We start from the raw sequence: 115343 nt of genomic DNA on the forward strand, positions 1-115343 counted from the left end.
GCATGATGTGCGCCAGCCGCAACACTCGATCCTGCGCAATTATCCCGTTTTGGGGCATATGCGCTTTCTGTTTGAGGGTATTCGCCCCGAAATTCGGCAATACCTAATCGAATCCGATCAAGACGAAGAGCCATTTTCCCGTGATGCCAGAAGCCTCGTCTATCAACGCGCCAAAGGCCAGGAGGACAAGCGCCCCTTTGGCACACGGCTGCGGGTCTATGATGCCGGATATGCATGGGTCACCCATTCTGTCGTCCCGATTCACATAGAAGACACGGATTTCAGGGTCAAAATTGGGTCAGATAAGTGCAAAAAGCCCTACAATGCCTCGCTTTACAATATTTCCGCGATGAGTTTCGGCTCCCTTTCCGGCAATGCTATCAAGGCTTTAAACACGGGCGCCAAACTTGGTGGTTTTGCCCATGACACGGGCGAGGGTTCCGTCAGCCGGTATCACAAGGAAGGGGGCGGCGATCTGATTTACCAGGTCGCATCGGGCTATTTCGGCTGTCGCGCCGCCGATGGCAGCTTTGATCCGGATAAATTCAAAGAGACCGCCGCGCTTGAACAGGTCAAAATGATCGAGCTGAAATTGTCGCAGGGGGCGAAACCCGGCCATGGTGGGATGCTGCCAGCCTCAAAAATAACTCCCGAAATCGCCGAAGCGCGCGGCGTTCCGATGGGGCAGGACTGCGTTTCCCCACCGGCGCATTCTGCTTTCTCGACACCCATCGAAATGATGCAATTCCTTGGCAGGTTGCGCGATTTATCAGGCGGCAAACCGGTGGGGTTCAAACTATGCATCGGACACCGCCGCGAATTCATGTGTATGGTCAAGGCGATGCTGGAAACCGGGATCGTCCCGGATTTCATTGTCGTTGACGGGACTGAAGGCGGCACCGGAGCGGCCCCCGTTGAATTTGCCAACCATATCGGCATGCCGATGGTTGAGGGTTTGACCTTTGTTCACAACACCCTGCGCGGTGCGGGTATTCGCGATCAGGTCAGAATTGGCGCCGCCGGCAAAGTGGTGTCGTCTTTCGACATTGCCCGCGCGCTGGCGCTTGGCGCGGATTGGTGCAACTCTGCGCGCGGTTTTATGTTTTCAATCGGCTGCATTCAGGCACAGGCCTGCCATACCAACCACTGCCCCGTGGGCGTGGCAACACAGGATCCACTGCGCGCGCGCGCGCTTGATGTCGTATCGAAGAGCCAACGCGTCGCGCGATTTCATAGCAACACACTGAAAGCATTGGGGGAAATGACGGGAGCTGCAGGTCTGTCGCATCCAGGGGACTTCATGCCGCAGCACTTGATGTTACGCATGGGCGATAAAAAAATGGCCGAGGGCAGTGAGGCCTATCCCTATCTGCCAATTGGGTTTCTTTTGACCCAGAAAGAGGATGTCGGCGCTGATTACCGCAATCGCTGGGCGCGCGCTGATGCACATTGCTTTACACCACCAACGACCGAAAAAAGGGGTGCCGCTTGAGCACCCCTTTTCGCATCTAAAGCCGTCAACGCATTCAGGCAGGTTGTTGCGCAATCGCATCCGCCAAAGCGGCCTCAAAAATCGCCAGACCTTCGTCAATGATCTCATCAGATGCCGTCAGCGGCACCATGATGCGCAGCGCGTTGCCGTGCATGCCGCATCCAAGCAGGATCAACCCGCGTTTCAGTGCATGTGCGCAGATCGATTTCACCAAAGCAGCATCGGGATTTGCGGTGTCGAAATCGGTCACGAACTCTATGGCCAACATCGCGCCCAAACCCCGAATATCCCACATCCGGTAGGGTGCCGTGCGCGCACCAATCTCGGCAAATCGGGCACGGAAGTGCTCGCCAAGCTGCGTGGATCGCGCAAGTAGCCCTTCATTTTCAATCGCTTCGATCGCTGCAAGTGCCGCTGCACAAGCCACAGGGTTGCCGCCATATGTGCCGCCCAAACCACCTGGGATGACCGCATCCATGACATCGGCGCGTCCGATCACACCCGCAAGCGGATACCCCCCGGCCATCGATTTGGCCGCGGTGATCAGATCAGGCACAACGCCGGAATGCTCAATGGCAAACCAAGTTCCAGTACGACCAAAGCCTGCCTGAATTTCATCGGCGATCAACATGATACCGTGTTCATCACAGATCGCACGCAGCGCGCGCATCATCTCGAATGGCACCGGGACGTAACCACCCTCACCCAGAACCGGCTCGATGATGATTGCCGCAACTCGCTCTGGTTGCGCGTCGGTCAGGAAGAGATTTTTCAAACCGGTCAGGGCGTCTTCGACCGTGATACCATCGCGCACGGACGGGAAAGGCGCGCGGAAAATATCCGACGGGAACGGTCCCACGTCCTTCTTGTAGGGGCTGATCTTGCCGGTCATGCCAAGCGTCAGAAGCGTGCGCCCGTGATAGCCGCCGCTAAAGGCGATAACGCCCGGACGTCCGGTCGCCGCACGCGCTATTTTAACAGCGTTTTCAACGGCTTCTGCACCGGTTGTGACCAAGAGCGTTTTTTTATCATGATCGCCCGGTGCCAGATCATTCAGCTTTTCCGCCAACGTCACATAGGTCTCATAAGGAACGACCTGAAAAGATGTATGCGTAAACTTGTCTTCCTGCGCTTTGGCAGCAGCAATCACCGCAGGATGACGGTGGCCGGTGTTCAAGACCGCGATTCCACCGGCAAAATCGATGTAACGCTTGCCTTCCACATCCCACAATTCCGCGTTCTCCGCATAATCGGCAAAGATGGGTGCCGCCGAAGCCACACCACGCGGCACAGCAGCTTCGCGCCGCGCCACAAGTGCTGCGTTGCTTTGATTTTCGGGACTCGTCGAGACAACCGCGATTTTGGGTGTTTTGACCGCCCGGGGCTTGCGGGGCCTCCTGGTGCCGGTTTTGGAGGCCGGGGTTTTTGCGCTGGTCGCCATATGCTCTGTCCTTCAATTAAAACGTAGGTGACGTGTTTAAAATACCGATACTTCGTTTAATTTAATTGTCAATCATGATTCTCAGCCGCATTTTCAATCGATTTTGAAACGAGGAGAGAAAGAGTGTGACTTGCCCGCGCCCAATGTCTAAATATGTCCCTGAAACCAATGCTCTTTAGACTTAGGGACCCAACTTTTGGACATCGGGAAACGACTTCGTACAATTCGCAAAAAGCGCGGGCTGTCCCAGCGCGAACTCGCCATGCGGGCCGGTTTGACCAATGGGACGATCTCGCTGATTGAACAGAATAAGACCAGCCCTTCCGTTGCCTCCCTAAAAAGCCTGTTGGATGCAATCCAGGTGTCGATGGCTGAATTTTTTTCGACGCTGGAAGAGCCACCGCGCAGCAAGTATTTCTATATCGCGTCGGAATTCACTGAGATCGCACCGCCTGAGCAATCAAGTGGTATTGCGCCTCTTTTGTCACTGCGCCAGCTTGGCAACGCGCAGGATCATGCCTTGCAACTGTTGCATGAACACTACGCTCCGGGTGCCGATACGGGTCCGGAACTGCTGAGCCATGAAGCAGAAGAGGCCGGTATTGTGATTCGCGGTCATATCGAGATAACGGTTGATGATGAGGTCGAGGTCCTGGGCCCCGGAGATGGCTATCTGTTCAACAGCCGTCTGCCGCATCGCTTTCGAAATACCGGCGACGTGGAATGTGAGGTGATCAGCGCCTGCACACCTCCCAGTTTCTGAGCATCGGATCGCTTTGGATCACTGCTCGTCCGAGAGGCGGGCGCGATCAATCATTGTCATTGTTGCGCGTATCGGTCTTTTCGCTTGTGACGAAAAAGACCAGCACAGCCACGACGCCTAAAACGGATAGGCCGTAAATAAACACATCATTGACCATTTATGCCTTCCTTTCATGAGCGTTCACCGGATCAACGCGAAACCAGCTTCAATGTTCCGTGCTCCTCAATAATCCAACGTCGGCTTGGCGCGATGCGGCACCGGAAAGGTCAAGATCAGATGATAGGTCTGATCCTGCTTGCCGCTCACGACCTGCGCATTCAGTTGTCGCGCAAAAGCATTAATAAGTTGCATACCCAACCCCGTACCCTCGACAGCAGGCGCCGCGTCAAAGCTGTTGGTGATGGAAAAACACGCGACCTCAGGCTCCGGCTGCGTCAGGGAAATATCAAGGCAGGCCCGCGTGTCATCATCGCCGGGACCGATGTATTTCATCGCATTCGTAACCGCTTCGGACACCAGCAAGGTTAGCGGTGCAGCGTCATCCGTGTCCAACATCACCGATGCATAGGATTGTTCGACCGCAACCTGAGAGCCAGCGGGGAGACCAATCACCAGCAGCTGCCCCACAATTTCTTCAATCAGCGCGCCCGCATCCACGCGGTCCAAACCCTCATTCTGATAGAGGTTCTTATGAACGGTTGCGAGACTGAGGATGCGTTCCTGCAACCTGCGCAACACCTGGCGGGAGGCTTCCGTGGGCGCGCGTCTGATTTGCATGTTCATGATGGACGAGATCAATTGAAGGTTATTCTTGACCCTGTGATGGACTTCCTTGAGCAGGATATTCTTCTCGCGCAGGGAATTTTCAAGCGACGCTTCATCTCGAATGATGGAATCCGCCATGCTCATGAAAACCTTTTGAATTTCGACAAATTCACGGGGTGCTGAGGCACTCAGAGTGGCGCGTGGCAAGGATCGGTTGAACGCAAAAATGCGCATCTGACGGCCGAGTCTGCGGATATACCCGATGGCCAGACGGTTGATCGACCAAAAGGCGACAATCAGGCTCGCGATCCACATCAGCACCGGCAAGAACACACTCAATGCGTTGGCATGGCTTGTGCCCGCCAGCACCTCTTCCTGGCGCCAGATGCCGATCACGTAAACGAGATCGGGGACAATCGGCACAACGGTATAGACGCGCGCGTCCCCTTCGGTATTTACGTCCTCAAAGACGCTCGTTGAATATCCCACAAAATTCTTGAGGCTTCTGTTGAGCGGCAAATCAGACAAGGATACCGATCTGGGGCGATCTGATGTGAGCGGTTCACCGGCACTGTTGAAGGTGATGATATCATGCGGTTGCGTCGTGGTTTCCGGGTCCGACATGTCGCGCAAAATTGCCAGCGGCACGGACAGCGTTGCAAAACCAACGAACGTGCCTTCCACGAAATGGGGGTGCATGATCGCAAGCATGGGTGCCCCGCTTAGCGGACCCATCGGATTGACAAAGACGGTCCGCTGGGTGGTTTCAACGGCTTTGATGAAATCAGGGTTGTCGCTGAAATCATGTACCCCGCCAGCAGAGGAACAGGTCATCACCCCATTTGCTGGCAAAAACCCAACGAGTGAGTACCGGTTTGACGCCTGCTGGTAAGCGTGCAGGAACGAGGCACATGCCAGCGGGTCATCCGCAAAAATGCCGACGATCGAGCTGAGCGCCTGAGCGGCACCCAATCCTTCCTGAATGATCGTACGTTCCGCACCGGAGGCCTGCTCGGTCAACCCGAGCAGGGAGAGTTCAGCGTTCGTATCCGCCTGCCGCGCCAATTCGCGGGTCTGCACGATGGCGATCAAGCCAAAGGGCAACAGTGCCAGAGATAGAAAAACAAGAATGCGAAAGGTCAGCCCGCGAAATAAATCGCCGTGCAGAAAACCGCCCGTCATGCTTCAGAAAGACGCCACTTTGGCGGCGCTCAAGACGGACATCGTCGCGTCATCCGTCATTTCCAAGGCATCGTCTTCGTCAAGATGCATCAACTCTGCGAGTCGTTGTCGGGCGCGGTTGGTTCGGCTCTTGATGGTGCCAACAGCGACACCACACATGTCGGCTGCTTCGTCATATGAAAAACCGGAGGCCCCGACCAACAACAAAACTTCGCGCTGCTCGTCACTGAGTTGCGCGAAAGCGTCGCGGAAATCAGTCATTTGCAAGCGCCCGTCATGCGCAGGTTTCTCTGCGAGAGCCTCTGTATGGATACCGTCAACATCCGCCACTTCGCGCTTGGCCTTGCGTCGCGAGGAATAATAAGTGTTGCGCAGAATGGTGAACAGCCAAGCCCGCATGTTAGTGCCGGCCTGAAATTTATCAATGTTGGTCCAGGCTTTGACCAAAGTGTCCTGCACCATGTCGTCTGCCGTGGCACCGTTTCGGGTCAGGCTGATGGCAAAGGCGCGCATCGCAGGCAGGTGGTCGACCAATGTGTCGCGGGGATCAGGATGGCTCATTTTGCTTGGCCTGTCGGAGCGTCCTGTTTTTTCAACGCGTCAAGCAGGTCTCTGAAACGGTCGGGCACGCCTTCCTCCAGCGCTTCCTCATAGACGCGCTTCAAATTCTCATCGATCACGCTTTCGCGCTTCCCGTTCATCCCAGACTGAGCCATAAAGTCGATTGTTCCCCGAAAAGATTTAAGAAATTTCCTACCTGCAGCGGAACAAAACGCCCAAACGCGCGTTTGGTTCCCAGAAAAGTGAAAAAAGAAAGGTCTCATATGTCGGACGGCACTGAAATTGCGGACGTTAGCGAAGAATTAGGCCGCCTACTCCCCTATCTGCGCCGCTTCTCGCGCGCCATGACAGGAAGCCAGAGCAGCGGCGACAGGTTTGCCGCGGCGGCATTGGAAGCAATTCTGACGGATCGTTCGGTGCTTGACGGCGTCAGCACGAAAACGGGCGTCTTCCGCGTGCTTTACGGCATTTGGTCCAGTGCCGGTGCCCCCGTTGAGGATGGTGAGAGCGGGACCAAGGCGCGCGCGCAGAAACACCTGGCGCGTCTTACCGCCAACAGCCGTGAGGCACTCTTGCTGCATAGCGTGGAGGGTTTCAGCTTTGGCGAAATCGCCAGCATCATCGGGATTGATCAATCAGAAGCCGAGCAGCTGGTTCAAATCGCGCGGCGGGAAATGGCGGACGCCGTGTCAGGGTCCGTTATGATCATCGAAGACGAAGCGATCATCGCGATGGATATCGAGAGCCTTGTCGGCGACATGGGCCACCGCGTCACCGGTATTGCCAGAACCAGAGACGAGGCGATTGCACTCGGCAACGCTGATGTTCCGGACTTAATCCTGGCGGATATCCAGCTTGCGGATAACTCCTCCGGGATCGATGCGGTCAATGATCTAATGGCGCAATTGGGGGAGCGCCCGGTCATATTCATCACTGCTTTCCCCGAAAGACTGTTGACCGGAGACAAGCACGAACCGGCTTTTCTCATCTCCAAACCCTATACCGAAGAACAAGTCATCACGGCTGTCAGCCAAGCGATGTTCTTCTCTTCGACGGAAACACTCAAAGCCTGACCACAGGTCTGCTGAGGGAAGCAAAGGGCGGCGCCGATTGCACCGCCCTTTTTACAAATACCCACTCAACTTTTAACAAGGGATCGCAACATCCAGGCCGCTTTCTCATGGTGCGCGGCGCGTGCCATTGCCATATCCTCTGTGACAGGGTCGCCATCTTCACCGGCAATTTTGATCAGGGTACGCAGTCGATGCGCCACACGTTCATTATCATCTGCGAGGTCATTGCACATCTCGCCCGCCGACGTCTGCTTGGCATCGTCCTGCGCGGCTGAATTGGCGACAATGGACGAAACCGCTCTCGCGGTATGGGTGCTTGTGGCGGTTGATGCGCGCTGATCCAAGTGCTGTGATTTTGTGAACTGACGATCCTGTTGGACGATTGGAACCTTCTCAATCTGACGATAGGAGGTTTCAATATCAGACCAATATATACCTGCACTGCGCCAACGGTTTCTCGAAGACATGCGGATTAAGGGGCTGTAGTCGAAGATGCAGACGATGTATTTGCGAGGGATGCGCGATTTCACGCGGTTTCTGGGACACGCGCCGGATAGCGCCACACCGTAAGAGCTGCGGGCGTTTCAGCTCGATATGAAAGAGCGCGGCGTTGGCGCGCCGACCTTCAACAACCGACTGACGGTGTTGAGTTTCTTCTTTGCAACGACCTGTCCCCATCCTGAGATGAAGGGGCACATGCGCTATCAGCGGGCGGCCAAGAAGATCCCGGCGGTACTGAGCGCCGAAGAGGTTTTGCGCATTCTTGAGGCGGCCCCAGAGCCAGGACTTAGATACCGAGCTGCCTTCAGCATGGCCTATGGCGGCGGGTTGCGGGCAAGTGAAGTCACGCATCTGAAAGTGTGAGACATCGACAGCGACCGGATGTTGATCCGGGTCGATCAGGGCAAGGGCTGCAAGGATCGCCATGTGATGTTGTCGCCACGCCTGCTGGATCTTCTGCGCTACTATTACCGCGAAGCACGTCCAGGGGCTTGGCCTTTTCCGGGCCGTAATCGTGTCGATCCAATCTCGACACGGCAGTTCAATCGGGCGTTTAGTGTGGCCTGCGACTTTGCCGAGATCAAGAAAGCGGTATCGCCCATACGTCGTGTCGAAGACGCGCTTCCAGCACGCTGCGGCACAGGACAGGATGCAGGCTCGGATGGAAGACCTGTTGCCCGTCGAATACTTCCATGCGGTCTTTACCCTGCCGTCGCAAATCGCCGACATTGCCTGCCAGAACAAGGCGGCGGTCTATGGATTGCTGTTCAAAGGGTGATGTTAGAAAATCGCGTTGGTAAAGCTTCGTTAAACCCTTTTATGGCTGATATAGTTTCTCCCCACCATCAGGAGAAATCGTATGCCCATCGTTTCCAGCCATCAGCTTGCCGAACTGATAGATGTCGTTTCCAATCTACCGCCTGACCGCCTTGCGGATGTCGAAGCAGCGCTCGGTGATGCGCGCAGGCGTGCCGAAGCATCAACCGAGGTGGGTGGCGCGGCACACAAGCGGGCTTGCCCCCACTGTGGCGGCGTTGAAAGTATCAGATGGGGCAAGTGTCGCACGGGAATCCATCGCTGGCGATGCAAGTCCTGCGACAAGACCTGGACCGGTCGGACAGGTACCGCGATCGCGCGCATTCACCGTCCAGGGTTCCTGCTGGATATTGTCCGCAATATGATGGGCAATGCGCCCTTGTCATGCAGGAAGCGCGCAAACGATTTGAAACTCTCGCGTCATACTGTCTGGCGTTGGAGGATGATGATCCTGGATAAACGCGATGTGGCACCATCCTGCCTGCTTCAAGGCATCGTCGAGACCGATGAAACGCGTCATCGCGAAAGTAGGAAGGGAAGTCGCGAGTGGGTCCGTCATTTCCGCGAACCAGCCCAACACCCCGCGCCGCCGAGAAAGCGTTGGAAAGACTGGGGTCGCAAGGGCCCTCCGGGCAATGTCTCAATGGCCTGGTGGGAGCACGTCCTGGCGACGACTGATCGCTCTGGTGCTCTTATGCTCAAGCATATGCCCGATAAAACTCTGCCTCGATCGACGCGGCTTTGGTGCCTTTGGCAGCAGTTGATGCAATGTTGCTGTTTGATGGCGCTCCGCAATACGAGAAAATCGCAAAGGTGCGGAAACTTGGCTACAAAGTGCTCATCGCTGGAAGACGGACACAGACGACACCAGCCTCATATCACCTGAACAAGGTCAATGGCATCCATTCTTCGTGGAAGGCATTCTTGCGACCGTTTTGCGGACCTGCCAGCAAGAACCTGAACGCCTATGCTCGCTGGTTCTTGGCTCGACGCGTCGGCTATCTTCCCGCGTTCGGGATGTTGCTATCGTGATCCGATGTGCCACCAACACAATTTGCTGACATTGCCGTTCAAAGTACCTCGGCGCAAAGATCGGCATGACATCGGTACTGCATACATCGCACCGAAGGTGCGTTTTATTATGTTTGAGGCGCGCCTTTGGCGCGACGGGGTCGGCCATGACCCACCATCCCCATGTCCATGTCATTGTACCGGGCGGTAGGTTATCGCCGGATTGCACTCGCTGGATCGCCTGCCGTCCCTGGTTCTTCCTGCCGGTGAAGGTGCTGTCGCGGTTGTTCAGGCGCTTGTTTATCGAAGGTCTGATCCGATTGCACAAGGCTGGCAAGCTGGCCTTCGTCGGTGATCTGGCAAATTTGGTTGACCCCGATACCTTCGCGGCACGCCTTGCCCCGCTGTGCAGAACGAATTGGATGGTTTATGCCAAACCACCTTCGACGGGCCTGAGGCTGTGCTGGCGTACTTGAGCCGTTACGCGCACCGCGTGGCGATCTCAAGCCACCGCCTGATCAGCACTGACACCAATACTGTGGCCTTCCGCTGGAAAGACTATCGGATCAAGCGGGGGGATCGCCGATCGGTCATGCACCTGACCGCGGATGAGTTCATTCGCCGGTTGCTGATCCACGTCCTGCCCTCCGGCTTCCACCGCATCCGCCACACCGGCTTCCTCGCAAATGTCCTCCGGCGCGACAGGATCGCAAAGATCAGGCGGTTGCTTGATACAGAACCTGGCCAGACACCCGTTGAGGGAGAAAACAACAGTCCCGAAGATAAGGATGCCCGTCAGTCTTGCCCCAAATGCGGTGGCGCGATGATGATCATTGAGACCGTCTAGCGGGGGCAAACACCAAAGTCCCGCGCCCCGCCATGGGAGGCCGCCGCATGATACAACGCCCAAACCCGGCTCCCCTGCGCAGGCACCGGGCAAGTCGGTGCGGCCAAATCACCAAAACCTTCTCTGCAAAAAGCATGTGGCAGAAAGATGCGAGATCAATTGGCCAGGTCAGGCTAGCAAAAGCGATATACTTGCATTTCGCGTCGTCACTGCGACGGTCGTTATGCATAAGGATAACCGTAGCCCTAGACCACAATCCCCACAGCATCGAAACCCGCCCGCGCTTTATTCCTTGTCGGATTTGTCGCCGATGCAGCTTACGCTAACAGCAGCCACAAACCTTAGATAATGGAGGACAATGTGCTTGGTGCCAATTGGACCAGAGCACGGATGCGTTCAGCAATGTCATCTGCCGCCTTGAAGAGGTCTTCATATTGCATTTCCGTCAGATTATGCACGGAAAAGAACAGCGGGCCTTCCACGTTCCAATAGGTCGCGTGGGTTTTGAACAACAGCCGATATGTATCGGCCAAGGCATGTTCCAACCCTTGCGTCAAAGCTTCCACTTCACGCACGCCAGAGCTGATTTCATTCTCTTGCGGGGCGACGTTCAGTGCATTTTTCATGTTGTTCTCTTATTATCAGTGTCACCAATAAACGGGTGGACGACCGAAAAATTTCCGAAAAACATATAGATTCCTCCTCAATGCGGCTCTTCTATCTCCTGCATCAAGGGCTGTTGCTCAGCCTGCTCTGCCTCGGTTGGTGATGCGCTTTCATCGACGAGTTGGCGCGCCTCAAGTTCAGCGTTCAGCGCCGCTCCGAGCAGCACCAGGAAGCTGCTGATCCACAGCCAGATCAGCATCGCGATCACAGCACCGATGGAGCCATAGACCTCATTGTAATTGCCGAAATTTGCGACATAATAGGAGAAACCGATAGACATCAGCGCCCAGGACGTCCCCGCCATCAATGCGCCGGGCGTCAACCATCCAATGCGGACCCCCTTGCGGTTGGGGCCAAACCGATAGAGCAGACCAATACCGGCAAAAATCACCACAACCGCAACAGCCCACCGCAATACATCCAGAACCCAGGACGCAAAAGCCCCCAGCTGGAAAAACGACAGAATGATCGGCGCGATAACCACCGTCAGGAGTGAGATCACACCCACACCAAGCAGACAGACCGTCAGAACAAGAGCACGAAAATAATGGCGCAGGCTCGTGCGCCCCTCTTGATCATAGACCAGATTGAGACCGTGCATCATTGCTCCGACCCCGGCACGGGCCGACCAGAGCGCTACACCGAGAGAGATCACCCCGGCCCAGCCCAGTGTGCCGGAACTTGTGCTCACCAACCCCACGATCTGAGCGTTCAGGATATCGTATACGGCTACGGGCATCAGCCCGCTGACCTGTTCAAGCTGGACCACAACCACATCGGGATTTGCGATCAGACTGAGAATTGCGATCAGGGCTGCCAGGGCCGGAAAGACAGAGAGCATGGAATAAAAAGCAACCCCGGCCGCGATGAGGCCGAGGTTGTTTATTGCTATTCGCTTGACCGCGGCGACAATTGCCGCCCAGCACATTGCGCCTCTCAACTGTGGTTTTACGCTCATTCTAGGCCGAAATTCGCCCCGATTTTGGACCTGCGACCAGCCAGACGATAAATCCAACGATCGGCAGGATCAGTACCAGGAGGATCCAGAGTACTTTGCTACCTGTCGTTGTACCCGATCCGACAATCGAAACGATAGCCCAAATATTCAGAGCCAAGATAATCAGTCCACCAAATCCTGCATATTCAAACATTTTCATCTCCTTTATCATTTATTAGCAACCTAACGTCGCAACAGCCCTTTTTGTTCCATGTCGCTAGTTGTTCTGCGGCAACTCATCACGCACTTGCCCCCACGCCATAAGGGTAAAGATCGCTGTGCCGCCAATAATATTCCCGCTCAGGACAGGTAGGAAAAACCCGCCAATCGCCGTGGCGGCCGTAATGTCGCCCATCCAGACAAGGACTGCCATTTCAACCGATCCGGCAACGATATGGGTAAAATCGCCCGCCGCAATCAACCAGGTGAAGGTCAGGATGATAAAGAACTTCGCCGCTTCTGCCTGCGGCAACATCCAAACAATCAGAGCCACGATCACACCAGCCGGAATAGCGCGCCAGAATGCGTCATGCGCGCCCATGCCCGTAGCGTGATGCGACAGATCAACGATGGACACCAATACCTCGGGCGCAATCGCCGGGGTGAAGACAAAAAGAGCCGCAACCGCAAAGGCCCCAATGACATTTGCCGTCATCACGATCGCCCAAAGCCGCAGCATTGCGCCAAAGACCCCCCAAGTGCGTTCGACCATGACGGGCAACACGGTCGTGATGGTGTTTTCGGTAAATAACTGCATGCGGCCCATGATCACCGCCAGAAACCCCAGCGAATAACCGAGGTTTTCGAGCAAATAGCGGCTTGGCACATCTGGCAGGTAGGTGCGGAAAATCGCTTCGCCCAGCACCGACAGGCTGATCATCATCCCGGCAGCAATTCCCGACCAGATCAGCGATCTTTTTGGGCGGGCCATTTCCTCCTCGCCCTCCCGGCGGATCACCTCATAGATCAACTTAGGCGCGAGTGGTGTTGCTCCTTGCACCGAGGCTTCGTCTTTTTGCTTTTCCTGTTGCGCCGCATTGCTGGTCATCGTGCCTCCAAAACTCTCCGGTGAAAATCATGCCGGACACGGGTGAACGCATGCTCCCCGGTGCAGGTTCCAAATTTCTGTCGGGCCGCTCCTGTTTGAGCCAGTGTCCCTGCGCCACATCGCGACGCCGGGCTTGCCATTTGCGGCCCGCGGCTCGACAGTGCTTGCCATGACCACACCGCTGAACAATGCCATAGACTCCAAACGCGACGCCATCATCGACCTGACCCGCGCGTTGATACGGATCCCGACCCTGAACCCGCCGGGCGAGAATTACCGCGAGATCTGCGAATTTCTGGATCGCCGCCTCAAAGCACATGGGTTTGAAACGCAATTGATCCGCGCCACAGGCACCCCCGGTGACAGCGCGAAATACCCCCGCTGGAACATCGTGGCGCGCCGCGCAGGGCGACATGCCGGGGAGTGCGTGCATTTCAACAGCCACACCGATGTCGTCGAGGTCGGGCGCGGCTGGAGCATGGACCCGTTCGGCGGGGAGGAGAAAGACGGCAAGATTTATGGCCGCGGGGCCTGTGACATGAAGGGCGGGCTTGCGGCCTCGATCATCGCCGCCGAAACCTTCATTGAAACGCATCCCGATTTCACCGGGGCCATTGAAATTTCGGGCACCGCGGATGAGGAATCCGGCGGCTATGGTGGTGTCGCCTATCTGGCGGAGCAGGGGTATTTCGACCCCACCCGCGTCCAGCATGTGATCATCCCGGAACCGCTCAACAAGGACCGCATTTGCCTGGGCCATCGCGGCGGGTGGTGGGCGGAAATCGAAACCAAGGGCGAGATTGCGCATGGTTCCATGCCTTTCCTGGGCGATTGCGCGGTGCGTCACATGGGCGCGGTGCTGAACGCCTTTGAGGATCGGTTATTCCCCGCCATGGCCGCGCGGCGCACGGATATGCCCGTGGTCCCGGACGGGGCGCGTCAATCAACCATGAACATTAATTCGATCCACGGCGGCCAGCCCGAACAGAGCGATGATTTCACCGGCCTGCCCGCGCATTGTGTGCCTGATGCCTGCCGGATCGTGATTGATCGCCGCTTTTTGGTCGAAGAACCGCTGGATCAGGTCCGAGATGAGGTCACGGCGCTGCTGGAGGGTCTGAAATCGAGCCGCGCGGATTTCGACTATGAATTGACCGAAATCAACGCCGTGCTGCCGTCCATGACCGACCGGAACGCGCCCGTCGTACAAACGGTTGCCCGCGCCATCCGCGACGTGATGGGCAAGGAGGCGCAATATGTCGCCTCGCCGGGCACTTATGATCAAAAACACATTGACCGGATTGGCAAACTCAAGAATTGCATCGCTTACGGTCCGGGAATTTTGGAACTGGCGCATAAACCGGATGAATATATCGGCATTGATGATATGCTGGACAGCGCCAAAGTCATGGGGGCCGCATTGGAGACATTGCTGCTGCCCTGTAACGACGTACAAAGGGACCGCAAGACATGAAATACTTCCTTATCCGCAGCGCTATGGCCAGCACCATCGCGCTCATGGCCAGCATCGGGGCCGCGCAAGCCAAGTCCGACATCACGGTCGCGCTGCAACTCGAGCCGCCGCATCTGGATCCGACCTCTGCGGCGGCGGGGGCCATTGATTCGGTGCTTTATTCCAATGTGTTCGAGGGTCTGACGCGGTTCATGGCGGATGGCTCAGTTGTTCCGGGTCTCGCCGAGAGCTGGGAAATTTCGGATGACGGGCTCATCTATACTTTTGCCCTGCGGGACGGTGTGACTTTTCACGATGGCACGACAATGGACGCTGAGGATGTGAAATTCTCGCTCGACAGGATTCTCGCCGAGGACAGCGCCAATGCGCAAAAGGCGCTTTATGCGTCGATTGCCAGCGTCGAGGTTATTGACCCTTTGACCGTCAAAGTGACGCTGAGCGAACAGAACGGCAATATGCTGTTCAATCTGGCCTGGGGCGATGCGGTGATCGTGGCACCAGAAAGCATCGAGACCATCAAACAGATGCCCATCGGCACCGGCGCGTTCAAATTCGTCAATTGGGTGCAGAGCGACAAGATCGAGTTGGTACGCAACCCCGAATATTGGGGCACTCCGGCGGCATTGGAATCCGCGACCTTCAAATTCATTTCCGAGCCCACGGCGGCATTTGCGGCGATGATGGCGGAGGATGTCGATTACTTCTCCGCCTTCCCGGCCCCGGAAAACCTGCCGCAATTTGAGGCCGATCCCCGGTTTCAGGTGTTGGTTGGCTCGACCGAGGGCGAAACGATCCTCTCCACCAACAACAAGATGCCGCCCTTTGACAATCCGCTTGTGCGCCAGGCCATCGCCCATGCCATTGACCGTCAGGATATTATCGACGGGGCCATGTTCGGATATGGCACACCCATTGGGACGCATTTTGCCCCGCATAACCCGGCCTATAAGGACCTGACGGAGCAATCGAATTACGACCCTGACAAGGCACGCGCATTGCTGGCACAGGCCGGTCTGGCGGAAGGGTTTGAAACCACGCTTTACTTGCCACCCCCTTCCTACGCACGCCGTGGTGGCGAAATCATCGCCGCGCAGCTTGCAGACGTCGGCATCACCGCGAAAATCAACAATGTGGAATGGGCGCAATGGCTGGAATCGGTCTTCAAAGGCAAGGATTTCGGCCTGACCATCGTGAGCCATACCGAGCCGATGGATATCGGGATCTATGCCAATCCGGATTATTATTTCCAATATGACAATCCGGATTTTCAGGCTCTGATTGCCAAACTCAACGGCACGACGGACCCTGAGGTCCGCCAGAATATGATGGGAGAGGCACAACAGATCATCGCGGATGATTACGTGAACGGATATCTGTTCCAACTTGCGCAGCTTTCCGTCGCCAAAGCCGGATTGCAAGGGCTATGGGCAAATGCGCCGACACAAGCCACGGACCTTACGGCGGTGTCATGGTCAGAGTGATCTGACAGATAAACAAAAAATCATGCGCGGGGCGGCGGGAGCACAAACCTGCCGCCCCACCCAATCCGCGCAACCGCGTGAATCCGCGATATGGCGGGCAAATAGCGCAGCGCGCTTTGGGCCTGTCCGGAATTGTGTCAGATCGGCGCTTAATCGGCTCAAATCTGCATCCCTGTGACCGGATATATTTCGTTACAAAGCGGTTTGCCGGTTTGTAGAGTCAAAGGGCGAACCATCCTTTGGGATAGACAAAGACCCCGGGGCACTGAGTGGGCTATGGAACTTCCGCCATCGCCCACTCAGACATCGCCATCCAAAAATCGCTCCCCAAAAGCCACATCAAAAACCCTTGCCAGAATTCTACCTTTGCGTGTATTCTGGTCCTGCACCCAAGTCGCCCACCCTCGTTTTGTTCGAAAGGAGCCCCCCCCGTGACCGACCTTGCCGAACGCGCCACCGAATTGGAACAGCAGATCGAGAATGCCTCGCCAAAAGAACGTCTGGCCCTGTTGCCAGCTTTTGACCGCGTGATCGCAACGCTGACCGCACATGGTGAAACCGTCCCGACCCGCCTGCGCCGTCTCAATACCACGCTAAAAGAAGAGGCCATCGAAGATTTGTTTGACAATATGCCAGTTTAACAGACCGGGCTAAAAACCATTGTCCGAACCTGCTCGGTTTTGCCACCATACTGCCTCCGGGACGCCGGCACCTTTTGGGTGTCGGTTTTCTTTTGCGGCCTGCGGTGTGGAATCACCGCCCAAAGGTCCGCGGATTTTTGACCAGAAAAGCCACGCGATCCTTGATCTCATCGCGAACAGCACCCGGACGGGGCACATCACGCAACGTGGTGAACCAATGTTCCGGCGGATTCTTGCCGCGTCTGTTGCCCTCAAAACGCAAACCCCGCAGCACCGCTTCGGCCTCTGGTGGCAAACGCTCGGGCACGCGGTACCCGTTCAACGTCGCCCAGACACCTGTCCAGAGCCGCCCAACCGACCAGGGGTTATATCCGCCACCGCCCAACACCAGCAAGCGCGGGGCCATACCCATCAAGGCCCCCACCACCGCCCAATGCGCGTTGTTTGACAGGCTCAGATGCGCCAGAGGGTCCTCCTCCACCCCATCCGCCCCACACAGCAGCACAATCGCATCCGGGCGGAAGGCTGCGACCTGCGGCACGATCAAAGCCTCGCGGATAAACGCCATCTCGCTGTCGTTGAGCCCGCGCGGCACCGGCAGGTTCAACGCGGACCCTCCCGCATCGTCCTCCAACAGCCCGGTGCGCGGCCAGAGCCGTTCTTCATGCGTGGAAATCATCAGGCAATCGGGGTCGCCGTGAAAGCCCACCGCAACGCCATCACAATGATGCGCATCAATATCCACATAGGCGATGCGGCGCACGCCGTTGCGCCGCAGGCTGAGCATCGCCAGTACCGGATCGTTCAAATAACAAAACCCGTTGGCGCGGTCGGGCATCCCGTGATGTGTCCCACCAGGCGGGTTATAAATCACCCCGCCCTCGCGCAGCAGTTCCCCCGCCAGCAATGACCCCCCTGCCGCGGTCGCGGGGCGGCGGAAGATCTCCGGGTAAACCGGGTTTGTCACCGAGCCCAGATCATGGCGCGCGGTATCCTTAGCCGTGGCGTGCTGGCTGGCCTCGACCCGTTGCAGGGCAGCGATATAATCCGCCGTGTGCCAGCCAATCAACGCCTTGGGCTTGGCGCGCGGCGCGGTGATGAATTGCGCGGGCGGCAACCATCCCAGGGCGCGCGACAAATCCATGACCGTGCTGACCCGTGGCACGCGCAACGGATGCCAGCGCCCATAGCTGGAATGGCGGAAAATCTCTGCTCCGATAAAGCGTGGCTGGGTCATGGGTCCACAGGTAAACCATTGCGCTTCATCAACAACCCCTCTGGACCACGGCCAGACCACCGCCTAACGTCGCCACATGCTGCGCTATGTGCTCAAACGCCTGCTCTCGCTTGTCCTCAGCCTCGCTGTGGCCTCGCTGATCATCTTTGCGGTCATCGAAATCGCACCGGGCGATCCGGCCTCCTTTATGCTGGGGATCAACGCCCAGCCCGAAACGCTCGCGGCCCTGCGCAGCGAACTGGGCCTCGATGCCCCCAAGCTGCAACGGTATTTTGACTGGGTCGGTGGCATGCTCACCGGGGATTTTGGCACCTCCTATACCTATCGCACGCCCGTGTCGGACATGGTCGCCGCGCGGATTGGCGTGTCTTTGCCGCTGGCCCTTTATGCGCTGATCCTTTCTTTGGTGATCGCTTTTCCCGCTGGGCTTTATGCCGCATCGCGCCGCGGGCGGGCGGGCGATCTTGGCGTCATGGGGGCCACGCAACTTGGCGTGGCGGTGCCGAATTTCTGGTTTGCCATGATGCTGGTGCTGGTCTTTGCGATCCACCTGCGCTGGTTTTCCGCAGGCGGCTTCCCCGGCTGGGACGAAGGAGTCTTTGCCGCGCTGAAATCCCTGACCCTGCCCGCCATCGCGCTTGCTCTCCCGCAGGCCGCAATCCTCACGCGCGTCATGCGCTCCGCGCTTCTGGACGTGCTGGGCGAGGATTACATGCGCACGGCGCGCGCCAAGGGCCTCACCGCGCGCCAGACCCTTTGGCGGCACGGGCTACGCAACGCCATGATCCCGGTTTTAACCATCATCGGGCTGCAATTCTCCTTCCTCTTTGCCGGGACGATCATCATCGAACAGGTCTTCTATCTGCCGGGCCTGGGCCGCCTGATCTTTCAATCCATCTCGGCGCGGGATCTGATTGTCGTGGAATCCGTGGTGATGCTGGTGGTCTTCGCGGTGATCATGATCAACTTTCTGGTCGATCTCGCCTATGCCGCCGTGGACCCGAGGCTGCGCGCGCGCGCATGAACAAGACCCTGATCATAGGCGGGGCGCTTTCCATCGCCTTCATCCTGCTGGCGCTGCTCTCGCTGATCTGGACGCCTTTTGATCACACGGCCCTCAACATCCCCCAGAAACTCCAAACACCCGGCACACCCCATATTCTTGGCACGGATCATCTGGGGCGCGACATCGCCAGCATGATCATGGTCGGTGCGCGCACCTCCATTGGGGTCGCCCTTCTGGCGCTGCTCATCGGTCTTATCGTTGGCGTGCCCTTGGGGTTGGCCGCCGCGATGAACAAGGGGCGCTGGCTCGATGAATTTATCATGCGCGGCAATGACATCGTCTTTGCCTTTCCGCTGCTGGTCATGGCCATCCTGATCACAGCGGTCTTTGGCCCCTCTGCCACCAACGCCATCATCGCCTTCGGAATTTTCAACATTCCCGTTTTCGCCCGTGTCACCCGTGCCGGGGCTTTGCCGCTCTGGGAGCGCGAATTTATCATGGCCGCGCGTGTGGCGGGCAAAAGCCGCAGCCATATCTCCATCGAACATATCCTGCCCAATGTGGCGAACCTGTTGATTGTACAAGGCACGATCCAATTCGCACTTGGCATCCAAGTCGAGGCAGCGCTGTCTTTCGTTGGCCTCGGCGTACAGCCCCCTACCCCTTCGCTGGGGCGGATGCTGGCGGATGCGCAAACCATGGTCAGTTTCGCGCCGCATCTCGCGATCTTTCCCGGAGTGGCAATTATCCTGATCGTGCTGGGGCTCAATCTGCTTGGGGATGGTTTGCGCGACGCGCTTGACCCGCGCTTGCAAAGGGCGCGCACATGAGCCTTTTGCGCATGGATAACCTGTCACTGGACATCAACGGCACGTCGATCCTCAAAGAGGTCACCCTGTCGCTCAACCCCGGTGAGATACTCGCAATCACGGGGGAAAGCGGCTCGGGCAAATCCATGACCGCCCTCGCGATTATGCAACTGTTACCGAATGGCGCGAAAACCTCCGGGCAAATCCACTTTGACGGCACAGATATCGCGGCGCTTGGTGAAGCCGACATGTGCACCAAGCGCGGCAATGACATCGGCATGATCTTTCAGGAACCGATGAGTGCGCTCAACCCGGTGCATACCATCGGGCGGCAGGTGGCCGAGACCATCCGGGTCCATACCGGTGCTGCGCGCGCGGAGGCCCAGGACCGCGCCGCCGAAGTGCTCACCCGTGTTGGCCTCCCCCCCAAACAGTTTCCCCTCAGCCGCTATCCGCACCAGCTTTCGGGCGGGCAACGTCAGCGCGTGGTGATCGCCATGGCGATTGCGTTGCGGCCCAAACTGTTGATCGCGGATGAGCCGACCACCGCGCTCGATGTCACCACACAGGCAGAAATTCTCAAACTTCTCAAAGGTCTGGTCGCGGATTTTGGTATGGGGCTGATCATGATCACCCATGATCTGGCCGTGGTAGCGGATTTGGCCGACCGCATTGCCGTCATGCGCCACGGCGAAGTCGTAGAGACCGGGGCGACGCAGGCATTGTTTCGCGATATGGCACATCCTTATACGCGTATGCTTTTTGACGCTTCTGCGCACCAGGTTGATCTTCCCCCGGTGCCGAATCCACAGCCGCTTCTGGAAGTGCGCGATCTGCACCGCAGCTATGCTTTGCCGCGCCGCGCGGTTTTCACAAAGCCGGGGAGGTTTGAGGCGGTGAAGGGCGTGAGTTTCACCCTTATGCGGGGCGAACGCCTTGGATTGGTCGGGGAAAGCGGATGTGGCAAATCCACGCTGACCCGTGCGATCCTGGGTCTGGAAGAACCGCAATCGGGCACCATTACGCTTGAGGGCGCAGCTGTCAGCACGCTGGGCAAGCCCAATCTTGCCGTGCGCCGTCGGATGCAGGTTGTGTTTCAAGACCCCTTCGGCAGCTTCAACCCACGCCACCGGGTCTCGCGCCTGATCACGGAGCCGTTTCATCTTTTGGAAACCCCGCCCCAGGGCGACGCCCGTCGCGCGGCGATCAAGGATGCGCTTACGGCCGTGGGATTACAGCCCGGTGACGCGGACCGCTACATCCACGAATTATCCGGTGGGCAGCGCCAGCGGATCGCCATTGCGCGCGCCCTGATCATCCGCCCCGATCTGATCCTGTTCGACGAGGCCGTTTCGGCGCTGGATGTTTCGGTGCGCGCGCAAATCCTCGATCTGCTGGCAAGCCTGTGCCACAGCCACGGGCTGACCTACCTATTCGTATCCCATGATCTGAGCGTGGTGCGCTCTGTGACCGACCGTGTGATGGTCATGCAGGCCGGTGAAATCGTGGAACACGGTAAAACCGAGCAGGTATTCAGTAAACCTAAACACCCCTACACTAAACAATTGATTGCGGCTGCACCGACACTCCCGTCTGTGCCGGCTTTTCACCGGAACGCGATCCATGAATGACCTCAAACTCGAACCCATCAACAAGGCGGACCACGCCGAGGATGCGCTCGACCTGGCACAGCGGGCTGCGGATTACGTGACCCTCGAAATCGGGCGCGCACCGGACATGGATTTCGTGAACGATTTTTTCATGGCGACACCGCCGGGTCTGAGCACGCAGGACCTTCATCCATTTGCCGTGATGCAGGAGCGCGCCATGCTTGGCATGACCTGTGTGGCGCAGGGGTATGAATTTCCCCATGACTGGTGGATTGGTCTCGTACTGCTGGATCCTGCATTTCGCGGGCGCGGTTTGGGGCGCAATGTGCTACAGTTGATCAAGCACAGAGCCCGCAAAGCGCGCATGAGCATGCTGAAGCTATCGGTGCTCGAAGCGAATCCCCGTGCCACCCATTTCTGGATGCGCGAGGGATTCGTACCCCATCGCTATGCCGCTGCAACTCCGACGAGTGACGGGCACAATCGCTGGGTCTTGAGATACGCGCTATAGGGAGAAAGCGACATGCGACTGACAGGAAAAACCGCCATCGTGACCGGGGGCGCCTCCGGTTTTGGCGCTGGTATCGTGCGTAAATTTACCGCCGAAGGGGCCAGGGTCATGATCGCGGATATCAACCCCACGACCGCAAGGGACCTGGCCGATCAGATGGGAGATCACGCCTTGGCCTGCACCGTCGATGTCTCTGATGGGGCCTCGGTCGATGCTATGGCGCAAACGGCAATGACCACCTGGGGGCATGTCGATATTCTGGTCAATAATGCGGGCGTCACCCATTTGCCGACACCGCTGGAAGATGTCAGCGAAGAGGATTTCGACCGGGTCGTGGCGATCAACATCAAGTCGGTTTACCTGACCGCGCGCGCCTTGGTGCCCCATATGAAAATCCGTGGCGCAGGCTGTTTGCTGAACATCGCCTCAACGGCGGGCCTGTCGCCGCGCCCCCGGCTCAATTGGTATAACGCCTCCAAGGGCTGGATGATCACGGCCAGCAAGACGATGGCCGTGGAGCTTGCCCCCAGCGGTGTGCGCGTCAATGCGCTCTGCCCCGTGGCGGGTGAAACGCCGCTGTTGAAATCCTTCATGGGCGAAGACACCCCCGAAATGCGCGCAAAATTCCTTGCCACGATTCCATTGGGCCGGTTTTCGACACCGCAGGACATGGGGAATGCCGCTTGCTTTTTATGCTCGGATGAGGCCTCCATGATCACCGGGACGGCCCTGGAGGTCGATGGGGGGCGCTGCATATGAAACCGGTCAACCTGGCGCAAAAGCTGGACCAATTCACCACCCATTGGGACCCGCATGTGGTTGCCGATTACAACGATAACGACGTGATGGTGGTGCGGTTTCAGGGTGAATTTCCGTTTCATCTGCATGCGGATACGGATGATTTCTTTCTCGTGCTTGAGGGCGAAATGATCATGGATCTGGAGCACAGCTCCCATCCGGTCCGCTCCGGGGAGTTATTTGTTGTGCCCAAGGGCGTCACGCATCGCCCCCGCGCTGCGCAGGAATGCAAGGTACTATTAATCGAACCCAAGGGTGAGCCGAACACCGGCGATCTGGCCACCGCAGCACCCAAACCGCGCCTGTGAACGCGCCATGTTGAAAGCCTTTAGCCGATGATGACGCCCGGACCTCTGAACCTGATCACCGATATTGCCGGTCTCAGAGTTGGCAACGCGCAGGATTTGCGTCTGAATTCAGGCTGTACGGTCTTGACCGGGGATGCGCACTTTGTGGCTTCGGTGCATGTGATGGGCGGCGCACCCGGCACCCGCGAAACCGACCTGCTGGCCCCGGATAAAACCGTCGCCGCGGTCGATGCGCTGGTTCTGTCGGGCGGATCGGCTTTTGGGCTGGACGCCTGTTCCGGCGTGATGGATGCGCTGCGCGCGCGCGGGCGTGGTTTTCGGGTCGGGCCCGCGATCGTCCCGATTGTGCCGGGCGCGATCCTGTTTGACCTGTTGAGCGGCGGCGACAAGGATTGGGATCAAAACCCCTATGCCGCACTGGGGCGGGCGGCTTTTGAGGCTGCGGGCACCAGCTTTGACATCGGAACGGCGGGTGCGGGCACCGGCGCGCTGACGGCCATGCTCAAGGGGGGGCTTGGATCGGCTTCGCTGCAACTGGAGGATGGGACGATGGTTGGTGCGCTTGTGGCTGCCAATCCGCTCGGGTCTGTGACCACGCCCGGAGATCGGCATTTCCACGCCGCGCCTTTTGAAATCAATGATGAATTTGGCGGGTTTGGCCCGGACCCAACAAGCGGTCAGGGGCTCGAGGTCACAAGTCGCAAAGGCAGTTTGATCGCAGATCGGGCCAATACCACCATCGCCATTGTCGCCACGGATGCGGCCCTGAGCAAGGCGCAGTGTCATCGTATCGCCGTTGCCGCCCATGACGGCATCGCGCGCGCCTGCCTGCCTGCGCATACGCCCGGTGACGGTGATCTGGTTTTTGGGCTCTCCACCGGGTCAAAACCCGAAGGCAATCCCGGTCTGATCGGTCACGCCGCAGCCCTGTGTCTGAGCCGCGCCATTGCGCGCGCAGTCTATGAGGCCCGGCCACAACCGAGCGACGTATTGCCTTGCTGGTGCCAGCAAAACCCGTGATGCATCAGCCCGCGCTATGCAGATCCACCACTTTGCGATCCCGGTGCAGAGCATTCAGAACCATTTCAACGATCCCTTCCGCATCGACCTGTGCGTCGCGGTACATCTCGACAGGTGCCGCCTGATCCACATATCGGTCGGGCAAACACACCGACCGCACGCGACAACCGTGATCCAGAAGCCCATGGCCCGCCATTTCCTGTAGCACCATCGCGCCGAAACCGCCCTTGGCGCCTTGCTCGACGGTGATCAAGGCACCGTGGTTTTGCGCCAGCTGCGCGATCAATGCCATATCCAGTGGCTTGGCAAACCGTGCATCTGCAATCGTGGCACTGATCCCTTCGGCGGCCAGCATGGTTGCAGCGGCCTCACATTCTCCCAGCATCGTCCCAAAGGACAGAAGCGCCACGTCACCGTCGCCTTGCTGGATCATGCGACCTTTGCCGATCTCCAGAACCTCGCCGCGTTCGGGCAGGGCAACGCCTGTGCCATTCCCGCGCGGATACCGGAACGCAATCGGACCGCTGTCATGCGCCGCAGCCGTGGCCACCATATGGACCAGCTCCGCCTCATCCGCCGCAGCCATCACAACCATACCCGGCAACGCGCCGAGAAATCCGACGTCAAAAGCCCCCGCATGGGTCGCGCCATCCGCACCGACAAGACCGGCGCGATCAATCGCAAAGCGCACCGGCAACCCTTGCAGGGCGACATCATGCACCACCTGATCATATCCGCGTTGCAAAAACGTCGAGTAAATGGCGCAGAAGGGTTTGAGCCCGCTGGCCGCCATTCCGGCGGCAAAAGTCACGCCATGTTGCTCGGCGATACCGACATCGAACACACGTCCAGGGAATTTCTTGGCCATACGGTCCAGACCGGTGCCGCCCGGCATCGCAGCGGTAATGGCGACAATTGTCGGGTCCTCGGTCGCGGCAGCGGTCAGCGCATCGCCGAACACGCCCGTGTAGGAGGGTGCATTTGCCTTGGCCTTTGCCTGCACGCCGGTGCCAACGTCGAATTTGGAAACGCCGTGGTATTTATCCGTGGAGCCTTCGGCGGGCGCGTAGCCTTTGCCCTTGACCGTGCAGCAATGGATCAGGACCGGCCCCGTCGCACGCGCGCGCGCAGAGCGCAAAACGCTGAGCAATTGATCCATATCGTGTCCGTCAATCGGGCCGATATAGTCAAAGCCCAGCTCCTCAAAGAAGGTCCCCTTGCTTTCCAGCCCGGTGACCATTTCACGCGCACGCCGCGCCCCTTCACGGACCGGTTTGGGGGCCAGCTGTTCCATGCCCTCGGCCACGGCGACCAAACCGCCAAAGGGTCCTTTGCGCGACAAATCCGCCAGGCTCGACAGATAGGAGGACATCGCGCCCACCGGCGGGGCGATGGACATTTCATTGTCATTCAGGATCACAAACAGGCGCCGTCCCTCAGAACCTGCGTTGTTCAGCGCCTCATAAGCCATGCCCGCAGAGATCGATCCATCCCCGATCACGGCAACGGCGTCCCCGGTCGGCAGACCCATGTCGCGGCCGATGGTGAATCCCAAGGCTGCGGAAATTGAGGTGCTGGAATGCGCCGCCCCAAAGGGGTCATATTCGGATTCCGAGCGTTTGGTGAAGCCGCTGATGCCGCCCCCCTGGCGCAGCGTGTGCATGCGGTCGCGCCGGCCCGTCAGGATTTTATGCGGGTAGCATTGATGCCCCACATCCCAGATCAGCTTGTCGCGCGGCGTGTCGAAAACCGCATGGATCGCAACCGATAATTCAACCACACCAAGCGATGATCCAAGATGCCCGCCGGTCTGGCTGACGGCCTCCACGACCTCCGCGCGCAGTTCATTTGCAACGGCGCTCAATTCGTGATCCGACATTTGGCGCAGATCAGCGGGACCTGCCACGCGATCAAGGGTTGGGGTATCTATCTGGGTCATGGCGCACATCTCCGTTCTTTTCGGGTAAAGCGGGGGGAGTTCTTGCCAAAACCCAAAGTCCCACTATCTTAGGTAGCAATGGCGTCGCATCCAGCCTGAACCGGTTGCGACGCCAGGTTCCTGTAGCCAACAGGAAGGGAACCGGGGTGCCTAAGACCCCGAAGCCCGGATCAAGGAAGCCAATGATCCGTGCGCGGCGGGGTTTGGGGCGCTTAACGAACCGCCCCAAACCTCATTCGTAAACCGGCGCCTCTGTCGTCGCGAGCTCGGGCCAGTCTGCAATTACGTTCAATCCCTGCATCGGCTGTTGATAGCCCTTGTGGCAGGTTTTGCAGGCCGCTTTGGGCGCATCAGCATAGATCGGGCCGAGGCGTTCAGGCGGATAGCTGTCTTTAAGCGGCACCAGATATTCGTTGTTCATCTCCTGTACCATCAGGATGCCAAGGCTGGCCGTGCCCCATTGTGGCGTATTCTGGACACCATCATAAAAGGCGCGCGAATTGTGACAGAACACACAGTTCACGCCGAGGCTGTTGGAGAAGTAATTCATCAGCGAATAGGTGCGTTCCGTATCCTGGATCGACGCGTATCCATCGACCCCTGGAATACCTTCTTCACGGCTTTCCAGCGAATGTACGGCGATGGTCTCTTCTTCAAGCAGGTACTTCTCAAGCGCATCCGAGGGCAGAGACGTCGATTGGCTGATGGATGTGGCGCGGTTCTGATTGGCGGACCAACCGGCAACGCGTTCATTCACCGGGCTGATCTTGAACCAGATCTCGGAGGGGACGTTTTCGCCACGGTGGCAGGTGTAACAGTTCACACCAACCTGCTTTTCAGCGTTGACGTGACCATCCCAGCTTTCGTTGATGTTCTGCGTCATCTGGACCATACGCCGCGCAACCACCTTGGTGTAAAGGTTGTCCTCGCCGTAGGTGTCCAGATCACCATCGCCGTGGCAATAGGTACAGCCCTGCTCGGGAGCAACCCACTGCGTCATGGCGGTCATGACACGGTTAAAGTTGTCCTCCGTCAGATCGCCCAGCACCTGCACGTTGTCATAGATGTCGCGCGCGAGATCCTCGCCGCCTTCGGGGACATAGGGCTCCTCGGTGTAGTAGTCCTCAATCGTCGGGTCCGCTTTCATACGCACCACGTTGAACTCGGGCACCGACATGCCCGTGCCACGTGGACCAGTTTGCAGTGAGGCCGTTTGTGCGGGGTTGCCCCATGTGACCACCAGGGCAGCGGCAAAAACCGCCCCGCCGATGACACCGATCAGGATCGCCGGACCAAAGATGTTGGTCGGGTTATCCGCGTTCCATTTATCAAACCACTTGGGAAACATGCGTTATTCTCCTTTCCCAATAAAGGCTTCATAGGAGCCGTAATCGGCATAGCCATAAGAGCCGTCATACATCGGTGCAAAATTATGCTCTTGCGCCCAGATGAACCAGTTGTCGACAACCGTGCCGGTCAGCAGGATCCCGATACCGCCCGTGATGGGGGTGAGGACTGCGAACCACCAGGCCCAGCGGTGGATGCCTTCCATGGTGGCATTGAAGCCCATGGTCCAGCGCCAGAAGAGAGCCGCACGTTCGGTGGCTGTCCCGCGATCATAGATCTGTTCCAACTCGCGGTCACCGCCGTAACGGGTCACCGCCAGAATGGTGCCGCCGTGCATCGCAAAAAGCAGGACAGAGCCATAGAGAAACACAATCGAGAGACAGTGGAACGGGTTGTAATAGAGGTTGCCATAGCGGATCGAGAAGGCCGTGGTCCAATCGAGATGCGGGAAGATGCCATAAGGCACGGCTTCGGACCAGGACCCCATCAGGATCGGGCGGAACAGACCCAGCACGAGGATCAGCCACAAAAGTGCCGCAAAAGCCCAGGCGAGGTGTTTGCCCATCTTGTGTTGCTGCGCCAGTTGATAGGTTCGCAACCACCAGGTGACGCAACCGACCAGAAAGAACATACCCGCGATGATGAAGGCACCGCCGTCATTGAGCGGCGGCATGCTCAGCCCATATTCAGGGCCCGGAGGTTCCAGCGCCAGCCAGAACAATTGGCGGATGAACTCAGGGATCGACCAGCCGACCTGCGCCAGCATCGAAAACCCGACGATGTTGAACCAGATCATGAAGCAGACACAGGAGATCACACCGTAGAGGCCGACGTTGATCGGACCGATCTGACCGTTGCCGATCAGGCCCATCAGTTTCGAGAAGAAGGGCTTACCGGCGCGTTGGTCGGACATCTCGCCGCTGTCATCCATGCCCCATTCGGGCGTGCCCTGGACCTGGACTTGCGTGAAGATGTTTTGATATTCAGGAAGTCTCATGTTCACATTCCTCCCACAGGCATTGGGTTGCTGCCCCAGATTGGCATTTCAAGCCACCAGTTCCACCACTCGGGCCAGCCGGCAGTCCAGACGGGACCGGAGATGATGATACAGACCGCAGAGAAGAACACCGCGTTCAGCGCCAGCAGGTATCCCACACGGTGGATGCCCAGGGTGCCGACCGAATAGCCGATGTAATCACGGAAAAACGTATCTTCGTGATCGGGTGTCAGCGCCTCTTCGCCCTTTTCGGGGTTGGCTGCGGACAGGATCAAACCGCCGTGCAGCGCCAGTGCGATGGTGGTCGTAAAGAACAACGTCACCGCCAACATATGCGCCGGGTTGTAATGGAAGTGCAGATAGGCATAGCCCGTGTTGCTCACCCAATCGAGGTGGCTGAAGATCCCGTAGGGAAAGCCATGCCCCCAGGCACCCATCAGAAGTGGTCGGAAAATCACCAGCGTCACATAGGCCAGGATCGCGAAAGCAAATCCGACCGGCACGTGATAGCCCATGCCGAGCTTGCGGCAAATCTCGACCTCGCGCAGCGCCCAGGAAATAAACGCCCCGGTGGCACAAAAGGTGATGATCTGCCAGAGCCCGCCTTCGAGCAATGGTGCAAGACCGAGCCCGTAGCTCAGATCAGGCGGGGCGATATTGATCAGCCAGGGATTGAACGTTCCCTGCTGGCTCGCGCCCCAGAATATAAGGATTGTCCCCAGAAGGGAAAAGAAGGCCGTCGTCACCCCGAAGAAGCCTACGTAAAAAGGCCCCACCCAGAAGTCGAACAGATCGCCTCCGACAAGCGTCCCTCCGCGAACGCGATATTTTCTTTCGAAGCTGAGCAAAGCCATCTTCATTCTCCGCATGTGTGCGGCACGCCCTGGTTACAGGCGGAGGCCGTCATGTTGTCATTGCATCTTGTTTTGCCGCGGGCGGGCGACGCACATAGTGTCCGCCCGCAGCTGATCTTGGTGCCTCAACACCGGGTCGCAGAAAGGTCCTTGCCAGACCCTCCTTTTACTGAGCGGATTGCGCCGCCAGTTCGAACCAGTTGAAGTGTTCTGTGCTCAACAGGACGAGATGAATCATCGCTGCCAGCAAAAAGAGGAACACACCCTGTGCTACGAACACACGGCGAGGGTCGAAGATAAGCCAGATCTTGTAGAACTTTGCCATTCTCTATTTCCTCTTCAGAACCAGGGACGCCAGATGAACGTTGCCAAGTGAGCGACAACGGCCACTGCTGAAAACAGCCAGAGCCCACTCATATAGACAGCGTGCAATTCTTGCGCCTGCTCGTCGGTTAGACCTGTGAAAGACAGGTTTGTATTATCAGCCATAATTACTCCTACGGAACGTTATGCTGACGCCGCGCTCCCCACGGCCGGGTCCTCTGGGGGTTTCCCCCCTCGGGGCTCTGTTCACCTTTTGAGGGGTGAGCAGTTTCGGACTCGATACAGGCGCACAAAGCATCGAGAATTCGGGTCGCACATGGGGCCTTGCCGCCCGTATGTGCGAAGTCGTTCATGCCGAAAAGATCATAGGTGTGATAACCCGGGCCTGGCTCCAGGCACGCGCCATCGGACCCTTGTCCGTAAAGCTGCGGCTGCGGATCGCGGACAGCGCCCAGGTCAATGTCGCCAAAGGCAGTGTCGCGAGGAAAATGATCGCGAAATAGACCATGAATTCGGTCTTCACAGCCTTGCGGCTGGGTGCCTCGTGGAGCGTTTCCACAGTCGTTTCAATCATGTCAGAAGTCATGTCGCTCATGTTTGATCCTCCAGATCAGGTCCGGCCATCGCCGGGTCAAGCGCGCGCACGGTTTCAACAACCACACGCTCTGCACCTGCGGCAAGTGCCGCTTTCTCCGCCGCGTCACGCAATGTTTTCGCAGCTGAAATTCGTGTTAAAATCGGATGGCTCTCGACAATCTTGTCGAGCATCGCCTGTGCATCCGCGTCCCATGGGAAGTCGCGCCGCAACGGTGTCAGTGTCGCATCCGCCGCGTCCATTTCCGTGCCCAGAGGCAGAATGTGGAACAGCGCATCAAACAGCCCATTGCAGACTTCCTGCACCAGATAGGTCGCGCCAGCATAGCCCATAAACGGCGTTCCCGTGGCACGGCGGATCGCAGCACCAGGGAAACTTGCCGGGATAAAGGCCGGTGCCGGTCCAAAGCCCGCTTTGAGCTCGGCCAAATACATCTTTTCGTTGATCGATCCCATCACGATCAGCGGGCGTTTGGAGCCCATCATCTCGCGGACCGCGTCATTATCGGTCTTCTTGCCCGCAATCCGGGCCACGGCAAAGGCGCAGGGGAAACCAAGGTCATCTTCCAGAAACTGGCGGATGCCGCGGGTATAGGTCTCATTCGCCACAATCGCGAAACTCGCGGTGGCAAAGAAATCCTGCGTGACGGAGCGCCAGAGATCCCAGACCGGTTTGATCGTGGAATGTTTCTCTTGCGTGATAAAAGGTTCGGGATCGAGGCCCACCAAATTCCCCAGTGCGCGCAGGAATTTAGTCGTGCTCTCGATCCCTATCGGGGCTTGTAGATACGGCTTGGCAAGAAGCTCGCTCAACCCGCGCCCGAACTCGCGGTACATGCAGATATTCACATCCGCATTTACCAAATTTCGCATTTCGGCCACATGCGCGCCCAAAGGCAGCACCATATTGACCTCGCAACCGATCCCTTCGACCAGCCGCCGGATTTCGGCCAGATCGGATGGCATATTGAACGTGCCATACATCGGACCCAAAATATTAACGCGCGGCTTTGCATCCGCCTCACGCTTCTTTTCGGGCGGCATCCGACCCTTGGTCATCCCGAACTCGGTAAAGATCCAAGTCATCGCCCGATCCGCCGCTTCCCACTGATCCTCGTCGATTGTACGTGGCAGAAAGCGTTGAATATTCGTGCCTTGCGGTGTGACACCGCCACCGATCATCTCGGCAATCGATCCGGTCACCACCACGGCGGGCAGTGCGGGATCAAGCGTGTCCCAGGCCCGTTTCATCGATTCTTCGGTGCCCGAACCCATTTCGCCCTCGCCCAAACCGGTCACGACAATCGGCAACTCATGGGGTGGCAAAGCGTCGGTGTAATGCAAAACGGACGTGACGGGCAGGTTTTCGCAACCCACAGGACCGTCAATTACAACCTGCAACCCTTTGACGGCACAGAAGGCATAAACTGCTCCCCAATACCCGCCCGCGCGATCGTGATCCGTCACCAACATCAGCAGAGGCCCCCCTGCATCTTTTGGCCAAAAATACTCCGGGGGAGCGCGCAGCGCGGGGGCAGAGCCCCAGTGGCAACATCAAATATCATCGCATAGACCGATGCTCCCTGTGCACTGTCTCGCGTCACGTCAAACGGAGTGCACACGCAGGTTTCTGGCGAAACCCGCTGTCGCGCACCATTGCGCGAATATGTTTCATATTCGCGCATCATACCATCTGCGCGGCTTTGGCCGCCCTTGCTTGCTTGTCGAGCTTCTTCTGATGCTGGGCGCGGAAATCGGGGCGCAGGTTCGGGGAACCTTCCCAAACACCGGCGGTATCGCCTTCGCCCACATCCTCAAAGAAGGCTTTCATATTGGCCATGCGGGCTTTATTCCCCATGGCCGCATTGATCACTTCGGCCAGTGACCCCGCCCCTGCCGGACCCATCAAGGGGCGCGCGGAAATCAGGTTGGTGAAATAGAGGCCGGGAATGCCTTTTTCTTTGGCCTTTTGCACAACAGGCGTCGTACCAATGGCCAGATCAGGCTGGATCGCTTCCATCGCGGCGCAATCATCTTCCAGGCTCGCGCGGAATTTGACCTTCACACCCTTGGCTTCGAGCCAGGCTGCATCATCCGCAGACCAGGGCGATTTCGCACAGGCCGTGCCGACATAAGGCACATCCGCGCCGCTTTCGATCAACAGACGCGCAACGAGGAGTTCAGAACCCTCATAGCCCGAGAGCGTGATCGTCCCCTTGATCGGTGCACCCGCAAGAGCGCTCTTGATCGCAGGCAGGAAAGCGTTTTGCGCCGCAGCAATCTGCGCGGCAGGCACGTTATAAGCATCCCCAATCGCGGCCATCCATGCGGCGGTGCCGTCATGACCCACGGGAGCGGAACCCACGACGGTACGACCGGCGGCCTGAAACTGACGCACGGCATCTGTATAAAACGGGTGGATCGCCGCGACGACACCACAATCAAGTGCGGCGTATAACTCACGCCATTCCCGGCAGGGCACAACGGGACCCGCGGCCAGACCCATCGGGGCCAGCATCGCGCCAATCATCATCGGATCCGCCGGGAACATTTCACCCAAAAGCGCAACCGTTGGACGGTCATGTTTGCCGCCAGCGGGTTTGGCTACGGGTCCGGCCTTAATTTCGCGGCGCGCATATTCCAGCATCGCACCGGCCAAGACGTCCTTGGCCTCTGCGTGGGTCGGCACACCAAAGCCGGGCACGTCGATACCGACGATCCGCACGCCGTTGATTTCATCAGGCAGCAGGCGCAAAGGCACGCCGCTGGCTGTCGGGACGCACAGGTTAGTCACCACAATCGCGTCATAATTAGCAGGGTCGGCCAGCTCATGGACACTCTCGCGGATGTCCTCGAACAGCTTGCCGGTCACCAGCGATTCCGAATTGAACGGCACATAACCAACAGAGCGTCGCGCGCCGTAAAAATGCGACACAAAGGTCAGCCCATACACACAACAGGCAGATCCAGACAGCACTGTCGCCACCCGTTTCATCCGCAGACCCACCCGCAGCGACCCGAAGGCGGGACACATGGATTGGGGTTTATCATGCGGGCCCATCGGATAATCGGCTTTGAATTTATCAAGAATTTCGGATTTGCCCGCGATACGGGCCGCCTCGGCCATCTCACCACCGGAATGACAGCCCCCACCGTCCTGAGCGATCTGGGGGACATCGCCCGGCACACGTGACACATCACCATGCGGGTGACCCTTGATCACCTCGGCATCTGTGGCCGCGTCATGTGTAACTTCTTTGTTCACTGATCAGTGCTCCGAGTGGTAAAGTGGGAAGTGCGCAACCTGTTTATCAACTCAAAGGACTGATCCGCTGCATCCCGGCTGCATTCCAACAGCTTCAGTGATTGCTGAAATTTATAGGCCGCTCTTTCAAGCGCCTGCTGTGATGTTTCAAAATGCTCAAGCTTAGTCATGCGGCTTTCTCATCGTTTCGTCGTCTTTGGCGTTTGGGATAAAACCAATGTCCTGCAAGAGGCGTTTGATCTGATCTTCACGGGCGGTTTTGAGTGTCTGTCTGATGTCGTTTTCAACAAAATGGTCCGGTTGCTCATGCTTCATCGTATACGACCTCCAAAGATGGTTTGGGTGCCGCGTTCTTGCCTCGCATATCTATGTCGGTGGCAGGGACCAGCACGTAATCGCCACCCGTTTCGGAGGCATCGAAAAGACCCAAGAGACCGTCTTGATCCAGCGGCGTCGGGCGCACCGGCGGGGCCACGGCGACATTGTCGCCCAGTTCCGCAAAGAGCTGGCCCCATTGAGATTGGGCAGTTCCAACAATCTGGTAATTCGCGGATTTCTTACGCAGGTCATCGTCTTGCGGGATCGAGGCGAGGACCGGAATATCGACCGCTTCGGCAAATGCCGCAGCCTCCCCGGTACCATCATCCTTGTTAATCACTAATCCGGCGACACCGACGTTGCCGCCCAGCTTGCGGAAATATTCCACCGCTGAACACACGTTGTTGGCCACATAAAGCGATTGCAAATCATTGGACGCCACAAGGATGACCTTCTGTGCCATATCGCGGGCAATCGGCAGACCGAAGCCGCCACAGACCACATCGCCCAGGAAATCGAGCAGCACGTAGTCAAAATCCCAGTCGTGAAAGCCAAGCTTTTCGAGCAATTCGAACCCGTGGATGATACCACGACCACCACACCCGCGCCCCACTTCGGGTCCGCCCAACTCCATAGCGAAAACACCGCCACGCTTGAAGCAGACATCCCCGATCTTGACCTCTTCACCGGCAAGTTTCTTGCGCGTCGAGGTTTCGATGATTGTCGGGCAGGCCTTGCCACCGAACAACAAAGAAGTGGTATCGGATTTCGGGTCACACCCGATTAGCAACACGCGCTTGCCCTGCTCGGCCATCATGTGGCTGAGGTTGGCCAGCGTAAAGGATTTGCCGATCCCGCCCTTGCCATAGATCGCGATGATCTGGGTTTTGGATGTCGGCTCGCCTTGGGGTACTTCGAGTGTCGGCTCTGCGGCTTCGTCGCGCAGGCGTTTGTCAAATTCCTTCAGGTTTGGAACGTCGCCTGCTTTCGGGTGCTTTTCGTCAACACTATCTTTCACGCTGCGTCCTTCCAGTTCAAAATCATTTTCAGGCATGTGGGATCGTTAAAAGCCTGTTCATATGCAGCAGGCGCATCCGTTGCCGGGGCCCGATGCGTAATCAAGCCATCAAGGCTCAAGGTGCCGCTTTCGACCAAAGCACGGGTCGCGGCGAGATCATCATGTGTCCATTCAGCAGCCACCCGGAACCGCGCCTCTTTCATGAAGGCGGGCGGGAAGGCAAAGCTGATAGGTTCTTTGTAAAAACCGGCCAGAACGATTTCACCACCCTTGCCGATGCAGCGCATAAGCATGTTCAAAATGTCCGCGCTGCCAGAGGCGTCATAAACGGACATGTAATCGGACCGCGTATCGTCCTCAGGGGCGATGACGGCGTAACCCTGCGCACCGCTGCGGCGCGAGGGGTCGATTTCCCAAACTGTCGGCGCAGGCGCACCCGCCGCCACGGTCAAGCGCGCCAGCAAGCGGCCCAGAACACCGTGACCAATGATCAGTTCGGGCATGGATTTATTCAGCCCGGCCATCGTGTGGCGAGCGGTGGCAGCCAGCGCCAGCAAGGCACCCTGCGCACCGTGACCGGCATCGATTCGCGTCACGCGGTCCGGTGCTGTGACCAAACGAGACGCCGCCCCGCCAAAAAGGCCAAAGGCCCCATCATAGCAATTGGCACCCGGCACAAAGACATGATCGCCGGGGCGATAGCCCGAATCCGGCGCGGCCTCGACGACTTCGCCGACGGCCTCATAGCCCGGCACCAGCGGATAACCCATACCGGGAAAAGGCGGCATTTCGCCCGTCCAGAAGAGTTTTTCAGTGCCCGTCGAGATACCGGAATGAAGAATATCAACCACCAGATCATTCGGACCCGGCGCGTTCAGCGTGAGCTGGTCAACGGCCAGTTCGCGCGGGCCGTTCAGAAGAACTGCAGTGGTTTCCAATTTTTTCTCCTCACCCGCGCTGCATGCCCTGTTCATCGCCAGAGACTCATTGCGCAATTTGTTTTCTTCTTGTCAGCTTAAACTTACAGACACAGGTGTCAACTAGAATAGACACTTTTGATGTCAGTTAATGTGGCTTCTGTGCGGTGAGCACCCGCGTGACAAAACTGCGCGCTGGTTTCGGGCTGTGGATCTTCTCAAACCCGGCCGCCTTGCAAAGCGCGGTGATCTCCGCAGGCGAACGGGCACGGCCGGTCTGCATGGCCATTGTGTAAAAGGCGAAATACACATCTCCCGCTGCATCCGGCGCCGATCCACCTCCCATCGGCTCAGAAATCAACAACCGGCCACCAGCAGGCAATGCGGCATAAACCGCGCGCAACAGCGCCTCGATGGTCTCATCCGCGTGATCATAAAGAACCCGAATCAATGAAATCATATCCGCGCCCTGCGGCAAGGGATCATCGCGAAAAGACCCCGGACAGATTTGCACACGCGTGCTCATCCCGGCGGCATCGAATCGCGCGCGGGCCGCCGGCGTAACCTGCGGCAGATCAAACAGCGTCATTTGCAGCGACGGCGTCGCCTGCCCCACAGCTTCCAGAAACGCGCCTGTGCCGCCCCCGATGTCCAGCAGATGTTTTGCACCCTTGAAGGAAACCGCACGCAGGGTATCTTCGGCCACCAAAAGTTGGCTCTTCGCCATAAGATCAGAATAGGTTTCGGCCACCACGGGATCAATGTCACCGCGCGCACCAAACACATAGGGCCAGAAGTCCGACAGTTCCGTTTGCGCAGGTCCGCGCAGCAACCCAACCGGATCCGCGAGGTCCGCATAAAACGCACGGTGGTGGCGGATCATCGCGTCAAGACCCGGCACACCCATCAGCGCAGCGCCCTTGCGCGCGAGGGCAAATCGCCCTGCCCGATCCCGTTTCAGAAGCTTCAGGGCGGCTGCGGCTTGCAGTAGAACCTGCATCCGCTCGGTCGGTATCTGCGTTGCGCGCCCCAGCATCTCGGCGCTTTGCGCGCCCCCTCGCAGACGGCGGAAAATGTCAAGCTCGACCAACGCCATGAGCACCTGGCTTTGCACAAAACCCTGCACGACATCGAAAAGCACCGCGCCGTCTTTGCGCGCCTGCCGACGTGTCAGGGGGAATTTACTGGCCCAGCTTTGAAAGCCCGGACGGGCCACAAGCCGGTTCAACCAGCCGCCGCGCCATTCCGGCAGATCGCCCGCCGTCTCAGACATTGCTGCGCGCAGCCGTCACATTGGGTGCGACGGGCGTCAACCGTTCGGCATACGCGCGCACCATTTCGGCCAATTGCGCCTCGCCGGGGCAGGATGGAATTGAGGCAATCGCCCCACCCAGAATATCCTTGAGCCGTGAAATCGCGCCCTGAACCCCAAGCAAGGACACCGCATTCGGGCGCCCATGCAGATCGTCCTGACCCACGGGTTTGCCCAGCGTTTCCGCGTCATAAAGCGCATCACGCAGATCATCGGCAACCTGAAAGGCCTCGCCGATGCGCGCGCCCAATTCAAACCACGGCTCGGCTTCCTGGCCCGCCGCAACCGCGCCCATCTGGGTGGCCGCAATGAACAGCGCGCCGGTTTTCGCCTGGTGATAGGCGGAGAGATCAATCTCAGCTTCGCTTTCCCAACCCTGCCCGGCACAGATACCGCCCGGCATGCCGGTGCGCTGCGCGAGCGTCACGATCATCTGCGCCACACGCTCGGGGGCAAGACCGGATTGGCGCGCCAGTATTTCAAAAGCCAATACGATCAGGCTGTCCCCGGTCAGAACGGCCAGAGGCTCGGAATAGGCTCGGTGCACCGTCGGTTTGCCGCGCCGGATTTCAGCGTCATCAAAACAAGGAAGGTCATCGTGCACAAGGCTCGCACAATGGATCAACTCCAGCGCCGAGGCAGCCGCATCCGACAGCCGGGGCTGATCATCACCGCAGGCCAGGGCCACAGACATCAGAATAGTGGGGCGAATTCTCGCACCGCCCGGCGCTGTGGCATATTCAAGTGCTGAGGCCAGCCTTGGCGGCACCGCGCCACGCCCCTGCCCCACGGCCACAGCCGATGATATTGCGGTCTCAATTCGCGTATTCAGGCCCATGCATCATTCCTCTCACCGGCAATGCGTCACTTTAATTTGACACTAAAGTGTAAATCATACTGGACACTTTACCACTTCGAGTCAACAATCACATATGGATATTACGACCCCTTCCGTTTTGCCCCATCGACCCGACGCCATTGTGATCGGCGCGGGGATCGCGGGGCTGGCTGGCGCGCTGCGTCTGAACGCGGGCGGTATGGCGGTGACATTGCTGGAACGCCACAGCCATACCGGCGGCAAGATCAGAACCATGCAGAGTGACGCAGGCCCGGTCGATGCGGGGCCGACGGTCCTGACCCTGCGACATGTGTTTGATGATCTATTCGCCTGCGCCGGTGCCCGGCTTGAGGATCATGTGACATTGATCAAACAGGAGATTCTGGCGCGCCACTTCTGGTCCGATGGATCGCGGCTCGACCTGCACAGCGATCCCGATGCCAGCATCGCGGCCATTGCGGATTTAGCAGGCGGCAGGGCCGCGGATGAATTTCGCCGTTTCAATACGCGCACGCAACAGCTGTTTCAGGCCTTCGACGCGCCGATGATGCAGGCCGCAACACCCAAGATGACGCAGCTTGTGACGCGCGTTTTGCGTCAGCCCACACTGATCCCGGCGATGGCCCCGCTCTCTACTCTGGCGCAAATGCTTGAGCGCCAGTTCAGCGATCCGCGTCTGGCGCAGCTCTTTGGCCGATATGCGACCTATGTGGGCGGCGCGCCGCATCTGAGCCCGGCGATCCTGTCGCTGATCTGGCAGGCCGAAGCGGCGGGCGTCTGGGTCGTCAAAGGCGGGATGCATCATCTGACCGATGCGCTGACACGCTTGGCCATCGCGCGGGGCGTCACGTTGCGCGGCGACAGTCATGTGGACCGGATCACCCTGCGCGACGGGATCGCCACCGGTGTTGAACTCAACGGATCAGAACATCTTGAGGCCAGCACGATACTATATGCCGGCGATCCGCGCGCTTTGGCAACGGGCAGCATGGGCAATGATCTGAAGAACGTGGCCCCGCAGACGGCACGGCTCCCACGGTCCTTCTCCGCGCGGGTGCACAGCTTTGCGGCGACGCCGAAGGGCCCGGAGCTTGCCCATCACAACGTGTTTTTCGCAGATGACCCGCAATCGGAATTCCGGGACCTGTGCGAGGATCGTATCCCGCGTGATCCGACCCTGTACCTTTGTGCCGAAGATCGCGGTCAAGGCTCAAAACCCTCTGCGCTGGAGCGGTTCGAGATGATCTCGAACGCCCCGGCGACACCCACATCGACCCCCCCAATGGATTTGGACAAATGGCATCATCAGACCCTGCACAGGTTGGCGGATTTCGGGGTGAGCATGTCACCGACACCGACGACCACAACGATCACGACACCGCAACACTTCGCCGCGATGTTCCCACAGACACAGGGCGCGCTCTACGGGCAAAGCCCGCACGGGCTGACCGCATCGCTGCAACGGCCCACTGCGCAGACCCCGATCAAAGGCCTGTGGCTGGCGGGCGGCGGGACGCATCCGGGGGCGGGCGTGCCCATGGCGACCCTCTCCGCGCGGCACGCGGCAGAGGCGATCTTGCGCGCCCGAACTTCGACGTCCACGTCGGGCCAAACGGCTACGCCTGGTGGTATGTCGACGGCCTGAGCGATTGTGGCACCCGTGCGGTTTCCGTGATCGGGTTTATCGGCTCGGTGTTTTCACCCTGGTATCGCTGGTCCGGGCGCAAAAACCCGCAAAACCACGTCTGCATCAATGTCGCGACCTATGGTCCGGGCGGGCGGTTCACCATGACGGATCGCGGGGAATCCGCACTGCGCCAGACCGGCGCGCGCCTTGAGGTCGGCCCCTCCATGATGCGTTGGGAAGGCGACCAACTGGTGATCGACATCGATGAAATATCCGGCCCGCCCCTGATCAACCGCATTCGCGGACAAATCCGGGTGATCCCCTCCGCGCTCACCGGTCTCGAATTGCCGCTGACACCGGATGGCGCGCATATCTGGCGACCCTTTGCGCCGACCTCGCGCATTGAGGTCGATATCGACCGCCACGGCTGGCAGTGGCAGGGCGAGGGGTATTTCGACGCGAATTTTGGCACGCGCGCGCTGGAAGAGGATTTCAGCTATTGGACATGGGGTCGCTTTCCGACGAAATCCGGGGCGACCTGTTTTTATGACGCAACCCGGCTGGATGGCTCGACGCTCGCGGCGGCCTATCAATTTGACGCGGATGGGAACGGGCGCTCGATCCCCCTGCCCCCGCTGGCCAAAATGCGCCGCAGCCTGTGGGCGGTCAAACGCGAAACGCGCGCCGATGCCGGGTTCAAACCGCGCCAGACCCTGAACATGCTGGATGCGCCGTTTTATTCCCGCTCCGCCGTGCAGACCCAGATTGACGGCGAAATCGTGACCGGCGTGCATGAAGCGCTGGATTTACGGCGTTTTCGCAGCCCGCTGTTGAAACCGATGCTGGCCGTCCGCGTTCCCCGGCGTAAGAACTGGAATTTTAACACAAGCCCTGCGGGGTCATAGCCCGATGCGTGGTTCAAGTGCTGCGATCACACCGCGCAATTCGGCCAGCCCCTTGAGGCGACCAATTGACGGGTAACCGGGCTGTGCGCGCCGGTTGAGATCATCGAGAATATCCTGCCCATGATCCGGGCGAAACGGGATCGACCAATCTGCGCGCCCGGAGGCCTTGCGGCGCGCTTCCTCTTTCAAAACGGCCTCGACCAGCGCCACCATATCGGTATCCCCGCCGAGATGTTCGGCTTCATAAAACGAACCACGCACATCCGAAGTTTCGCGCGTCACGTTGCGCAGGTGCAGGAAATGCACGCGGTCCCCCAGACGTGCCATCATCCCCGGCAGATCATTGTCAGGCCGCGCACCAAGGGAGCCGGAACAGAGCGTGATGCCATTGGCCGGGCTGTCCACCGCCTGCATGATTTTGACGTACTGCTCCTCAGACGACATGATCCGGGGCAGGCCCAGCAGCGCAAAGGGCGGATCATCCGGATGACAGCACAGCCGCAGGCCGAGTTCTTCCGCCAGTGGCACCACCTCGGAGAGGAAATCAATCAGATGGGCGCGCAGGGTGTCCTCGGACATGGCGGCATATTCGGCCAAATGCGCACGCACATCCTCCAACGTGAATTTTTCAGCCGCGCCGGGCAGGCCAAAAACAACGTTGCCCGCGAGCGCGTCACGCTCTGCGCCACTCATCGCCGCATATCGGCGCGCGGCGGCCTCACATAGCGCCGCGTCGTATTCCTCAGCCGCGCCCGGACGTTGCAGGATGTGCAGGTCAAAGGCCGCGAAATCAGTTAGATCAAACCGCATGCAGGTGGCCCCGGACGGCAAGCGGTGGGTCAGGCTGGTGCGGGTCCAATCGAGCACCGGCATGAAATTATAGCAGATCACCTTGATCCCGGCCGCTGCGAGATGGCGCATGGATTGACGGTAGGCATCTATATGCGCGCGCCAATCGCCCTGCTGTTTCTTGATATCCTCCGAGACCGGCAGGCTTTCCACCACATCCCAGGCAAGGTTGGAAGGTGTCCCATCCTCCATATGCGCCAGAACGGCCTGGCGCGCGGCGATTTCCTGCTCGGTCCAGACGGTGCCGGTTGGGATGTGATGCAGAGCGGTGACGACCCCTTGCACACCCGCCTGAAGCATATCGTCTATTGAGACCTGATCCTTCGGGCCAAACCAGCGCCATGTCTGTTTCATCTGACATTCCTCCACATCCGCCCCGGCGCGACCCGAAGCTTGCAGCAATCCTAGCATAGAGATGAGTTGCTGACTAGTATGGAAGTATGGTACAAAACACTGGGGAGAACGAATCGTGCTGTACACAGGGAGCAAGGAGAGACTGGAGCCATCACGGCCCATCGCGCCACAAATTCACGGCATCCTGCGTGCGCGTATCATACGCAACGACCTCACACCCGGCAGCCGAATTTCAGAATCCGAAATCGCCGCAGCCTATAGCGTGAGCCGCCAGCCCGTGCGCGAAGCTTTCATCCGGCTGGTTGGTGACGGTCTGGTGGCCATCCTGCCCCAACGCGGCACGATCGTGCGCAAGATTGAGTATAGTGGCGTGATTGACGCGCGTTTCCTGCGCGAAGCCATCGAGGCCGATATCGTCAAGATCCTGGCACAAACCCCCGATGCCGCGCTGATTGCGGATCTGCGCGAGCAACTGGAGCGTCAACGCCAATGCGACGCGGACTCGCGTACAGGGTTCATCGCGCTGGATGAGGAATTCCACCGCACCTTGGCGGCCGGCGCGGGCAAGGCCGGTGCCTGGGCGCAGATCGAGGGATTGAAATCCCAGATGGACCGTGTGCGGTTCCTGTCGCTGGTGCAATTTCCCGTAGATCGCCTCATTGAACAGCACGCCGATATCGTCAACCAGATCGAGTCCGGGGCCATCGTGACTGCCGACGTCGCCATTCGCATACATCTACGCGAAGTGCTGAACGATCTGCCAAAGGTAGTCGAGGCCTACCCTGAATTTTTCGAACTGCCGGTCGCGGGGATTTCCCAGCCGGTCCATGCACCCATCCAAGGAGGAGACACCACATGACATTCGCAACGACATTCAAAGGCTTAGCCGCCGCCGTTTTGGCCGCGGGATTTATCGCAGCCCCGGCAATGGCACAGGAACGCACGCTAAAACTCGGCCACCTGGCCAATGAGGAGAACCCCTGGCATCTGGCCGCGGTGAAATTCGGCGAAGAGCTTTCGACGCTGACCGAAGGGCGCATCACCGTCGAGGTCTTCCCAAACGAGTCGCTGGGCAAGGAAATCGACCTGATCAACGGCATGCAGCTTGGCACCGTGGATATGACGATCACCGGCGAAAGCCTGCAAAACTGGGCACCCATGGCGGCGCTGCTCGCCGTGCCCTACGCCTATAAATCCATCGAGCATATGGACGAGGTCGCCTCCGGTGACATCGGCGATCAGATCAAGGCGCAGATCGTGGAAAAGGCGCAAATTCGCCCCATCGCGTTTTTCGCCCGTGGACCGCGCAACCTGACCTCAAACCGTCCCATCGCCTCGCCCGCTGATCTTGATGGGTTGAAAATGCGCGTGCCCAATGTGCCGCTTTTCATTGACGTGTGGTCCGCGCTAGGAGCCGCCCCCGGCCCGATGGCGTTTTCCGAGGTCTTCACCAGTCTGCAAAACGGCACCATTGAATCGCAGGAAAACCCACTGGCGCTGATCCGTTCCGCCAGCTTCAACGAGGTGCAAAGCCACGTCAACATGACCGAGCATGTGCGCTCCTGGATCTACCTGACGATTGCCGAAACCACATGGGCTTCCCTGAGCGAAGCCGATCAGGGCGCGGTCATGGAAGCCGCCGCGCGCGCGCAAACCTACGAGCGTGGGTTGTTTGAAGCGAGCCTCGCCGCAGATCGCGCCTATCTGGAGGCCAATGGCATGACATTTGTCGACGTCGACGGCGCGGCCTTTGCAAGTGCCGCAAAAGACGCGGTGCTGGCCAATGTCAGCGATGAAATCAAACCCATCGTCGAAGGCCTGTTCGCCGAATAAACCAAACCCCACCGGTGCCGCCCCTTGTGGCACCGGTTTCCCGTTCGGAGCCACAAGCATGCATCGTACCATCCAGACCATCACGTTTATCGCGCGGCTTGGGGCCGGTCTTGCCTTTGCGCTGCTGCTCGCGGTGGTCCTCATTCAGGTAATCGGACGTCTGACCGGCGCATCCCCCGTCTGGACCGAGGAACTCACCCGCTTTGCGCTCCTTTATATGGTGGCTTTTGGCGCGGGGCTCGCCTTTCGTTCCGGTGATCTGGTCAATGTCGATGTGATCTGTGAATTCCTGCCCGGCAAACTGCCCTGGCTACTCCGCCTGCTCGCGGGGCTTGTGACGGCGGGGCTCGCGCTCTATCTGCTGCCCCATGCTTGGCGCTACGTCGCCATCGGCAAAATGCAAACCGCTCCGGCCCTCGGGATCCGCATGGATTTTGCCCATTTCACCGTCTTTCTGATGATCGCAGGGCTGGCCCTTTTCGGCGCGCTGCGGATTTTCGGCATGCTCAGCGGCACAGAGGATGGCCTGCCCGACAAGAAACCCGAAGAGGTGGATAACTGATCCATGGAAGTCACCATTCTCTTTTCGGTCTTTATCGCCGGGCTGGCCCTTGGCATCCCCGTGGCCATTACGCTCGGCATTTCCTCGCTGGCCTATCTGATACTTGCGGGTATCCCGCCCGTGGTCATGCCGCAGAAAATGTATGCGGGCATGGATGTGTTCGTGCTGCTGTCGATCCCCGGTTTCATCCTGGCGGGGAACCTGATGAACCGGGGCGGTATCACGCAACGCATCATTCGTTTTGCCAATGCGCTGGTGGGCTGGATACGCGGCGGGCTGGGCCTGACCAATATCGCCGCCTCAATGCTGTTTGGTGGCATCACCGGAACGGCGGTCGCGGATGCCGCCTCCATCGGCGGGGTAATGATTCCCGGCATGAAAAAGGCCGGCTACCCGCCCGCCTTCGCCGCTGCGATCACCGCCGCCTCCTCTACGGTCGGGCCGATCATCCCGCCCTCAGTGCCGATGATCATCGTCGGCGCACTCTCGGGGATTTCTGTGGGCAAGATGTTCCTCGCCGGGGCCATCCCCGGTATCCTGATGGGGCTGGCGATGATGGTGACATGCTATATTATCTCCGCGCGGCGCGGTTTTCCGCATCAACCCTGGCGGGGCTGGTCCGAGGTCGCGCGCTCCTTCGGTGGTGCCTTCTGGGCGCTGGCCATGACCTTCCTGATCATCTACGGACTGCTCTCCGGCCTCGCGACACCTACCGAAACCGCCGTGATCGCCAGCGTCTATGCGTTTTTCGTAGGCGCCTTCATCTACCGCGAACTGCCGATACGCGCGGTGCCAACCATACTCTGTGACAGCGCAATTTCCGCCGCCGGTATCCTCGCGCTGGTCGGTTTTGCCAATGTGTTCGGCTGGATCCTCGTCTCCGAGCGCATCCCGCAGGCCATCGCCGCCGGTGTTCTCTCCCTGACCGACAATAAATTCCTGGTGATCCTGATCATCAACCTGCTGTTGCTCTTTGTGGGCATGTTCATGGAAACCATCGCCGCGTTGATCATTCTCTTTGTGCCGCTCCTGTCTCTGGCCACGGCGGTCGGGATCGACCCGCTGCATTTCGCCACTTTTGCGGTGCTCAACCTGATGATCGGGCTGACGACACCGCCGGTGGGCGTGTGCCTCTTTGTCTGCGCTGGCATCGCGCGGCTGCCGCTCGCGCCCGTGGTCGTGGCGATCCTGCCGTTCCTGCTGACCAATATCCTCGTGCTGCTGGCCGTGTCATACTTCCCGCCGCTTGCCACCTGGCTGCCCTCCGTATTGGCACCCTGATTTGTCCACGAAAGGTCTGTTTTCGCCCCGCCACTGGCGGTATGGTGACGGGTAGCCGCATCCGATACGGCAAAGGGGGAGCCCGCAGAGCGATGAACGACCGATTAGAAAAGGGCATGGCGATCCGCCGTTCGGTTCTGGGCGACGCCCATGTGGACCGCGCCGAGGCGGATAAGACCGAGATCGACGCGGCCTTTCAGAACCTCATCACGCAAAGCGCCTGGGGCACGGTCTGGGCCTCCGACGCCATTAGCCGGCGCGAACGCTCGATGATCACGCTGGCGCTCTTGGCCGCCACCGGGAATTTCGAAGAAATCCCCATGCATATCCGCGCCACCGCCCGCACCGGCGCGAGCCAACAGGACATCGTTGAAGCCTTCCAGCATGTGGCGATTTATGCGGGCGTCCCAGCGGCCAACCACGCCCTGAAACTGGCCAAACGCACCTACGCCGAGATGGCGGCGGAGGCCCCATGAGCCCGTCCGACCTTATCCAGCGGGACCGGCAATGGCACCCGCCCGCCCATGCGCCCGATTACAAGACCAGCGTGGCGCGCTCTCCACACAATGCGCTGCTGTCGTTGCAAAACACCGACAGCGAATTGACCGGGCCGACCTTTGGTCACGATGATATCGACGCGGGCGACAATGACCTGCTGCGCAATTACGCGCAAACCGGCGATCCGATTGGCGAGCGGATCATCCTGCACGGTCGCGTCCTAGACGAAAACGCGCGCCCCGTCCCCCATACGCTGGTGGAAATCTGGCAGGCCAACGCGGGCGGGCGATATCGGCACAAAAAGGACACTTATCTGGCCCCAATTGATCCTAATTTCGGCGGCTGCGGGCGCACGCTGAGCGATGATCAGGGCCGCTATATGTTTCGCACCGTCAAACCCGGTGCCTATCCCTGGCGCAATTGGGTCAACAATTGGCGCCCCGCCCATATCCACATTTCGGTCTTCGGCACCGCCTTTGCGCAACGCCTGATCACGCAGATGTATTTTGAGGGTGATCCGTTAATCGCCAAATGCCCCATCGTGAATGCGATCCCCGATCCGCGCGCGATTGGGCAGCTTGTGGCGGCGCTTGACCTCAACGCCAGCGCGCCGCTGGATGCCATCGCTTATAAGTTCGACATCGTGCTGCGCGGGCACCGATCCACGCATTTCGAAAACCGGCCCGAGGGGAATTGATCATAGTACAGGCTTTGAATTACCTCAAGGAATCCGCCTCCCAAACGGCAGGGCCTTTCGTGCACATCGGGCTGGCGCCGGGGGCCGCGGGCTTTGATATCTATGCCCGCGAGCTTGGCCATGACATCATCGGCCCGAATGCAAAAGGCGAACGGATCACCGTCACCGGCACCGTCACCGATGGCACCGGCGCGCCGGTCAAGGATGTACTGATCGAGGTCTGGCAAGCCAATGCTGCGGGCATCTATCCCGGCAAGGGCGCGGTGGAAAACAGTTTTCGCGGCTGGGGTCGGGTCATCCCCGATTTCGACACTGGGGTGTTCAGGTTCAACACCATCAAGCCGGGTGCTGTTCGGGGGCGAAACGATGTGATGATGGCACCCCATCTCAACCTCTGGCTGGTCGCGCGTGGGATCAATGTCGGGCTGAACACGCGGATGTATTTTGCGGATGAGAACACCGCGAATGCAAGTGACCCGGTGCTTGCCCTCATCGAACAGGCCAATCGCCGCGATACCCTGATCGCCAAAGCTGATGGTACAATCTATCACTTTGACATATGCCTTCAGGGCGCGCACGAAACCGTATTTTTCGACATATGAGGGTCTCATGACCAACCCCTGCATCATCTGCATCGCCCTGACCGGCTCGGTCCCGACCAAGGCGGATAACCCCGCCCTCCCGGTCACGATATCCGAACAGATCGAAAGCGCGCAGGCGTGTTTCGAGGCCGGGGCCAGCATTGCGCATTGCCACGTGCGTGATGATAACGGCAAACCCACCTCGGACCCGGAACGCTTTGCGCGTCTCAAGGAGGGTCTGGAAAAGCACTGCCCCGGCATGATCGTGCAACTCTCAACCGGGGGGCGCTCCGGCGCAGGTCTTGAGCGCGGCGGGATGCTGCCGCTGGCTCCTGACATGGCCTCGCTGACGGTGGGTTCGAATAATTTTCCGACACGCGTCTATGAGAACAGCCCGGATCTGGTGGACTGGCTTGCAGGTGAAATGATCAAACATGACGTGAAGCCCGAGATCGAGGCCTTTGATCTCAGCCATATCGTGCAGGCCACGCGCATGGCGGCGGATGGGCGGCTCAAGGGGCCGCTTTATGTGCAATTCGTCATGGGCGTAAAAAATGCCATGCCTGCCGATGAACGTATCTTTGATTTTTATATCGAAACGCTGAACCGTCTTGCGCCGGATGCACAGTGGTGCGCGGCAGGGATCGGCGCGGCGCAATTGACGCTGAATGAATGGTCGATTGCCAAGGGCGGCCACACCCGCACGGGACTTGAGGATAACGTCCGGCTGGACCGGGACCGGTTGGCCCCTTCAAACACCGCCTTGGTGAAACGCGCGGTCGACATCTGCGACAAATACGAGCGCCCCGTCGCAACCTGGACGCAAGCGCGCGACATTCTGGGATTGCGGGCGGTGAGCGCACCGACCTGATAGGCCCGCAAGGTCAAGGCACAGCATAGATACCAATCGTGCTGACCAGAAGCGCTAAGCAGACCAGAAACCCGCCGCCGATGATGCGCGCCAGCGACGTGGCGGTTGCGTGTTTTGGCGCGCGCGGGTTGCCCATGCATCCCTGTGGTGTCACTACCAATGACCGGGACGGCGATCCGAAACCGCCGTCCCGCTAAGGCAGCGCATCAGCGCGCCAGCGGTAAGGTCACCGTCACACGCAACCCCCCCTCGGCGCGGTTGTTCAGGATGATCTCGCCCCCATGCGCGCGCACGATACCTTTGGCGATGGACAGGCCCAGACCGGCACCGCCCGTGGCGAGACTGCGGCTGTCCTCCCCGCGCACAAAGGGTTCAAACATGCTCTCGCGCAGGTCATCCGCGATGCCGGGGCCTTCGTCCATGATCTCCACCACGGCATTTCCGTTACCTGCATCAAGGAAAACACACGCGCCGCCGCCGTAGCGCATAGCATTTTCCACCAGATTTCGGAACGCGCGCCCAAGCGCGACGGGGCGCGCCAAGACCACCACATCCGCCCCCGGTTGCAAAATTGCGCCCTGATCCGTGCATATATTCGCGAGCAGATCTCGCAGATTGAGGGCCACGGGTTCTTCGCCCTCCCCCGCGTCCTTGGCAAAGCTCACCAGACCATCCGCCATCACCGTCATTTCATCGAGGCTGCGGATCATCGCGAGGCCCACCTCTGGTTCGATCATTTCCGCACGGATGCGCAGGCTCGTCAGGGGCGTGCGCAGATCATGCCCAACGGCCGCCAGCGTGCGCATGCGCTCCGCGTCAAACTGTGAAATCCTGCCCTGCATATCATTAAATGCCGCAGCCGCCTCGCGCATTTCGAGCGGGCCGGTCTCGGGGACACGGGCGGTCCGATCCCCCTTGCCGGCCCTGCGCGCCGCCTGCGCAAGCGCGCTCAACGGACGCGTCAAACGGCGCAAAAACACCAATGACACACCCAGAACGGCAACCAGCGACAGCACAAGTGCGATCAGGAAGAGCTTTTCGTTCACACCGTCGGGACGCGCGTGCTCTCCGCGTGACAGCACATTGAGCCATTGGACCCGCCCGGTTCCGGCGTTCACGAGTTGGATGGAAACCGCAATACTCTCGCGCCGGTTTTTGCCTTCCCGGTCAGGTCTGACGCGAATGACGGCCCGCACATCCCTGCCGCCAAGTGCCTGTGATATCTCACGGGTCAGAGCGACGGAACGCGGTGCGGCGGGGAGCTGCGTGACCAAGGGCTCACGATCCACCGAAACGCGCGAAAACCGCGTGGAGGCATCGCGCGCAATGGCACGACGCAACCGGGGCGCCGCCGCTTCGATCGCCGGAACAAAGGACACGATGCGTTCCGCTTCGCGCTCAATCAGCGCGGCACGGTCGAGCCGCCCCCGCTCCAGAGACAACACCCCCAACGCGATCACATTCGCCGCAATCAACGCCCCCGACAGCAACAGCGCAAAGCGTCCCGCGAGCCCATCTGGAAGCAGGCTCATTCCTCGGTGACCTGCGCGGCCAGGCGGTAGCCCCCGCCCCATTCCGTCACGATCAGCCTCGCAATCTTGGGATTATCCTCGATCTTGCGCCGCAGACGGCTGACGGTATTGTCAATCGCCCGGTCATAGGCCTTGGCATCGCGCCCGGCGGTCAGGTCAAGCAACCGATCCCGGCTCAACACTACGTTTGGATGATCGCTCAGCACCGCCAGAAGACGGTTTTCTCCCGAGGTCAAATCGACCTTGCGCCCATCCGTGTGGGCCAAATGATGCTGCGTCTGGTCATGCAGCCATCCGGCAAAGCGACGGTTTTGCGTGGCAACCTTGGGCTCAGGCGGCGGAATCCGGCGCAACACGGCCCGGATACGCGCCAGAAGCTCGCGCGGGTTGAACGGTTTGATCATATAGTCATCCGCGCCCAGCTCCAGCCCGACGATCCGGTCGGTTTCATCGCTCATCGCCGTCAGCAGGATGACCGGCGGCCCGCCCCGCGCCACCAGCCAGCGGCACAGGCTCAACCCGTCCTCCCCCGGCATCATCACATCCAGCACCACCAGCGCCAACAAGGACCCCGCCACGATCCCGCGCGCCTCTGTGGCATTGGCGGCAAGCTGCGTGCGAAACCCCTGCTTGCGCAGATATTGCCCCAGCGGCTCGCGGATATCGCGCGCATCGTCAACGATCAGGATCTGAGGGTCGGCGGCATCCAATGGGGTGTTTCCTTGTGGTCTGTTCCCCTCTTTACCCCGAATGCCTGCTTTGTTCCTAGCCCGCGCACCCCGCAGAAGGGCATTGATTTGTCGCAGAATGTATCAGGCACGGCGCGCGCGACCGTTGGCGACAAAACGCTACTGCGGCTGACAAACCTTTTTGTGCCGGACCCGCCATATTGCAGAGAGGGGGCACAACCCGTGCCCTTGATGTCTCAGGACAACAAAGGATCAAACAATGAAAACGCGCAAAATTCTCCCCATTGGATTTCTGGCTCTGACGCTACTTGGGTCGGGTGCGATGACCGCAACAGCACAAAACAAGGTGCCCGCAGAAGACATCGCCACAGCGCAATCAGAGCGCTCGGAATATCGCAAGGTCAAGGACGGGCATCACGGCAAACGCCGTGGCGGCAAGCGCGGCGAGATGATGCGCACATTGTTCAGCGCTGCGGACGGGGACGGCGATGGTGCGCTCACACAGGGCGAAATCGACAGCTACCGCGCTGCGAAACTGTCGCAGGCGGATGCATCCGGTGATGGGGCGCTGAGCATTGCGGAATTTGACACGCTTTACCGTGAAATCACGCGCACCCGCATGGTCGATGTGTTTCAGGATTTCGACGCAGATGGCGACGGCCAGATCAGCACCCAGGAAATGGACGCACGCTTCGGTAATGTCGTGCAGCGGATGGACCGGGATGACGACGGGGTGTTGACCCTGAAAGAGCGCGGTCGTCGCGGCTGACCCTCCTGAACGGCGCGGTCGGGCGTTTGACCCGTCCGCGCCGCGCATGCGTTTGCAAATGGCCTCAAGCGCAAAACCGGGATGTTACGTCCGCAGCTGCCCATAGGCTCTGGACAAGGCACCGAATTCAATCACACTATGCCTGGTCGCAGTTTTTAGAGACCGCTCCATGATATCCGGCACAAAGCTCGAAAACCAAATGCCTGTGGGCGGCAGGGACGGGCGCGCTGCACAGAGATTCATGATGTCAAACGCCCTAAAGACCAACGCCTTTATGTCCTGCACAGACCACTGCGCATTCCGATCAACACATGGCGCGCACAGACAGGCCAACGAACCAATACCGGCCCGCCCATGCTGACGCTCTCCCTGCTGCCCGAGGGCATGAGCCTGCTTGCTTTTGCCAGCCTCGCACTCACCAGCTTTGCCGGCTCCTTCATCACCGTCGCTTTCGGGATCGGCGGGGGCGCTCTGATGCTGGCGGTCATGGCGACACTGCTGCCGCCCACCGCCCTGATCCCCGTGCACGGCGTCATCCAGATCGGCTCGAACCTCGGGCGGGTGATGGTAACCTTTCGCCATATCTTCTGGCCCGCCCTGCCCTCATTTGCCGTAGGGTCACTCATCGGTGCTGCGACCGGTGGCATGGTCGCTGTCAACCTGCCCCCCGCATTGGTACAAATCGGCGTCGGGCTTTTCATCCTTTGGAACGTTCTCGCAAAGGCCCCGCGTATCCTGCGCGACTGGCCGCTTGTGATCGGCGTGCTATCGAGCTTCCTGACCATGTTCTTTGGCGCGACGGGCATTTTCGTTGCGACCTATATCAAATCGCTGGAACTGCCGCGCCACGGGCATGTCGCCACACAGGCCGCGTTGATGAGCCTTCAACATGGTCTCAAGGTCATCGTCTTTGGCCTGCTGGGCTTTGCTTTTTGGGAGTGGGCCGGGTTCATTGCGGTGATGATCGCCACCGGTTTTTGCGGCACGCTGACCGGCAAGGCCGTGTTGAACCGGATGGGGGATGATCGTTTCCGCCTGGCGCTGAACATCGTGCTGATCGCCCTGGCGGCGCGGCTTGTCTATGCGGGACTGCGCGATCTGACGGGGCTGTGATGCCCAAGGATGTCCCGGGGCGGGTTTGTTTTGTGAGAGCCCGCGCGGCGCGTTCGCAACCGCGCGGGACAGAATTTTCCGGACGCCTCAGGCAAAAAAGTCGCTGGCCGTGTAATCAAAGGCCGTGGTGCCTGCACCGTCATTGATGCGCACCTCAAGATCGATGATGGCGTCGTTGTTGACGTTGGCATAAAGCCGCGTCTGACCGCCAAACTCCTGCACCCAAAGCGCACCGGCACCAAAACCGAGGCCCACAGCGCTTGAGACAGCCCCCAGGAAGGTGAAGGCCTGATTGCCCGCAATCCCCGTGTTGGCATCGATGCTCGAGACGTCGATGATATCGCCGCCAAAGCCGCCAGCACCGTCGAACCCGGCGATGGTATCCGCCGATCCGAAAGCCGATTCAGCCACCGAATTGAAGTCGAAGGTGTCAAACCCGCTGCCGCCATTCAGCGTATCCACGCCCAGGCCCCCAACCAGCGTATCGCCCTGGTTGCCGCCAAACAACACGTCATTGCCCGAGCCGCCGTCCAGCAAATCGAACCCGTCACCGCCGAACAGCTGGTCGTTGCCCGATTGACCAAAGAGGTCGTCGTCCTGGGTCTGGCCATTCAACAGGTCATTGCCGGTGCCGCCGAACATCGTATCCTCATTCGAGCCGCCGAACATCCGGTCGTTGCCGGACTCGCCGTTCATGAAGTCGTTGCCGCCGCCGCCGTTCATGTCGTCATCGCCCGCACCGCCCAGAAGCGTGTCGCTGCCGGTCTCGCCGAAGAGCTCATCATTGCCGTCCTCGCCGTCGATGAAATCCGACCCGCCGCTGCCAAAGAGCCGGTCGTTGCCCGTCCCACCGCGCACGGTATCATTGCCCTCGCCGCCAAAGGCCGTGTCATTGCCGCCCCCCGCGTTGATGGTGTCGCTGCCGTCGGCCGCACCGATGGTATCATCGCCCAGACCGCCGGAAATATTGTCGTTACCGGCCTCGCCAAAGAGCTGATCGTTGCCGTCACCCCCCGAGATGACGTCGTTGCCGTCCTGGCCAAAGACCAGATCCGCCCCGTCACCGCCGGAGATATTGTCGTTGCCCTCGCCGCCGTTCAGCGTGTCATCACCCAGACCGCCCTCGATCGTGTCATTGCCGCGGAATGCAAGGATGCGGTCGTTACCGCCGCCGCCGATCATGATGTTATCGACCTCGAACCCGAAGAGCTGGTCATTGCCGTTGCCCGCGGTGATGTTCTCGAAGTTGGTAAAGAGCTCACCCGCAAAATTGGTCAAACCCGTCGCAAGATCAACAACATAGCTCCCGTTGAACAAAGTCGTGTTCAGCGTGTCAATGCCAGTCCCACCGTCAAGTGTTTCAGAGGTCCCAAGGCCCGCGAAAATTGTATCGTTCCCGTTTTCACCAAAGATTTCCGAGGCCCCCGATGACCTCAGCGTATCATTACCGTCGCCGCCAAAAATCTGGTTGTTGCCACCACGCCCGTCAATGAAATCATCACCCCCCAGCCCAATCAGGATGTTCGCGTTATTATCACCAAAAAGGGTATCGTTTGTGTCATTGGCAATGACCTGTTCAATCCCGGTGAAGGTCTCCAAATTGCCAAAACCATCGGTTGCGGTCTGAGCCAATAGGTCCACAGAAATGGCACCTGTTCCGCCACGGTTGTTATCAAAGGTAAAGCTGAGGCGATCCTGCCCCGTGCCACCGACATATGTGTCAATGCCATCGAGACCCTGATATTCGGTATAGGCCTGCGTGCCACCAATAAAGGTATCCGCACCGCTGGTGCCGCGTACGGACTCAATATTTGAGAAGCTATCGGTGCCCGCAAAACTTCCCGTGGCCGTGCCGGTCAGGAAATTAACGGTGACCGCCGTCTCATCGCGATTGTCATAGATAAGCCGGTCTCTGTTGCCGCCGCGCCCATCAATCGTATCGTTACCGCGCGAGGAGAAGAACTCCTGAAATTCACTGCTGTTGTCTCCGAGCAGTATATCATCCCCATCCCCGCCTCCGATGTTTCGAATATTGGTGAAGGCGTCGATGTCACCGCCGCTGAAAACCGTCGTGCCCAGTAGAATGTCGATTGTTAAGGAGTCACTGACGCCTCCATATTCAAGGAAGAAGTAGCCGTTCGCGGCCCCGGCGATGGTGTCAGAGCCAAAACCCGGATTAGCCCCGCTTTCATTCTCGAATAGGGAGATGGTGTCATCCCCATTGCCGCCGTTAACAAAATCGTTCTGCCCACGGGCCAGAAGCGTGTCGTCGCCATCGCCCCCCTCAAGATAATTATTGCTGCCACCGAAACTGTCGATGACATCATCACCGTCCCGACCCTGCAAATCATTGCGATCACTGTTACCCGTTATGGCATCCGCGAAATCCGAGCCGCGAATGCGCTCGATGTTCACAAAGGTATCATTGTCGCCATAGGCATCAATCGCGGTCCCAGCCACCATATCGACGGTGACGCCCTGAAAGGCACCAAGATCAGCGTGCGCCCGGCTGTAGTCGATGCGATCATTATCACCGGCACCGCCGTCAAAACTGTCATCCCCGCCAAATCCCCGAAAAGACTGCGTGCCAATGGAGCCTACAAAGGTATCCGCATTATTCGTGCCCCGAACGCTTTCGATCCCTGTGAAACTGTCGGTGTCTCCGTTGAAATCAATCGCCGTGCCGTCGGTTTCGTTCGTAAACGTCACCGATACGCCGGTCGAAATACCATCGAAAAATGTATCAAAGACATAGGACAACTCATCAAAACCGCCGACACCACCGCTGATCGTGTCGGTGCCGCTCCCGGCCTCGATGAAATCGTCACCTGCCCCACCACTAATTGTATCATTACCACTGCCGCCGCTGAGATCATCGTTTCCGGCGTTGCCTGTCACGGTGTCATTGCCGCCTTCACCGCGCAATTGGTCGCTCCCCCCGGCACCCACAATCAGATCATTAAAGATAGAGCCTTGAATCTCTTCGATATTGATCAGCGTGTCTGTGTCGCCAAAGGTATCGATGACGGTGCCAGTGATTAGGCTGGCATCAATACCCTGCGTGCCGCCGTCCTGGTGTTCACGGCTGTAGCTGGCACGGTCGCCACCGCTGAATTGCGCGGGCTCATTGCCGCCATCCAGGATATCATTGCCCCGCCCGCCCCGAAGGTTGTCATTGCCGTCACCACCCCGAAGGGTGTCGTTACCATCTCCGCCTAAAAGCCCGTCATCGCCGCCCGCCCCTTCAAGCGTGTCGTTCCCGGCCAAACCGATAAAAAAATTGTTATTTCCGTCGCCCCGAATGATGTCGTTCAGCGCGGTGCCATCAACATTTTCGATCCCGGTCAATGAATCGATATCGCCCCACCCATCCACGGCCGTCCCGGTTGCCAGGTTAACGTCCACGCCGCGAAATATGGGACCAGCACCATCGAAACCGTTGTCGGTGTAAATCACAAGATCATCGTCGCGAACTGTGCCGATGTATGTGTCGTTGCCACTGCCTGCAACAAAAGTATGGCCAGTCGTTGCTGCAGGATCCTGGGACGCCCGCACAAAATCATTTCCGGCACGATCAAACGTATATGTGCCGCCCAGTCCACCAACATAAATCGCATCAGAAAAATTGGTGCCGTGGAAATTTTCCATGTCAATCAGCGTATCAATCTGGCCGGAGCCTTTGTTGACTGAAAACGCCAGAACCGACCCGATCGCAAGTGACGTGTTATTTATGACAATGCCATTTGTCAGCGGCGACGCATCATAGATTGCAACATCAAACCCCGCGCCGCCGTTCAAAATGTCCGACCCGAGCGAAGGTATCAGAAAATCATCCCCGCCCAGAGCCAGGTATTCATCATTGCCGTTTGTACCGACGAGTTGATTTGCAAACTGATCGTCGTTTTCAGTTCCGGTAATAATCGCCATCGTGCATCCCCCAAAGTTCTTGGATTAAATTTTTTTGGGGTGGTCCAGACCATCAAGGGCTATGTTCAGAAGCTAAAAAAGACCGGAATTATCGGCCGCCAGCATCGCGGATAGCGCCTAAGGCAAGAGAGGCCCCACTCACAAAACTTAACAAGTCATTGACACAGGCGGTCTGTCATGGCCCATTTGGGCTATAAAAGATATATTTTGGGCGTTTATTGATTTTTTATCGCCCCTATTTTGAACAGATTTTATTGTAGAGGTAACTGTGGTTTCCCTCGAGCAGTTCTGTAACGTGTCAAATGCGATCATGACGGCGGCTTTGGATGGGTCGTCCTGGGATGGTGTCGCCGATGCGCTGGCCGCCGCGGTGCCGGGTGTTCGAACACATCTTTTTGGACATGACACGGAAGACAGCGCTTTTCTGGGAATGGTTTCCTCGGGCTATGCGCCCGAGTACCTTGCCTCATTTAGTGATCATTATGGTAATCTGAATGCCTGGGCCCCGGCCTTTGCATCCATGCCCGTGGGCACAATTGCGGACAGCAGAGAGATGTGCCCGGAAGAAAAACTCATACAGACCGAATTCTATAACGACTGGGTTTTGCCGCAAGAGGATATCGTATTCGGAGGCGGGGCTGTTGTGGCAAAAACCCCCACGGCCTCCTTCCTGATCGGTGGGAATATACGGCGCAGGGACGAAGACAGGCTTGTCAAACCCTGGCTCGACCTGGTGCGTCAAATCACCCCGCAATTGCGGAGCGCATGGAAGATCAACCGTGAGCTTACAGATATGCGGATCGCCGCGCGGATCGGTTGCGGTGCCGGGCTGCCCACCATCATCTTGCAAATGGATGGCCGGTTGGTGATGATCAATGATGCCGCAGAAACAATGATCACATCGCAGCCGGAGGTTTTTGAATTCTGCCATGGGAAGTTCTCTTTCACACATCCGAAAGCGCAGGCCTCTCTCAGCAGAGCCTTGTCCAGGGATGTTTCGTCATTGCCGAGAATGCAATTTGAGTTCACCATAAGCCCGCAATTGAGCTGCAAATCATTTCGGGTTTTACCAAGGTCAGATCTGATTTGGCCCACGCTGCTGGGTCCACGCTACGACAACCCCTGTATTGCGTTGATCTTCACAAACAACACGCGCAGCGCGACAAAAGCACAACGACTTGTAAATACCTTCGGGCTCACGACTGCCGAGGTTTCGGTCGTCCTTTTTCTGGCCGATGGAATGTCCCCACGGGACATCGCCGAGAGGCGCTCTGTCAGCCTGAGCACAGTGCGGAACCAAATCAAATCTGCGGCGCAAAAATGCAATGTCAGCCGCCAGGTCGAAATCGCCAAAGTCGTCGCATTAACGTGATTTCTTTTGCGCCACTGCACCAATATTACCCAGCGACAGGCAAATTTTTAAAATCGACCGGGAACAGTTTCGTTTGGATCCATCGACAGCGCCGGATCAAAGCCCCACCCGCGCGCAGTTGGACGTCTCAGGTTCAGCTTCCAAACTGTTCAGCCCGCGCTTGCCTGATCTCCTGCTTCACCTCAATCAGTTGCGCTGCGAGCTGCTCAAAATCAGCACGCAGCGGTGATGCACGCCTCCAATGCAATGCGATTTCATGGACCGCCAGAGGATGATCGATCCGGCGCACAACGAACTCTGGATCGCGCACGGCTTCAGCCAGGGCGTAAAGAGACGGGAGCACGGCAACACCTGCGCCCATCACTGCCATCTGCCGCACCGCATCCAGACTGCCACCCTGATAATCGTGACTGACATAGGCACCGGCCTCAGCAGCCAGTCGCTCCACAACATCAGCCAGCTTGAATTCCGGGCTCAGCGCCAACAGCGGTCGCCCCTTCAGATCTGCGGTCGTGACCGGGGTTGTCTCGCGTGACAATGGATCGTCGCTTGCGGCACAAATCCACAGGGTCTCGGCAAAAAGCGGGATGCTTTGAAGTTCGGGAGCCCCGTGGGGGGTTCCGATGACGGCATCGACCTTTCCCGCATGTAACAGTTCAAGCAATTGTACCGTTGCCCCCTCCTGAACGACAAGACGCAGGTCGGGAAAAAGCTGGTGCAGTCGGCGATTGGCAATCGGCATGAAATACGCGCCAATTGATGGCAGAACACCAATGGAAAGCCTGTCACCAAAAAGCCCGATCGACCCTTTTGCGATCGCCCTGAACTCACGCATTTCCTTCAAGATCACCCGCGCCCGGTCCAACAGCAACCGCCCCAGCGGCGTCAGCGTCACCCGCCGTGATGTGCGCTCAAAAAGCGCCGACCCAAGCTCTTCCTCCATAATTGCAAGTTGCTTGGAAAGGCTCGGCTGGCTGACCGCAAGCGCATGCGCCGCCGCGCCAAACGCGTTGTAATCCGCGACGGCGACAAAATACTGTAGCTGGCGAAGTGTCGGGCGCATAAAGCGATCTTCCTTATCAATGCTTTAAAGCTATGGATTTTTACATTTTTATCAATTGGTATTATGAATAATGCGTCCCTATTTTCTCCCTTAGAAGAAACATAAAATGAACCCGTCAGGAGATTATGATGAAAATGACCCCTATGCTTACCGCCGCTCTAGTTCTCACTTGTGCCGCAGCTACCGCACAGGCAGGATCGACCAGCGCAGCCCAAGGCCTGACCCTTCCCGAGGTCACCGAGCTGAAGCGCGCTTGGGGTGATGGCATTGTCAACATCGGTGCCGTTCACACCCAGGGTGGCGATTACCGCCAGGCCGCCAAGGATCACATCCTGAACTTCTATGCATACGGCGAGCGTCCGGTGCTTTTTAAGCCAACGCTGGCCAGCGTCGATCAATTTCGGGGCACATTTGACGAGGCCATGTCCTACTTCGTCGGCGGCGATTTAGCCGAAGACAGTGGTTTTGCCATCGCGCCTTACACGGATGTGCGGTGGGAAAGCGAAGGATCTGTGATCAGTGGAGACACCGCAATGACGATGGGGAACTACTTTTTCATGCAGGCGGACGGCAATGAGGTTAAGGTTGAATATACCTTCGGGATCGAGAAACTAGACAATGGTGAGACGAAGATCGTCCTGCACCATTCATCCCTCCCCTTTGTGCCAGGTTAAAGCGACATAAATCCAAAGCGCCTGCCCCAATAGCGGCGCTTCAACTGCGCGAATTCGCGCTGCACCTTGTGGGATAATCTGCCTTTCAGAAGCCGCACTAGATCACTCACAGCCAGCTTCGGCGGCACCGACACGAACATGTGGACGTGATCACACGACAGCACGCCACGAATGATCTCCACGCCCTTTTCGCGGCAAACCTGACGACAGATATCGCGCACCCAAAGCTGAATGCCGCCCTGCAAAACCTTGTAGCTATACGTCGTCGCCCAAACGAGTGGCGGGCGATGGCGTGGAGTGGTTGCCCTTTGTGAAGCATGGTTCTGACCTGGTCTTGTTGATGCATTGCGAGTTTGAACTTTCTGCCAAATTTCACACCGCGTTTTTGTGCGGAGGCGCTTCCGTCATTTGTCCGTTCATTGATGTGATTTCGTTCCAGCTCGGAAAGTCCTTCAAAAACAGTAAGTCAGAACTTTCCCATCGAACTTGTAGTGTCCGCCCAGGGCTCTCGGAGTGATCGGAACGTTGCCTCTGCGACTTCCACTTTTCGGTTTATCACAAAGAGATCATGCGTAGATCGCGCCAACCGGTCAAGGCTGGTGACGATGAGCATATCATTTGGGTGAAGGGCGCTCAGCATTTTTTCCAGTTGCGGGCGGCGGCGATCAAACCCAGTCAGTTTCTCCTGGAATATCTTGTCACAGCCCTTGGCCTGAAGGGGCTCTATTTGTGCTTCAAGGTTCTGTCCTGTCATGGAAACGCGCGCATAGCCGATCAGCATGGTTTTGCGCCTGTTTTGATGCGCTGATACGGAACGGAATTGCGGATTCTGTAAGGCGCTGGTTTTGAACGCACAAAATATCGTTCCGTTTATTATGAGTTTTGGAACAGGTCATGCCGCCACCAGTATATCGTTCAGGGGCAGGCGCGTGGTCATATCGAGGTCAAAGACACCGTATGGGTTGATATGGCTGTATGGCAGCGGGTTCAGTGCCGCCATATCGCGGGCGGTCATTTTCGTGCGCCACACCTGATCCGCGAGGACATCCTGGATCATGAGTGTGTTCACATAGACCATGCTGGCCTGCAATAGATGCCATGACAGAACCGGGATCTCCTGGTCGTCGCGCCGGTTGGACACCAGCTCATTACCGTTGCCGTAGAAGATGAAGTCGTTCACCCCGTTCCAGCGTTCAATCACGTTTAGGCCAGAATTGATCTCGCGGCGCAAACCTTTGTCACTGAGGTATTGGCACAGGAAGATCGTCCTGGCTGCTTTGCCGAGTTCCAAAAGAGCCGCAAACACCGGGTGACTTTGGCCGGTTGGCCGCGGATGAAACGGCGTAGAATGGCCTCTTGTTCCGCGGTGCGTTGTTTCAGGGCCGCCGCCAGTTTGATCATTGCATCATAGTGCCGAGTGATCAGGTCCCAATTGATCGGCTTGGGTGCAAACAGCGGATCAGGATTTGGATGGGTGCGTTCGGGTTTTGGAAGAGCCCGCACCAGCTTTTGACGTGCTATTCCTTTAAACCGGGGCATGAGCTCAAACCCCGGCAAATAACAAAAGGCAAAGCCGACAACGCTCTGGCTGTGGGTGTCAACAAACTGGCGATCAATCTCCAAATCGGTACCGTGATGTAAAACGCCCTCGATCATCGACGCCACTTCTGAGGAAGATACCTGTTTCAGCTGCGAATGGATGCAGGTCGCCTTCGCATCGACGTGCCAGTAGATCATGACACCCCGCCCGCCATAACGCTGATGCAACTCGGTCATCAGGTTCTGATCCCAGGATGCAAATTGGGTAGAATCTGACGCATAACTGCTGCTGCCATCGCCCCGGATGTCTGTGGCGCGAATGCGGTTCGTGGCATCGGCAATGGCACGGGTTGCGGCGCGCAATGCATTTTTGTGTATGAACCGTTGCCGAATATAGAGCAGCTCTTTGTAGGTCACATTATACGGTCCGGCCGCGACAGCCTTTAGCCCGATAGTGGTACCGATCCCATGGAGCGCCAGTAGAAGCCTGCGGGATACCTCATCACCGGACAGGGTTTGTCGCGCGCCTGCCGTGGGGAAGGATTTGGTGAGGCCGATGCGCAGATCGACTTCCCCGAGCACATCCAACAGGCGGGTCATGGGCCATCGGCGGGTCAATTCCTCCTTCAGTGCATCCAGCATGGCCAGATCATCCTGAGCCTCCGGTGGTTTGAGCGATATCCGGGTTTTGCCGCTCCGCGATTTCAGCACCACGTCTTTGTTGGAGGGCAGATCGCGGTCGAAAACGTCCAGGGCGGTGATGAGATCACCCTTGAGGCGTTCGACGAAAAGATCCGCTTCCAATGGCTGTCCAATATCCTGGAAATACTGCTCTTTTCTATCGTCAAAATCCTGTGGCAAATCCTGATCCGGATTGCAGCACCTGGTCGCGCCTTCAATCCATACTGCCTTGGTGCGCAGACGCTCCCCCAGGCTTTGAAGGACATAAATCTCATAGTCGAGGCGGTTGAGGCGGGGTTGCCCGCCGGGTCCGGGTTCAATGACAATATCTCGCCCCTTGGGTCTGACAACACCGTCCAGCGGCACCTCATCGAGAGAAAAGTGTTGCGGTTTCCTGCTTGTGTCTGTGATCAAAACTTCAAGGGCATCCAGAAGCGGGCGCCAGCTCTGATTGTTTGACCGAAAGGTGAGCGTCTTGAGGATCACCGGAAGAATGCGCCGGTAATGCTTGCTGTATTTTGTGGGACGACCTGCCCTTCATCAGCCGTACCAGATCACTGATTGCCAGTTTCGGTGGGACCGACACGAACATATGAACGTGATCGCTCGACAAAACGCCCTTGATGATCTCGACGCCGCTCTGCGCACAAACCTGGCGGCAGATATCACGGACCCGCAAGCGCAACAGGCCGCACAGTACCTTGAACCGGTATTTCGTCGACCAGACCAGGTGATATCTGTGATAGTAAACGCAATGTTTGCCGGTCGAGTATTGCATGTTCTTATCCTCCCCGGAAATGAGCCTTAAGACCTGCGACGGCTCATTTCTGGGGAGGATAAGATCATAAGACGATTCTTCGTGCTAAAGCGATCCCGTCTGGAAGACGGGGGGTTTAGACCAATAAGTGGATACTAAATCGACTTTAGCCTAACCTTTAACGCAAGGCTGCATCACATTGACGTTGAGCAGGACAAATCAGCACAAAAGAAACGCTGCGTTGGCAAACAAACGACCCTTGCCCAGTCAACCGTTTAACGCAACGAAAATAGGAACCAAAAGCCGGCCAGATGTGCAATCAAGAATGCCGACGCCCAAGCCCATCAACAATCGCCTTCCCCCGTCTGTGCCTTTTTACGCGTTTGTCGGGAAGCGATCTATCATCGTTCTCAATTCCAAAAAAATCAATACAATGATCGGACCTACCCAACCACCGTTTTACATGCCGATCGTGTCACGCCAGAAGGCGCTGCACACCCAAATCCCATCGCGGCATCGGCCTCCTACTCCCCCGAAGCACATCGCCCACCATCATCCATTCAGCTGCAAGAAGATGTATTTTATAACTTTAAAACATAAACTTGTATCAACCAACGTCGCCGTACCAAGTGATCTTAACAGTCTTTTCAATGTGATCCTGACCACCCAAACAGGTCATCGGCAGGTTCATGAAAGCAATCAAAAACCTTCCAAGGACCGTGTAGCCCCTCGCATGTCAATCACCATTGACGCGGCACCGAGTTTGTTTTTCTGGCGGCATCCGCAGGTTAAAATTGGTTAACAGACATGGTTCTGTCATCTCGCATGGCTTCAAGCAGCCACTGCCGTGCCGTGGGCAAAACGAAACGGTGGAAACCAGAAGTCGCCGTACGCGCCACATCCGCAAAATGGTCGATCACGCCATGGAGGTGATCTGCGACCGTCTTAGAAAAACGCCCGTCGAGGTCTTCTGCCAGAAAATGACAAGATCCCAACCCTGAGACTCACAAGAATAGCAACTCAACTGTCGCTCACCGAGACACCATTAGAAAAGACACACAGAAGGGTGCGCTTTTGTCTTTCTATCCGGGCGCAGCCTGTGCAAAGACACGTTGACTCCGCCCGACACGCGCGTATAAGCGCGGCTTCATTGGTGTTGGTGGCTCCCGCGAGGGACGGCCTGTCAGGCGCAAGCCAGAGGACAACGCCCTTCATGCCCAAATGGGCGCATATAGAAGGAGAACAGCCGTGACAAAACGCACGTCTGCCAAACATAAAATCGACCGCCGCATGGGCGAAAACATCTGGGGCCGTCCGAAATCCCCGGTCAACCGTCGCGAATATGGCCCCGGCCAGCACGGTCAGCGCCGCAAGGGCAAGATTTCCGACTTCGGCATCCAGCTGCGCGCCAAACAGAAGCTCAAGGGTTATTACGGCGATCTGACAGAAAAGCAGTTCCGCCGCATTTACGCCGAAGCCGAGCGTGTCAAAGGCGATACCGGTGAGAACCTGATCGGCCTGCTGGAGCGTCGCCTCGACGCTGTGGTGTACCGCTCAAAATTCGTGGCGACCGTGTTTGCAGCGCGTCAATTCGTGAACCACGGCCATGTGAAGGTGAACGGCAAGAAGGTCAATATTCCCTCATACCGTGTCCAGGAAGGCGACGTGATCGAAGTGCGCGACCGCTCCAAACAAATTGCTGTGCTGCTCGAAGCCACGCAATTAGCCGAACGCGATGTACCTGATTACATCGAGGCGGATCATTCCAAGATGACGGCGAAATTCGTGCGTACACCGGCGCTTGGCGATGTGCCCTATCCGGTCATGATGGAACCAAACCTCGTCGTGGAATTCTACGCGAAAAACTAAGCTTCGGTTTTTCAGATACCATATTTCAAAAGGCCTCGGATTTACGGGGCCTTTTTGATGTCACATGTGCCAGCACATGCCTTACGGCTACCAAGTGTCCTCAAACCGTTCTATCTCAATGGATTCAGACTACCGCCCATACGGGCATTTCCGCGATGACGCCTTCTCTCACCGGGGTGTCTTAAGCGCGGCATCTGTTGCATGTCCTTTGCGGCAATTAAATGACGCTCCATCCCTATAGAACGGGGCCGTTGCCGATATTCAATGAAGACACCGGGTGATGCGGTTTTGAGTGCTGTAGACCGCTCGTTCTTGCGCGTCCTGTCTGGCGTGCTGTGCACCCTCGGGACATCAGCATTGCCGTCTGGAGACTTCACTGGTGCTTAATATCGCTGAAGCCAAACTCAGCTGCACTCTGGGAGGATACCGATGACCGCCTCTCGATTTCAATGCCTAAGCCTATTAATCGGGTCGCTCTCGCAGCGATCCGGACGACCCAACATACCCCCCAAACTGCCGCACGCGGTTCTCAAAGGCCGAGACTTCCTCAGCCGCTTCATTTGAGCGGGCAGCCATCCCAACCAGCAGTATTTCGACCGCCAGCAATGCGGAATTGAGCGATAAAATGAAATGTGGTCCGGCCATCGGCAGACGCAGCACCTTCCACGCCCCGATAACGATCGGAGAGGCGTGGCTGTAGGGGAGCGCAAGAATTCTTGCGCCGTTGTTGCGGGCAATTTCACAGGCCGAGACGACTTCCGAGGCGTGATGGGCAGAGGTGATCGCAACGACGATGTCATCGGCAGTGACCTGAGACATCTGATCAATGATACTGCTAGGCCGCGACGGAACATCGGCAAAGTTCTCAAACGCCATCGGTTTGGGTTAACCCCTGCTTGCCGCGCCAAACTACGAATCGAATGGAAGGCGACCAACGGAAGATGATCCAGAACCCAAGGCGCAAATGCCCGCGCGCAGGGGTGCCCTCCAGGCTCATGCAAGCCAGGTTTTTCTCAAAACTCCGATTTCATATTTAATATCTGATTCTTAGCTGGCTTTTCAAAATTATCGCGCCGCTCCGGTGGGCAGCAGAACGCACAAATAAAACAATCGTTTCAATGAAACCCACAAATTATTACAACCGCATTATAAAAATGCAAATGCGCTGCGCCAAGCAGGGCGCGCCCTCCAGCAAGGACTTCCAACATGAACAATCACATCTTCGGTCGCTCCACAAAAGGTGAAATGCCCGTCGCTGCCAAAGGCGATGGATGCTATCTGATTGATTCTGACGGGCGGCGCTATCTGGATGGCTCTGGCGGGGCCGCCGTGTCATGTCTGGGGCATTCGAACGCCGCCGTGCGCGCCGCTCTGCACGCACAGATCGATCATCTTGCCTTTGCGCATACCGGGTTCTTTACCTCGGAACCGGCTGAAACCCTGGCTGACCGGCTGATCGAGAACGCCCCGGAGGGGATTGATCGGGTCTATCTCGTTTCCGGCGGGTCCGAGGCCGTTGAGGCCGCCATCAAACTCGCACGCCAGTATTTTCTGGAAATTGGCCAGCCCGGACGTCACCGCGTGATCGCGCGCCGTCAAAGCTATCACGGTAACACATTGGGCGCCCTCGCTGCGGGCGGCAACGCCTGGCGACGGACCCAATTTGCACCCCTGCTTGCGGATACAACGCATATCAGCCCCTGCTATGAATATCGTGATCGCCGCGATGACGAAACGCAGGAAGCTTACGGGTTGCGCGTGGCAAATGAGTTGGAGACAGAAATTCTGCGGCTTGGTCCCGAAACCGTCATGGCATTCATGGCCGAACCGGTTGTGGGTGCAACAGCGGGCGCGGTCCCTGCCGTCCCCGGCTATCTCAAGCGCATCCGCGAGATTTGCGACCGCTATGGCGTGCTCCTGATCCTGGATGAAGTGATGTGTGGCATGGGTCGAACCGGGCATCTTTTTGCATGCCAGGAAGACGGCGTCGCACCTGATATGATCACAATCGCCAAGGGTCTTGGTGCTGGTTATCAACCGATCGGCGCGCTTCTGACCTCTCGGGGCATCTTTGATGCCATCGCGACGGGTACGGGGTTTTTCCAACATGGCCACACCTATATGGGCCACGCAATGGCGGCGTCGGCTGCGAATGCGGTATTGGGTGAAATCCTTGACGGTGGTCTTTTGGGGCGGGTCCGCGCACAGGGCGACAAACTGGATGCTGCATTGCGGGCCGAATTTGGCCAGCACGCCCATATCGGCGACATCCGGGGACGCGGATTGTTTCGCGGTGTTGAACTGGTGGCGGACCGTGAGACCAAGGAGACATTTGATCCAAAACGATGCATCGCCGCGCGGATCAAGAAAGAAGCCTTTGCAGCGGGCCTGATTTGTTACCCAATGTCGGGCACAATCGACGGTCAGCAAGGCGACCATGTGCTGCTAGCACCACCTTTCATCATCGAAGATGCGCAAATTGATGAGCTGGTTGGCAAACTTTCTACGGCGGTTGAGCGCGCCATTGCGCCATGACACCGCTGCCGCGCTAAGGCTCTCAAGGCTGCGCTGGCGGGGGTTGACTGGTCGATCTGTGCCTTTTCCTTGACCGTGAACCCTTTGCCAATCAAACGGGATTCCGGGTATGGACGCGATAGGGCGGATATCATTGTCTTGCTTGGAGGCAAACAATCATTCATATTCTAATACTAGAATTCAATGGGTGCTCGACATGGTTCTTTCAAGACGCAGGTTTCTACATAAGGCGGCGGGGCTGGCAGCGGGCTCGGTCTGCGGGATGACCTTTGCCTCCGCGCATGCAGAAATCCATTTGGGCGACATCAGGCTTGATGTTGTTAAGGATGGGTCCCTGACCCTTCCAGGGGCGTTGATCTTTGATCCGATGCCTCAAGCCGATCTGAACCCTATTCTGAAAAAATATCAGCTGTCGGCCACTCAGCTCACACGACCCTGCAATGTGACCGTCATGCGTCAGGGCGAAAGAACCATTCTCTTCGATGTTGGGGCCGGGGCTGGGTTTTCGCCAGACACCGGTCAGCTTCTCGCCTCATTGGACAGCCTTGATATTGCCCCCGAAGACGTTACCGACGTTGTGTTCACCCATGCCCATCCCGATCACCTCTGGGGTGTCCTCGATGACTTTGACGACCCGCTTTTCAATCGGGCCAGATATATGATCGGAACGAAGGAATGGGACTACTGGCTGAACCCGAATACCGTGACCGATATTGGAGAGGCGCGCGCTTCTTTTGCGGTCGGCGCAGAGCGCAGATTGCGCATGATCGAAGACAACGTCCAGTTCTTCGGTGATGGTGATGAAATCCTGCCAGGCGTTGTGGCGCGGGCGACCTACGGGCACACACCCGGTCATATGTCGTTTGAGGTACGAGACGGATCCACATCGGTCATGATCCTTGGCGATTGCATCGGCAATCATCATGTCGCGTTTGAAAGGCCGGATTGGCCCTCGGGCGCGGATCATGACCAGACGACGGCGGCGCGCACGCGCTTGTCCCTGTTGGATCAACTGGCACATGAGCAGATACGCATCATTGGGTTTCATCTGGTTGGAGATGGCATCGGCCATGTCGATAAAACACCCGGTGGATATCGGTTTGTTCCCGAGGGCTTATGATGAGTAAATCGGCACTTTTCTCCATTCTGCTCGCCCTGCCCGCAGGCGCCAGCGAAGATATCCCCGATCAATACCCCGGCTCCCTGCTCTATTCCAAACCCGTCGAGGTCATCCCCGGAGTATTTTCCGCCATTGGGGCAACCGCGCCGCCGACCTACGAGAACGCTGGACATAATAACAACCTCAGTTTCATCGTGACGTCTGAGGGCGTCGTCGTGATTAACAGCGGTGCCTCCTATGAATTGGCACAGGCCCTGCATGCGGAAATCAAGGCAGTCACCCCGCAGCCCGTCGTCTTGGTCTTTACCGAAAACGGTCAGGGGCATGCGATGCTGGGCAATTCATATTGGGCCGGTCAGGGCGTAGATATCGTCGCGCATGTCGACGCCGCCGCCGAGTTTGCGCAATCCGGGGGCCAATCGCTGAGGGCCGCGCAGGCGCGTGTCAAAGACCGGGTTGAGAACACCCATGTGGTGGCACCCAATGTGACCTTTGAGGACAGCTACGCCGTGACCCTCGGGGGTGTGGAAATCGAGGCGCTCTACTTAGGGCCGGCGCATAGCCCGGGCGACATTGTGGTGTGGCTGCCCGCCCAGAGCCTGGTGATATCGGGTGATATGGCGTTTCACGAACGCATGTTGCCCATTTTCGACCATACCATAGCCGCCGATTGGATCGAAACCTGGGAAACCGCATTTGAGCCGCTACAAGCGACCTATGTCATTCCCGGCCATGGCCATCCGACAAATATGGATCAGGTGCGCCGCTATACGCGGGATTATCTGCTGTACCTGCGCAAACAAGTGGGCGCGCATCTGGAGGCGGGGGGCGATCTTGCACAGGCCTTTTATGTCGATCAATCCCCCTATGCGCATCTGGATACTTTCGAGGAGCTTGCGACCAAAAACGCAGGACGTGTCTATGAGCAGATGGAATTTGAATAGGCGCGCGCGGACCCAAAGAGGCAGGCCGTGAGCCCTTGGAAACCGGCAACCCTTGCGACGATTGAAGCCCGCGCAGCACGGATCAACGTACCGGATGCGACCTGTCTCTTTAGTCCGGGGTCGCGCGCGGAAAACTTCTTTGTTGTTCTGTCGGGTACGCTGCGCGTGGAGCAGACATCCTCCGGAGGGCGTTCTATCGTGCTGTACCGGGTTACGGCGGGGCAAAGCTGCGTGATGACGACAAGCGGCCTTTTGTGTGAAACCCCATATACATCCTATGGGTATGCCGAGGGACCCGTTGAGGCCCTCTCGCTCGGCCAGAACGCGTTTCGATCTCTGCTCGCGACGGATCCGGATTTCCGAGCGGCCACCTTTGCCATTTTTTCCGAACGTCTGATCGAATTGACCCATGTCATCGACGAATTGCTCCTGCACCGGTTGGATCAAAAGCTGGCGCAAATGCTGTTGGACCGCTGTCGCGACAAGGCCACGCTGCGCACCACCCATCAAGCTGTTGCAGCAGAACTCGGTACTGCCCGAGAAGTCATATCCCGCACGCTCAAGGATTTTGAACGTCGGGGTTGGGTGGCCCTTGCTCGCGCAGAGATCAAGGTTCTGGCCCCTGCGGATCTGGAACGGTTCGCCCAATCGCGCTGAATGTGACGAAGTTACATATCTTGCATGCAAACCCCGCTTTCATCATGCCATACAAAGAAAGGAAAGATCATGAAACTTGCAACGAACCTGGGAAGTCTCGACCGTTTGCTCCGCATTCTTATCGGTGGGATGTTAATGCTTCTGGCGGCTTGGGGCGCAATCGGCATTTGGGGCTGGATAGGTGCCATTCTGGTTGTCACCGCCTTTTTGAAATTCTGCCCGATCTATCGCATCCTCGGCATGAAAACCTGCCAGGACTGTTGAAATCTGCCCAACCGCGACCCGTTCGCGGGTGCAAAATGTACCACAGGGCTAATACGATCACCGTCAATTCTTGACCTCAATCAAGGCTGCCACCTCCGCCTTGCTTCACCATGAAGCAAGGCAACCACGGGTGAAACGCATATGGAAAGGCTCATTGACCTCTACGGCGAGGGTCCGTTGCTCTTTGTGATCGCGATTGGCATCGGGCTTATTTTCGGCGCTGCGGCGCAGCATGCCCGGTTCTGCCTGCGCGCCGCCACTGTTGAGTTTGCCAACCGCATGTGGGGGGCGCGCCTTGCCATATGGTTCGTAGCCTTTAGCGGGGCGGTGAGCACTGTGCAATTCATGATCGCGCAAGACGTTCTGGATGTCTCCCAAGCGCGCCAGATCGCGACCACCGGCAGCCTCTCCGGTGCAATCATCGGGGGGCTGATGTTTGGGGCCGGGATGATCCTTGCCCGCGGATGCGCCAGTCGTTTGCTGGTGTTATCGGCCACTGGAAACCTGCGCGCGATCGTGACCGGGCTGGTTTTGACCCTGACGGCGCAGGCATCCCTGCGCGGCTTTCTGGCCCCGGTGCGCGAAACGCTGAGCGCGATCTGGACGATTCCCGGTGGTGCGTCACGTGATCTTCTGAGCTACTTCGGTATCCCTTCGCAGACCATATTCTATGTGGCACTGTTCTGCCTGATCCTATCCTGCTGGTTTGCAAATCGCCAAAAGAACGCGGCGACCAGAATCATTGCCGCCCTGCTCGTTGGCTTGTGCATCGGATTGGGATGGCTGGGCACTTATCTGGTGGCACAGGCATCCTTCGAGGTCGTGTCGGTCGCCTCAATAACCTTCACCGGTCCTTCTGCGGACACGCTGATGGGGTTGATCAATACGCGAACGCTGCCCTTGAGTTTTGGCTCAGGTCTGGTGCCAGGCGTTTTTCTCGGCGCCTTAATCATGGCCATCACCACCCGCGAAGCGACGCTTCAGCGTTTTGAGCCGAACACACCTATGGAGCGATATTTGGCGGGTGGGCTCTTGATGGGCTTTGGCAGTATGCTGGCAGGCGGTTGCGCCGTGGGTGCGGGGATGTCGGGTGGGTCGATTTTTGCGCTGACCGCGTGGGTCGCGTTATTATCGATGTGGATCGGCGCCGTCCTGACCGAAATCATCATCGCCAAAAAGAGCCCCAACACCGCAATGGCCTGACGCAATGGATGACCCACCCCGCAGCGTTTCAAAAATCACTTCAGCAACGCGCGTCTTCAGGCATTGGTCGGATCATCGGATCCCGACCGCCCGCAAGCTTTCATGTTCTCTCGAAATCCGGCAACCAACCGGATCAATCACTCCCCAACGCTTCCTGCACGATGTCACTCAGAAGTGTTTCAACGGCCTGCATTGGTCCGGGCGGATAGGAGCGATACCCGATCATGACCTCGCTGCCAGTATCCGCCACGAAGACCCCATAGGGGCAATGGGCGATGTTCATTGGATCCGCTTCCATGACCTGCCGCGATATGACAGCGGAACAGAAAACAAAAATATCCGCCTCTTCAAAAAGCTGAACGTCACTCCCGACATCCGCGGCGGTGCGTTCCAGCATGTCACCAACATGGCTGACGTAATCAATCACCAGTCCTTTGCCGATAATGGCGTTTTCAACGCTGAAGGCTGCATCCTCGAAACTGCCCTCAAAAATGTGAACCGTCGCATCTTGCGCCTGTCCGGGACCGGCGAAAAGCGTACATAAGACACCTGCCATCGCGAATGATCTCATCTTGCGTTCCCTTCTGATATCCATGTCCTTCGACAAATCGAGGGGGGATTTGATCCTTAAGGCCCCCCTGCACGCGTTACCCGAACATATCCGCCGTGATGCCCGCATACCAACCCTCAGACTCCTCATAGGTGGCGCGGCGCAGATCACTGCTTTCGCCGGTCTGTGAAATGAACCCATCAACCTTGGCGATTTTTTCATCCGTCGCCTCATAGGTTGCGCCCACTTTAACGCCATTGTTGGCGTCAATCAGGGACCAGCATGTATTGGAGAATTTGGCCGGGAACACCTTTGATCCGGTCAGCGCACCGCGCACCGCATTGGCGCAGACCTTTGCCTGACTATTGGCTGAAAATCCGGACTTGGGCATGTCGCCCTGCGCACAAGCGTCCCCCAGAACATGGATATCAGCGTCCATTTTACTCGACATATCCGCCGCGTTTACAGGGGCCCAGTTGCCATCCGTGACACCGGCAAGCTCGGCAATCCGCCCCGCTTTCATCGCTGGAATGACGTTACAGGCATCAACCTTGGTGACCTCGCCATCAATCGTCACGGTCATGGCGCCGGGATCAACCGAAACGCTGCTCCCGCCGAAATCCTCGCCGATCCAGTCGATCATGCCTGCATAATGATCCGCCCACCCTTCTTCAAAGAGGCCCTGTTTGGAGAACTTCGGTTTTGGATCCGCCACGATGATCTTGGCCGTCGGGTTATTTGCCCGCAGATAATGCGCCACCATCGATACCCGTTCATAAGGGCCGGGCGGACACCGGTAAGGGTTGGGGGGTGCCACCATCGCGAAGGTGCCGCCCTGCGGCATCGACGCAATTTGAGACTTGAGCACCTCCATCTGCGAGCCCCCCTTATAGGCGTGCGGCATGGCATTTTGCGCCGAAAGGTCCCAGCCATCAACCGTGCCATCGACAAAATCAATGCCCGGCGACAGGATCAGTTTGTCATAAGCCACAACCCCTCCCCCCGCGAGCGAGACGGTTTTTGCATCACGATCAACGCCAACGGCCCAATCATGCACGACGTTCACACCGCCAGACGCCAGTGTTCCATAGGAGTGACCCAAGGCCGCCATATCCTTGAACCCACCGATGTAGAGGTTCGAAAAGAAACAGGTGTAATAGTGGCGCGTGGGCTCGATCAGCGTGACGTCGATCTCTCCCTTGCTGTCCTTGGCGATGTAGCGCGCCGCCGTGGCACCGCCCGCGCCGCCCCCCACGACAACGACGCGGGATTTGCCATGGCCATCTGCAAAAACACGTGGTGCGATGAGCGTCGCGGCGGCCCCTGAGCCCATAAAACTTCTTCTATTCAGTGTCATTTTCGTCTCCTCCCGTGAGCGACCTGCTAATCAAGGTCCTTGAAATATGCAGCGATTGAAGCAATCTCCTCGTCCGACAGACGCCCGGCCATCATTTGCATGACAGGGTGCGGCCTGAGTTCTCGTTTATAAGCGTGCATGGCAACAACGAAATCGTCCACAGGCCAACCGATGATGCCGGGTATACCGGCGTTACTCCCATCAGATTGATGGCATGTGGTGCATTCACTGGCGAGGTATTCGCCATATTCCGGATCGCCCTGAATGGCGAGAATGGTCGGGTCCAGCTCGTGATCCGTGGCCGTCGCGGTTGGTTCGGCTTCCGGAATATTCGCGGGATCATCCGAAAAGCTGCGAAGGTAGGCCAACAGATCCCGCCGTTTGGATTTATCTGCGATGCCGCGAAAACTCATCCGCGTTTTGGAAACCAGCGCCCTTGGGTTTTCGATATAGGCATCCAGTGTCTTTTCCGTCCAGATCAAACCGTCATCGCCCGCACGCAGCATACTCTTGGAATAGCTCGCCCCCGGCTCGGATCCCGCAGGCCGACCAAATATCCCATTAAGCTGTGGTCCAACGCTGTTTTTCGCACCCTCCCCGATTTGATGGCAAGACTTGCATTGGTTGAAAACGACGGCTCCTTTTTCCACATCCCCCATCTGTCTGGCCTGCGCAAACCCCGCCACGCACAGGACGGCAATGATCAAACAGGTTCGAAAAAGTGGTATCAAGCCTTAGTTCCCATATGATTTCAGATATTCGATGATCGCCCTTTGATCGGCCTCTTTCCTGAGCCCGGCAAATGACATTTTAGTGCCTTTCAAATAGGCGCGCGGCTTTTCCAGGAACGCTGCGAGTTCTTTTTCTGACCATATGAGGCCGGATTCTGCGACTTTTATCAGCGGCTTGGAGTAGCTGAATCCTTCAACAACTCCGGCGGGGCTGCCGACCACACCGGTCAGGATCGGACCCGATTTGTTTTTGGCATCTGCCCCGATCTGATGACAGGCTTTGCATTTCCTGAACACCTTCTCACCTTCGGCTGCCAATGCCGGGTCAAAGGCTGCGGTGACCATCAAGGGTGCTTCTTCCGGCTCTGCCTCAGGCGAGGTTTCTTCCTGCGGCGTGACATCCAGAACCATGGCCCGCATGGTGATGTTCACCGCGGATTTGCACTTCTCCATGCAGGGCGCATCCGACCATTGCGCATATTCCGTCTCCGCACGGTCATCGATGATGAACCCCTCCGCATTCGGCATCTCGACGTCCAGCAGGGTCTCATCCGACAGGATGAAGTCATCCGGGATCAGGTCGTTGGAATAAAGGATATAGGCCAGGGTCGCATAGACTTCGTCATCCGACAGTGTCCCCGCGTTGCCATAGGGCATCGAGCGTTTGATATAATCATAGGCCGTTGTTAAATATGGCCAATACGATCCAACAGTCTTTAGCGGGTCATCATGATCAAGGGTATCCGCACCGCCAGCCAGTTTGGGCCAATTGCCGATCCCTTCTGCAAAATCACCATGGCAGGCCGCGCATTGCTCCGCAAATATCTCCTCACCGATCAGCGCGTCACCGGAGCCTTTCGGCAAACCGGTGCCATCGGGTCTGATATCACCGTCCCAGGCGGCGATTTCTTCGGGCAGAGCCGGGCGTCCCAGTCCGAAGGTCTCCGCCATTACGGGACCCGCCGTGAAGGCAAGAGCCGCCAACAGACCCGCGCATTTAGGAAACTTCGACATTTTCCGCCTCCCCGTTTGCGCGCAGCAGCCAGGTTTGAATGCAGTTATTGTGATAGATTGAATTGAGCCCGCGCACCGCGCGCAGCTGCGCCTTGGTGGGTTGGACATAGCCGGTGTCATCCATCGCACGCGATTGCAGCAACATTTCCGAGCCGTCCCAATGGGTGTCCAGATAAAACCGGCTCAGCGCCATTCTCTCTCCCGGTCGCGCCAGCCGGGCGGTTTCCCAACTCATGCCCCCGTCCTTGGACACATCAACACGCGTGATCGCACCGCGCCCGGACCATGCCAGACCGGATATGACCAAAGGCCCGGTGCCATGGGTGACCGGCGCTTGCGGGCTGGGGCTGGTCACCACCGATTTGGCATCCATCGCCCATGTCCATTTCCGGCTGGTCCCGTCCTCCAACGTGTCTGTGTATTTGCTGGTCTCCTCGCGGCTCTCGACGGGGCCATCCATGACCTCGATCCGCCGGATCCATTTGACCCACATGTTGCCTTCCCACCCCGGCACGACCAGACGCACGGGGTATCCATGTTCCTTGCGCAGGGCTTCGCCATTGGCCTTGAAGGCGACCAGCACATCATCCAGCGCCTTTTCCATCGGAATCGAGCGCCCGTTGGAGGAGGCATCCGCCCCCTCGACAAACACCCATTTATCCGCCAGATCGCCCGCCGTATCGAGGCCCGCTTCCTCCAGCAGTATGCGCAAAGGCACGCCGGTGTATTCCATGTTGTGGATCATGCCATGGGTAAACTGCGCGCCGTTAAGTTGCGCACCCGCCCATTCCATGCCCGTATTGGCGGCACATTCGCAAAAATACACGTGGTTTTCACGCGGGAAGCGTTCCAGATCGGCGTAGTTGAATACCAAAGGCCGATCCACCAACCCGTTGATCATCAAGCGGTAATCTTCTTTCCTGAGGTCAATCGCGCCGGAATGGTGCCGCTCAAACGCACAACCCTGCGGCGTGATCGTCCCCTCCAACGCGTGGATCGGCGTAAAATTGATGGAACTGATGGTGTCCGCCGTCAGCCATTCCACATTGCGCCGGATGACATCCCCCTCATATTCGATGGGCAACCCATAGCGCACCGCATCCACACCATCGCCAAACCCTTGCGCCCAGGGTTGTATTTCGGTGATCAGCGGGTCCGGGGTCTGCGCCCGCGCACCGCCCGCCGTCAATGCGCCAGCCGCCGCAGCGCCCCCCAAGAACGCGCGGCGTGAGGGCCTGTTTCCTGTTTCATGATCTGACATTTCAGATGCCTCCGTATCGGGGTCGGTTAAGCGCCGACAACTTTCACACTATTGTTGGGATCAAGCGAAATGACGCCCTGTTTGGCGATATGCGCCTCAACGACATCCCAGATTTGCGGGCCCTCTGTCCCTTCATTTACCGACGCCCAGCCGGCAACCTGATAGGTCCTGGTAGGATCAATCATCTCGCCGGTTTTAAGCAGCGTCATTTCGGTGATGCGGCTGCCCTGCGGTTTGGTGATATCGATGCGGTAGCCAAGCCCGCCCACACGCACCATATCGCCACCCTGCTGATAATATGGGTCCGGATTAAACAGGTTATCGGCCACATCCTCAAGCACAACATGCAGGAATTCACCCGTCATTTCAGTACGGTAGGCTTCGCCGTAAGTCATCGATGTGACGTTCCAGATGTCCTCGCGCGTGATGTCCTGCCCCGGCAGGATCGAGGGACCCCAGCGCACACCCGGTGACAGGGCAATATCCGCGTCGCGCTCCGAGATTAGCGCGTCACAGATCAGATCATCCCATGTGCCGTTGAAATTACCCCGCCGATAAAGCGTCTGATCGTCCCCGGTACGACCAATCACCTCGCTCAGAGTATCGAGGTAGGGCGCGCGCTGTTCATCAATGAGTTTTGTCATCTCCGGGTCCGGCGTGATCACATCCGAAAAGATCGGGATCAGCTTGTGACGAAATCCCATCATCCGGCCATTTTGCACGTCAAGATCAACGCGGCTGACGAATTTCCCGTTCGAGCCTGAGGCAACGATAACCGTTTCACCAACCAGCACCGGTTCGGGCAGCGCGTCATGCGTGTGCCCGGACAGGATCACATCAATCCCCGTCACAATCCCGGCCATCTGTTTGTCCACGTCAAAGCCATTGTGGCTGAGGCAAACCACCAATTCGGCACCGTTTGCGCGCACCTCATCGACCATTTCCTGCATCCGCTCGTCGCGCAGCCCAAAGGAGTATTCCGGGAACATCCATCCCGGATTGGCGATGGGCATATAGGGGAAGGCCTGACCGATCACGGCGATTTTGACGCCGCCGCTTTCAAAGAACCGATAGGGCGGGAACAATTCCGTGGGTTCATCCCATTCCGCATCAAAAATATTCTGTCCCAGCGCAGCGAAGGGCAGGCTTTCAACGATTTCCGCAACGCGTTCAGAACCCAGTGTGAATTCCCAATGAAACGTCATCGCATCGGGTTTGAGCGCGTTCATCACATTGACCATGTCCTGGCCTGCGGTCTGGTAGCAGGTATAGCTGCCATGCCATGTGTCGCCGCCATCCAGCAACAGCGCATCCGGGCGATCCGCGCGGATGGCATTGACGACCGTGGCGACCCGGTCGAGCCCGCCTACACGGCCGTAGCCCTGCGCCAGGGCAGCGAAATCATCATAGGTCAGCGCATAGGCAGACGGGCTTGCGTCCTCAATGCCATAGCGTTTTCTGAACGCGGCACCGGTGAGATGTGGCACGGCACCCTTATTCGCGCCCACACCGATATTCATCGAAGGTTCGCGAAAGAAAATCGGTTTCAGCTGGGCATGAATATCCGTGATGTGGATCAGCGATATGTTCCCGAAAGTATCGAATTCCAGCAGCTTATCCTGTGTCAGAGCCTGTTGCGCCGCAAGCCTTGACCAATTGCCGAAACCCGACGCGCCATAAAGGGCAGCGGCGGCCATTGTTGTCTGTAAAAAGTCGCGACGAGAGATCATTGCGGTAGCCTTACATCATGCGCACGTATGCGCATCTATGAATGGACAGAGAGTGATAAGACCCCAGAGCTGATCCCGCCTGGGGTCGTGTATCGTATCAATTGCGGATGGACGGGCCTTCGACGCTCAACCCATTGCCACGCGACGCAACATAGAGCTCCAGCGCCACGAATTCTGCACTTCCCGGACTATAGGTCTGCGCCCGCGTGTCCCGAATGCATCCCTTGAACCGCGAATGCGAGCCATTGAGCTTGGTATTCTTCAGCCGGTACACCGGAAAGCCGTTGATCTGGCCCTGGCTGAGGTGATCGGCGCGGATCATATTGCCGTAATTCTCCTCATGGCAATTGGCACAGGACAACTCAAGCTGCCCGGTGCGCGTATAATACAGCTCCTTGCCCAGCTCCCAGGTGGATTGCGCCGGGCCGTCAATGGCGACATTCACCGGCATCCCGCGCGACACCGACGCAAGCGCTGCCTCCATGTTGATCGCCGGACCCTTGTCGTATTTCCAGGCCTCGGCACCCATACGGTTGCTCCGGCAATCGTTCATCTGCATTTGCAGCGTGCGCATTTCTCCGGCTGCTTCATTCCATTTGGGGTATGTGGCTTTAACGCCTGCCATGCTGTCCATGCTTTCGTGACAGGACGCACATGATTTTCCCTCGGACCCTTCGACGGTGTCCCACATGTCTTGCGCCTGTTCGACGAAAATCATGCCGGGGTTGTCGAAATCATCCATCTGCATGGCGCGGGTTTCTATGCCCCGAAACAACCACCCCGACATGATCTCATCCACCGCGTGCGAAATATGCGCCGGGGCCGCCGTGCGCGTGACCATCTGCGTTTCTTCGTTCAGGACCAGCGTATCCTCTGCTGGTTCCGCTGAGGCCAATGTCGTGCTCAAGAGCGCCGCCAGAACGGCACCTGTAAAATATCTCATGATGTCCCTCCCAAGACGACGGTGATCAGCCGATTGCGATCTCTTTGGATGTTTCATAGACCGACCCGTCATCGTCATACCACGTGAACGTGAATGCCCCCGCTTCGGGCACAATGGCTTCAAACTCGAAATACGGATTGGTCGAAATCGCCGGTTCCAGCGTCACATCCACGACATTCTCACCGTTGAAATCGCAGGTGAACCGGTTGATGATCGAGCGTGGAATGACGTTGCCGTCATCATCCTTGCGCTGCCCGGATTCCATTTTGTGGCTGATCAATGTCTTGATGGTGATTGCTTCACCGGCAGCAGCCGTTTTGGGGACTTTGACGCGGGGTTTTACACCAGATGCCATGATAATTCTCCTTGACCTGTTAACCGCCGCAGCCGCCGATTGTGACTTTGACCGTACTGGATGCCTGAACGAATGAGCCGTCATCAAGCTTTGCGATGGCGACCACCTCCTGCGTGCCGGCCAGGCGGATGCGTGTGGAGGCTGCGCGCGATGCGGCCAGCGATCCAAACTTGAACGTGGCGACACTTGGCGTCGGATTACCCGTGGCAAGCACCAGAATTTCCGCAGCACTGCCGGATGACACCTCGATGGGGACCGTATTGCCATTCTCCGCAATCTCCGGCGCGACCAGCTTGATATCGCCCGTCCCGATCGGCGCACCGCCGGTAAACGCCGCGATCACATCCTCCACCGCGGCCGACCCGCGGATCGGCAGGCCCGCGACGATCAATGCGCCCGTCCCCATCCATATTGCCTTGCGTCTCGTCAGTTCCATAGGTCTTGCTCCTCCATACCCTCACAAAGGGGTCGATTATTCCGTAAGTGTACTCAGATAGGCCACGACATCCTCGATCTGCTGAGCGCTCAGGATCGGCCCGAATGTATCATCCGCCGCCTCGCCCGTGTAGGCGTTGCCGGGGCGGATAAAGCCTTCGGTTTTGTAAAAGGACGGCATCATGCTGTCCTCGAACATGATCTTGGCGTTGGCCACGATACCGCGCAATTCCGCCTCGCTCCAACGGTCGCCCGCCCCATCAAGCATCGGCCCAATCTCACCGTGGAAGGGGATATCCACCAAATCGGTGACCTCGTGACAGGCGACGCAATTGCCCTGCCGCTTGTCGCCGACGATGATGCGTCCATTCACCGGGTCCCCCGGAACGCCGGACAAGGAATGCTCAATCGCCCCCTCGTTAAAACTCACCGCGGTCGGCGCAATCTCTTGCGCAAATGCTCCGGACGACACCAGTCCCGCCGCCGCAGCCATCATAAAAGATATTTTCATGCGCCCTCCCAAACACGTGTTCAGGGTAGCCTAGACCACGAAACGCGCAGGACGCAACAACAAATTCAACTAATTGAATGATATGATTTGTTGGGGGGGGGCCGTCCGAACGTCGGCTCTTAGCCACCCTGTTCGGCAAACTTACGGGTATGATATCTCTGGAAACTTTCTTCGCCCAGATAGCCTTCTTCCATCACCCAGTTGAGCATATTGAACGTCGTATGACGCCCGAACGCGCCGGGCATGGTTGCCACCGCCGCGCGCCCCGCTGAGGTATCGCGAGTAACCTCGGGCGGGAAAAAGAGAATCGTCGGGGTGAACAATGCGCCCCATTTCCGCACCATCTCTTTCTCGGGCAGGACCTCTCCGTCAAAATCGGTTACCTCCACGTCCCCGAACATATTGATCTGTATGACAAAGAAATTCGCCTCGATATAGGCTGCGATCTTTTTGTCTGGAAAGACCTCTTCATGCATTTCACGGCAGTAGATGCACCCGCGCTGTTCGATCATCACCATCAGGCGCTTGTTTTCGCCATTGGCCTCCGCAAGATCTTCCGAGAGATCTTTGAACGTATCGCGCATCCACGCCGCCTTATGCAGCCCGTCATCGCCAAGTTCTGCCCCCTGCACCGACATCATCATGACCGCCAAAAAGGCACATGCTGTAAATATCTGCCGCATCAGATTTCCTTTCTCTTAGCGCAGGACGCCGATGTCCGGCCCAACTTCGAGCATCCATTGCGCAATGATATTCATTGAATTCGTCGCAATCAAAATCCCGAACAGGATCAGCATTACACCCATGATTTTTTCGATACTCCCCAGATGCCTGCGAAATCGGGACATCCAACGCATGAACGGGCCGATGAAAAGCGCGGCCAGAATGAAGGGAGCCGTCATGCCGAGGCCATAGACAAACAACAGCTGCGCACCCATGGATGCCGTGTCCGTCCCCGCCGCCGTGAACAGGATCGCCGCCAGAACCGGCCCGACGCAGGGCGTCCAACCAAAGGCAAAAGCCAGGCCGATCACATAGGCCCCGACCAGGCTGATATTAGCGGTCACCCCGGCATCCGCGCGCAATTGGCGGTACAAAACGCCGATGCGGATCACGCCCAGAAAATGCAGCCCCATTGCAATGATGATGGCGGCAGCAACCCATCGCAGCAGGTCAAAATACTCGCGCACCACCTGCCCGAAGGTGCTCGCGGCAGCCCCCAGTCCCATGAAGATCGTGATGACACCCGCGGCAAAAAAACAGGCCGCGAGCACGGCGCGCGCGCGGATCCGCCCGTCGATATGCGCATCTGCACAGATCTGGTTCATGCCGACACCAGCCAGATAGCTCAGGTAAAACGGCACCATCGGCAGGATACAAGGCGACAGGAAAGACAGGATGCCCGCAAAAGCAGCGCCGGCGAATGTGATCTCCATCATGTGAACGGTCCACGCTTGTACAATTCACATATTCATATTATGTGGTTTGATAAGTAAAGGTCAATCTGGCATGGTCCTGCGTACCCTCATTTTCAGCTTACTCTTGAGCCTGGCTTCAACGCTGAGTGCCACGGCTGACACCGTGTTGGTCATGGTGGAAGAAAAAGGCTGCATCTGGTGTGCGCGCTGGAACAAAGAGATTTCGCACATCTATCCAAAAACGGCCGAAGGGGCCGCAGCCCCTCTGCGCCGGATCGATATTCACGCGCCACGGCCCGATGGGTTAACCTTCAAACGGTCTCTGAACTTTACCCCGACATTCGTGCTTGTTATCGACGGGCAAGAAGTGTCGCGCATCGAAGGCTACCCCGGGGAAGATTTTTTCTGGGGCTTGCTGGGGCAGATGCTGCGGGATGCCAAAGTTGATGTGACGGGATAAGAATAGCATATGGACACGCAAAATCTGGACGCGGCGGCGGTCACGGACACAAACGCGCAGGAAACGACAAGCCTGCCTGTTTTTGACAAGAACATGTGCGCCGAGGACATGGATAAGATGGCCGCCAACGCCATGCGGGCGTCGAATTTCCTCAAGGCGATCAGCCATGAGGGCCGTCTGATGATCCTGTGCCATCTGGCGTCAGGCGAAAAATCCGTCACCGAGCTCGAAGACCTGTTGTCCGCGCGTCAGGCCGCCGTGTCCCAACAGCTTTCGCGCCTGCGACTTGAAGGTCTGGTAACACCCCGACGTGATGGCAAGACGATCTACTACAGCCTCGCGGATGACCGCCCCAAACAGATCATGGAAGTCGTCTACGATCTTTTCTGTCGCGCAAAATAACATCGCCCGCCAAAACTGAGAAGGCACAGCCCATGTTCGATATCGTCTCAGAGCCGGTCATGGTGGCGATGATCGGTCTGATCGGGGGTCTCTTGCTTGGCCTGGCCGCACGTATGGGGCGGTTTTGCACCCTGGGCGCGATTGAAGACCTCTTTTACGGCGACAGCACAATCCGTTTACGCATGTGGGGCGTCGCCATCGGCGTCTCGATCATCGGCACTTTTGGACTTTCCGCCTTGGGGCTGCTTGATCTGAACCAGACACTTTATGCCAGCAGGATCTGGAACCCCTTCGCGAGCATCTTCGGCGGGCTGGTCTTTGGCTACGGCATGGCCTTGGCGGGCAACTGCGGCTATGGTGCATTGGCGCGGATGGGTGGGGGTGATCTGCGCTCATTCGTGATCATTCTGGTGATGGGTATCTCCGCCTATATCACTCTGGGCGGACCCCTGTCCGGTCTGCGCATCTGGGCTTTCGGTGATACCCAGGCCGTGTCCCATACCCCGACCTTTGCGCATGCGCTCTCCAACCTCACAGGGATCAAGATCGAGACCGCCGGTATAACCATCGGTGCGGCGATTCTAGCTCTGACTTTACTGGACCGCTCTATAAGACAGGCACCCGCCCCCCTGTTTTGGGGCATGATTGTCGGTATCGCGATCACCTCGGGTTGGGCAGGGACACAATGGGTCGCGAACACCGGCTTTGATGCCACACCCGTGCTCAGCCATACGTTCTCAGCGCCCATTGGCGAAACCATCCTCTATACGATGACGTCATCGGGCAACTCGATCAGCTTTGGCACAGGGTCGGTCATAGGGGTGCTGCTCGGTGCCTTCATGGGCAGCAGGGTCAGGGGACATTTCCGATGGGAAGCCTGCGAAGACCCGCGTGAACTTCGACGCCAGATACTGGGCGCAGGTTTGATGGGGATTGGGGCCGTGGTGGCTGTTGGGTGCAGCATTGGACAGGGGTTGTCGGCTTTTTCCGTCCTCGCATATAGCGCGCCCGTGACGCTCCTGTGCATCATGGCAGGTGCCGCGATAGGCTTGCGTCAACTGATACTGGGGTTCGCGCCTTCGGTGTGAAGGCGCAGACGATAAATTCACCCCCGACTGATCTCTCACTCAGGATGATACCAACGCATTGACCTGCTGATTTTTGCTTGATCTGGCGTTTCTCGCGCCCGGCCTACCCCTGAATAGACTGACAAGGGCTGACTCACACTTCCTCATTGAGGTATGTTTTGATGGTATTTTCTGTGCCTTTTGTGTGGATCATTTTGAGGTATTTATGGAAGGCTTTGGCGAATGTTTTGTTTTGCCCCAGGGACCCGTAGCATTGGGTTTGGGCGATCCAGGTTTGGGGGGTTTGGCGGGCGGCGTTTGCGGCGGTGGTGAGGGTGTGCCAGGCGGGGTCGTTGGGGGCGATGGGGGTGGCGTCTTCGCGACTGCCACAGCACATGCGCGCCCAGAGCGCCTCGATCAGCGCCAGCCCTTCGATGGGTGCATCGCCGGCCAGCGCGTCACGGATAATGGGGTGCAAAAAGCCTGCATGGCGCGCGGCCCCGTCAAAGGCAACGCGGCGCGTGGTATCGCGGATTTCGGGGTTGGCAAAGCGCGCCGCGATCAGATCGACGTATTCCTGCGGGGCCATGCCGGGCACGGCGGCCACATGCGGGACGATCTCCTCGCGGGCGATCTTGTGGAACAGCGCGCTGATCAGCGGATGCGCCATGGCCCCGGCGATGGTCTCCACTGACAGCAATTCCGCCGGGGTGGCGATGATCTGATGACCCGCGTTGAGCAGGCGCAGCTTCATCGCCTCATAGCTGTGCACATTGTCGGTAAAGGTCGCGCCCACAAGGTCCCAATCGGGCCGCCCGGCGCAAAAATCATCCTCGATCACCCATTGGCGGAAGTTCTCATGGGTCACCGGGGCCGCGTCCTCAATGCCAAACCCGCGCGCCAGGTCCAGCTCCGCCGGTCCGGTCGCGGGCACGATGCAATCCACCATCGCATTGGGGAAAGTGACGTTTTGCGCAATCCAATCCGCCAGGACGGGGTCCGACAGGCGCGCCAATCCCAGCACGCTCTGGCGCAGGATGTTGCCGTTGCCCTGAAGATTGTCGCAGCTTTGACAGGTAAACGGCCCCGCACCCGCATCCCGGCGCAACTTCAGCGCGGCGATGATCGCGCCAAAGGCGCTGCGCGGCGTTTCGGGATGCGCGGCGTCATGCGCCATATCGGGATGATCCGCGTCGAACCCGCCCTCGGGGGCGACGTAATAGCCGCCCTCGGTCACGGTCAGGGACACGATCCGGATCGCCGGTTCGGCCATATGCGCAATCAGGGCTGCGTTATCATCCGCCACCGGGATAAAGCCGATCATGGCCCCTGTGACCTCGGCGGATTTACCCGAGGGGTCCAGCTCGATCAGGGTGGTCAGGCAATCCTGCGCCAGCATCCGCGCGCGCTGTGCACCGTCCGCCGGGCGCACCCCCGCGCCTAAGATAGCCCAGTCCTGCGCCAATCCCTGCTGCATCAGACGGTGCAGATACCAGGCCTGATGCGCACGGTGGAAGTTTCCCAGACCAATATGGATGATGCCGGCACTGAGGTCCGCGCGCGCATAAGAGGGGCGGCGCACCTGTGGCGGCAGGTCGTCAAGAGTGTCGAGGCGCAACCGCATCAGCTCATCCAGTTCCCGCCATCCACATTCAGCGTCTGCGCGGTGATATAGCGCGCGCCGTCAGAGGCCAGGAACACCACCGGATCGGCAATATCACGCGGATCGCCCATGCGCCCCAGCGGCACGGCGTCTCCGACTTCGCGCTTTTTCTGACCCTTGGGTTTATTCTCGTACTCGGCGAACTGCGCGTCCACCAGATCCCACATCGGCGTGTCCACCACACCGGGCGCAATCGCGTTGACGCGGATGTTATCGCCCGCCAGTTCCAGCGCCAGGCTCTGCGTGATCGAGATTACCGCCGCCTTGGTCGAACAGTAAATCAGGACGTTGGCCTCGCCGCGCCGCCCGGCTTGCGAGGCGAAGTTGATGATCACACCGCCACCGCGTTTTTTCATCACAGGCACCACCGCCTGAGCCGCAAAGATCGTACCGCCCACATTCACATCATATTGGCGGCGGTAATCATCGGGTGTGATGCGATCGAGCGAGGCCATGTTGAAGATGCCCGCGTTATTAACCAGAATGTCGATGCCGCCAAGCGCGTCCTCAACCTCGCCCACACCGCGCGCGATGGCGTCAAAATCCGTCACATCCATGGCCAGCGCCATACCGTTGATCGAAACCGCAGTCGCGTGGGCCGCGTCCAGATCCAGATCACAGACCGCAACCCTGGCCCCCGCCCCCGCCAGCGCCTCGCAGATGGCGCGCCCGATCCCGCGCGCACCGCCCGTCACAAGCGCGACCTTCCCGCTCAGATCGCTCATGGCATGCGCAACCCTTGCGCGTCAAAGCGGTGGATCATCTCGGCCTGCGGCGTGAGGTAAATCGTGTCGCCGTGGCGCGCCTCGATATCACCGGTGATGCGCACGGTCATCATGTCCATCAACCCGGTTTCATGCACGTGGATGAAGGTATCAGAGCCCAGATGCTCGGCCACGCCGACGGTGCCCTGCCACAGGCCCTCAGATTTGGACACGCTCATATGTTCGGGGCGCACGCCGATGGTTTCCCCGCCGTGTTTGCGCGCCTCTTCCCCCTCGATGAGGTTCATCCTGGGCGAGCCGATGAAGCCTGCGACAAACTTGTTGCGCGGCGTGTGATAAAGCTCCAGGGGTGATCCGACCTGCTCAATCACGCCCGCCTGCAACACCACGATCTTGTCGGCCATGGTCATCGCCTCTACCTGATCATGGGTGACATAGATCATCGTGGTTTTCAGCTTTTCATGCAGCTCTGAGATCTCCAGCCGCATGCCGACCCGCAAGGCGGCATCCAGGTTTGAGAGCGGCTCGTCAAACAGGAACGCCGCCGGTTCGCGCACGATCGCGCGCCCGATGGCCACGCGCTGGCGCTGGCCACCGGATAATTGTCCGGGCTTGCGATCCAGATAATCCGTGAGGTTCAACGCCGAAGCCGCCGCCTCGATCTTGGCCTTTTGCGTGGCCTCATCCAGACCCGCCATGCGCATCGGAAAGGCGATGTTCTTGCGCACCGACATATGCGGATAAAGTGCGTAAGACTGGAACACCATCGCCAGCCCGCGCTTGGAGGGGGGCAGTTCGGTGGCGTTTTTCCCATCAATGCTGATGTCGCCGGAGGTGGTATCCTCCAGCCCCGCGATCAGGCGCAACAACGTGGATTTACCGCAGCCCGAGGGGCCGACAAAGACCACGAACTCGCCCTCGTTGATCTCCAGATCAAGCGGTGGAATGACCTGAACATCGCCAAAGCTCTTGGTGACCTGATTGAGGCTGATCTGACCCATGCTATGCGTTCTCCCGTGTTAGGCTGCCGGGATCGGACCGGCGGATGATGGTATGTGGCAGCGCGGTCCTCACTTGACCGCGCCGAAGGGGCGCGAGGTTCACTTGACTGCGCCAAAGGTAAGACCCCGCACGAGTTGTTTCTGGCTGAACCACCCCATGATGAGGATCGGCGCGATGGCCAGCATCGAGGCCGCCGAGAGCTTGGCGTAAAACAACCCCTCAGGGGCCGAGAAGCTGGCGATGAAGGCCGTGAGCGGGGCCGCGTTCACCGTGGTCAAAAGGATCGTCCAGAAGGCCTCGTTCCAGGCCAGAATGATGTTGAGCAGCACCGTGGAGGCAATCCCCGGCAGTGCCATTGGCGTCAGCACATAGAGGATTTCGGATTTCAGACCGGCCCCGTCCATACGCGCGGCTTCCAGGATATCCACCGGGATTTCGCGGAAATAGGTGTAAAGCATCCAGACGATGATCGGCAGGTTGATCAACATCAACACCACGATCAACAGGATCCGGCTGTCCATGACGTCAAAATATTTCGCCAGCAACACCAGCGGGTAAAGCACGCCCACGGCGGGCAGCATTTTGGTCGACAGCATCCAGAGCAGCACATCCTTGGTCCGTTTGCCCGGCACAAAAGCCATCGCCCAGGCCGCCGGCACCGCGATCAATATCCCCAACAAAGTCGAGCCCACCGCAATGACAATCGAGTTCATCAGCGCCTTGGGGTAATTCGAACGCTCCTGCACGGCGGCATAGTTTTCCAGCGTCCAGTCAAAGAGGAACCAGACAGGTGGATCCGAGATCGCCGTCGCCTCCGATTTGAAAGAGGTCAGAAAGGTCCACAGGATCGGGAAGAACATCGCCAGACCAAAGGCCCAGGCAAAGATCGTCCACATGATCTTTTTCTGCGTTGTAACGGCACGGGCCATGGTGGTGTCCTTCCCTTAATTATCGAGGTTCTTGCCGACGATCCGCATCAGGAAGATCGCAACAATATTGGCGAGGATGACGGCGACGATGCCCCCGGCGGAGCCCAAGCCCACGTTCTGGCTTTCCAGCACGCGCTGATAGACCAGATAGGTCAGGGTACGGGTGCCAAAGGCGCCGTTGGTGGTCACGAAGATTTCCGCAAAGATCGACAGCAAGAAGATCGTCTGGATCAGGATCACCACCGTGATGGCGCGGCTGAGGTGCGGCAGGATGATAAAGCGGAAGCGCGACAAGACCGGTGCGCCGTCCATCTCGGCGGCCTCCAGCTGTTCGCTGTCCAGCGATTGCACCGCCGTCAGCAGGATCAGCGTGGCAAAGGGCAGCCATTGCCAGGCCACAATCACCACAATCGATAAAAGCGGTGACTGGCTCAGAAAGTCATAAGGCTGCATCCCAAGCCATTTGGCCCCGTAAGAGAATAACCCGTTGTCGACATTGAAGAACATGTTCTTCCACACCAGCGCGGAGACGGTCGGCATCACAAAGAACGGCGCGATCACCAGCACCCGCACGATCCCCTGCCCGAACATCGGCTGATCCAGCAAAAGCGCCATCAAAACCCCGCCGGTGATGGTGATGAACAGGATGCTACCCACCATCCACAGCGTCGTGGTCAGCGCCTTGAGGAAGGAGCTGGAGTTAAAAAACCGCACGTAATTATCAAACCCGATCCAGGCGTCAAACACCCCGCGCATGGGCCGGTAATCGGCAAAGGAGAAGTAGAGCGTCATGCACAAAGGCACCAGCATCCACACGAGGAGCACAAAGACCGCGGGCGCGATCATCAGACGGGCTGCTGATTTGGAATGGGCGGTTGCCATGATCAAAAACTCCTGACGTGAGGGGGGCCTTCAAGGGGGCCGAAGCTTGCGGGAACGCCCCGGAGGCGGCTCGCGAAAGATCCGGTTGGCATCGGGCGTGAGGGGATCAGGCGGCGCGCGGGTGCGCCGCCTGACAGAAGAGCGGGATTAGTAGCCCGCCGCTTCCATTTCTTCGATCGTCAGCTCCTGGCTCGCCGCCAGAGCATCCGCACCCGATTGCTGACCCGCCAGAGCAGAGGAGATCTGCTGGCCGACCTGCGTGGCAATCCCGGCAAACTCGGGGATCGCAACAAACTGAACACCTGTATAAGGCACCGGATCAACCGTCGGGTTGGTCGGATCGGCCGTGCCCATCGATTCAATGGTCATCGCCGCAAAAGGGGCTGCATTCAGGTAGTTCTCGTTCTCATAAAGCGAAGTCCGCGTGCCCGGAGGCACCGCAACCCAGCCCTTGCTCTCGGCCACAAGCGCGGAATAGGCCGGACCCGTCGCCCAGTTGATGAAGGTCTTGGCGGCGTCCTGTTGCTGCGAAGACGTCGGGATCGCCAGCGACCAGGCCCAGAGCCAGTTGCCGCGTTTGCCCAGGCCCGTATCCGGTGCCAGCGCAAAACCGACCTGATCCGCCACGGTGGAATCGGAATTCACCACAAACTGACCCGCAGAGGTCGCATCAATCCAGATGCCGCATTTACCCTGTTGGAACAGCGTCAGGTTTTCGTTGAAACCGTTGTTGGCCGCCCCGGCAGGACCGGATTCTTCCATCATCCCAAGGTAAAAGTTGATCGTGTTGGCCCAAGGCTCGCTGTCAAACTGCGCGGTCCAATTCTCATCAAACCAACGCGCCCCAAAGGAGTTCGACATCGACGTCAAAAGCGCCATGTTCTCGCCCCAGCCCGCCTTGCCGCGTGCACAGATGCCGTTGATCTCATTGTCACGGTCCGTCATCGCCGCCGCCGCTTCACGGATAAAGTCCCAGGTCGGGGCCTCAGGCATTTCCAGACTGGCCTTCTCCATCAGATCCTTGCGGTACATGGTGAAGGAGGATTCGCCATAAAACGGGGCCGCATAAAGCTCCCCATCCACCGACAGACCGCCGCGGATCGCCGGGATCACATCGTCAATGTTATACTCAGACGGCAAATCATTCAGCGACACCAGCCAGCCATTGTTGCCCCAGATCGGCACCTCATAGGTCCCAATCGTCAGGATGTCATAAGCACCACCCCCCGTCGAAATATCCGTCGTCACATTCTGACGCAGAACATTCTCCTCAAGCGTCACCCACTCCACAGTAATATCAGGGTGCTTCTCGTTAAAATCCCCCATCAACCCCTGCATCGTGATCATGTCGCCGTTATTCACCGTCGCAATCGTAATCGTGCTCGCATGACCATCCGCAAACGCAACGCCCGCAGATAAACCAAAACAAACCGCCCCACCCCAAAATAATCCAGACCTAAACATCACAACTCAATCCTCCCATTTTTTTACATGCGTAAATTTCTAATCAATTAACCACGTGAGTCAAGTGATTTTTTCAACGTCAGATTGCTGCATCGCGGCATCTTCCAGACTCATGCAGATTCCCGCAATTTCAATTCGCCGTCAAAGAGCGTGATTTCAGCCATGCTCTCGTCAACCTCTCCCCGGATGATCTGAAGCAGGCGGGAAACGGCTTTTCGGCCAATGGCACCGGTGTTCTGCGCCACGGTTGTGAGCGCAGGATTGAGGTACGGACAGAGCGGGTAATCATCATGACCCGCAATGCGCAGCCCCCCATTTGCACCACGCCCCGGCATCAAGCCATGCCGCGCCGCAGCGCGAATGGCCCCGATGGCGACGCGGTCATTTACGCATAGAATCGAACGGTCAATCAGCTTTCCCTGCGCAAAGGCCGCCTCCAAAACCGCCTCTCCGTGATCCTCAAAATGCCAGTTCGCCTGGATAAGATCCGTTCCAATCACCTCAGGCTCGAACCCATGCTCCTGCATCCGGTTGATGTAAGCGGCTTCGCGTTCCAGCGCGTTGAAATTGACGCGCGGCATGGCCAGAAACACAGGCGGCTCCCCGACCCGGCAAAGGTAATCCGTGATCAATCCGGTACTTTGCTGGTGGTTTGTGCCGACAAAATCGACATTTGGCATGGTTTTTGGGCGTGAATCCATCAGCACAAAGGGCAATCGAGACTTCAACTTGAGCTGCGTGGCCTCGTTACTATGATCCCCGAGCGGGGCCACGATCGCACCATCCACATTCATCGACATCAGGGTTTCTGCGGCACGGGCCTCGATCACAGGGTCGGAATGGGAGCACTGGGTAATCACCGTAAGCCCCGCTTCCATGGCCGCGACTTCGACGGCCTCCAAGAGCTTGGTAAAAAAAAGATCATTGAGATAGGGAATGATAACCCCAATCATACCAGTGGATTTACGGTTAAGACGGGTTGCAAAGAAATTGGGCACATATTCAACGCGCGCGAGCCCAGCCTCGATGCGGGCGACCGTCTTTGCCTTCACTAACTTAGGGTCTTGAAAAAACCGCGACAATGTTGGGCGCGACACGCCAATCGCGATCGACAATTCTTCCATCGTGTTGATACGCGGTTTGCTCAAAACGTCATTCCTCGTGATTACCCGTTGCCTATCATACACATACAAAGACGCATGGTACTATTATTTTACGCGCGAAAGCTTTTAGTGATTTTTGCTTTTCAAACCGCTGTTCCAATCCAAACCTGTCACGGACCATCACACCTGTCTCACGCCCTTGTCCCGGATCACTATTGGTAGGATTACCTATTTACCGACCACATCATCTTTCGCACAACGGGCTTGAACAATAAAATTCAGAGGTCTAGCCTGAAAAATATAAGGACCAGTGCGATGCGAAACCCGTATGGTACGACAACACAGAACCACATGCGTCGCGCGATGACGTCCGCAAGAGATATATCGCACGTCGTCAAAAAGCACCTGACAATCAGGTACAACAAAGAAACCCAAAGGCTTTTCCTCTTTTGAAAACGGGAGTGCTGAGGGTTATAAAACTGGGAGAAAGAAATGAGTCTACTTAGAAACCTCGCGTTTGCGGGTGCCATGATGGCGGGGAGCGTCGCTTCCGCTCAAGAACAGTTCATCACGATCGGAACGGGCGGTCAGACCGGCGTTTATTTCGTGGTGGGTCAATCCATCTGCCGCTTAGTCAACCGCGGCACGGCCGATCATAATCTGAAATGCACAGCACCGTCGACGGGTGGTTCCATCGCAAACATCAATGCGATCAAGGCCGGTGACATGGACATGGGCGTCGCGCAATCGGATTGGCAATTTCACGCCTATAACGGCACGTCGGAATTCGAAGGCAACAAGTTCGATAAAGCGCGCGCGGTGTTTTCCGTGCACGGCGAACCCTTTACGGTGATCGCGCGGGCGGATGCGGGCATCACATCCTTCGCGGACCTCAAGGGCAAGCGCGTCAACATCGGCAATCCGGGCTCCGGGCAATTCGCCACCATGCAGGTCGTCATGGGCGCATTGGGGTGGACGATGGACGATTTTGCGCTGGCCTCAGAATTGAAGCCAGCCGAACAAGCCGCAGCCCTGGGTGACAACAAGGTCGATGCGATCATCTACACTGTGGGCCACCCGAACGGATCGATCCAGGAGGCGGTATCAACAGTTGATGCCGTTCTGATCCCCGTGACCGGTGCCGAGATCGACAAGCTGATTGCGGATAACCCCTATTACGCGGGCGCTTCCATTCCCGGCGGCATGTATGAAGGCACACCCGCGGACACCAACACCTTTGGCGTCAAAGCAACCTTTGTGACCTCTTCGGATGTCGATGACGATGTCGTCTATCAGGTGGTCAAAGCGGTTTTTGACAACTTCGATCGGTTCAAGCGTCTGCATCCAGCGTTTGAAAACCTGACCGAAGAAAGCATGATCAAGGACGGTCTCTCCGCACCCCTGCACCCCGGTGCAGAGCGCTATTACAAAGAGCGTGGCTGGATGTAATCCGCACAACGTCCTTTTAAAAACGATGTGGCAGGCCGCGCGCTTGCCCCATCACCGATAACAAGACAAGCGCCCGAAAATGGGCCGTCAGGGGGAATTCATGGCCGAAAACACGCAACAAAAAGGGCTTTCGCAAGAAGAACTCGACGCGCTTGTGGCCTCCTCCGACACCGGGGGCCGGGGTGCCACCGGCAAAGTCGGTGTATTCCTGACATGTGTGGCGCTGGCCTGGTCGCTGTTCCAGCTCTGGATTGCCTCGCCCATTCCGTTCATCGTGGGCTGGGGTGTCTTCAATGATACCGAAAGCCGCTCGATCCACCTCGCCTTTGCTCTTTTCCTCGCCTTTGCCGCCTTCCCTGCGGCGCGCACGAAATTCCAGGTCGGTCTGGGCATTGTTGTGCCTGTGGTGCTTGCCTTTCTCTTCATGACCGGTGCCAAAGACGGGACCGCCACATGGTGGATCCCGCTCATCGCGCTGGCGGTTGTGGGCGCTGTGTTGCTCGGCTCGCCAAAGGACCGTATCCCCGTTTGGGAATGGGCGCTGGCCATCGTCGGGGCCATCGCAGCCCTTTATCTCTATGTTTATTACCGCGATATTTCTGGACGGGTCGGCGCGCCGATCACGCAGGATTTCGTAGTCGCCGTCATTGGCATCATGCTGCTGTTAGAAGCCACGCGCCGCGCCCTGGGTCCGGCCCTGATGATCGTAGCGTCGATGTTCCTGGTCTACACGGTGCTCGGGCCGAACATGCCCAGCATTATTGCCCACAAGGGCAACAGCCTCTCCGAAATCGTGAACCACCAGTGGATCACTACAGAGGGCGTGTTTGGCATCGCCCTTGGCGTCTCCACCGGCTTCGTCTTCCTCTTCGTGCTCTTCGGATCGCTCCTAGACCGCGCAGGCGCGGGCAATTATTTCATCCAGGTCGCATTCAGCCTGATGGGTCACATGAAAGGCGGACCGGCCAAAGCCGCCGTTGTCTCCTCCGCGATGACCGGCCTGATCTCTGGCTCCTCCATCGCCAATGTGGTGACCACCGGGACCTTCACGATCCCGCTGATGAAAAAGGTCGGGTTCAGCTCTGAAAAGGCGGGCGCCGTAGAGGTGGCCTCCTCCGTCAACGGCCAGATCATGCCCCCCGTGATGGGGGCTGCGGCCTTCCTGATGGTCGAATATGTCGGCATCCCCTATTTTGACGTGGTCAAACACGCTTTCCTGCCTGCGGTGATTTCATATATCGCGCTGGTCTACATCGTGCATCTCGAAGCCCTGAAGGCGGGCATGGAAGGCCTGCCCCGCGCCTATACCCCCAAACCTATCGTGCAACGTCTGGTCGGGATCGCCTTTACCATCGCCGCGATCTGCGCAATTTCATTCGCGGTCTATTACGGCATGGGCTGGATCCGTCCAGCCTTCCCGGAAACGGCGGGCTATATCATCTTTGTCTTCCTGACCGCGGTTTATGTCGGGCTGCTCTATATCTCCTCAAAAGAAGAGCCGCTTGAACTGGACGACCCGAACGCACCCGTCACCGCCCTGCCCCTGCCGGGCCCGACAATCCGGTCCGGTCTGCATTTCATCCTGCCCGTCGTTGTGCTGGTCTGGGCGCTGATGGTAGATCGCTTGTCCCCCGGTCTCTCGGCCTTCTGGGCGACGACCTATATGGTGTTCATCCTCGTCACCCAACGCCCCCTGACCGCGATGATGCGCGGCGAAGGCCGCTTGGGACGTGCCATCAAACAGGGCGGTCTCGATTTGATCGATGGGCTGGAAACCGGCGCACGTAACATGATCGGGATCGGCATCGCCACGGCAACCGCCGGGATCATCGTGGGTGCGGTCAGCCAGACCGGCGTGGGTTCCGCCCTTGCCGATGTGGTCGAAGTGCTCTCTGGCGGCAATATCCTCGCCATCCTGCTGCTAACGGCTGTGCTCTCGCTGATCCTTGGCATGGGCCTGCCGACAACTGCGAATTACATCGTGGTTTCGGCTTTGCTCGCACCCGTAATCGTGACGCTGGGCCAACAAAACGGTCTCATTGTGCCTTTGATCGCGGTACACCTCTTTGTGTTCTACTTCGGGATCATGGCGGATGTGACGCCCCCGGTGGGGCTGGCAAGTTTCGCCGCTGCTGCCGTCTCTGGCGGTGATCCGATCAAGACCGGGGTGGTGGCGTTTTTCTACTCCCTGCGCACCGCCGCTTTGCCGTTCCTGTTCATCTTCAACACGGAACTGCTGCTGATTGATGTCACATGGGTGCAGGGCATATTCGTCTTCATTGTCGCAACCATCGCCATGTTGCTCTTCGCCGCAGCGACACAAGGCTGGTTTCTGGCACGTAACCGCATCTATGAAACACTCGCACTTCTGCTGATTGCTTTCACCCTGTTCCGTCCCGGTTTCTGGATGGACATGGTCTCACCACCCTATGCCGAAGAGCAGCCAACCGAGATCGCGGCAGCAGCCTTGGCCACACCGGTCGGCGAAGATTTGCGGCTGCGCGTCGCCGGGGTCAACGATCTGGGTGATCCGATCGAATTTGTCGCCGTGCTCGGTATCGAGGAAGGTGCCACAGGAGAGGAACGCCTCGAAAATGCGGGCTTGATGTTCCGCACAGAGGGCGAAACACTGATCATCGATGACGTCGCATTCGGCTCTGCGGGGGAAACGGCGGGGCTCGATTGGGATCAGGAAGTCCTGCGTGTCCTGCGCCCGGTTGGCCAGCCGAGCAAGTATCTGATGTTCATCCCGGCGCTGCTGCTCTTGGGGCTCATCGTCTTCCTGCAAAGAGGGCGCGCCGCCCGGATTGCAACCAAACCTGCCTGAAAAACCCATTCAACAGGCCATTCCCTATGGGCGTGGCCTGTTCATGACCCGGCGGGGGCTAATTGCAGAGATGGCTCAAAAGCGACATCCCTTCAAAACACGCGCTTTTCTTTTCAGAATCAGGCAGGCGGCTTTTACTTAGCGCTTGCATATCGTGATTTCACTTCGATCATACAGAACTAATTCATTAATATTATTACCTTTTAATTCTCACCCTGGATAGGGCCGGTTGTTTTGCCACCGCTGGAAACACTCCGTAGGGAATATTTTCATGCGCTCAGATCGCCCAGAAAATAGCCATTTATATCCGAAATCCAGTTCAGAATGTCGTTTTCAAGCGTTTTCACTTGCTGACACAATCAAAGGCTGTGCCTTTTGAGCCGGAACAATGCCCCGGTTTGAAACGTTAGAGGCTAACAGCAACAACCCCTCGCGGCTTAAAGACGGAGCGAACGCATCACATCTGTCCCAGGCAAGATGAAATCGAGATGACACGGAAAACAAGATCGCACGTTCAAACCGTATCTGACAATTGCGGCACCCTCACCACGCCCCGAACGAAACGGCGACCAAAAACCGGCGAAATGGCACCAAATTTACCAGACCAGAAAGACATTGCATGACCCATCTAAAGAACCACCACTTTATTCTAGCGACCGATTTGGATGGTACGTTCTTGGGCGGTGACGGCAAGGATCGCGCGCGTCTCTATGACTGGATCCGCAGCCATCGACAGGATGTTGGGTTAATTTTTGTGACGGGGCGCGACCCCGATTTCATCACGGAACTTTGCCAAGATGACGACATCCCCTGGCCCGATTACGTGGTAGGGGATGTCGGCACAACAATTGCCCGTGTGGACGCCACACAGGTCATCCGGCCGATCCCGGCGCTCGAAACCGCGATCCGTGAGGCCTGGGGGAATCTTGGCCCGCGTCTGCGCGCGGCACTGGAAGGACACCCCGGGCTGAGGATGCAGAACACGGACTTTCGCTACCGCATCAGCTATGACATGGACCCCGGCACTTTTGATGACAGCGCCGTCACATTGGTGGAACAAATGGGCGCGGATGCCCTGATTTCTGACAACCGCTTCTTTGATGTATTGCCGCGCGGGATCAGCAAGGGGCCATCTTTACGGAAGCTGCTGGCCCATCTGGACGTCCCCGAAACACGGGTTCTTGCGGCAGGGGATACGTTGAACGACCAGTCCCTGTTGGTTGCGGGCACCCCGGCTGTGGCCGTGGGCGGGTCGGAAAAGGCCCTGCTTGAACGTCTGCCCGAAACCGACCGGATACATCGCGCAACGGGCGTGGGGGCCGCCGGGATCATCGAAGCCATCGCGCATTTCGCCCTTCATCCAAACATCAAGGAGGCCTGAGCCATGCCATCAGATCTGGTCATTGTCTATCACCGCCAACCCTATGAAGAGGTCGAGGTAAACGGCAAAATAGAGTTCCGCGAAAACAAGAGCCCCAACGGAATCGTTCCCACGCTCAAGAGCTTTTTTGGAACGGCGGACCATGGGGCCTGGATCGCCTGGAAACTGGCCGATGATCCATCAAACCCCGATTTCGAACGCGTCGTCGAGATTAACGATGCCTATGGCAGCTACACGGTGTCCCGCTTGCCCCTGACCAAAGAGCAGGTCAGCAGTTTTTATCACGTCTCCTCCAAGGAAGCGTTCTGGCCCATTCTGCACAGTTTCAAGGATAAATATAACTACGACCCCGTGGATTGGCCGACGTTCCGCGAGGTGAACTGGGCATTTGCCGAAGCCGCCGCGCGTGAGGCCAGCAAGGGTGCGCGTGTCTGGATTCATGACTATAATCTATGGCTGGTGCCGGGGTATCTGCGCCAATTGCGGTCGGACGTGACGATATCGTTTTTCCACCATACGCCCTTTCCCGGCGCGGATATGTTCAACGTCCTGCCCTGGCGTCGGGAGATCGTCGAGAGCCTGCTGGCTTGCGATGTCATCGGTTTTCATATCCCGCGCTATGCGGCGAATTTCGTCTCGGTCGCGCGCAGCCTGCATGATGTGAGCGTGCTGGAACGCATGCCGGTGGATCCAAGCCTGATCTCTGAGGGGACCGCGTTAAGTGAACGAAACGCGCCCACCCGGATCGTCTATCAGGGCAATGAAATCGGGATCAGCTCATCTGCCGTCGGCGTTGCGGTGGATTTCATCGAAGCCCGCGCCAATGACCCCGCCGTTCAAGCCCGCGCCAAAACGATTCGGACCGACCTCAAGGACGCCAAGCTCATCGTTTCGGTCGGACGCACCGATTACACCAAGGGCGGCGTTGAGCAGCTCGAGAGTTTTGAGCGCGTGCTGGAGGCCAACCCGGCCCTGCGCGGCAAGGTCTGCCTGATGCATGTCTCCGTCAGCGCCAATCGAAACATGACCGCCTATGAGGACGTGCAGGCGGGCCTTGAAGAAACCGCCGGACGGATCAACGGGCGCTATGGGACCCTGGGCTGGCAACCGATCACGCTGATCTCACGTGCGATCCCCTTTGATGATCTGATCCAATATTATCTGGCGGCGGATGTGGCCTGGATCACACCGCTTGCGGATGGGATGAACCTGGTGTGCAAGGAATTTGTCGCCGCGCGCACGGATTGTGATGGGGTGCTGGTCCTGTCCGAATTTGCCGGCGCTGCCGTGGAGATGAGTTCCGCCGTCATCACCAATCCGTTTTCGTATCGCTCGATGGACCTCGCGATCGTTCAGGCCTTGGAAATGGAACCGCAAGAGCGTCAGGAACGCATGAAAGCGCTGCGCCAGATGGTCCGGCGGTTCTCCGTGGAGCATTGGGGACAAACGCAGGAGGCTGCGTTCAAACAGGCCTCCGCGTACCGCAAATCAAAGCCCTAAGGCAACCCCAACGCGCGCTTCTTGTCAGCGGCCCATTTCATGATGACCAGATCGAAAGTCAGCGCCATCAGCGATACGCAGATACCGAGGACAAAGTTCTTGCCCATATCGGTTCCCGCAAGCGTGCGCTGCAACTCTTGTCCCAAATCCTGTGTGCCGATGAAAGCGGCGATGATCACCATGAAGAACGCAAACATGATCGCCTGGTTGAACCCGATGGCCATGGTTGGCAGGGCCAGCGGCAATTGCACGTTCCAGAGCTTTTGGAACCGTGTCGCCCCAGCCATGTCAGCGGCCTCGGTCATTTCCGGCGGGACGGTGCGCAGCCCCTCGATGGTATAGCGCACCAGCGGCACCATGGCGAAGATCAGGATCGAGAAGATCACCGCAATATCCGTGATGCCAAACAACATGATCGCCGGGATCAAATAGACGAAGCTTGGGAAAGTTTGTGCCGTGTCGCAAATCAACAGCACGCGCTTGGCCCATTTTTCGGAACGTGCCGCGATGATGGCAAGGGGCAAGCCGATAAGGGCTGCCAGCGTCACCGCCGAAATCACCGAATAAAGCGTGATGATCGCACGATCCCACCAGCCCGACAACGCCACCAGCGCAAAGAACAGCGCGCCCAACAGGGCCTGCTTGCGACCCGCGAGTGCAAGCGCAAAGGCGGCGATGAGCAGGATCACGGCAGGCGTCGGGATCGAGAGCATGAAATTGCGGAACGGGATCAGGATTTGCACATTCAGAAAGCCCCGCAGGAATCCTGTTGTCGCTTTGACCCATTCAATGTCGAGAAAGCCCTTGATCAGCGTGTCAAGCTCGCGACCCTGGCTGAAATCCTGCCCGCGTCCGATTTCCGCCGCAATCGGCATGACCAGCGACAACAGTGTGAAGCCGACAAATAACACCACACCCAGAACCAGCATCTGATGCCTTTTCCACAACGGCGTGCCGCGTTCGAAATGTTCGGGTTGTTTCACCACCCAGGCCTTTGACATCCTGTCCAGCATGACGGCCAGCAATACGATGGTCACGCCGATCTCAAAGGAGCGGCCCAGCTTAAAACTACCCATCATCGCCAGCAGTTTGGCCCCAAGCCCCGGCATCCCGATAAACGCCGTCAAAACAACCATCGCCAGACAAAGCATGATCACCTGGTTGACGCCAACCAGAATCTCGGTCCGCGCCGAGGGCAGGTAGACATGCCGCAGCATTTGGAACTTGCTGCACCCGCTCATTTGGCCCGCTTCGACGACCTCAGGCGAGACTTTTTGCAGCCCAAGCGAGGTCATGAGAATCATCGGGGGAATGGCATAAATCGTCGTAGCCACGGCACCCGCCGTCGGGCCCACCTTGAAAAAGATCACAGCAGGAAGAAGATAAGTGAAGAAAGGCAAGGTTTGCAGCACCGACAGAACGGGTTTGATCACCCGATCGACCCAGGCGTATTTCCACGCTGCAATGCCCACTGACAGACCGATCACAAAGGCCAGCGGCGCAGCAATCGCCAGCACCGACATGGTTTGCATCGCGATCTCCCACTGACCAATGAGCGCGGTCCACACCATGGTGCCACCACCCAATGCCGCCAGCCGCCAGCCGCCCAGATAATATCCGATCACAGCCGCAACCGCCGCCATCGCAGTCCACGGAATAGGACCCACGAAGGGCCAGCGCCGTTTGCCAAAAAAGATGTTGCCTGAGACATCGAGCAGCCATTCCAGACCTTCGGTCAAGGTACGGGTCAAAACCAAAAGACCGAGATCATCCTTGACGAAATTGAAGATCGTATCGAGCCAAGCCGCGAAGTTCGGAACCGCCGTTTCGGGAAGCCGGTGCACCCACCCCGGCAATAGACCAAGATATTGCACAGCCGTCAGAGCCGCGGCACCTAAGACAAAGGCCAGAGCAATTTGTCCGTTGCTCAGGGGTTTGGGCACTCGTGACAACGTTGACGCTTCGGCGCTCACGCCACCGGCCCCAACAAGATATCAAGCGCCACCTGCCGTGGCATCGCGCCGATTAACGCATCGCCCCGTTTGACAGGGATCATTGAACGCGCATCATTGACCAGCATCCGCGCCATGGAGTGGACTGTCTCGCCGGCATCAATTGGTGTGCCCTCTCCGGATTGCCCGGCTTCGGCCAGAACACCGGCATGCACGACACGTGCCTTATCGATGTCTTCGGTAAACTTGCGGACATATTCGGTGGCCGGATGCAAAACGATCTGATCGGGTGTGTCGCATTGCTCGACCGCGCCGTCTTTCATGATCGCGATTCGATCCGCCAGTCGCAGCGCCTCGTCGAAATCATGGGTGATGAATACGATGGTTTTGTTCAACATCTGCTGGAGGCGCAGGAATTCATCCTGCATTTCACGCCGAATTAGTGGGTCAAGCGCGCTGAACGGTTCGTCCAGAAACCAGATGTCCGGCTCAATTGCAAGGCTGCGCGCAATGCCGACCCGTTGCTGTTGACCCCCCGAAAGTTCGCGCGGGAAATAATCCTCGCGCCCCTCAAGGCCGACCAATTTGACGACTTCAAGCGCGCGTTCCCTCCGGGTGTGCTTGTCCTGTCCGCGCATTTCCAGCGGGAAGGCCACGTTATCCAGAACGGTCCGGTGCGGCAAAAGCCCAAAGGACTGAAAGACCATCCCCATTTTGGAGCGTCGTAATTCGATCAGATCCCTTTCCGGCAGCGACATGATATCCTGGCCTTCGACCATGATCTTGCCACCGGTGATGTCATGCAGGCGGGAGAAACAGCGCACCAAAGTGGATTTGCCGGAACCGGAAAGCCCCATGATGACCAGCATTTCTCCGCTGTGAACGTCTATGGAAACATCCTTCACCCCAGCGATGTAGCCAGCCGCACGGATGTCGTCAAAGCTCATGCCCGATGTCATCGTCTTAAGGAAACTCTGGGGGTCCTTGCCAAATATTTTCCAGACATTCTGACAGGAAATAACGGGTTGCTGGGTTGACATGTCAGTCCTTGCTCTAAAATTCCCCGCCCGGAGGCTCCGGACAGAGTTTTCAGTTTTACAGAGAGAGGTGGATTTACTGAATCCAGCTTTCCCAGACATCTTTGTTGTTTTCCAGCCAGACCTCAGCCGCCTCATCAGGCTCCAGATCCTCAACATCTACTAGGACGGCCATCTCGGCGATCTGCGGGTTGGTGAAGCTGATCTTTTCCAGCACCGCATATGCGCCCGGCCATTTTTCTTGCATCCCATCCCAAGCGGCTTTTTTCATATAGCCGTTTGCGGGGTTGCCACAGTCATAAAGCGCGTCCGGATTTGGCCCCACCGACGGGTCTTTGTCGCAGCCATCTTCCCAGGCTGGAAATTCGACAAATTCACCAGGCCAGACCGCTTCAGCGAAATTAGGGGTCCAGTTGAAAACGACGATAGGACGTTTGTCCGCCTCTGCCGAACCGATCTCAGCCCAAAGCGCTGCGGCTGACCCCGCGTTCACAACGACAAAATCCATGCCCAATGCCTCGACCCGCTCTTGGCCATGCTTCAACCAATCCACGGGGCCATCAAGGTAACGGCCCTTGTCGCCGGTTTCCGCCGTCGCGAAAATCGCAGCGCAATCATTCAGCGCTTTCCAGTCCGGAAGCCCAGGGCAGGCTTCTTTGGTCCACATCGGATACCACCAATCCTCACGCGTCACCGCGTCGTGATCGCCGACATCCACAATACCGCCCTTTTCCTGGGCTGCGCGAAAGGATGCGCCGAAGGCACCTTCCCAGACTTCCATTTCGAGCGTCACATCGCCAAGGCGTACCGATTCGTAGACGGCCTGGCTGTCGGTCGTGACAAATTCCACGTTGTTGCCGCGCATTTCGAGAAGCTGTCCGACGACATTGGACATCACGATCTGGCTGGACCAGTTATGGATCGGAATGACAATCGGATCGCTGCTGTCTTCCGCGAATACGGCAAAAGGCAATGTGGCAAAGACGCCAGCTGTCAAAGCCGTTGTTAGGTATTTCATAAATTATCTCCCTGGTTGTCAGCATCTGTTGAAATGCTCTTTAGTTGTCCCACGTGTTGGGACTGACCTATATACGTCACGCGATTCTGTTTCGTCGCTGTCCGCACTCTTGCACAGTGTCGCATTATTTTCCTCACAATCAAGTTTTTTTCTTGCTGGTATTCTTAGCGAGCAAACTGATTCAGTCATCATGTCGCATTTGATCAAGTCGATGGCGGTTCTCAGGAGGACTTTTGCGCGCTGCTGGAACAAGTATTTCTGGAGAGGATTGAGACCATGCGATATTCAGGATTCAAGGTCATTAAAGAGGCCCTGAGCGGACATAAGGGATGGAAGCCTGCTTGGCGTGATCCAGAACCCCAACCCCACTATGACATCGTGATCATCGGGGGCGGTGGGCATGGGCTGGCCACAGCTTATTACCTTGCCAAGGAGTACAGCCAAAAGCGCATCGCGGTTCTTGAGAAAGGCTGGATTGGCGGCGGCAACGTCGGGCGTAACACCACGATCATCCGCTCCAATTATCTACTCGACGGAAACCAGCCGTTTTATGAGTTCGCTCTGAAACTCTGGGAAGGTCTGGAGCAGGATTTCAACTATAACGCCATGATTTCACAGCGCGGCATCCTGAACCTGATCCACACGGACGCCCAGCGTGATGCCTTCATCCGGCGCGGCAATGCCATGATGTTGCAGGGTTCGGACGCTGAAATGCTGACCACTGAGCAGATCAAGAAGCGCTACCCTTTCCTCAATACCAATGACGCCCGTTTTCCGATCAAGGGCGGGTTGGCCCAGCACCGGGGCGGCACGGTGCGCCATGACGCGGTGGCCTGGGGCTATGCACGCGGCGCGGACAGCCGGGGCGTGGACATTATCCAGAACTGCGAAGTCACCGGTTTCCGCATCGAAAACGGCACCTGCCTTGGCGTTGAAACCTCGCGCGGGTTCATCGGCGCGGGCAAGGTCGGTTGCGCCGTGGCCGGTTCTTCCAGCCGGTTGATGTCGCATGCCGGCATGCGGCTGCCGATGGAAAGCCAGGTTTTGCAGGCCTTCGTTTCCGAAGGGTTGAAACCGGTACTGCCGGGCGTCATCACCTTTGGCGCGGGGCACTTCTATTGCAGCCAGTCCGACAAGGGCGGTCTTGTCTTTGGCGGTGACCTGGACGGTTATAACTCCTATGCGCAACGCGGTAATTTGCCGGTGGTGGAGGACGTCTGCGAAGGCGGTATGGCGATTTTCCCGGCCTTCGGGCGCGCGCGATTATTGCGCATGTGGGGCGGGATCATGGATATGTCGATGGACGGGTCCCCGATCATCGACCGCACCGATATCAACGGGCTCTATTTCAATGGCGGGTGGTGTTACGGCGGTTTCAAGGCGACGCCAGCTTCGGGCCTGTGCTTTGCGCATTTGCTGGCCACGGACGCGCCGCACCCGACCGCAACCGCCTATCGGTTTGACCGGTTTGAAAAAGGCCGGATGATTGACGAAAAAGGGATGGGCAATCAGCCCAATTTGCACTGATGATCATTGACCACCCCCTGCTTGGCCCCCGCGACAGCGCTGAATTCACCTATATGGGTGATGCAAAACTCATCGACCGACCCGATTGGCAATCGGAGACGGCGGCGCGGGATTTCTATGAATACGGCTACCTGCGCGACAATCCGGCAGGCTGGCACGAGGAGTTGTGGTTTCATGAGGCAGGAGACCGTTCCTGGCTGGTCGTGACCCGCAACACACTGACCCATGAAATCCGCAAGGTGGAACTTGCGCGCGATGTTGCACGCAGTCGGGGGCGAAGCGCATGAACCAGATCAACAGACTCTCCGGTGGCCAGATCAACCGCGACAAAAGCCTTCGCTTTTCGTTTGATAACAAACCGTTCAACGGCCACCCCGGCGATACGCTTGCCTCCGCGCTTTTGGCGAACGGTGAGCGGCTCATGGGGCGCTCGTTCAAATATCACCGCCCGCGCGGGGTGCTCAGCGCCGGTTCAGAGGAGCCCAATGCGCTGGTGGAACTGCGCGGCGGAGCCCGCCAGGAACCAAATACGCGCGCCACAACGGTGGAGCTCTTTGACGGGCTGACGGCGCGCAGCCAGAACCGGCTGGGCTCGCTGCGCTTCGATCTTTTGGCGATCAATGACCGGTTGTCCAACTTCCTGACGGCGGGTTTTTATTACAAAACCTTCATGTGGCCCGCCGCGTTCTGGGAAAAGCTCTATGAGCCGATCATCCGGCAGGCGGCAGGTCTCGGATCTCTGTCGCTCGATGCTGATCCAGACGTTTACGACAAAGGCTTCCTGCATTGTGATCTGCTCATCATCGGCGCGGGTCCTGCCGGGCTTGCCGCTGCGCTGACGGCGGGGCGCGCGGGGGCTCAGGTGATCCTCGCGGATGAGGATTTCCGCATGGGCGGGCGGCTCAACAGCGAGACTTTTGTGCTTGGCCATGAAGCCGGTGCGGATTGGGCCGCAAGCGTCGTGGCGGAACTCGCCACTTTGCCCAACGTGCGTCTTATGTCCCGCACGAGCATCATCGGGGCCTTCGATCATGGCATCTATGGCGCCGTCGAGCGGGTCAGCGACCACCAGCACACGCCTGATGCGGGCAAACCGCGCCAGATCCTGTGGCGTATCTATACCAAGCGCACCGTGCTGGGCGCCGGTGCCATTGAGCGTCCAATTGCCTTTGAAAACAATGACCGGCCCGGCATTATGCTGGGGTCCGCCATTCGGACCTATGCCAACCGCTTTGGCGTCGCCGCCGACCGCCGGATCGCGATTTTCACCAATAACGATGACGGTCACCGCACCGCGCGGGACCTCCATGAGCAGGGCGTCAAGATCGCCGCCGTGGTTGACGTGCGCCCCGATGCCCCGCGAAGTGGCGATTACGAGGTCCTGAACGGAGAGATCATCGATACCTCCGGGCGTCTTGGCCTCACCTTCGCCGAAGTGCGGCTTGCCGATGGCAGCACGCGCACGCTTGAATGTGGCGCGCTTGGCATGTCGGGCGGGTGGAACCCGAACGTGCATATGACCTGCCATCAGGGGGGTCGTCCGGTCTGGAGTGAAGACATCGCCGCCTTTGTACCGGGTGGCACCCTGCCGCCGGGGATGGCCGTCGCCGGGGCCGCGCGGGGCGATATGTCCACGGCGGGAGCATTGAAGGGTGGCGCAGAAGCCTCCCGTGCTGCGATGCGCGATCTGGGCTTCAAGACAGGCAAATCCGACCTGCCACAGGCAGAAGATGCACCCGTCGCATTGAAACCGTTTTGGTATGTAGAGGGGTGCAGCCGCGCCTGGCTCGACCAGCAAAACGATGTCACCGTCAAGGACGTCCGGCTCAGCCATCAGGAGGGCTTCCGCTCGGTCGAGCACCTCAAGCGCTATACTACATTGGGCATGGCGACGGATCAGGGCAAGACCTCCAACATGGGCGGGCTTGCGATCATGGCCGAACTGGCTGGAAAGACCATCCCCGAGGTCGGCACCACGATGTTCCGTCCCCCCTATACGCCCACTGCAATTGGCGTGCTTGCGGGGCGTCACCGGGGACAGGATTTCCACCCCAAACGCCTCACCCCGTCCCATAAATGGGCCGAGGAACAGGGCGCCACTTTTGTCGAAGTCGGCAACTGGCTGCGTGCGCAATGGTTCCCGCGACCCGGTGAAACAACCTGGCGGCAAAGCGTGGACCGCGAAGTGCTGGCAGTGCGTAATTCCGTCGGCGTCTGTGATGTTACGACATTGGGCAAGATCGACGTACAAGGTGTCGATGCGGCGGTGTTTTTGAACAAAATCTATTGCAATGGTTTTGCCAAACTCGCGGTCGGCAAGACACGTTATGGTCTGATGCTGCGCGAGGATGGCATCGCGATGGATGATGGCACAGCAGGACGGCTGGCGGAGGATCATTTTGTGGTCACAACGACCACCGCCAACGCCCTGCCCGTCTATCGCCACATGGAATTTATCCGCCAGTGCCTGTTCCCCGATATGGACGTGCAGCTGATTTCGACAACCGAAGCCTGGGCGCAATACGCCGTTGCTGGCCCGAACGCCCGCGCTTTGTTGCAAAAGATCGTGGACCCCGAAACGGACATGTCCAACGATGGATTTCCCTTCATGGCCTGCGCGAATATCACCGTCTGTGGCGGTCTGCGCGCACGGCTGTTCCGGATCTCTTTCAGTGGCGAACTTGCCTATGAAATTGCCGTTCCTGCGGCCTATGGTGATGCGCTGATGCGGCGCATCATGGAAGTGGGTGCAGAATTTGACGTGACGCCCTATGGTACGGAGGCGCTTGGCGTCTTGCGTATTGAGAAAGGTCACGCGGCCGGTAACGAACTCAATGGCACCACGAGCGCACAGAACCTCGGGATGGGGCGCATGGTCAGCAAGGCCAAGGACAGCATCGGTTCGATCCTTTCCGAACGTGAGGGTCTGAATGCTTCTGGCGATCTGCGGCTGGTCGGGATCAAACCCTTCGACCCCGCAGACCCGGTGCCTGCGGGCGGACATCTGATGAATGCGGACGGGCCGGTAGATGCCGCGCATGATCAGGGCTACGCCACTTCGGCCTGCTTCTCTCCGAACCTTGGTCACGCCATTGCGCTGGCTTTTGTCAAAGACGGCGATACGCGTATGGGCGAGCGGATGCGGCTGGTCAGCCCGCTGACAGAGGTCAGCGTCGAGGTCGAAATCACCAGCGCCCATTTCATTGATCCACAGGGAGACCGGTTGCGTGCATGATCTGAAACCCATCACGGCCCTTGGCGGGGTTGAACCCCGCGTAGATGCCTTCGATCACATCACCATTTCCGAGAACGACGGGCTCGCGCTCGCCTCCGTCGCCGCGCGCATGGGGCATGAGGAAATCTGCCACGCCGCGTTGATAAAACTGCTTGGCGCAGTGCCGGGTCCGGGCAAGGCGCAATTGCACGACCCGGAGGCCGGTTTCTGGATGGGGCCGGAGCAATGGATGATCAGCGCGCCGCGCGCGACCCATGAGCTCTTGGCTGATCTGCTCAAGGCCTTGCTCGGGGATGCGGCATCGGTCACCGAACAATCCGGTGCCTGGGCTTGTTTTGACATCACCGGTCCCGCAATGGCGGATCTATGCGAGCGGATCTGCGCCGTTCCGATCCGCCAGATGCAAGCGGGTGATGCACAGCGTACCGTTATCCACCAATTGGGGTGTTTCGTCATCCGGCACCAAGCGGAAGATCATATCCGCATACTGGGTCCGCGCGCCTCCGCAGGAACGCTGCACCACGCTTTGCTCACCGCTGCCAAATCCGTGGCCCCGAGCGTTTAAGCGTTCATCGGGGGTGCCACATGTCTCTTTGGGTGCTGAAACCAATAGGTTCCGGGCATCCGAGGGCGGTTCAGGGTGAAATGCGTTTGTTTTATGCAGGTGGTACGATTGAATTATCGCGTACCCGGAAGTGGTTGACCTTCCGCCGGTCCTCCTTGGGGTGAATCCCGAAGACCTCCACATAGTTTTTGCACAGCGTCGAAGACGTCGAATAGCCAACAGCTACTGCGATTTCTGTAAGCGTATCCTTGCTATAGAGTAACAATTGGCGCGCCTTATGCATCCGAAGCGCGCGGTAATAACCAAGCGGCGTATTCCCGGTGGTTTTTTGGAACATCCGTTCGAGTTGGCGCCCCGACACGCCGATCATCTGCGCCACATCAGCGACATTTATCGGATCATCAATGTTCTGCGCGAAAATCTCCACCGCCTGCCGTACGACCGGGGGCAACATGTCACTTGTACTTTCGGTTGCAAAGGTCGGCTTGCGCTGGATCACACCCGGCCCCCTGACCAAAGGGTGTTGGAACCAGCAGGCAACTTCGGTTGCCACGTCGGCGCCTAATGTCTCTTCGATCAAATGTAACGACAGATCAAACGCCGCCGCCGCACCCGAAGCTGTCAAACGACGCCGGTCCAGCATGATGACGTCTTCCGTGGTCTCAAGCTGCGGGAACGCGCTGGCGAACGCCGCCTCGTAACACCAATGCACCGAGGCGACATGCCCCTCCAAGAGACCTGCCCGCGCCAATGGGAAAACACCGCCGCTGATCGCCCCCATGACGACCCCGTGGCGCGCCAATTTCCGCAGCACACCATCGGAGGGAACGGGACGCTCAAACTTCGACGACGGACCGCTCAATAAAAACAATTGATCCAAACCATCGCAGTCTTCCAGCGCCAAATCAGCCTCAAACCCAACGTTTGCACTTGCCTGGACGCGCGCGCCCTTCTCAGAAATCAACCGCCATCCAAAAGCCTCTTGGCCCGAAATCTCATTGGCCGCGCGCAAAGGCTCGATCATCGACGTCAGGCAGGCCATGGGAAAGCCCGGAAAGATGAGAAAACCGATTTGAGTTGTTTCATTACGCGTCATAAAAATATCCTAACAGGAAACAAATATGATAGACTAGTAGTGATCGAACGGATTTTACGGACACGCCACTTGCGTGCCCCGGTCAAAGCGATAATTCAGAACACTACAACAGATGGATATGACAATGGCCGCGACGATCCTGCAACAAGACCCCCACAGCCTGCGCGAGAGCCGTGAGAATATTCTGGAGATCGCGATCGGTCGTGAAGTCCGGGCGTTTCGGCGCAAACAGGAAATCACCGTGGCCGATCTTTCTGCGGCGACGGGGCTGTCCATCGGCATGCTCTCCAAGATCGAGAATGGCAATACGTCGCCGTCGCTCACAACATTGCAAACCCTCGCCAATGCGCTCTCCGTTCCGCTCACCGCCTTCTTTCGCGGGTTTGAGGAATCCCGCATGGCTGTGCACACCAAGGCAGGCGAAGGCGTGGAACAGGAGCGAGAAGGCACCCGTTCCAACCATCAATACAACCTGCTGGGGCATCTGGGGGCGAATGCGAGTGGCGTCATCGTCGAACCCTATCTGATCACGCTGTCGGATGAAGCAGACGTATTCCCGACATTTCAGCACGCCGGGATCGAGATGATTTACATGCTCGAGGGTGAGGTTGATTATCGCCACGGTAACAACGTGTACCCGATGAAACCTGGTGACACGCTGTTTTTTGATGCGGATGCGCCGCATGGGCCGGATGTTCTTGTGAAACTGCCCGCGCGCTATCTCTCGGTGATCAGCTACCCGCAGAAAAGCTGAGCTACTTCTGGAGCGCGGGCTCTGTGTCCAGGTCCGGCCAGATGCCCGGCGACGTCAGCAAGCCATCATCAAATGCAGCCAGATAGTCCAGCATCATCGGACGATTGTCGATGAACCCCTTATAGGTCGCCAGTTCATCGGGCAAATCCCGGATCACGCGGTGCAGGCGACGACCCCATTTCGGGACGCTCATCAGATCCTGAAAACTGCACAGATAACAGCGAATCGGGAAGACCAGCGCATTGGACCGCGGCAGGCGGAAAAACGTCTGCAACTCCACCCGCAAATGCTGCTTGGCACCGAGGTTTTCAGGCGTCAGCGTGGTCTTTTGAATGCCCCATTTGTGATAATTCTCGGGCGATGTATCCAGCAGCGGATTGACCGTCATGGTCCAGTTCAACCGCCGCGCAGGCGCACCTTGCTGGATGTTCAGCAGGAATTTGAGCGCACGTACGAAGATACCCTTTTCATGCGCCAAAGGCACGGGCGCGTGCCATTCAAAGAAATTCATGCCGATGTCGAAATCAAGGCTCCAATCGGCTTGCGTTGTGATCATACCCGCGTCCATCCACAGGTTGTCATCACGTTGATCCAATACGGCATAATCACCCTGCGCCTGCCGTGTGATATATTCCATCGGACCGTAAGGCAGCGTCGTTTCATCCAGAAAGGTGAAACTGTGGTCAATACCCAGCGGCCTGTTGATCCAGCGCCATTTATCGCCGTCACGGTGCAGTTCAAAAAGGTCCGGGTAATCCTCGGATTTGGACACCATGATCAATTCGAGCAGGTCCCATCCCGCCAGCGTCATATGCGGCAGGGACTGGCACCGCAGCGGATCATCGGCCAGCACCATTGCCCGATCGCGCATTTCGGAGACGTAATGTTCATCCACATCGAAGCGTTTTTCATAGACCGAATCAACCGGACCGCCACGATGTTGTTCCATGTTGACCGAATACATATAGCTGTCTTCGTGGAACGGAAACGGGAAGCGTTTGATCGCGCGCTCCGAGTTGAAGAACGAATAATCGTCGCGAAAGGTTTCATCGTTGAATTGTAGGGTCATGGTGCCTCTCTATCGGTCCAGCACGAGGGTCTTGCCCTCAAATCTCGATACGCAGGGCATGATTTTTTCGCCACTGTCGTGTTCTGCATCATCCAGCCAGTGATCGCGGTGGATGAAATTCCCGGCGTAATCGATCACGGATGTTTCGCATTGACCGCAAGCCCCGCCGCGACAGAGGTATGGTGCGTCCACGCCCTCCCGCTCCATCGCTTCCAGCAGGCTTTCCTGTTCGCCGACCTGAATGACCTTATTGCTTACGGCCAGTTTGACCTCGAAAGGTTTACCCGGTTTCGGGGCCAGGAATTCTTCATAGTGGATCGCCTCGCGCGGCCAACCATCGGCCTGGGCAGTGTTGCGTACCCATTCGATCATGCCCTTGGGGCCGCAGACATAGACATGCGTGCCAAGCGGCTGCCCTTCAAGAAGGTCAGCCAAATTAATCCTTTGGTCCTGATCATCATAATAAATACGCGTTTCATTCGGATGATGCGCGCGTAATTCATCGCCGTAAGTGCCAAGCGCCGGCGTACGGCAGGCGTAATGCAATTCCCAATGCCCGTTGAACCGCTCGAGCTGCTTGATCTGCGCCATAAACGGCGTGATCCCGATGCCCCCGGCCACAAACAGATGTTTCTTGGCGCGCAGGTCGAGCGAGAACAGGTTGACCGGGTAGGAGATCACCATCTCATCGCCAAGCGCCACACGGGTATGCATGAACAGCGACCCGCCCCGCCCTTCATCGTCGCGGCGCACCGAGATGGTATAGGCGGTTTGGTCCATCGGGTCGGACATCAGCGAGTAGGGGTTGAGCCGGGTGATGTCGCCGTCTTGCATTTCGACAACCGTATGCGCCCCCCCGGAAAACGTGGGCAGCAAACCACCGTCCACGCGCTCGAATTTGAACCGCGTCACCAGGTCGTTCAACGGCACAATCTCGGTGACTTTGACGGCAATCTTTTCCGCACCGCTCATTCGTATATCCCCTTTGATGCTGGAACGTTGCCGGGGTCTTCGGCATCGATACAAACCGCCTGATAGGCGGCCAGACGGCGCGAATAATGATCCCGCACAAAGAGGTTCAACCCACAATGGCTGCATTGAAACGGGTCGATTTCCACATCTTCGGTGATGCCCTTGCAATGGACGCATTGCATCCGCCGGGCTGTGCTGCCGCGATGTTCGGTTTGAATTGCCGTATGCGGAATACCGGCATCTGTGGCGGCCAGCTGTGCCTGCCCCATGAGCCCTTCGGTCCCGGCCAGATAGACCTGCAAACCCATCTTAGCGTCCTTCAACATCCGGTGCAGGCGCGCTTCAGCGGCGGCAAAGGAGGGTCCCGCGTAGAAGGACGCCGGGTTCAAGGCGCGCAGTTTATCTCCAAAACCTTCGCCTTTGGGGAGATAGATGATATGCCCTTTTGCCATGATTTCCGGCGTGGCGACATCGAGTATGGCCTCTGCGCCGTGGGCATCCGCAACAAAAAGATGCGCAGACCCCGCGCGCGGTGCCAGCGTGCCATAGACCGGGCGGCTTCTGATACTTTCGGGAAAGGTGAACTTCGACATGTCGGTCCCTTTGAGTAGAGCAAGGGCGCAGATCGAAACCTGCGCCCAGGAGACTTAACCTTTGGCGGTGCGGATGGATTTGTCCTTGTCATAGAACGGCATCTCTTCGGCGGTTGCCGCAAGTTCAGTGCCATCCAATTGCGTGACCGTCAGTTTGGTCCCCGCCTTGGCCACTTCGGGGGACAAACGCGCAATCGCCACGCTGTAATTGTTCAACTCGGAAGAAAGACCGTATGTGATGACCCCGACGTCCTTGCCATCATGGAAGACACGCGCACCCATATCCATCTGCGCCATGCTGTCCGACAACTGCACGCCGTAGATCTTGACGCGCTCCTTGCCCTTCATGGCATAGTGATTTTCAGCCCCGATAAACCCTTCTTTGCCGGGCGATACGGTGAATTCCAGACCTAATTCCCACAGCGTGTCGCCACAGGGTTCGTTTTCAAACGGGAAGGTTTCGGAGTTATCACCGGGATAAAACAGCAGGTAGCTTTCAATGCGCAACATATCCAGCGTGCTGAATTGAACAGGACGCACGCCCATGTCCTTGCCCGCTTCCAGAATACTATCCCAAAGATGCACCGCATCCTTGGCCCGACAGAAAATCTCATATCCGCGCTCGCCGGTATAACCGGTGCGGGAGATCATGACGTCGCGACCATAAAGTCGCGTTTGCATCAGACCGAAATAGGCCAGGTCACGCACGGCCGGGATTTCCTTGGCCAACAGATCGACCGCCACCGGGCCCTGCAAGGACAGATCATGCAAATCATCATCAAAGATGACTGAGCAGTTCTTGCCCGCCGCAACACTGGTCAATTGCTCCATGCCCGTGCCGGTGCCATGCACCACAAGCCATGAATTCACCGCGATGTGATAGATGATGCAATCGTCGATGAATTTGCCATCCGCGTTCAGGATCGACGCATAGGTCGACCGCCCAGGCGCGATCTTTTCCACATTACGCGTGGTGACCCGGTCGATGACATAGGCGGCATCCGCGCCAACCACATGCACCTTCTTGAGGCCGGAAACATCCATCAGCCCCGCTTTTGTCCGCACTGCCTCATAATCGGCTTTGGCACGTTCCGGGGTGTGATCGTAAAACCACGCGGTGCCCATCCCGTTCCAATCTTCTAGCTCCCCGCCAATATCGGCGTGGCGATGCGCAAGCGCGGAATGTCTCCATAGAATGGCCATATCTGTCTCCCCTGTTTCCGACTCTGTCGTGTTTGGAGGTATTGAGCCTCAGCCCGTCTCAAAAAGCAACACTCGTATGCAACTTTTTTTCCTAATAGGCAAAATTCAGGCATATCAGACTGCCATTATGCAGGCAGCATCCTTCGAACTCAAAACAAAATACGTTGACAGGTGCATCATAACCAAGCCAAGCTTTAGGAAAATTTTATTACTGAGAGGCAAATCTGTTTCTCATAAAACAGACGGAGGGTACGTTTTGGAAGGAAATCTAAATGCACTGACGACAGTGTTTACCGAGTTTTACTACTGGGTGACGGTCGTTTTCATGTTTTTGATCCACGTTGGGTTCTGCATGTATGAGGTAGGGGCGAGTCGCGCTCGAAATCACATGCATACCCTTATGAAGAACATAATGATCATCCCGCTGGTGACCGTGACGTTCTTCTTTTTTGGCTGGTGGATATACTGGGCGTTCCCCAATTTCTACATTTTCGGCGGCGCGATCGATTTCGAAGCAGCTGCTTCTTACACGCCTTGGTCGCCGAATATGGGTACCAACCTGGATGACCGCATCACTGGCGTTTTCTGGGCGGCGTTTCTGCTGTTTTCATGGACTGCTGCCTCCATCGTATCTGGATCGGTGATCGAACGCATCAGGTCTTCGGCACTTTGGGTTCATGCCGTCCTGATCGGATCGGTCTTCTGGATCATCGATGCAGCCTGGGGTTGGCATTGGGACGGCTGGATGGTCAAACTTCTCGGCTATCATGATGCCTATGCCTCCGGTGTTATTCACGCCATTGCAGGTGGTTACGCTTTGGGTGTCATCATGGTGCTTGGGCCACGCATTGGTAAATTTGCGCCCGATGGCACACCGCGCGACATTCCCCCGCAAAACCCATGGATGTTGACGATCGGAATCTTCCTGATCTACACGGGTTTCTGGGGGTTCTATGCCGCCTGTAACGTTCCGATTATTTCACCAGAGGTGATTGATGGGCAAATTGTTGGCGCAACATGGACAGCCACCAACATTTATCTGGCCCCAACGACACTTTCGGCCATTACGTTTAACTTCCTGATGTCCCTCTCCGGGGGTTTGATGGCCGCCTATGTCGTGTCAAAAGGTGATGCGTTCTGGACGTTCTCCGGCGGTCTGGCAGGCATCATAACGGCGTCGGCCGGCAATGACCTCTACCACCCCATTCAGGCCATGATTGTTGGTGCCATAGGCGTTGTGATTGTCTACAAGCTTCACTTCTGGGTGGAGCGCAAGTTCAAGCTGGATGACGCTGTGGGTGCCGTCGCGGTGCATGGTTACTCTGGCGTCGTTGGTTTGATAATTGCGGGTTTCGTTCTGTGGGGAGCGCCAAGCTCACCCTATGAAGGCTATGCAACAATCAGCCCATGGGGTCAGGCCATCGGGGCGTTCATCATGTTCTTTGTTCTGGGTTTTGCACCCGCATGGATCGTGTCCAAACTGCAGGCCGCAGCTGGTGTATTGCGCATCCCCGAAGAGGTCGAATTGCAGGGTCTCGATTATGCGGAACATCATGCCTATGAGGACGCCAAAGCCGAGATCATCGCTGCTGACAAAGCAGCCTTGGCCCAGAAATTATAAACAAGGAGTACGTCGTTATGTCGATAGGTTATGACAGCTGGGCGGTTGATCTCGCCGAAGTCGGTCCCGTGTATCCCATGCAGGGCTGGGAAATTCCGATGGTAATCGTTGGTGTAATATTCTGGTTGGGCTGGCACCGAATTCAATTTGTCCGCGAAGGCGAACATCTGGAGAAAGCCAAGAAAATTGGCGATGCCGAAAAAGTGGCAAAGATGCTGGAACGGTACTGAGAGCTCCGGCTCGATGACACCGGAAGGGGCGGGAAAACCTGCCCCTTCTTGCACCAAGACTTTACTGTTATGAAAATATTTTTCCTGCGAGTTGAGTCATTTATTTTTTACTGATATCTATAAGCTCAGTGAGTCGTCCTGTCGGCGACTGTCAGTTTCAGGGATGAAAAAATGTGCGGAATTGTAGGACTGTTCTTGAAAGACCCATCGCTTGAGCCAAAGCTGGGCGAAATGTTGACCTCCATGTTGATCACCATGACGGATCGTGGTCCCGATAGCGCGGGCATTGCGATTTACAGCGGTGAAACAAAGGGGCGCACGAAGATGACGATCCAATCGGATGACCCCGAAGGATCGTTTGGTGGCCTCGACGCGGCCTTGGAAAAGGTGGTCGGCGGCACGGTCAAGATGCGAGTGAAAAGCACCCACGCCATTCTGGAAATCCCCGCTGGAACAACGGCAAAGACCCGTGCCGCGCTCGCAGAAATGGCCTCTGGCATTCGGGTCATGAGTCGGGGCGACAGCCTGGAGATTTACAAGGAGGTTGGCCTGCCAAAAGACGTGGCGGCGCAATTTGACCTGTCGAAAATGTCCGGATCACACGGGATCGGGCACACGCGCATGGCCACCGAATCGGCCGTCACAACCATGGGCGCGCATCCTTTCAATACCGGGGACGATCAATGCCTCGTGCATAACGGATCGCTCTCCAATCACAATTCCCTGCGCCGCAAACTACGCCGCGAGGGCATCCATATCGAAACC

113 protein-coding genes and 3 pseudogenes (2 of these 116 cut by a window edge) are annotated in these 115343 nt (G+C 57.9%); 54 read left to right on the forward strand and 62 right to left on the reverse strand.

All coding sequences use genetic code 11. The features are described from left to right. Positions 1-1492, forward strand: the 3' portion of a protein-coding gene (locus tag ROLI_RS19805) for an FMN-binding glutamate synthase family protein (RefSeq protein WP_187429557.1). Its footprint begins 146 nt before the window's first position; 1492 of the gene's 1638 nt are visible here — the last part of the coding sequence; its start codon lies beyond the left edge, outside the window; it ends in the stop codon at positions 1490-1492. Positions 1493-1526: 34 nt separating this feature from the next. Here ROLI_RS19805 and gabT read toward each other — a convergent pair whose 3' ends face one another. Further along, positions 1527-2933 carry a 4-aminobutyrate--2-oxoglutarate transaminase gene (gabT, locus tag ROLI_RS19810; RefSeq protein ID WP_187429556.1) on the reverse strand — a complete coding sequence of 469 codons (1407 nt, stop codon included), beginning with the start codon at positions 2931-2933 and terminating at the stop codon, positions 1527-1529. A gap of 196 nt (positions 2934-3129) precedes the next feature. Here gabT and ROLI_RS19815 point away from each other — a divergent pair, with 196 nt between their 5' ends. Next, entirely contained in the window at positions 3130-3696 is a 567-nt protein-coding gene (locus tag ROLI_RS19815; protein WP_187429555.1) for a cupin domain-containing protein, read from the forward strand. 222 nt (positions 3697-3918) lie between these two features. On the opposite strand, the gene ROLI_RS19820 is transcribed toward ROLI_RS19815, so the two are convergent. From ROLI_RS19820 to ROLI_RS19830, 3 genes are read right to left on the reverse strand one after another with little or no spacing between them, the layout of a single operon-like run. Beyond that, positions 3919-5643 (reverse strand): sensor histidine kinase, encoded by a 1725-nt coding sequence (locus ROLI_RS19820; RefSeq protein WP_187429554.1) that lies wholly within the window; start codon positions 5641-5643, stop codon positions 3919-3921. A gap of 3 nt (positions 5644-5646) precedes the next feature. Continuing rightward, positions 5647-6204 (reverse strand): RNA polymerase sigma factor, encoded by a 558-nt coding sequence (locus tag ROLI_RS19825; RefSeq protein ID WP_187429553.1) that lies wholly within the window; start codon positions 6202-6204, stop codon positions 5647-5649. Next, on the reverse strand, positions 6201-6359 hold the full coding sequence (locus ROLI_RS19830) for a NepR family anti-sigma factor (protein WP_187429552.1): 159 nt from the start codon (positions 6357-6359) through the stop codon (positions 6201-6203). Before ROLI_RS19830 ends, ROLI_RS19825 begins: the two co-directional genes overlap by 4 nt. 108 nt (positions 6360-6467) lie before the next feature. On the opposite strand from ROLI_RS19830, the gene ROLI_RS19835 reads away from it, so the two are divergent. Then, positions 6468-7277, forward strand: a complete 810-nt coding sequence (locus ROLI_RS19835) for a response regulator (protein ID WP_187429551.1) — start codon at positions 6468-6470, stop codon at positions 7275-7277. A 65-nt stretch (positions 7278-7342) separates the two neighbouring features. Here the strand turns inward: ROLI_RS19835 and ROLI_RS19840 are convergent, their stop codons facing one another. Further along, complete coding sequence (locus tag ROLI_RS19840) at positions 7343-7807, reverse strand: ferritin-like domain-containing protein (protein ID WP_316247430.1); 465 nt, start codon at positions 7805-7807, stop codon at positions 7343-7345. Positions 7808-7871: 64 nt separating this feature from the next. On the opposite strand from ROLI_RS19840, the gene ROLI_RS19845 reads away from it, so the two are divergent. From ROLI_RS19845 to ROLI_RS19860, 4 genes and pseudogenes are all read left to right on the forward strand, one after another. Beyond that, the gene (locus ROLI_RS19845; protein ID WP_262386453.1) at positions 7872-8141 is read left to right on the forward strand and encodes a hypothetical protein; all 270 of its coding nucleotides are present in this window, start codon (positions 7872-7874) and stop codon (positions 8139-8141) included. 295 nt (positions 8142-8436) lie between these two features. Beyond that, positions 8437-8550: pseudogene (locus ROLI_RS19850) on the forward strand (IS91 family transposase); the annotation flags it as partial. A gap of 87 nt (positions 8551-8637) precedes the next feature. Next, the gene (locus ROLI_RS19855) at positions 8638-9480 is read left to right on the forward strand and encodes a hypothetical protein (RefSeq protein ID WP_222869467.1); all 843 of its coding nucleotides are present in this window, start codon (positions 8638-8640) and stop codon (positions 9478-9480) included. Between the two features lie 292 nt (positions 9481-9772). Then, a pseudogene (locus tag ROLI_RS19860) lies at positions 9773-10452 on the forward strand (transposase). A 341-nt stretch (positions 10453-10793) separates the two neighbouring features. On the opposite strand, the gene ROLI_RS19865 reads toward ROLI_RS19860, so the two are convergent. From ROLI_RS19865 to ROLI_RS19880, 4 genes are all read right to left on the reverse strand, one after another. Continuing rightward, positions 10794-11078, reverse strand: coding sequence for a Dps family protein (locus tag ROLI_RS19865; protein WP_187429549.1), 285 nt, complete (start codon positions 11076-11078; stop codon positions 10794-10796). Between the two features lie 77 nt (positions 11079-11155). Further along, positions 11156-12076 carry a YihY/virulence factor BrkB family protein gene (locus ROLI_RS19870; protein ID WP_187429548.1) on the reverse strand — a complete coding sequence of 307 codons (921 nt, stop codon included), beginning with the start codon at positions 12074-12076 and terminating at the stop codon, positions 11156-11158. A 1-nt stretch (position 12077) separates the two neighbouring features. Continuing rightward, positions 12078-12269 (reverse strand): PLDc N-terminal domain-containing protein, encoded by a 192-nt coding sequence (locus tag ROLI_RS19875; RefSeq protein WP_187429547.1) that lies wholly within the window; start codon positions 12267-12269, stop codon positions 12078-12080. 63 nt (positions 12270-12332) lie between these two features. Beyond that, positions 12333-13163 (reverse strand): formate/nitrite transporter family protein, encoded by an 831-nt coding sequence (locus ROLI_RS19880; protein WP_187429546.1) that lies wholly within the window; start codon positions 13161-13163, stop codon positions 12333-12335. Positions 13164-13332: 169 nt separating this feature from the next. Between ROLI_RS19880 and ROLI_RS19885 the strand changes: the two genes are divergently transcribed. From ROLI_RS19885 to ROLI_RS19895, 3 genes are all read left to right on the forward strand, one after another. Then, positions 13333-14637: an acetylornithine deacetylase/succinyl-diaminopimelate desuccinylase family protein gene (locus ROLI_RS19885; protein WP_187429583.1), complete on the forward strand. Its 1305-nt coding sequence runs from the start codon at positions 13333-13335 to the stop codon at positions 14635-14637. Positions 14638-14660: 23 nt separating this feature from the next. Then, on the forward strand, positions 14661-16118 hold the full coding sequence (locus tag ROLI_RS19890) for an ABC transporter substrate-binding protein (protein WP_262386458.1): 1458 nt from the start codon (positions 14661-14663) through the stop codon (positions 16116-16118). A gap of 431 nt (positions 16119-16549) precedes the next feature. Beyond that, positions 16550-16759, forward strand: coding sequence for a hypothetical protein (locus ROLI_RS19895; RefSeq protein WP_187429544.1), 210 nt, complete (start codon positions 16550-16552; stop codon positions 16757-16759). A 112-nt stretch (positions 16760-16871) separates the two neighbouring features. Here the strand turns inward: ROLI_RS19895 and ROLI_RS19900 are convergent, their stop codons facing one another. Continuing rightward, the gene (locus ROLI_RS19900) at positions 16872-17996 is read right to left on the reverse strand and encodes an acetoin utilization protein AcuC (protein ID WP_187429543.1); all 1125 of its coding nucleotides are present in this window, start codon (positions 17994-17996) and stop codon (positions 16872-16874) included. 76 nt (positions 17997-18072) lie between these two features. Between ROLI_RS19900 and ROLI_RS19905 the strand changes: the two genes are divergently transcribed. The 7 genes from ROLI_RS19905 to ROLI_RS19935 are packed head-to-tail and all read left to right on the forward strand — an operon-like array spanning position 18073 to position 24058. Beyond that, positions 18073-19020 (forward strand): ABC transporter permease, encoded by a 948-nt coding sequence (locus ROLI_RS19905; RefSeq protein ID WP_187429542.1) that lies wholly within the window; start codon positions 18073-18075, stop codon positions 19018-19020. Beyond that, complete coding sequence (locus ROLI_RS19910; protein ID WP_187429541.1) at positions 19017-19832, forward strand: ABC transporter permease; 816 nt, start codon at positions 19017-19019, stop codon at positions 19830-19832. Before ROLI_RS19905 ends, ROLI_RS19910 begins: the two co-directional genes overlap by 4 nt. Next, positions 19829-21442 carry an ABC transporter ATP-binding protein gene (locus tag ROLI_RS19915; RefSeq protein WP_187429540.1) on the forward strand — a complete coding sequence of 538 codons (1614 nt, stop codon included), beginning with the start codon at positions 19829-19831 and terminating at the stop codon, positions 21440-21442. Before ROLI_RS19910 ends, ROLI_RS19915 begins: the two co-directional genes overlap by 4 nt. Continuing rightward, positions 21435-21932, forward strand: coding sequence for an N-acetyltransferase (locus ROLI_RS19920; RefSeq protein ID WP_187429539.1), 498 nt, complete (start codon positions 21435-21437; stop codon positions 21930-21932). Before ROLI_RS19915 ends, ROLI_RS19920 begins: the two co-directional genes overlap by 8 nt. A gap of 12 nt (positions 21933-21944) precedes the next feature. Beyond that, the gene (locus ROLI_RS19925; protein ID WP_187429538.1) at positions 21945-22691 is read left to right on the forward strand and encodes an SDR family oxidoreductase; all 747 of its coding nucleotides are present in this window, start codon (positions 21945-21947) and stop codon (positions 22689-22691) included. Then, complete coding sequence (locus ROLI_RS19930) at positions 22688-23038, forward strand: cupin domain-containing protein (protein WP_187429537.1); 351 nt, start codon at positions 22688-22690, stop codon at positions 23036-23038. The genes ROLI_RS19925 and ROLI_RS19930 overlap by 4 nt, the downstream gene beginning before the upstream one ends. A 30-nt stretch (positions 23039-23068) precedes the next feature. After that, positions 23069-24058, forward strand: coding sequence for a P1 family peptidase (locus tag ROLI_RS19935; RefSeq protein ID WP_187429582.1), 990 nt, complete (start codon positions 23069-23071; stop codon positions 24056-24058). A 4-nt stretch (positions 24059-24062) separates the two neighbouring features. On the opposite strand, the gene dxs is transcribed toward ROLI_RS19935, so the two are convergent. The 13 genes from dxs to ROLI_RS20000 all read right to left on the reverse strand — a co-directional run bounded on the left by dxs (position 24063) and on the right by ROLI_RS20000 (position 37781). Further along, positions 24063-25997, reverse strand: coding sequence for a 1-deoxy-D-xylulose-5-phosphate synthase (dxs, locus tag ROLI_RS19940; protein WP_187429536.1), 1935 nt, complete (start codon positions 25995-25997; stop codon positions 24063-24065). A gap of 232 nt (positions 25998-26229) precedes the next feature. Then, the gene (gene pufC, locus ROLI_RS19945) at positions 26230-27345 is read right to left on the reverse strand and encodes a photosynthetic reaction center cytochrome PufC (RefSeq protein ID WP_187429535.1); all 1116 of its coding nucleotides are present in this window, start codon (positions 27343-27345) and stop codon (positions 26230-26232) included. Between the two features lie 3 nt (positions 27346-27348). Beyond that, positions 27349-28341, reverse strand: coding sequence for a photosynthetic reaction center subunit M (pufM, locus tag ROLI_RS19950; RefSeq protein WP_187429534.1), 993 nt, complete (start codon positions 28339-28341; stop codon positions 27349-27351). A 2-nt stretch (positions 28342-28343) separates the two neighbouring features. Beyond that, positions 28344-29195 (reverse strand): photosynthetic reaction center subunit L, encoded by an 852-nt coding sequence (gene pufL / locus ROLI_RS19955; RefSeq protein ID WP_187429533.1) that lies wholly within the window; start codon positions 29193-29195, stop codon positions 28344-28346. Positions 29196-29361: 166 nt separating this feature from the next. Then, positions 29362-29520 (reverse strand): light-harvesting antenna LH1, alpha subunit, encoded by a 159-nt coding sequence (gene pufA, locus ROLI_RS19960; protein WP_187429532.1) that lies wholly within the window; start codon positions 29518-29520, stop codon positions 29362-29364. Positions 29521-29534: 14 nt separating this feature from the next. Further along, a complete protein-coding gene (pufB, locus tag ROLI_RS19965) occupies positions 29535-29684 on the reverse strand; it encodes a light-harvesting antenna LH1, beta subunit (protein ID WP_169642527.1) in 150 nt (49 codons plus the stop codon). 184 nt (positions 29685-29868) lie between these two features. After that, positions 29869-30114 carry a cytochrome PufQ gene (gene pufQ, locus ROLI_RS19970; RefSeq protein ID WP_316247427.1) on the reverse strand — a complete coding sequence of 82 codons (246 nt, stop codon included), beginning with the start codon at positions 30112-30114 and terminating at the stop codon, positions 29869-29871. Beyond that, positions 30111-31586, reverse strand: coding sequence for a chlorophyllide a reductase subunit Z (gene bchZ / locus ROLI_RS19975; protein WP_187429531.1), 1476 nt, complete (start codon positions 31584-31586; stop codon positions 30111-30113). Before bchZ ends, pufQ begins: the two co-directional genes overlap by 4 nt. Positions 31587-31797: 211 nt before the next feature. Further along, positions 31798-33378, reverse strand: a complete 1581-nt coding sequence (bchY, locus tag ROLI_RS19980) for a chlorophyllide a reductase subunit Y (RefSeq protein WP_187429530.1) — start codon at positions 33376-33378, stop codon at positions 31798-31800. A gap of 304 nt (positions 33379-33682) precedes the next feature. Continuing rightward, positions 33683-34642, reverse strand: coding sequence for a chlorophyllide a reductase iron protein subunit X (locus tag ROLI_RS19985; protein WP_187429580.1), 960 nt, complete (start codon positions 34640-34642; stop codon positions 33683-33685). A gap of 68 nt (positions 34643-34710) precedes the next feature. Next, complete coding sequence (bchC, locus tag ROLI_RS19990; RefSeq protein ID WP_187429529.1) at positions 34711-35652, reverse strand: chlorophyll synthesis pathway protein BchC; 942 nt, start codon at positions 35650-35652, stop codon at positions 34711-34713. A 127-nt stretch (positions 35653-35779) separates the two neighbouring features. Continuing rightward, the gene (locus tag ROLI_RS19995) at positions 35780-36904 is read right to left on the reverse strand and encodes a methyltransferase (RefSeq protein ID WP_262386451.1); all 1125 of its coding nucleotides are present in this window, start codon (positions 36902-36904) and stop codon (positions 35780-35782) included. After that, positions 36897-37781 carry a polyprenyl synthetase family protein gene (locus tag ROLI_RS20000; RefSeq protein ID WP_187429528.1) on the reverse strand — a complete coding sequence of 295 codons (885 nt, stop codon included), beginning with the start codon at positions 37779-37781 and terminating at the stop codon, positions 36897-36899. The genes ROLI_RS19995 and ROLI_RS20000 overlap by 8 nt, the downstream gene beginning before the upstream one ends. A 94-nt stretch (positions 37782-37875) precedes the next feature. Between ROLI_RS20000 and crtD the strand changes: the two genes are divergently transcribed. Then, a complete protein-coding gene (crtD, locus tag ROLI_RS20005; RefSeq protein WP_187429527.1) occupies positions 37876-39426 on the forward strand; it encodes a 1-hydroxycarotenoid 3,4-desaturase CrtD in 1551 nt (516 codons plus the stop codon). 26 nt (positions 39427-39452) lie between these two features. After that, positions 39453-40313, forward strand: coding sequence for a carotenoid 1,2-hydratase (gene crtC, locus ROLI_RS20010; RefSeq protein ID WP_187429526.1), 861 nt, complete (start codon positions 39453-39455; stop codon positions 40311-40313). Here crtC and uxuA read toward each other — a convergent pair. Next, positions 40308-41516, reverse strand: a complete 1209-nt coding sequence (gene uxuA, locus ROLI_RS20015; protein WP_187429525.1) for a mannonate dehydratase — start codon at positions 41514-41516, stop codon at positions 40308-40310. The genes crtC and uxuA overlap by 6 nt on opposite strands. A 115-nt stretch (positions 41517-41631) precedes the next feature. Between uxuA and ROLI_RS20020 the strand changes: the two genes are divergently transcribed. From ROLI_RS20020 to ROLI_RS20055, 8 genes are all read left to right on the forward strand, one after another. Beyond that, positions 41632-42375 carry a GntR family transcriptional regulator gene (locus tag ROLI_RS20020; RefSeq protein WP_316247426.1) on the forward strand — a complete coding sequence of 248 codons (744 nt, stop codon included), beginning with the start codon at positions 41632-41634 and terminating at the stop codon, positions 42373-42375. Then, positions 42372-43349: a TRAP transporter substrate-binding protein gene (locus ROLI_RS20025; RefSeq protein ID WP_187429524.1), complete on the forward strand. Its 978-nt coding sequence runs from the start codon at positions 42372-42374 to the stop codon at positions 43347-43349. The genes ROLI_RS20020 and ROLI_RS20025 overlap by 4 nt, the downstream gene beginning before the upstream one ends. Positions 43350-43407: 58 nt before the next feature. Beyond that, positions 43408-43911 (forward strand): TRAP transporter small permease, encoded by a 504-nt coding sequence (locus tag ROLI_RS20030; RefSeq protein WP_187429523.1) that lies wholly within the window; start codon positions 43408-43410, stop codon positions 43909-43911. Positions 43912-43914: 3 nt separating this feature from the next. Further along, entirely contained in the window at positions 43915-45192 is a 1278-nt protein-coding gene (locus ROLI_RS20035) for a TRAP transporter large permease (RefSeq protein ID WP_187429522.1), read from the forward strand. A gap of 92 nt (positions 45193-45284) precedes the next feature. Continuing rightward, the gene (gene pcaC, locus ROLI_RS20040) at positions 45285-45668 is read left to right on the forward strand and encodes a 4-carboxymuconolactone decarboxylase (RefSeq protein ID WP_187429521.1); all 384 of its coding nucleotides are present in this window, start codon (positions 45285-45287) and stop codon (positions 45666-45668) included. Continuing rightward, on the forward strand, positions 45665-46387 hold the full coding sequence (gene pcaH / locus ROLI_RS20045; protein ID WP_187429520.1) for a protocatechuate 3,4-dioxygenase subunit beta: 723 nt from the start codon (positions 45665-45667) through the stop codon (positions 46385-46387). The genes pcaC and pcaH overlap by 4 nt, the downstream gene beginning before the upstream one ends. Positions 46388-46389: 2 nt before the next feature. Continuing rightward, on the forward strand, positions 46390-46989 hold the full coding sequence (gene pcaG / locus ROLI_RS20050) for a protocatechuate 3,4-dioxygenase subunit alpha (protein ID WP_187429577.1): 600 nt from the start codon (positions 46390-46392) through the stop codon (positions 46987-46989). Between the two features lie 7 nt (positions 46990-46996). Then, complete coding sequence (locus tag ROLI_RS20055) at positions 46997-47839, forward strand: 3-keto-5-aminohexanoate cleavage protein (RefSeq protein WP_187429519.1); 843 nt, start codon at positions 46997-46999, stop codon at positions 47837-47839. 13 nt (positions 47840-47852) lie between these two features. On the opposite strand, the gene ROLI_RS20060 is transcribed toward ROLI_RS20055, so the two are convergent. From ROLI_RS20060 to ROLI_RS20070, 3 genes are all read right to left on the reverse strand, one after another. Continuing rightward, positions 47853-47975, reverse strand: coding sequence for a hypothetical protein (locus ROLI_RS20060; protein ID WP_262386450.1), 123 nt, complete (start codon positions 47973-47975; stop codon positions 47853-47855). A gap of 70 nt (positions 47976-48045) precedes the next feature. Next, a complete protein-coding gene (locus ROLI_RS20065) occupies positions 48046-49371 on the reverse strand; it encodes an ATP-binding protein (protein WP_187429518.1) in 1326 nt (441 codons plus the stop codon). Then, a complete protein-coding gene (locus ROLI_RS20070) occupies positions 49368-50081 on the reverse strand; it encodes a response regulator (protein WP_187429517.1) in 714 nt (237 codons plus the stop codon). The genes ROLI_RS20065 and ROLI_RS20070 overlap by 4 nt, the downstream gene beginning before the upstream one ends. Positions 50082-50319: 238 nt before the next feature. Here ROLI_RS20070 and ROLI_RS20075 point away from each other — a divergent pair, with 238 nt between their 5' ends. Next, positions 50320-50829 carry an EF-hand domain-containing protein gene (locus ROLI_RS20075; protein WP_187429516.1) on the forward strand — a complete coding sequence of 170 codons (510 nt, stop codon included), beginning with the start codon at positions 50320-50322 and terminating at the stop codon, positions 50827-50829. Between the two features lie 354 nt (positions 50830-51183). Beyond that, positions 51184-51942 (forward strand): sulfite exporter TauE/SafE family protein, encoded by a 759-nt coding sequence (locus ROLI_RS20080; RefSeq protein WP_187429515.1) that lies wholly within the window; start codon positions 51184-51186, stop codon positions 51940-51942. Between the two features lie 87 nt (positions 51943-52029). Here ROLI_RS20080 and ROLI_RS20085 read toward each other — a convergent pair whose 3' ends face one another. Then, on the reverse strand, positions 52030-55869 hold the full coding sequence (locus tag ROLI_RS20085) for a calcium-binding protein (protein ID WP_187430122.1): 3840 nt from the start codon (positions 55867-55869) through the stop codon (positions 52030-52032). A gap of 295 nt (positions 55870-56164) precedes the next feature. Between ROLI_RS20085 and ROLI_RS20090 the strand changes: the two genes are divergently transcribed. Further along, positions 56165-57241: a helix-turn-helix transcriptional regulator gene (locus ROLI_RS20090; RefSeq protein WP_222869512.1), complete on the forward strand. Its 1077-nt coding sequence runs from the start codon at positions 56165-56167 to the stop codon at positions 57239-57241. A gap of 133 nt (positions 57242-57374) precedes the next feature. On the opposite strand, the gene ROLI_RS20095 is transcribed toward ROLI_RS20090, so the two are convergent. Continuing rightward, positions 57375-58304: a LysR substrate-binding domain-containing protein gene (locus tag ROLI_RS20095; protein WP_187430124.1), complete on the reverse strand. Its 930-nt coding sequence runs from the start codon at positions 58302-58304 to the stop codon at positions 57375-57377. A 128-nt stretch (positions 58305-58432) separates the two neighbouring features. Between ROLI_RS20095 and ROLI_RS20100 the strand changes: the two genes are divergently transcribed. After that, positions 58433-58978 (forward strand): phosphoribosyl-AMP cyclohydrolase, encoded by a 546-nt coding sequence (locus ROLI_RS20100; RefSeq protein WP_187430129.1) that lies wholly within the window; start codon positions 58433-58435, stop codon positions 58976-58978. On the opposite strand, the pseudogene tnpA (ROLI_RS20105) reads toward ROLI_RS20100, so the two are convergent. From tnpA (ROLI_RS20105) to tnpA (ROLI_RS20125), 5 genes and pseudogenes are all read right to left on the reverse strand, one after another. Then, positions 58975-59247, reverse strand: a pseudogene (tnpA, locus tag ROLI_RS20105) (IS200/IS605 family transposase); the annotation flags it as partial. The gene ROLI_RS20100 and the pseudogene tnpA (ROLI_RS20105) sit on opposite strands and share 4 nt — an antisense overlap. A 197-nt stretch (positions 59248-59444) precedes the next feature. Further along, positions 59445-59759: a recombinase family protein gene (locus ROLI_RS23885; protein ID WP_222869514.1), complete on the reverse strand. Its 315-nt coding sequence runs from the start codon at positions 59757-59759 to the stop codon at positions 59445-59447. A gap of 111 nt (positions 59760-59870) precedes the next feature. Continuing rightward, on the reverse strand, positions 59871-60284 hold the full coding sequence (locus ROLI_RS20115) for a Tn3 family transposase (protein ID WP_316247445.1): 414 nt from the start codon (positions 60282-60284) through the stop codon (positions 59871-59873). Continuing rightward, entirely contained in the window at positions 60182-61612 is a 1431-nt protein-coding gene (locus tag ROLI_RS20120) for a Tn3 family transposase (protein ID WP_187430127.1), read from the reverse strand. The genes ROLI_RS20115 and ROLI_RS20120 overlap by 103 nt, the downstream gene beginning before the upstream one ends. Before the next feature lie 4 nt (positions 61613-61616). Continuing rightward, positions 61617-61976 (reverse strand): IS200/IS605 family transposase, encoded by a 360-nt coding sequence (gene tnpA / locus ROLI_RS20125; protein WP_187430128.1) that lies wholly within the window; start codon positions 61974-61976, stop codon positions 61617-61619. A gap of 304 nt (positions 61977-62280) precedes the next feature. On the opposite strand from tnpA (ROLI_RS20125), the gene ROLI_RS20130 reads away from it, so the two are divergent. Both ROLI_RS20130 and rpsD read left to right on the forward strand, forming a co-directional pair. Beyond that, complete coding sequence (locus tag ROLI_RS20130) at positions 62281-62757, forward strand: hypothetical protein (RefSeq protein WP_187431910.1); 477 nt, start codon at positions 62281-62283, stop codon at positions 62755-62757. 446 nt (positions 62758-63203) lie between these two features. Next, complete coding sequence (gene rpsD, locus ROLI_RS20135) at positions 63204-63824, forward strand: 30S ribosomal protein S4 (protein WP_187431909.1); 621 nt, start codon at positions 63204-63206, stop codon at positions 63822-63824. A 462-nt stretch (positions 63825-64286) separates the two neighbouring features. Here rpsD and ROLI_RS20140 read toward each other — a convergent pair whose 3' ends face one another. After that, the gene (locus ROLI_RS20140; RefSeq protein WP_262386663.1) at positions 64287-64700 is read right to left on the reverse strand and encodes an SIS domain-containing protein; all 414 of its coding nucleotides are present in this window, start codon (positions 64698-64700) and stop codon (positions 64287-64289) included. 330 nt (positions 64701-65030) lie between these two features. Here ROLI_RS20140 and ROLI_RS20145 point away from each other — a divergent pair, with 330 nt between their 5' ends. From ROLI_RS20145 to ROLI_RS20170, 6 genes are all read left to right on the forward strand, one after another. Next, positions 65031-66359: an aspartate aminotransferase family protein gene (locus tag ROLI_RS20145; protein ID WP_187431908.1), complete on the forward strand. Its 1329-nt coding sequence runs from the start codon at positions 65031-65033 to the stop codon at positions 66357-66359. A 196-nt stretch (positions 66360-66555) separates the two neighbouring features. After that, positions 66556-67479, forward strand: coding sequence for an MBL fold metallo-hydrolase (locus tag ROLI_RS20150; protein WP_187431907.1), 924 nt, complete (start codon positions 66556-66558; stop codon positions 67477-67479). Further along, the gene (locus ROLI_RS20155) at positions 67479-68423 is read left to right on the forward strand and encodes an MBL fold metallo-hydrolase (RefSeq protein WP_187431906.1); all 945 of its coding nucleotides are present in this window, start codon (positions 67479-67481) and stop codon (positions 68421-68423) included. Before ROLI_RS20150 ends, ROLI_RS20155 begins: the two co-directional genes overlap by 1 nt. 27 nt (positions 68424-68450) lie before the next feature. After that, positions 68451-69080, forward strand: a complete 630-nt coding sequence (locus ROLI_RS20160) for a Crp/Fnr family transcriptional regulator (RefSeq protein WP_187431905.1) — start codon at positions 68451-68453, stop codon at positions 69078-69080. Positions 69081-69149: 69 nt separating this feature from the next. After that, positions 69150-69344 carry a DUF2892 domain-containing protein gene (locus ROLI_RS20165; RefSeq protein WP_187431904.1) on the forward strand — a complete coding sequence of 65 codons (195 nt, stop codon included), beginning with the start codon at positions 69150-69152 and terminating at the stop codon, positions 69342-69344. A gap of 141 nt (positions 69345-69485) precedes the next feature. After that, a complete protein-coding gene (locus ROLI_RS20170; RefSeq protein WP_187431903.1) occupies positions 69486-70547 on the forward strand; it encodes a YeeE/YedE family protein in 1062 nt (353 codons plus the stop codon). Between the two features lie 133 nt (positions 70548-70680). On the opposite strand, the gene ROLI_RS20175 is transcribed toward ROLI_RS20170, so the two are convergent. From ROLI_RS20175 to ROLI_RS20230, 12 genes are all read right to left on the reverse strand, one after another. Continuing rightward, entirely contained in the window at positions 70681-71118 is a 438-nt protein-coding gene (locus ROLI_RS20175) for a DUF302 domain-containing protein (protein WP_187431902.1), read from the reverse strand. Between the two features lie 76 nt (positions 71119-71194). Beyond that, complete coding sequence (locus tag ROLI_RS20180) at positions 71195-72454, reverse strand: NAD(P)/FAD-dependent oxidoreductase (RefSeq protein ID WP_187431901.1); 1260 nt, start codon at positions 72452-72454, stop codon at positions 71195-71197. A 26-nt stretch (positions 72455-72480) separates the two neighbouring features. Then, on the reverse strand, positions 72481-73113 hold the full coding sequence (locus ROLI_RS20185; protein WP_187431900.1) for a c-type cytochrome: 633 nt from the start codon (positions 73111-73113) through the stop codon (positions 72481-72483). A 75-nt stretch (positions 73114-73188) separates the two neighbouring features. Beyond that, positions 73189-74199 (reverse strand): c-type cytochrome, encoded by a 1011-nt coding sequence (locus ROLI_RS20190; protein ID WP_187431899.1) that lies wholly within the window; start codon positions 74197-74199, stop codon positions 73189-73191. Then, positions 74183-75460, reverse strand: coding sequence for a sulfite dehydrogenase (soxC, locus tag ROLI_RS20195; protein ID WP_187431898.1), 1278 nt, complete (start codon positions 75458-75460; stop codon positions 74183-74185). The genes ROLI_RS20190 and soxC overlap by 17 nt, the downstream gene beginning before the upstream one ends. A gap of 26 nt (positions 75461-75486) precedes the next feature. Beyond that, positions 75487-77190, reverse strand: coding sequence for a thiosulfohydrolase SoxB (gene soxB, locus ROLI_RS20200; RefSeq protein WP_187431897.1), 1704 nt, complete (start codon positions 77188-77190; stop codon positions 75487-75489). 97 nt (positions 77191-77287) lie between these two features. After that, the gene (gene soxA, locus ROLI_RS20205) at positions 77288-78133 is read right to left on the reverse strand and encodes a sulfur oxidation c-type cytochrome SoxA (protein ID WP_187431896.1); all 846 of its coding nucleotides are present in this window, start codon (positions 78131-78133) and stop codon (positions 77288-77290) included. Positions 78134-78158: 25 nt separating this feature from the next. Next, positions 78159-78488, reverse strand: coding sequence for a thiosulfate oxidation carrier complex protein SoxZ (gene soxZ / locus ROLI_RS20210; protein WP_187431895.1), 330 nt, complete (start codon positions 78486-78488; stop codon positions 78159-78161). A 19-nt stretch (positions 78489-78507) separates the two neighbouring features. Beyond that, positions 78508-78924: a thiosulfate oxidation carrier protein SoxY gene (gene soxY / locus ROLI_RS20215; protein ID WP_187431894.1), complete on the reverse strand. Its 417-nt coding sequence runs from the start codon at positions 78922-78924 to the stop codon at positions 78508-78510. Between the two features lie 36 nt (positions 78925-78960). Continuing rightward, entirely contained in the window at positions 78961-79434 is a 474-nt protein-coding gene (gene soxX / locus ROLI_RS20220; protein ID WP_187431893.1) for a sulfur oxidation c-type cytochrome SoxX, read from the reverse strand. Positions 79435-79553: 119 nt separating this feature from the next. Then, the gene (locus ROLI_RS20225) at positions 79554-80117 is read right to left on the reverse strand and encodes a thioredoxin family protein (RefSeq protein ID WP_187431892.1); all 564 of its coding nucleotides are present in this window, start codon (positions 80115-80117) and stop codon (positions 79554-79556) included. Between the two features lie 15 nt (positions 80118-80132). Then, positions 80133-80873 carry a cytochrome c biogenesis CcdA family protein gene (locus tag ROLI_RS20230; RefSeq protein WP_187431891.1) on the reverse strand — a complete coding sequence of 247 codons (741 nt, stop codon included), beginning with the start codon at positions 80871-80873 and terminating at the stop codon, positions 80133-80135. 70 nt (positions 80874-80943) lie between these two features. Here ROLI_RS20230 and ROLI_RS20235 point away from each other — a divergent pair, with 70 nt between their 5' ends. From ROLI_RS20235 to ROLI_RS20245, 3 genes are read left to right on the forward strand one after another with little or no spacing between them, the layout of a single operon-like run. Next, complete coding sequence (locus ROLI_RS20235; RefSeq protein WP_187431890.1) at positions 80944-81312, forward strand: hypothetical protein; 369 nt, start codon at positions 80944-80946, stop codon at positions 81310-81312. Between the two features lie 9 nt (positions 81313-81321). After that, complete coding sequence (locus tag ROLI_RS20240) at positions 81322-81714, forward strand: ArsR/SmtB family transcription factor (RefSeq protein ID WP_405048980.1); 393 nt, start codon at positions 81322-81324, stop codon at positions 81712-81714. A 32-nt stretch (positions 81715-81746) separates the two neighbouring features. Beyond that, positions 81747-82802 (forward strand): YeeE/YedE family protein, encoded by a 1056-nt coding sequence (locus ROLI_RS20245; protein WP_187431889.1) that lies wholly within the window; start codon positions 81747-81749, stop codon positions 82800-82802. Positions 82803-82935: 133 nt separating this feature from the next. On the opposite strand, the gene ROLI_RS20250 is transcribed toward ROLI_RS20245, so the two are convergent. The 7 genes from ROLI_RS20250 to ROLI_RS20280 all read right to left on the reverse strand — a co-directional run bounded on the left by ROLI_RS20250 (position 82936) and on the right by ROLI_RS20280 (position 90594). Then, a complete protein-coding gene (locus tag ROLI_RS20250; RefSeq protein WP_338469206.1) occupies positions 82936-84405 on the reverse strand; it encodes a mannitol dehydrogenase family protein in 1470 nt (489 codons plus the stop codon). Further along, a complete protein-coding gene (locus ROLI_RS20255; RefSeq protein ID WP_187428331.1) occupies positions 84405-85169 on the reverse strand; it encodes an L-iditol 2-dehydrogenase in 765 nt (254 codons plus the stop codon). Before ROLI_RS20255 ends, ROLI_RS20250 begins: the two co-directional genes overlap by 1 nt. Beyond that, positions 85166-86170: an ABC transporter ATP-binding protein gene (locus ROLI_RS20260; RefSeq protein ID WP_187428330.1), complete on the reverse strand. Its 1005-nt coding sequence runs from the start codon at positions 86168-86170 to the stop codon at positions 85166-85168. Before ROLI_RS20260 ends, ROLI_RS20255 begins: the two co-directional genes overlap by 4 nt. A gap of 99 nt (positions 86171-86269) precedes the next feature. Then, the gene (locus tag ROLI_RS20265; RefSeq protein WP_187428329.1) at positions 86270-87100 is read right to left on the reverse strand and encodes a carbohydrate ABC transporter permease; all 831 of its coding nucleotides are present in this window, start codon (positions 87098-87100) and stop codon (positions 86270-86272) included. Between the two features lie 15 nt (positions 87101-87115). Continuing rightward, entirely contained in the window at positions 87116-87982 is an 867-nt protein-coding gene (locus ROLI_RS20270; RefSeq protein WP_187428328.1) for a carbohydrate ABC transporter permease, read from the reverse strand. Between the two features lie 147 nt (positions 87983-88129). After that, positions 88130-89446, reverse strand: a complete 1317-nt coding sequence (locus ROLI_RS20275) for a sugar ABC transporter substrate-binding protein (protein WP_187428327.1) — start codon at positions 89444-89446, stop codon at positions 88130-88132. Positions 89447-89556: 110 nt separating this feature from the next. Further along, positions 89557-90594 carry a LacI family DNA-binding transcriptional regulator gene (locus ROLI_RS20280; RefSeq protein ID WP_262386552.1) on the reverse strand — a complete coding sequence of 346 codons (1038 nt, stop codon included), beginning with the start codon at positions 90592-90594 and terminating at the stop codon, positions 89557-89559. Between the two features lie 447 nt (positions 90595-91041). On the opposite strand from ROLI_RS20280, the gene ROLI_RS20285 reads away from it, so the two are divergent. The 4 genes from ROLI_RS20285 to ggpS all read left to right on the forward strand — a co-directional run bounded on the left by ROLI_RS20285 (position 91042) and on the right by ggpS (position 97706). Further along, entirely contained in the window at positions 91042-91998 is a 957-nt protein-coding gene (locus ROLI_RS20285; protein ID WP_187430794.1) for a TAXI family TRAP transporter solute-binding subunit, read from the forward strand. A 100-nt stretch (positions 91999-92098) separates the two neighbouring features. Then, positions 92099-94825: a TRAP transporter permease gene (locus ROLI_RS20290; RefSeq protein WP_187430833.1), complete on the forward strand. Its 2727-nt coding sequence runs from the start codon at positions 92099-92101 to the stop codon at positions 94823-94825. Positions 94826-95444: 619 nt separating this feature from the next. Next, a complete protein-coding gene (locus ROLI_RS20295) occupies positions 95445-96206 on the forward strand; it encodes an HAD family hydrolase (RefSeq protein WP_187430795.1) in 762 nt (253 codons plus the stop codon). Positions 96207-96209: 3 nt separating this feature from the next. Continuing rightward, complete coding sequence (gene ggpS, locus ROLI_RS20300; RefSeq protein WP_187430796.1) at positions 96210-97706, forward strand: glucosylglycerol-phosphate synthase; 1497 nt, start codon at positions 96210-96212, stop codon at positions 97704-97706. Here ggpS and ROLI_RS20305 read toward each other — a convergent pair. From ROLI_RS20305 to ROLI_RS20315, 3 genes are all read right to left on the reverse strand, one after another. Further along, positions 97703-99649 carry an ABC transporter permease subunit gene (locus ROLI_RS20305; protein ID WP_316247463.1) on the reverse strand — a complete coding sequence of 649 codons (1947 nt, stop codon included), beginning with the start codon at positions 99647-99649 and terminating at the stop codon, positions 97703-97705. The two genes, ggpS and ROLI_RS20305, sit on opposite strands and share 4 nt — an antisense overlap. 26 nt (positions 99650-99675) lie before the next feature. Next, positions 99676-100698, reverse strand: coding sequence for a glycine betaine/L-proline ABC transporter ATP-binding protein (locus ROLI_RS20310; RefSeq protein WP_187430798.1), 1023 nt, complete (start codon positions 100696-100698; stop codon positions 99676-99678). Between the two features lie 73 nt (positions 100699-100771). Continuing rightward, positions 100772-101713 (reverse strand): ABC transporter substrate-binding protein, encoded by a 942-nt coding sequence (locus tag ROLI_RS20315; protein WP_187430799.1) that lies wholly within the window; start codon positions 101711-101713, stop codon positions 100772-100774. Positions 101714-101989: 276 nt separating this feature from the next. Here ROLI_RS20315 and ROLI_RS20320 point away from each other — a divergent pair, with 276 nt between their 5' ends. The 4 genes from ROLI_RS20320 to ROLI_RS20335 are packed head-to-tail and all read left to right on the forward strand — an operon-like array spanning position 101990 to position 107040. Continuing rightward, complete coding sequence (locus tag ROLI_RS20320) at positions 101990-103240, forward strand: sarcosine oxidase subunit beta family protein (protein ID WP_187430800.1); 1251 nt, start codon at positions 101990-101992, stop codon at positions 103238-103240. Next, complete coding sequence (locus ROLI_RS20325; protein ID WP_187430801.1) at positions 103240-103527, forward strand: sarcosine oxidase subunit delta; 288 nt, start codon at positions 103240-103242, stop codon at positions 103525-103527. The genes ROLI_RS20320 and ROLI_RS20325 overlap by 1 nt, the downstream gene beginning before the upstream one ends. Then, entirely contained in the window at positions 103524-106475 is a 2952-nt protein-coding gene (locus ROLI_RS20330; protein WP_187430802.1) for a sarcosine oxidase subunit alpha family protein, read from the forward strand. Before ROLI_RS20325 ends, ROLI_RS20330 begins: the two co-directional genes overlap by 4 nt. Continuing rightward, a complete protein-coding gene (locus ROLI_RS20335; protein ID WP_187430803.1) occupies positions 106468-107040 on the forward strand; it encodes a sarcosine oxidase subunit gamma in 573 nt (190 codons plus the stop codon). The genes ROLI_RS20330 and ROLI_RS20335 overlap by 8 nt, the downstream gene beginning before the upstream one ends. Positions 107041-107131: 91 nt before the next feature. Here ROLI_RS20335 and ROLI_RS20340 read toward each other — a convergent pair whose 3' ends face one another. Further along, a complete protein-coding gene (locus ROLI_RS20340; RefSeq protein WP_187430804.1) occupies positions 107132-108136 on the reverse strand; it encodes a GlxA family transcriptional regulator in 1005 nt (334 codons plus the stop codon). Positions 108137-108260: 124 nt separating this feature from the next. Here ROLI_RS20340 and ROLI_RS20345 point away from each other — a divergent pair, with 124 nt between their 5' ends. Continuing rightward, positions 108261-108890, forward strand: a complete 630-nt coding sequence (locus ROLI_RS20345; protein ID WP_187430834.1) for an XRE family transcriptional regulator — start codon at positions 108261-108263, stop codon at positions 108888-108890. A 1-nt stretch (position 108891) separates the two neighbouring features. Here the strand turns inward: ROLI_RS20345 and ROLI_RS20350 are convergent, their stop codons facing one another. The 4 genes from ROLI_RS20350 to ROLI_RS20365 are packed head-to-tail and all read right to left on the reverse strand — an operon-like array spanning position 108892 to position 112727. Continuing rightward, a complete protein-coding gene (locus ROLI_RS20350) occupies positions 108892-109959 on the reverse strand; it encodes a DUF3445 domain-containing protein (protein WP_187430805.1) in 1068 nt (355 codons plus the stop codon). Positions 109960-109968: 9 nt separating this feature from the next. After that, the gene (locus ROLI_RS20355) at positions 109969-110931 is read right to left on the reverse strand and encodes a PDR/VanB family oxidoreductase (protein WP_187430806.1); all 963 of its coding nucleotides are present in this window, start codon (positions 110929-110931) and stop codon (positions 109969-109971) included. Then, the gene (locus ROLI_RS20360; RefSeq protein WP_187430807.1) at positions 110928-111524 is read right to left on the reverse strand and encodes a dimethylamine monooxygenase subunit DmmA family protein; all 597 of its coding nucleotides are present in this window, start codon (positions 111522-111524) and stop codon (positions 110928-110930) included. Before ROLI_RS20360 ends, ROLI_RS20355 begins: the two co-directional genes overlap by 4 nt. Positions 111525-111578: 54 nt before the next feature. After that, positions 111579-112727: an aminomethyltransferase family protein gene (locus ROLI_RS20365; RefSeq protein ID WP_187430808.1), complete on the reverse strand. Its 1149-nt coding sequence runs from the start codon at positions 112725-112727 to the stop codon at positions 111579-111581. Positions 112728-112983: 256 nt separating this feature from the next. Here ROLI_RS20365 and ROLI_RS20370 point away from each other — a divergent pair, with 256 nt between their 5' ends. The 3 genes from ROLI_RS20370 to ROLI_RS20380 form a co-directional block, all read left to right on the forward strand. Then, positions 112984-114348, forward strand: a complete 1365-nt coding sequence (locus tag ROLI_RS20370; RefSeq protein ID WP_187430835.1) for an ammonium transporter — start codon at positions 112984-112986, stop codon at positions 114346-114348. 17 nt (positions 114349-114365) lie between these two features. Next, complete coding sequence (locus tag ROLI_RS20375; protein WP_187430809.1) at positions 114366-114578, forward strand: hypothetical protein; 213 nt, start codon at positions 114366-114368, stop codon at positions 114576-114578. A 171-nt stretch (positions 114579-114749) separates the two neighbouring features. Then, positions 114750-115343 carry the 5' portion of a glutamine amidotransferase family protein gene (locus tag ROLI_RS20380; RefSeq protein ID WP_187430810.1) on the forward strand. The gene runs 336 nt beyond the window's last position, so 594 of the gene's 930 nt are visible here — the first part of the coding sequence; its start codon is at positions 114750-114752; its stop codon lies beyond the right edge, outside the window.

The organism is Roseobacter fucihabitans, from assembly GCF_014337925.2.
Classification (GTDB): Bacteria; Pseudomonadota; Alphaproteobacteria; order Rhodobacterales; family Rhodobacteraceae; genus Roseobacter; species Roseobacter fucihabitans.

Excerpts from the sequence above, each read along its gene's own strand:
- gabT (WP_187429556.1), bottom strand. The coding sequence starts at position 2,933 with ATGGCGACCAGCGCAAAAACCCCGGCCTCCAAAACCGGCACCAGGAGG.
- ROLI_RS19820 (WP_187429554.1), bottom strand. The coding sequence starts at position 5,643 with ATGACGGGCGGTTTTCTGCACGGCGATTTATTTCGCGGGCTGACCTTT.
- ROLI_RS19825 (WP_187429553.1), bottom strand. The coding sequence starts at position 6,204 with ATGAGCCATCCTGATCCCCGCGACACATTGGTCGACCACCTGCCTGCG.
- ROLI_RS19830 (WP_187429552.1), bottom strand. The coding sequence starts at position 6,359 with ATGGCTCAGTCTGGGATGAACGGGAAGCGCGAAAGCGTGATCGATGAG.
- ROLI_RS19835 (WP_187429551.1), top strand. The coding sequence starts at position 6,468 with ATGTCGGACGGCACTGAAATTGCGGACGTTAGCGAAGAATTAGGCCGC.
- ROLI_RS19845 (WP_262386453.1), top strand. The coding sequence starts at position 7,872 with ATGAAAGAGCGCGGCGTTGGCGCGCCGACCTTCAACAACCGACTGACG.
- ROLI_RS19855 (WP_222869467.1), top strand. The coding sequence starts at position 8,638 with ATGCCCATCGTTTCCAGCCATCAGCTTGCCGAACTGATAGATGTCGTT.
- ROLI_RS19865 (WP_187429549.1), bottom strand. The coding sequence starts at position 11,078 with ATGAAAAATGCACTGAACGTCGCCCCGCAAGAGAATGAAATCAGCTCT.
- ROLI_RS19870 (WP_187429548.1), bottom strand. The coding sequence starts at position 12,076 with ATGAGCGTAAAACCACAGTTGAGAGGCGCAATGTGCTGGGCGGCAATT.
- ROLI_RS19875 (WP_187429547.1), bottom strand. The coding sequence starts at position 12,269 with ATGTTTGAATATGCAGGATTTGGTGGACTGATTATCTTGGCTCTGAAT.
- ROLI_RS19880 (WP_187429546.1), bottom strand. The coding sequence starts at position 13,163 with ATGACCAGCAATGCGGCGCAACAGGAAAAGCAAAAAGACGAAGCCTCG.
- ROLI_RS19885 (WP_187429583.1), top strand. The coding sequence starts at position 13,333 with ATGACCACACCGCTGAACAATGCCATAGACTCCAAACGCGACGCCATC.
- ROLI_RS19890 (WP_262386458.1), top strand. The coding sequence starts at position 14,661 with ATGGCCAGCACCATCGCGCTCATGGCCAGCATCGGGGCCGCGCAAGCC.
- ROLI_RS19900 (WP_187429543.1), bottom strand. The coding sequence starts at position 17,996 with ATGACCCAGCCACGCTTTATCGGAGCAGAGATTTTCCGCCATTCCAGC.
- ROLI_RS19905 (WP_187429542.1), top strand. The coding sequence starts at position 18,073 with ATGCTGCGCTATGTGCTCAAACGCCTGCTCTCGCTTGTCCTCAGCCTC.
- ROLI_RS19910 (WP_187429541.1), top strand. The coding sequence starts at position 19,017 with ATGAACAAGACCCTGATCATAGGCGGGGCGCTTTCCATCGCCTTCATC.
- ROLI_RS19915 (WP_187429540.1), top strand. The coding sequence starts at position 19,829 with ATGAGCCTTTTGCGCATGGATAACCTGTCACTGGACATCAACGGCACG.
- ROLI_RS19920 (WP_187429539.1), top strand. The coding sequence starts at position 21,435 with ATGAATGACCTCAAACTCGAACCCATCAACAAGGCGGACCACGCCGAG.
- ROLI_RS19925 (WP_187429538.1), top strand. The coding sequence starts at position 21,945 with ATGCGACTGACAGGAAAAACCGCCATCGTGACCGGGGGCGCCTCCGGT.
- ROLI_RS19930 (WP_187429537.1), top strand. The coding sequence starts at position 22,688 with ATGAAACCGGTCAACCTGGCGCAAAAGCTGGACCAATTCACCACCCAT.
- ROLI_RS19935 (WP_187429582.1), top strand. The coding sequence starts at position 23,069 with ATGACGCCCGGACCTCTGAACCTGATCACCGATATTGCCGGTCTCAGA.
- dxs (WP_187429536.1), bottom strand. The coding sequence starts at position 25,997 with ATGACCCAGATAGATACCCCAACCCTTGATCGCGTGGCAGGTCCCGCT.
- pufC (WP_187429535.1), bottom strand. The coding sequence starts at position 27,345 with ATGTTTCCCAAGTGGTTTGATAAATGGAACGCGGATAACCCGACCAAC.
- pufM (WP_187429534.1), bottom strand. The coding sequence starts at position 28,341 with ATGAGACTTCCTGAATATCAAAACATCTTCACGCAAGTCCAGGTCCAG.
- pufL (WP_187429533.1), bottom strand. The coding sequence starts at position 29,195 with ATGGCTTTGCTCAGCTTCGAAAGAAAATATCGCGTTCGCGGAGGGACG.
- pufA (WP_187429532.1), bottom strand. The coding sequence starts at position 29,520 with ATGGCAAAGTTCTACAAGATCTGGCTTATCTTCGACCCTCGCCGTGTG.
- pufB (WP_169642527.1), bottom strand. The coding sequence starts at position 29,684 with ATGGCTGATAATACAAACCTGTCTTTCACAGGTCTAACCGACGAGCAG.
- pufQ (WP_316247427.1), bottom strand. The coding sequence starts at position 30,114 with ATGAGCGACATGACTTCTGACATGATTGAAACGACTGTGGAAACGCTC.
- bchZ (WP_187429531.1), bottom strand. The coding sequence starts at position 31,586 with ATGTTGGTGACGGATCACGATCGCGCGGGCGGGTATTGGGGAGCAGTT.
- ROLI_RS19995 (WP_262386451.1), bottom strand. The coding sequence starts at position 36,904 with ATGTCTGAGACGGCGGGCGATCTGCCGGAATGGCGCGGCGGCTGGTTG.
- ROLI_RS20000 (WP_187429528.1), bottom strand. The coding sequence starts at position 37,781 with ATGGGCCTGAATACGCGAATTGAGACCGCAATATCATCGGCTGTGGCC.
- crtD (WP_187429527.1), top strand. The coding sequence starts at position 37,876 with ATGGATATTACGACCCCTTCCGTTTTGCCCCATCGACCCGACGCCATT.
- uxuA (WP_187429525.1), bottom strand. The coding sequence starts at position 41,516 with ATGAAACAGACATGGCGCTGGTTTGGCCCGAAGGATCAGGTCTCAATA.
- ROLI_RS20025 (WP_187429524.1), top strand. The coding sequence starts at position 42,372 with ATGACATTCGCAACGACATTCAAAGGCTTAGCCGCCGCCGTTTTGGCC.
- ROLI_RS20030 (WP_187429523.1), top strand. The coding sequence starts at position 43,408 with ATGCATCGTACCATCCAGACCATCACGTTTATCGCGCGGCTTGGGGCC.
- ROLI_RS20035 (WP_187429522.1), top strand. The coding sequence starts at position 43,915 with ATGGAAGTCACCATTCTCTTTTCGGTCTTTATCGCCGGGCTGGCCCTT.
- pcaC (WP_187429521.1), top strand. The coding sequence starts at position 45,285 with ATGAACGACCGATTAGAAAAGGGCATGGCGATCCGCCGTTCGGTTCTG.
- pcaH (WP_187429520.1), top strand. The coding sequence starts at position 45,665 with ATGAGCCCGTCCGACCTTATCCAGCGGGACCGGCAATGGCACCCGCCC.
- ROLI_RS20055 (WP_187429519.1), top strand. The coding sequence starts at position 46,997 with ATGACCAACCCCTGCATCATCTGCATCGCCCTGACCGGCTCGGTCCCG.
- ROLI_RS20060 (WP_262386450.1), bottom strand. The coding sequence starts at position 47,975 with ATGGGCAACCCGCGCGCGCCAAAACACGCAACCGCCACGTCGCTGGCG.
- ROLI_RS20065 (WP_187429518.1), bottom strand. The coding sequence starts at position 49,371 with ATGAGCCTGCTTCCAGATGGGCTCGCGGGACGCTTTGCGCTGTTGCTG.
- ROLI_RS20075 (WP_187429516.1), top strand. The coding sequence starts at position 50,320 with ATGAAAACGCGCAAAATTCTCCCCATTGGATTTCTGGCTCTGACGCTA.
- ROLI_RS20080 (WP_187429515.1), top strand. The coding sequence starts at position 51,184 with ATGCTGACGCTCTCCCTGCTGCCCGAGGGCATGAGCCTGCTTGCTTTT.
- ROLI_RS20085 (WP_187430122.1), bottom strand. The coding sequence starts at position 55,869 with ATGGCGATTATTACCGGAACTGAAAACGACGATCAGTTTGCAAATCAA.
- ROLI_RS20095 (WP_187430124.1), bottom strand. The coding sequence starts at position 58,304 with ATGCGCCCGACACTTCGCCAGCTACAGTATTTTGTCGCCGTCGCGGAT.
- ROLI_RS20100 (WP_187430129.1), top strand. The coding sequence starts at position 58,433 with ATGAAAATGACCCCTATGCTTACCGCCGCTCTAGTTCTCACTTGTGCC.
- ROLI_RS23885 (WP_222869514.1), bottom strand. The coding sequence starts at position 59,759 with ATGCTGATCGGCTATGCGCGCGTTTCCATGACAGGACAGAACCTTGAA.
- tnpA (WP_187430128.1), bottom strand. The coding sequence starts at position 61,976 with ATGCAATACTCGACCGGCAAACATTGCGTTTACTATCACAGATATCAC.
- ROLI_RS20130 (WP_187431910.1), top strand. The coding sequence starts at position 62,281 with ATGCCGACGCCCAAGCCCATCAACAATCGCCTTCCCCCGTCTGTGCCT.
- ROLI_RS20140 (WP_262386663.1), bottom strand. The coding sequence starts at position 64,700 with ATGGCGTTTGAGAACTTTGCCGATGTTCCGTCGCGGCCTAGCAGTATC.
- ROLI_RS20145 (WP_187431908.1), top strand. The coding sequence starts at position 65,031 with ATGAACAATCACATCTTCGGTCGCTCCACAAAAGGTGAAATGCCCGTC.
- ROLI_RS20150 (WP_187431907.1), top strand. The coding sequence starts at position 66,556 with ATGGTTCTTTCAAGACGCAGGTTTCTACATAAGGCGGCGGGGCTGGCA.
- ROLI_RS20155 (WP_187431906.1), top strand. The coding sequence starts at position 67,479 with ATGAGTAAATCGGCACTTTTCTCCATTCTGCTCGCCCTGCCCGCAGGC.
- ROLI_RS20165 (WP_187431904.1), top strand. The coding sequence starts at position 69,150 with ATGAAACTTGCAACGAACCTGGGAAGTCTCGACCGTTTGCTCCGCATT.
- ROLI_RS20170 (WP_187431903.1), top strand. The coding sequence starts at position 69,486 with ATGGAAAGGCTCATTGACCTCTACGGCGAGGGTCCGTTGCTCTTTGTG.
- ROLI_RS20175 (WP_187431902.1), bottom strand. The coding sequence starts at position 71,118 with ATGAGATCATTCGCGATGGCAGGTGTCTTATGTACGCTTTTCGCCGGT.
- ROLI_RS20180 (WP_187431901.1), bottom strand. The coding sequence starts at position 72,454 with ATGACACTGAATAGAAGAAGTTTTATGGGCTCAGGGGCCGCCGCGACG.
- ROLI_RS20185 (WP_187431900.1), bottom strand. The coding sequence starts at position 73,113 with ATGGGGGATGTGGAAAAAGGAGCCGTCGTTTTCAACCAATGCAAGTCT.
- ROLI_RS20190 (WP_187431899.1), bottom strand. The coding sequence starts at position 74,199 with ATGTCGAAGTTTCCTAAATGCGCGGGTCTGTTGGCGGCTCTTGCCTTC.
- soxC (WP_187431898.1), bottom strand. The coding sequence starts at position 75,460 with ATGTCAGATCATGAAACAGGAAACAGGCCCTCACGCCGCGCGTTCTTG.
- soxB (WP_187431897.1), bottom strand. The coding sequence starts at position 77,190 with ATGATCTCTCGTCGCGACTTTTTACAGACAACAATGGCCGCCGCTGCC.
- soxA (WP_187431896.1), bottom strand. The coding sequence starts at position 78,133 with ATGAGATATTTTACAGGTGCCGTTCTGGCGGCGCTCTTGAGCACGACA.
- soxZ (WP_187431895.1), bottom strand. The coding sequence starts at position 78,488 with ATGGCATCTGGTGTAAAACCCCGCGTCAAAGTCCCCAAAACGGCTGCT.
- soxY (WP_187431894.1), bottom strand. The coding sequence starts at position 78,924 with ATGGAACTGACGAGACGCAAGGCAATATGGATGGGGACGGGCGCATTG.
- soxX (WP_187431893.1), bottom strand. The coding sequence starts at position 79,434 with ATGAAAATATCTTTTATGATGGCTGCGGCGGCGGGACTGGTGTCGTCC.
- ROLI_RS20225 (WP_187431892.1), bottom strand. The coding sequence starts at position 80,117 with ATGCGGCAGATATTTACAGCATGTGCCTTTTTGGCGGTCATGATGATG.
- ROLI_RS20230 (WP_187431891.1), bottom strand. The coding sequence starts at position 80,873 with ATGATGGAGATCACATTCGCCGGCGCTGCTTTTGCGGGCATCCTGTCT.
- ROLI_RS20235 (WP_187431890.1), top strand. The coding sequence starts at position 80,944 with ATGGTCCTGCGTACCCTCATTTTCAGCTTACTCTTGAGCCTGGCTTCA.
- ROLI_RS20240 (WP_405048980.1), top strand. The coding sequence starts at position 81,322 with ATGGACACGCAAAATCTGGACGCGGCGGCGGTCACGGACACAAACGCG.
- ROLI_RS20245 (WP_187431889.1), top strand. The coding sequence starts at position 81,747 with ATGTTCGATATCGTCTCAGAGCCGGTCATGGTGGCGATGATCGGTCTG.
- ROLI_RS20250 (WP_338469206.1), bottom strand. The coding sequence starts at position 84,405 with ATGCGGTTGCGCCTCGACACTCTTGACGACCTGCCGCCACAGGTGCGC.
- ROLI_RS20255 (WP_187428331.1), bottom strand. The coding sequence starts at position 85,169 with ATGAGCGATCTGAGCGGGAAGGTCGCGCTTGTGACGGGCGGTGCGCGC.
- ROLI_RS20260 (WP_187428330.1), bottom strand. The coding sequence starts at position 86,170 with ATGGGTCAGATCAGCCTCAATCAGGTCACCAAGAGCTTTGGCGATGTT.
- ROLI_RS20265 (WP_187428329.1), bottom strand. The coding sequence starts at position 87,100 with ATGGCCCGTGCCGTTACAACGCAGAAAAAGATCATGTGGACGATCTTT.
- ROLI_RS20270 (WP_187428328.1), bottom strand. The coding sequence starts at position 87,982 with ATGGCAACCGCCCATTCCAAATCAGCAGCCCGTCTGATGATCGCGCCC.
- ROLI_RS20275 (WP_187428327.1), bottom strand. The coding sequence starts at position 89,446 with ATGTTTAGGTCTGGATTATTTTGGGGTGGGGCGGTTTGTTTTGGTTTA.
- ROLI_RS20285 (WP_187430794.1), top strand. The coding sequence starts at position 91,042 with ATGAGTCTACTTAGAAACCTCGCGTTTGCGGGTGCCATGATGGCGGGG.
- ROLI_RS20290 (WP_187430833.1), top strand. The coding sequence starts at position 92,099 with ATGGCCGAAAACACGCAACAAAAAGGGCTTTCGCAAGAAGAACTCGAC.
- ROLI_RS20295 (WP_187430795.1), top strand. The coding sequence starts at position 95,445 with ATGACCCATCTAAAGAACCACCACTTTATTCTAGCGACCGATTTGGAT.
- ggpS (WP_187430796.1), top strand. The coding sequence starts at position 96,210 with ATGCCATCAGATCTGGTCATTGTCTATCACCGCCAACCCTATGAAGAG.
- ROLI_RS20310 (WP_187430798.1), bottom strand. The coding sequence starts at position 100,698 with ATGTCAACCCAGCAACCCGTTATTTCCTGTCAGAATGTCTGGAAAATA.
- ROLI_RS20315 (WP_187430799.1), bottom strand. The coding sequence starts at position 101,713 with ATGAAATACCTAACAACGGCTTTGACAGCTGGCGTCTTTGCCACATTG.
- ROLI_RS20320 (WP_187430800.1), top strand. The coding sequence starts at position 101,990 with ATGCGATATTCAGGATTCAAGGTCATTAAAGAGGCCCTGAGCGGACAT.
- ROLI_RS20325 (WP_187430801.1), top strand. The coding sequence starts at position 103,240 with ATGATCATTGACCACCCCCTGCTTGGCCCCCGCGACAGCGCTGAATTC.
- ROLI_RS20330 (WP_187430802.1), top strand. The coding sequence starts at position 103,524 with ATGAACCAGATCAACAGACTCTCCGGTGGCCAGATCAACCGCGACAAA.
- ROLI_RS20340 (WP_187430804.1), bottom strand. The coding sequence starts at position 108,136 with ATGACGCGTAATGAAACAACTCAAATCGGTTTTCTCATCTTTCCGGGC.
- ROLI_RS20345 (WP_187430834.1), top strand. The coding sequence starts at position 108,261 with ATGGCCGCGACGATCCTGCAACAAGACCCCCACAGCCTGCGCGAGAGC.
- ROLI_RS20350 (WP_187430805.1), bottom strand. The coding sequence starts at position 109,959 with ATGACCCTACAATTCAACGATGAAACCTTTCGCGACGATTATTCGTTC.
- ROLI_RS20355 (WP_187430806.1), bottom strand. The coding sequence starts at position 110,931 with ATGAGCGGTGCGGAAAAGATTGCCGTCAAAGTCACCGAGATTGTGCCG.
- ROLI_RS20360 (WP_187430807.1), bottom strand. The coding sequence starts at position 111,524 with ATGTCGAAGTTCACCTTTCCCGAAAGTATCAGAAGCCGCCCGGTCTAT.
- ROLI_RS20365 (WP_187430808.1), bottom strand. The coding sequence starts at position 112,727 with ATGGCCATTCTATGGAGACATTCCGCGCTTGCGCATCGCCACGCCGAT.
- ROLI_RS20375 (WP_187430809.1), top strand. The coding sequence starts at position 114,366 with ATGTCGATAGGTTATGACAGCTGGGCGGTTGATCTCGCCGAAGTCGGT.